99 protein-coding genes, 1 tRNA gene and 2 pseudogenes (2 of these 102 running past the window's edge) are annotated in these 115,343 nt (G+C 52.6%); 50 read left to right on the top strand and 52 right to left on the bottom strand.

Going from position 1 to position 115,343, the window contains the following annotated elements; translation table 11 throughout:
• The 11 genes from OLTU_RS06260 to OLTU_RS06210 all read right to left on the bottom strand — a co-directional run.
• Window positions 1-749, bottom strand: the 5' portion of a protein-coding gene (locus OLTU_RS06260) for a type II secretion system minor pseudopilin (RefSeq protein ID WP_141731899.1). Its footprint begins 478 nt before the window's first position; 749 of the gene's 1,227 nt are visible here — the first part of the coding sequence; its start codon is at window positions 747-749; its stop codon lies off the left edge, out of view.
• 1 nt (window position 750) lies between these two features.
• On the bottom strand, window positions 751-1,518 hold the full coding sequence (locus OLTU_RS06255; RefSeq protein WP_141731898.1) for a type II secretion system protein GspJ: 768 nt from the start codon (window positions 1,516-1,518) through the stop codon (window positions 751-753).
• 68 nt (window positions 1,519-1,586) lie between these two features.
• Window positions 1,587-2,492 (bottom strand): hypothetical protein, encoded by a 906-nt coding sequence (locus OLTU_RS06250; RefSeq protein ID WP_141731897.1) that lies wholly within the window; start codon window positions 2,490-2,492, stop codon window positions 1,587-1,589.
• Window positions 2,476-3,420: a pilus assembly FimT family protein gene (locus OLTU_RS06245; RefSeq protein WP_141731896.1), complete on the bottom strand. Its 945-nt coding sequence runs from the start codon at window positions 3,418-3,420 to the stop codon at window positions 2,476-2,478. The genes OLTU_RS06250 and OLTU_RS06245 overlap by 17 nt, the downstream gene beginning before the upstream one ends.
• A 48-nt stretch (window positions 3,421-3,468) precedes the next feature.
• Entirely contained in the window at window positions 3,469-3,951 is a 483-nt protein-coding gene (gene gspG, locus OLTU_RS06240) for a type II secretion system major pseudopilin GspG (protein ID WP_141731895.1), read from the bottom strand.
• A gap of 64 nt (window positions 3,952-4,015) precedes the next feature.
• Complete coding sequence (locus OLTU_RS06235) at window positions 4,016-5,230, bottom strand: type II secretion system F family protein (RefSeq protein WP_218109872.1); 1,215 nt, start codon at window positions 5,228-5,230, stop codon at window positions 4,016-4,018.
• A gap of 12 nt (window positions 5,231-5,242) precedes the next feature.
• Window positions 5,243-7,072 (bottom strand): type II secretion system ATPase GspE, encoded by a 1,830-nt coding sequence (gspE, locus tag OLTU_RS06230; RefSeq protein WP_141731893.1) that lies wholly within the window; start codon window positions 7,070-7,072, stop codon window positions 5,243-5,245.
• A 36-nt stretch (window positions 7,073-7,108) separates the two neighbouring features.
• Entirely contained in the window at window positions 7,109-9,625 is a 2,517-nt protein-coding gene (gspD, locus tag OLTU_RS06225) for a type II secretion system secretin GspD (RefSeq protein WP_176736381.1), read from the bottom strand.
• A 61-nt stretch (window positions 9,626-9,686) separates the two neighbouring features.
• Entirely contained in the window at window positions 9,687-10,697 is a 1,011-nt protein-coding gene (locus tag OLTU_RS06220) for a type II secretion system protein N (protein WP_141731891.1), read from the bottom strand.
• A 10-nt stretch (window positions 10,698-10,707) separates the two neighbouring features.
• Complete coding sequence (locus tag OLTU_RS06215) at window positions 10,708-11,712, bottom strand: type II secretion system protein N (RefSeq protein ID WP_141731890.1); 1,005 nt, start codon at window positions 11,710-11,712, stop codon at window positions 10,708-10,710.
• A 191-nt stretch (window positions 11,713-11,903) separates the two neighbouring features.
• Window positions 11,904-12,515: a shikimate kinase gene (locus tag OLTU_RS06210; protein ID WP_176736380.1), complete on the bottom strand. Its 612-nt coding sequence runs from the start codon at window positions 12,513-12,515 to the stop codon at window positions 11,904-11,906.
• 73 nt (window positions 12,516-12,588) lie between these two features.
• Here OLTU_RS06210 and OLTU_RS06205 point away from each other — a divergent pair, with 73 nt between their 5' ends.
• Window positions 12,589-13,398: an enoyl-CoA hydratase/isomerase family protein gene (locus OLTU_RS06205; RefSeq protein ID WP_141731888.1), complete on the top strand. Its 810-nt coding sequence runs from the start codon at window positions 12,589-12,591 to the stop codon at window positions 13,396-13,398.
• Here OLTU_RS06205 and OLTU_RS06200 read toward each other — a convergent pair.
• Genes OLTU_RS06200 through OLTU_RS06190 form a run of 3 tightly spaced genes read right to left on the bottom strand, consistent with a single transcriptional unit; the run spans window position 13,385 to window position 15,719 of the window.
• The gene (locus OLTU_RS06200) at window positions 13,385-14,104 is read right to left on the bottom strand and encodes a hypothetical protein (protein WP_141731887.1); all 720 of its coding nucleotides are present in this window, start codon (window positions 14,102-14,104) and stop codon (window positions 13,385-13,387) included. The genes OLTU_RS06205 and OLTU_RS06200 overlap by 14 nt on opposite strands.
• Window positions 14,101-15,219: a redox-regulated ATPase YchF gene (gene ychF / locus OLTU_RS06195; protein WP_141731886.1), complete on the bottom strand. Its 1,119-nt coding sequence runs from the start codon at window positions 15,217-15,219 to the stop codon at window positions 14,101-14,103. The genes OLTU_RS06200 and ychF overlap by 4 nt, the downstream gene beginning before the upstream one ends.
• A gap of 5 nt (window positions 15,220-15,224) precedes the next feature.
• Window positions 15,225-15,719 carry a YajQ family cyclic di-GMP-binding protein gene (locus OLTU_RS06190; protein ID WP_141731885.1) on the bottom strand — a complete coding sequence of 165 codons (495 nt, stop codon included), beginning with the start codon at window positions 15,717-15,719 and terminating at the stop codon, window positions 15,225-15,227.
• A gap of 61 nt (window positions 15,720-15,780) precedes the next feature.
• Between OLTU_RS06190 and OLTU_RS06185 the strand changes: the two genes are divergently transcribed.
• The 5 genes from OLTU_RS06185 (at window position 15,781) to OLTU_RS06165 (ending at window position 22,078) form a co-directional block, all read left to right on the top strand.
• Window positions 15,781-16,950 (top strand): hypothetical protein, encoded by a 1,170-nt coding sequence (locus OLTU_RS06185; RefSeq protein ID WP_218109871.1) that lies wholly within the window; start codon window positions 15,781-15,783, stop codon window positions 16,948-16,950.
• Between the two features lie 79 nt (window positions 16,951-17,029).
• A complete protein-coding gene (dnaG, locus tag OLTU_RS06180) occupies window positions 17,030-18,835 on the top strand; it encodes a DNA primase (RefSeq protein ID WP_141731883.1) in 1,806 nt (601 codons plus the stop codon).
• Window positions 18,819-19,409: an RDD family protein gene (locus OLTU_RS06175; protein ID WP_245676858.1), complete on the top strand. Its 591-nt coding sequence runs from the start codon at window positions 18,819-18,821 to the stop codon at window positions 19,407-19,409. The genes dnaG and OLTU_RS06175 overlap by 17 nt, the downstream gene beginning before the upstream one ends.
• 285 nt (window positions 19,410-19,694) lie before the next feature.
• Entirely contained in the window at window positions 19,695-21,929 is a 2,235-nt protein-coding gene (gene rpoD, locus OLTU_RS06170) for an RNA polymerase sigma factor RpoD (protein WP_439956667.1), read from the top strand.
• A 72-nt stretch (window positions 21,930-22,001) separates the two neighbouring features.
• Window positions 22,002-22,078, top strand: a tRNA-Ile gene (locus OLTU_RS06165).
• Between the two features lie 105 nt (window positions 22,079-22,183).
• Here the strand turns inward: OLTU_RS06165 and OLTU_RS06160 are convergent.
• Window positions 22,184-22,501, bottom strand: a complete 318-nt coding sequence (locus tag OLTU_RS06160) for a hypothetical protein (protein ID WP_141731881.1) — start codon at window positions 22,499-22,501, stop codon at window positions 22,184-22,186.
• Window positions 22,502-22,995: 494 nt separating this feature from the next.
• Window positions 22,996-24,276 carry an IS1380 family transposase gene (locus tag OLTU_RS06155; RefSeq protein WP_141731880.1) on the bottom strand — a complete coding sequence of 427 codons (1,281 nt, stop codon included), beginning with the start codon at window positions 24,274-24,276 and terminating at the stop codon, window positions 22,996-22,998.
• Window positions 24,277-24,469: 193 nt separating this feature from the next.
• On the opposite strand from OLTU_RS06155, the pseudogene OLTU_RS06150 reads away from it, so the two are divergent.
• Window positions 24,470-24,723 (top strand): annotated as a pseudogene (locus OLTU_RS06150) (transposase); the annotation flags it as partial.
• A 457-nt stretch (window positions 24,724-25,180) separates the two neighbouring features.
• On the opposite strand, the gene OLTU_RS06145 reads toward OLTU_RS06150, so the two are convergent.
• Both OLTU_RS06145 and OLTU_RS06140 read right to left on the bottom strand, forming a co-directional pair.
• Entirely contained in the window at window positions 25,181-25,390 is a 210-nt protein-coding gene (locus OLTU_RS06145; RefSeq protein WP_141731878.1) for a DUF4926 domain-containing protein, read from the bottom strand.
• A gap of 1 nt (window position 25,391) precedes the next feature.
• Window positions 25,392-28,187 (bottom strand): DUF6883 domain-containing protein, encoded by a 2,796-nt coding sequence (locus OLTU_RS06140; RefSeq protein WP_141731877.1) that lies wholly within the window; start codon window positions 28,185-28,187, stop codon window positions 25,392-25,394.
• A gap of 598 nt (window positions 28,188-28,785) precedes the next feature.
• Between OLTU_RS06140 and OLTU_RS33125 the strand changes: the two genes are divergently transcribed.
• Window positions 28,786-29,103: a DNA topoisomerase gene (locus OLTU_RS33125; RefSeq protein WP_141736749.1), complete on the top strand. Its 318-nt coding sequence runs from the start codon at window positions 28,786-28,788 to the stop codon at window positions 29,101-29,103.
• A gap of 197 nt (window positions 29,104-29,300) precedes the next feature.
• On the opposite strand, the gene OLTU_RS06125 is transcribed toward OLTU_RS33125, so the two are convergent.
• Entirely contained in the window at window positions 29,301-29,522 is a 222-nt protein-coding gene (locus OLTU_RS06125; protein WP_141731875.1) for a hypothetical protein, read from the bottom strand.
• A gap of 7 nt (window positions 29,523-29,529) precedes the next feature.
• Window positions 29,530-30,090 (bottom strand): hypothetical protein, encoded by a 561-nt coding sequence (locus tag OLTU_RS06120; RefSeq protein ID WP_141731874.1) that lies wholly within the window; start codon window positions 30,088-30,090, stop codon window positions 29,530-29,532.
• Window positions 30,091-30,541: 451 nt separating this feature from the next.
• Here OLTU_RS06120 and OLTU_RS06115 point away from each other — a divergent pair, with 451 nt between their 5' ends.
• Entirely contained in the window at window positions 30,542-31,042 is a 501-nt protein-coding gene (locus OLTU_RS06115) for a hypothetical protein (protein ID WP_141731873.1), read from the top strand.
• A 20-nt stretch (window positions 31,043-31,062) separates the two neighbouring features.
• Window positions 31,063-31,926: a hypothetical protein gene (locus OLTU_RS06110; RefSeq protein WP_141731872.1), complete on the top strand. Its 864-nt coding sequence runs from the start codon at window positions 31,063-31,065 to the stop codon at window positions 31,924-31,926.
• 318 nt (window positions 31,927-32,244) lie between these two features.
• Here OLTU_RS06110 and OLTU_RS06105 read toward each other — a convergent pair whose 3' ends face one another.
• The 3 genes from OLTU_RS06105 to OLTU_RS06095 form a co-directional block, all read right to left on the bottom strand.
• Window positions 32,245-33,543: a helix-turn-helix domain-containing protein gene (locus tag OLTU_RS06105; protein ID WP_141731871.1), complete on the bottom strand. Its 1,299-nt coding sequence runs from the start codon at window positions 33,541-33,543 to the stop codon at window positions 32,245-32,247.
• Window positions 33,544-33,701: 158 nt separating this feature from the next.
• Window positions 33,702-34,124 carry a transposase gene (locus OLTU_RS06100; protein WP_176736376.1) on the bottom strand — a complete coding sequence of 141 codons (423 nt, stop codon included), beginning with the start codon at window positions 34,122-34,124 and terminating at the stop codon, window positions 33,702-33,704.
• 265 nt (window positions 34,125-34,389) lie between these two features.
• On the bottom strand, window positions 34,390-35,337 hold the full coding sequence (locus OLTU_RS06095) for a PAS domain-containing protein (RefSeq protein ID WP_141731869.1): 948 nt from the start codon (window positions 35,335-35,337) through the stop codon (window positions 34,390-34,392).
• A gap of 332 nt (window positions 35,338-35,669) precedes the next feature.
• Here OLTU_RS06095 and OLTU_RS06090 point away from each other — a divergent pair, with 332 nt between their 5' ends.
• The 5 genes from OLTU_RS06090 to OLTU_RS06070 all read left to right on the top strand — a co-directional run bounded on the left by OLTU_RS06090 (window position 35,670) and on the right by OLTU_RS06070 (window position 42,236).
• Window positions 35,670-37,301 (top strand): chemotaxis protein CheA, encoded by a 1,632-nt coding sequence (locus tag OLTU_RS06090; protein ID WP_141731868.1) that lies wholly within the window; start codon window positions 35,670-35,672, stop codon window positions 37,299-37,301.
• Entirely contained in the window at window positions 37,298-37,804 is a 507-nt protein-coding gene (locus OLTU_RS06085) for a chemotaxis protein CheW (RefSeq protein ID WP_141731867.1), read from the top strand. The genes OLTU_RS06090 and OLTU_RS06085 overlap by 4 nt, the downstream gene beginning before the upstream one ends.
• A gap of 20 nt (window positions 37,805-37,824) precedes the next feature.
• Complete coding sequence (locus OLTU_RS06080) at window positions 37,825-39,498, top strand: HAMP domain-containing methyl-accepting chemotaxis protein (RefSeq protein WP_176736375.1); 1,674 nt, start codon at window positions 37,825-37,827, stop codon at window positions 39,496-39,498.
• A 23-nt stretch (window positions 39,499-39,521) separates the two neighbouring features.
• Window positions 39,522-41,468, top strand: coding sequence for a chemotaxis-specific protein-glutamate methyltransferase CheB (gene cheB, locus OLTU_RS06075; protein WP_141731865.1), 1,947 nt, complete (start codon window positions 39,522-39,524; stop codon window positions 41,466-41,468).
• 369 nt (window positions 41,469-41,837) lie between these two features.
• Window positions 41,838-42,236, top strand: coding sequence for a hypothetical protein (locus OLTU_RS06070; protein WP_141731864.1), 399 nt, complete (start codon window positions 41,838-41,840; stop codon window positions 42,234-42,236).
• Window positions 42,237-42,269: 33 nt separating this feature from the next.
• Here the strand turns inward: OLTU_RS06070 and OLTU_RS06065 are convergent, their stop codons facing one another.
• Entirely contained in the window at window positions 42,270-42,755 is a 486-nt protein-coding gene (locus OLTU_RS06065) for a YfaP family protein (protein ID WP_218109867.1), read from the bottom strand.
• Entirely contained in the window at window positions 42,709-42,963 is a 255-nt protein-coding gene (locus OLTU_RS06060) for a hypothetical protein (RefSeq protein ID WP_141731862.1), read from the bottom strand. The genes OLTU_RS06065 and OLTU_RS06060 overlap by 47 nt, the downstream gene beginning before the upstream one ends.
• Before the next feature lie 218 nt (window positions 42,964-43,181).
• On the opposite strand from OLTU_RS06060, the gene OLTU_RS06055 reads away from it, so the two are divergent.
• Window positions 43,182-43,355: a transposase gene (locus OLTU_RS06055; protein WP_141731861.1), complete on the top strand. Its 174-nt coding sequence runs from the start codon at window positions 43,182-43,184 to the stop codon at window positions 43,353-43,355.
• Here OLTU_RS06055 and OLTU_RS32615 read toward each other — a convergent pair.
• The 3 genes and pseudogenes from OLTU_RS32615 to OLTU_RS06040 all read right to left on the bottom strand — a co-directional run.
• Window positions 43,332-43,517: pseudogene (locus tag OLTU_RS32615) on the bottom strand (IS481 family transposase); the annotation flags it as partial. The gene OLTU_RS06055 and the pseudogene OLTU_RS32615 sit on opposite strands and share 24 nt — an antisense overlap.
• Before the next feature lie 48 nt (window positions 43,518-43,565).
• Complete coding sequence (locus OLTU_RS06045) at window positions 43,566-44,525, bottom strand: hypothetical protein (protein ID WP_141731860.1); 960 nt, start codon at window positions 44,523-44,525, stop codon at window positions 43,566-43,568.
• 594 nt (window positions 44,526-45,119) lie between these two features.
• Window positions 45,120-46,004 carry a hypothetical protein gene (locus OLTU_RS06040; RefSeq protein ID WP_141731859.1) on the bottom strand — a complete coding sequence of 295 codons (885 nt, stop codon included), beginning with the start codon at window positions 46,002-46,004 and terminating at the stop codon, window positions 45,120-45,122.
• Window positions 46,005-46,407: 403 nt separating this feature from the next.
• Here OLTU_RS06040 and OLTU_RS06035 point away from each other — a divergent pair, with 403 nt between their 5' ends.
• On the top strand, window positions 46,408-47,115 hold the full coding sequence (locus tag OLTU_RS06035) for a lytic transglycosylase domain-containing protein (RefSeq protein WP_176736373.1): 708 nt from the start codon (window positions 46,408-46,410) through the stop codon (window positions 47,113-47,115).
• A gap of 6 nt (window positions 47,116-47,121) precedes the next feature.
• Window positions 47,122-47,976, top strand: a complete 855-nt coding sequence (locus OLTU_RS06030) for a ribonuclease HI family protein (protein WP_141731857.1) — start codon at window positions 47,122-47,124, stop codon at window positions 47,974-47,976.
• Between the two features lie 51 nt (window positions 47,977-48,027).
• Here the strand turns inward: OLTU_RS06030 and OLTU_RS06025 are convergent, their stop codons facing one another.
• Both OLTU_RS06025 and OLTU_RS06020 read right to left on the bottom strand, forming a co-directional pair.
• Window positions 48,028-48,921, bottom strand: coding sequence for a phosphatidate cytidylyltransferase (locus tag OLTU_RS06025; protein WP_141731856.1), 894 nt, complete (start codon window positions 48,919-48,921; stop codon window positions 48,028-48,030).
• A complete protein-coding gene (locus OLTU_RS06020; protein WP_141731855.1) occupies window positions 48,908-49,792 on the bottom strand; it encodes a sterol desaturase family protein in 885 nt (294 codons plus the stop codon). The genes OLTU_RS06025 and OLTU_RS06020 overlap by 14 nt, the downstream gene beginning before the upstream one ends.
• Before the next feature lie 196 nt (window positions 49,793-49,988).
• Between OLTU_RS06020 and OLTU_RS06015 the strand changes: the two genes are divergently transcribed.
• The 4 genes from OLTU_RS06015 to OLTU_RS06000 all read left to right on the top strand — a co-directional run bounded on the left by OLTU_RS06015 (window position 49,989) and on the right by OLTU_RS06000 (window position 54,986).
• Window positions 49,989-51,281, top strand: a complete 1,293-nt coding sequence (locus OLTU_RS06015) for an MFS transporter (RefSeq protein WP_141731854.1) — start codon at window positions 49,989-49,991, stop codon at window positions 51,279-51,281.
• Window positions 51,282-51,304: 23 nt separating this feature from the next.
• Window positions 51,305-51,988, top strand: coding sequence for a CDP-alcohol phosphatidyltransferase family protein (locus OLTU_RS06010; protein WP_141731853.1), 684 nt, complete (start codon window positions 51,305-51,307; stop codon window positions 51,986-51,988).
• A 195-nt stretch (window positions 51,989-52,183) separates the two neighbouring features.
• Entirely contained in the window at window positions 52,184-53,311 is a 1,128-nt protein-coding gene (locus tag OLTU_RS06005) for a DUF3421 domain-containing protein (protein ID WP_141731852.1), read from the top strand.
• A gap of 244 nt (window positions 53,312-53,555) precedes the next feature.
• A complete protein-coding gene (locus OLTU_RS06000) occupies window positions 53,556-54,986 on the top strand; it encodes a hypothetical protein (RefSeq protein ID WP_141731851.1) in 1,431 nt (476 codons plus the stop codon).
• A gap of 134 nt (window positions 54,987-55,120) precedes the next feature.
• Here the strand turns inward: OLTU_RS06000 and OLTU_RS05995 are convergent, their stop codons facing one another.
• Both OLTU_RS05995 and OLTU_RS05990 read right to left on the bottom strand, forming a co-directional pair.
• On the bottom strand, window positions 55,121-55,609 hold the full coding sequence (locus tag OLTU_RS05995; RefSeq protein ID WP_218109866.1) for a hypothetical protein: 489 nt from the start codon (window positions 55,607-55,609) through the stop codon (window positions 55,121-55,123).
• A 178-nt stretch (window positions 55,610-55,787) separates the two neighbouring features.
• Complete coding sequence (locus OLTU_RS05990; protein WP_141731849.1) at window positions 55,788-56,177, bottom strand: hypothetical protein; 390 nt, start codon at window positions 56,175-56,177, stop codon at window positions 55,788-55,790.
• 337 nt (window positions 56,178-56,514) lie between these two features.
• On the opposite strand from OLTU_RS05990, the gene OLTU_RS05985 reads away from it, so the two are divergent.
• A complete protein-coding gene (locus OLTU_RS05985) occupies window positions 56,515-57,186 on the top strand; it encodes a hypothetical protein (protein WP_141731848.1) in 672 nt (223 codons plus the stop codon).
• A 311-nt stretch (window positions 57,187-57,497) separates the two neighbouring features.
• The gene (locus tag OLTU_RS05980) at window positions 57,498-57,851 is read left to right on the top strand and encodes a DUF1428 domain-containing protein (protein ID WP_141731847.1); all 354 of its coding nucleotides are present in this window, start codon (window positions 57,498-57,500) and stop codon (window positions 57,849-57,851) included.
• A gap of 53 nt (window positions 57,852-57,904) precedes the next feature.
• Here OLTU_RS05980 and OLTU_RS05975 read toward each other — a convergent pair whose 3' ends face one another.
• On the bottom strand, window positions 57,905-59,305 hold the full coding sequence (locus OLTU_RS05975) for a tetratricopeptide repeat protein (protein WP_141731846.1): 1,401 nt from the start codon (window positions 59,303-59,305) through the stop codon (window positions 57,905-57,907).
• Window positions 59,306-59,579: 274 nt separating this feature from the next.
• Between OLTU_RS05975 and OLTU_RS05970 the strand changes: the two genes are divergently transcribed.
• Window positions 59,580-60,161, top strand: a complete 582-nt coding sequence (locus OLTU_RS05970; protein ID WP_141731845.1) for an RICIN domain-containing protein — start codon at window positions 59,580-59,582, stop codon at window positions 60,159-60,161.
• A 228-nt stretch (window positions 60,162-60,389) separates the two neighbouring features.
• On the top strand, window positions 60,390-60,875 hold the full coding sequence (locus OLTU_RS05965; RefSeq protein ID WP_218109865.1) for a cupin domain-containing protein: 486 nt from the start codon (window positions 60,390-60,392) through the stop codon (window positions 60,873-60,875).
• 69 nt (window positions 60,876-60,944) lie between these two features.
• Here the strand turns inward: OLTU_RS05965 and OLTU_RS05960 are convergent, their stop codons facing one another.
• From OLTU_RS05960 to OLTU_RS05910, 11 genes are all read right to left on the bottom strand, one after another.
• Window positions 60,945-61,382: a hypothetical protein gene (locus tag OLTU_RS05960; RefSeq protein WP_141731843.1), complete on the bottom strand. Its 438-nt coding sequence runs from the start codon at window positions 61,380-61,382 to the stop codon at window positions 60,945-60,947.
• A 12-nt stretch (window positions 61,383-61,394) separates the two neighbouring features.
• Complete coding sequence (locus OLTU_RS05955; protein WP_141731842.1) at window positions 61,395-61,835, bottom strand: hypothetical protein; 441 nt, start codon at window positions 61,833-61,835, stop codon at window positions 61,395-61,397.
• A gap of 36 nt (window positions 61,836-61,871) precedes the next feature.
• A complete protein-coding gene (locus OLTU_RS05950) occupies window positions 61,872-62,261 on the bottom strand; it encodes a hypothetical protein (RefSeq protein WP_141731841.1) in 390 nt (129 codons plus the stop codon).
• Window positions 62,262-62,457: 196 nt separating this feature from the next.
• On the bottom strand, window positions 62,458-63,132 hold the full coding sequence (locus OLTU_RS05945; protein ID WP_141731840.1) for a hypothetical protein: 675 nt from the start codon (window positions 63,130-63,132) through the stop codon (window positions 62,458-62,460).
• A gap of 177 nt (window positions 63,133-63,309) precedes the next feature.
• Entirely contained in the window at window positions 63,310-65,970 is a 2,661-nt protein-coding gene (locus OLTU_RS05940; RefSeq protein ID WP_176736371.1) for a TonB-dependent receptor plug domain-containing protein, read from the bottom strand.
• A 322-nt stretch (window positions 65,971-66,292) separates the two neighbouring features.
• Complete coding sequence (locus OLTU_RS05935) at window positions 66,293-67,471, bottom strand: FAD-binding domain (RefSeq protein ID WP_141731838.1); 1,179 nt, start codon at window positions 67,469-67,471, stop codon at window positions 66,293-66,295.
• A gap of 86 nt (window positions 67,472-67,557) precedes the next feature.
• Window positions 67,558-69,381 (bottom strand): hypothetical protein, encoded by a 1,824-nt coding sequence (locus OLTU_RS05930; protein WP_141731837.1) that lies wholly within the window; start codon window positions 69,379-69,381, stop codon window positions 67,558-67,560.
• 28 nt (window positions 69,382-69,409) lie between these two features.
• Window positions 69,410-70,576, bottom strand: coding sequence for a hypothetical protein (locus tag OLTU_RS05925; protein ID WP_141731836.1), 1,167 nt, complete (start codon window positions 70,574-70,576; stop codon window positions 69,410-69,412).
• A 142-nt stretch (window positions 70,577-70,718) separates the two neighbouring features.
• Window positions 70,719-71,555 (bottom strand): hypothetical protein, encoded by an 837-nt coding sequence (locus tag OLTU_RS05920; RefSeq protein WP_141731835.1) that lies wholly within the window; start codon window positions 71,553-71,555, stop codon window positions 70,719-70,721.
• 3 nt (window positions 71,556-71,558) lie between these two features.
• A complete protein-coding gene (locus OLTU_RS05915) occupies window positions 71,559-74,390 on the bottom strand; it encodes a zinc-dependent metalloprotease (protein ID WP_141731834.1) in 2,832 nt (943 codons plus the stop codon).
• A 26-nt stretch (window positions 74,391-74,416) separates the two neighbouring features.
• Window positions 74,417-75,607 carry a hypothetical protein gene (locus OLTU_RS05910; protein ID WP_141731833.1) on the bottom strand — a complete coding sequence of 397 codons (1,191 nt, stop codon included), beginning with the start codon at window positions 75,605-75,607 and terminating at the stop codon, window positions 74,417-74,419.
• Between the two features lie 492 nt (window positions 75,608-76,099).
• On the opposite strand from OLTU_RS05910, the gene OLTU_RS05905 reads away from it, so the two are divergent.
• The 3 genes from OLTU_RS05905 to OLTU_RS05895 all read left to right on the top strand — a co-directional run bounded on the left by OLTU_RS05905 (window position 76,100) and on the right by OLTU_RS05895 (window position 82,578).
• On the top strand, window positions 76,100-78,907 hold the full coding sequence (locus OLTU_RS05905) for a 7TM diverse intracellular signaling domain-containing protein (RefSeq protein ID WP_141731832.1): 2,808 nt from the start codon (window positions 76,100-76,102) through the stop codon (window positions 78,905-78,907).
• Between the two features lie 417 nt (window positions 78,908-79,324).
• Complete coding sequence (locus OLTU_RS05900; protein WP_176736370.1) at window positions 79,325-81,061, top strand: glycosyl hydrolase; 1,737 nt, start codon at window positions 79,325-79,327, stop codon at window positions 81,059-81,061.
• A 257-nt stretch (window positions 81,062-81,318) separates the two neighbouring features.
• Window positions 81,319-82,578: an O-antigen ligase family protein gene (locus OLTU_RS05895; RefSeq protein ID WP_218109864.1), complete on the top strand. Its 1,260-nt coding sequence runs from the start codon at window positions 81,319-81,321 to the stop codon at window positions 82,576-82,578.
• On the opposite strand, the gene OLTU_RS05890 is transcribed toward OLTU_RS05895, so the two are convergent.
• Window positions 82,509-84,716, bottom strand: coding sequence for a glycosyltransferase (locus OLTU_RS05890; RefSeq protein ID WP_176736368.1), 2,208 nt, complete (start codon window positions 84,714-84,716; stop codon window positions 82,509-82,511). The two genes, OLTU_RS05895 and OLTU_RS05890, sit on opposite strands and share 70 nt — an antisense overlap.
• A gap of 185 nt (window positions 84,717-84,901) precedes the next feature.
• A complete protein-coding gene (locus OLTU_RS05885) occupies window positions 84,902-85,993 on the bottom strand; it encodes a glycosyltransferase family 9 protein (protein ID WP_141731828.1) in 1,092 nt (363 codons plus the stop codon).
• Between OLTU_RS05885 and OLTU_RS05880 the strand changes: the two genes are divergently transcribed.
• Genes OLTU_RS05880 through OLTU_RS05865 form a run of 4 tightly spaced genes read left to right on the top strand, consistent with a single transcriptional unit; the run spans window position 85,992 to window position 90,202 of the window.
• Complete coding sequence (locus OLTU_RS05880; RefSeq protein ID WP_141731827.1) at window positions 85,992-87,137, top strand: radical SAM/SPASM domain-containing protein; 1,146 nt, start codon at window positions 85,992-85,994, stop codon at window positions 87,135-87,137. The two genes, OLTU_RS05885 and OLTU_RS05880, sit on opposite strands and share 2 nt — an antisense overlap.
• Complete coding sequence (locus OLTU_RS05875; RefSeq protein ID WP_141731826.1) at window positions 87,121-88,422, top strand: glutamate-1-semialdehyde 2,1-aminomutase; 1,302 nt, start codon at window positions 87,121-87,123, stop codon at window positions 88,420-88,422. Before OLTU_RS05880 ends, OLTU_RS05875 begins: the two co-directional genes overlap by 17 nt.
• A 14-nt stretch (window positions 88,423-88,436) precedes the next feature.
• Complete coding sequence (locus tag OLTU_RS05870) at window positions 88,437-89,093, top strand: acylneuraminate cytidylyltransferase family protein (protein WP_141731825.1); 657 nt, start codon at window positions 88,437-88,439, stop codon at window positions 89,091-89,093.
• Window positions 89,090-90,202 (top strand): N-acetylneuraminate synthase family protein, encoded by a 1,113-nt coding sequence (locus tag OLTU_RS05865; protein WP_141731824.1) that lies wholly within the window; start codon window positions 89,090-89,092, stop codon window positions 90,200-90,202. The genes OLTU_RS05870 and OLTU_RS05865 overlap by 4 nt, the downstream gene beginning before the upstream one ends.
• Window positions 90,203-90,387: 185 nt before the next feature.
• On the opposite strand, the gene OLTU_RS05860 is transcribed toward OLTU_RS05865, so the two are convergent.
• Together OLTU_RS05860 and OLTU_RS05855 are read right to left on the bottom strand one after the other, a co-directional pair.
• Complete coding sequence (locus OLTU_RS05860) at window positions 90,388-90,852, bottom strand: AAC(3)-I family aminoglycoside N-acetyltransferase (protein ID WP_141736748.1); 465 nt, start codon at window positions 90,850-90,852, stop codon at window positions 90,388-90,390.
• Window positions 90,853-91,020: 168 nt separating this feature from the next.
• The gene (locus OLTU_RS05855) at window positions 91,021-92,622 is read right to left on the bottom strand and encodes a sodium:neurotransmitter symporter family protein (protein WP_141731823.1); all 1,602 of its coding nucleotides are present in this window, start codon (window positions 92,620-92,622) and stop codon (window positions 91,021-91,023) included.
• A 243-nt stretch (window positions 92,623-92,865) separates the two neighbouring features.
• Between OLTU_RS05855 and OLTU_RS05850 the strand changes: the two genes are divergently transcribed.
• The 10 genes from OLTU_RS05850 (at window position 92,866) to nqrM (ending at window position 103,753) form a co-directional block, all read left to right on the top strand.
• On the top strand, window positions 92,866-94,653 hold the full coding sequence (locus OLTU_RS05850; protein WP_176736365.1) for an AMP-binding protein: 1,788 nt from the start codon (window positions 92,866-92,868) through the stop codon (window positions 94,651-94,653).
• Between the two features lie 147 nt (window positions 94,654-94,800).
• Complete coding sequence (locus OLTU_RS05845; RefSeq protein ID WP_141731821.1) at window positions 94,801-96,399, top strand: hypothetical protein; 1,599 nt, start codon at window positions 94,801-94,803, stop codon at window positions 96,397-96,399.
• A 135-nt stretch (window positions 96,400-96,534) separates the two neighbouring features.
• Entirely contained in the window at window positions 96,535-97,389 is an 855-nt protein-coding gene (locus OLTU_RS05840; RefSeq protein ID WP_141736747.1) for a PA4780 family RIO1-like protein kinase, read from the top strand.
• Between the two features lie 246 nt (window positions 97,390-97,635).
• Window positions 97,636-98,970 (top strand): Na(+)-translocating NADH-quinone reductase subunit A, encoded by a 1,335-nt coding sequence (locus OLTU_RS05835; protein WP_141731820.1) that lies wholly within the window; start codon window positions 97,636-97,638, stop codon window positions 98,968-98,970.
• Window positions 98,970-100,226, top strand: a complete 1,257-nt coding sequence (locus OLTU_RS05830) for an NADH:ubiquinone reductase (Na(+)-transporting) subunit B (protein ID WP_141731819.1) — start codon at window positions 98,970-98,972, stop codon at window positions 100,224-100,226. Before OLTU_RS05835 ends, OLTU_RS05830 begins: the two co-directional genes overlap by 1 nt.
• The gene (locus OLTU_RS05825; protein WP_141731818.1) at window positions 100,223-101,014 is read left to right on the top strand and encodes a Na(+)-translocating NADH-quinone reductase subunit C; all 792 of its coding nucleotides are present in this window, start codon (window positions 100,223-100,225) and stop codon (window positions 101,012-101,014) included. Before OLTU_RS05830 ends, OLTU_RS05825 begins: the two co-directional genes overlap by 4 nt.
• Window positions 101,007-101,630 carry an NADH:ubiquinone reductase (Na(+)-transporting) subunit D gene (locus tag OLTU_RS05820; protein WP_141731817.1) on the top strand — a complete coding sequence of 208 codons (624 nt, stop codon included), beginning with the start codon at window positions 101,007-101,009 and terminating at the stop codon, window positions 101,628-101,630. Before OLTU_RS05825 ends, OLTU_RS05820 begins: the two co-directional genes overlap by 8 nt.
• 12 nt (window positions 101,631-101,642) lie before the next feature.
• Window positions 101,643-102,248: an NADH:ubiquinone reductase (Na(+)-transporting) subunit E gene (gene nqrE, locus OLTU_RS05815; RefSeq protein WP_141731816.1), complete on the top strand. Its 606-nt coding sequence runs from the start codon at window positions 101,643-101,645 to the stop codon at window positions 102,246-102,248.
• Between the two features lie 19 nt (window positions 102,249-102,267).
• Window positions 102,268-103,488, top strand: a complete 1,221-nt coding sequence (gene nqrF, locus OLTU_RS05810) for an NADH:ubiquinone reductase (Na(+)-transporting) subunit F (RefSeq protein WP_141731815.1) — start codon at window positions 102,268-102,270, stop codon at window positions 103,486-103,488.
• Window positions 103,472-103,753: a (Na+)-NQR maturation NqrM gene (gene nqrM, locus OLTU_RS05805; protein ID WP_218109862.1), complete on the top strand. Its 282-nt coding sequence runs from the start codon at window positions 103,472-103,474 to the stop codon at window positions 103,751-103,753. The genes nqrF and nqrM overlap by 17 nt, the downstream gene beginning before the upstream one ends.
• Before the next feature lie 10 nt (window positions 103,754-103,763).
• On the opposite strand, the gene OLTU_RS05800 is transcribed toward nqrM, so the two are convergent.
• Window positions 103,764-104,108 (bottom strand): carboxymuconolactone decarboxylase family protein, encoded by a 345-nt coding sequence (locus OLTU_RS05800; protein WP_141731813.1) that lies wholly within the window; start codon window positions 104,106-104,108, stop codon window positions 103,764-103,766.
• 19 nt (window positions 104,109-104,127) lie between these two features.
• Window positions 104,128-104,481 carry a DUF421 domain-containing protein gene (locus tag OLTU_RS05795; protein ID WP_176736363.1) on the bottom strand — a complete coding sequence of 118 codons (354 nt, stop codon included), beginning with the start codon at window positions 104,479-104,481 and terminating at the stop codon, window positions 104,128-104,130.
• Window positions 104,482-104,935: 454 nt separating this feature from the next.
• Here OLTU_RS05795 and OLTU_RS05790 point away from each other — a divergent pair, with 454 nt between their 5' ends.
• From OLTU_RS05790 to OLTU_RS05770, 5 genes are all read left to right on the top strand, one after another.
• Complete coding sequence (locus tag OLTU_RS05790; RefSeq protein WP_141731811.1) at window positions 104,936-106,291, top strand: hypothetical protein; 1,356 nt, start codon at window positions 104,936-104,938, stop codon at window positions 106,289-106,291.
• Between the two features lie 136 nt (window positions 106,292-106,427).
• The gene (locus OLTU_RS05785) at window positions 106,428-107,213 is read left to right on the top strand and encodes a substrate-binding periplasmic protein (RefSeq protein WP_141731810.1); all 786 of its coding nucleotides are present in this window, start codon (window positions 106,428-106,430) and stop codon (window positions 107,211-107,213) included.
• A 186-nt stretch (window positions 107,214-107,399) separates the two neighbouring features.
• Window positions 107,400-108,902 carry an RIFT barrel domain-containing protein gene (locus OLTU_RS05780; protein ID WP_141731809.1) on the top strand — a complete coding sequence of 501 codons (1,503 nt, stop codon included), beginning with the start codon at window positions 107,400-107,402 and terminating at the stop codon, window positions 108,900-108,902.
• A 202-nt stretch (window positions 108,903-109,104) separates the two neighbouring features.
• Window positions 109,105-110,835, top strand: a complete 1,731-nt coding sequence (locus OLTU_RS05775; RefSeq protein ID WP_176736362.1) for a DUF1592 domain-containing protein — start codon at window positions 109,105-109,107, stop codon at window positions 110,833-110,835.
• 25 nt (window positions 110,836-110,860) lie between these two features.
• Entirely contained in the window at window positions 110,861-112,264 is a 1,404-nt protein-coding gene (locus tag OLTU_RS05770) for a DUF1552 domain-containing protein (protein WP_141731807.1), read from the top strand.
• Between the two features lie 27 nt (window positions 112,265-112,291).
• Here OLTU_RS05770 and OLTU_RS05765 read toward each other — a convergent pair whose 3' ends face one another.
• Entirely contained in the window at window positions 112,292-112,735 is a 444-nt protein-coding gene (locus OLTU_RS05765; protein WP_218109861.1) for an N-acetyltransferase, read from the bottom strand.
• Between the two features lie 205 nt (window positions 112,736-112,940).
• Here OLTU_RS05765 and OLTU_RS05760 point away from each other — a divergent pair, with 205 nt between their 5' ends.
• Both OLTU_RS05760 and OLTU_RS05755 read left to right on the top strand, forming a co-directional pair.
• Entirely contained in the window at window positions 112,941-114,008 is a 1,068-nt protein-coding gene (locus tag OLTU_RS05760) for an alpha/beta fold hydrolase (RefSeq protein ID WP_141731805.1), read from the top strand.
• A gap of 111 nt (window positions 114,009-114,119) precedes the next feature.
• On the top strand, window positions 114,120-114,872 hold the full coding sequence (locus OLTU_RS05755) for an SOS response-associated peptidase family protein (RefSeq protein ID WP_176736361.1): 753 nt from the start codon (window positions 114,120-114,122) through the stop codon (window positions 114,870-114,872).
• On the opposite strand, the gene OLTU_RS05750 is transcribed toward OLTU_RS05755, so the two are convergent.
• Window positions 114,869-115,343: the final stretch of a S1 family peptidase gene (locus OLTU_RS05750; protein WP_141731803.1), read on the bottom strand. It continues 1,478 nt past the right edge of the window; 475 of the gene's 1,953 nt are visible here — the last part of the coding sequence; its start codon lies beyond the right edge, outside the window — the gene reads right to left on this strand; it ends in the stop codon at window positions 114,869-114,871. The genes OLTU_RS05755 and OLTU_RS05750 overlap by 4 nt on opposite strands.

Raw genomic sequence — 115,343 nt, 5'->3', positions numbered from 1 at the left:
GCATTCTTGGCCTCCATCTTCGGCACCCGATCCGCATAGACGTCGTCCTCGCTGCTTTTGGCGGAATCCTCGGAGGGACGCTCGTCCAGGTCCGCCCAGTCGCGGATATAGGCGACCAGTTCGGGGACATTGATCTTTTTCTTCTCGAGGTATTCCTTTTCCGCCGGGCAGCTCATCAGAGCCTTCAGCATCGTCGCATAGATGGTGTCCCTGCCCGACAGGTAATTGATATTCAACTTGGAACTTTCATCAGCGACATTCAGAACAAAGGCCCCATCGAAGAGTTTGAGCGCATCCATCACCGAGGTGTCAGCGATCGAGCTGAGGTCAAAGGCCTCCTGCATCTGCGAGGCCATCTCCAGCGATTGCGCACCGATCGGAAAGCCGTTCAGCATCCCCCAGAAATCACTGGGGCCATCGGTCGGCATCGTCTGCTGGAGTTCATACGTGCCAAGGTCGATCGCAAGATCCGCCATCAAAAGGAAGGTGGCAAGGTTGACTCCGGATTTGGCGACATATTCGGCCTTCAAATTATCGCGATTGGCGGACGCCAGCTGGGCATCGACCGCGGAATTCACAATCATGTCCGCGCTGAAAAGAGCCATCAAGGTAATCATGAACATCACGACGATCATCGCGATCCCACGTTCCCTGGGACTTTTGCGCTCACCCGACTGAGGTTCACCCACTGGAAAACCCAGGAAGGTATGCGGCTTGGGAATGGATGTTTTCCATCGCAGCTTTTTCAAATCAATGATCCCACTTCAGAGTTTTCGAGCGATCCTTGACTTCCTTGGTATCGACCGCACGCGGAATCATCACCACCGTCCGCAGCGTGGTGATGGGATCTCCTTCCGCGTACTGGCTGGTTTCGTCCGGGAGTTCATTCGTATAGGCATCGACTTCCACCTTCACCATACGGGGAAGGCTGTCACGCCAGTCGGCGCGGCCTGTATTCCATTCCTCGATCCACTTCTCCCCATTCCAGGGGGAAATGCGCAGGGCCTTGATGTTCTTGGCCAGCACCACCATGGGCACGTCGTCCTCGAAATTCATGGGAATCATGGGGGTTTCGCCGCGAAAAAGATGAGGACGCTGGTTGTCCTTATCCTTCTCGATGCGATAGACGACAAAGGTCTGATCGGATTCATGGGCGCTGGCTACGCGCGGCTTATGGGTGAGGGTCGTCAGACGCAGCTCACTGTTATTTTCCCAAGGCCGGACCATAAACAGGGATTTGGTCGCCCGGGTGGTCACGTAGTCGAGATATTCCTGGCGTTTGAAGTTCAAAAGAAAGGCATGCTGGAGGTCGTCGGTGATCCTTTGCATCGCGATCGCCAGGCGATGGTTGACTTTCGACCGCTGCGACAGTTCCAGACGCATGTCGATGCCGTTGGTCAAAAGACTGGAAGTGGAGATGGTCATAACCAAAAGCAGAGTGATGGAAATAATGATCTCCAGGAGGGTCATCCCGGATTCCTCGCTCATCAGTCCCATTTTGTCCTGTCCGAATCGCACTCTCTGTCTTCCTGCTCGTTCGTTCACTTTTTAATATCGCACGCCCTTGATGAGACGAGGCTGAATGATCACTGATTGGGTGCGCCGCCACCATTGGGCTGGTTTGGAGTTGGCGGCGGGGTGCCGCCCGACCCCGGCGTCGGCGGGGTGCCTGGCGGAGTTCCACCTCCTGGCGTAGGCGTCATGGTCGGTGGTCCTGCGATCAGGGTACCGTCCTCGGCGTAAAGGGAGCCATCGGGCCGCCTCAGAACATTGCCCGCGCGGATACAGCCACCACCACCCGGGGCATTGACGGCGCCCTCCCCATCGGCGGGAACGCAGGTGGGACCTGTGGCGATCTGAGGGGCATTGCTCCCCTGCATTTTCTTGATCACGCCATCAAACACACCTTTTTTGGTGAAGAGGTATTCGTCCAGGGCCTTGTTATTGGTCAATAGATAGGTCAGGCTCACGCTTTCACGCCGCGCGCCATCCGGCCAGCTGACTTCCACATGGGCAATTTTCATAATGTGGCCCTGGAAGATCTGATTGAGGATCGCGTCCAGCCCCGGAATGGCGGCCGCCGCGGGGTCCTGTTCCTCCCGGGTGGGATCGTTTTCCTCTTCCTCGCTCTTCAGGCCGCCGTTCATCAGAAAATCGAAGAGCGGGAACTTCCATTCCTGGATATCGACGCTATAGCGATAATCAATTTCCGTTTCTTCCCGGAGGTCGGCGAATTCCTTGTCCTTCACCGAAGTCGTCGTCTCCAGCTCCTTCAGTTCCATGGTCTGGTAGTTGTACTCGACCTGGGCCATGATGCGCTTGGCCAGCCAGATGGCATCATTGGAACGCCGGGCGTACTCCACCTTGTTCACAATATTGCCCTGCCCTCCCGCCATTTCCAAGGCGAAGGCCATCAGCAAACCAACAGCGACGATCGTTTCAAAGATGGTGAAACTCAGCTCGCGGGGATTTTTATTAACGAGCTCTTTCATCACGGGTTATGTCCACCTCTTGATATCCAGATGAAATCTCGGCCAGCCCTTCATAAGGTTCCGTGACCAGGGTATAGGTGCGCTCATCATAGCGTTCGCGATCGTCCGGATCACCGGGCGCGATATGAATCACGGCGCGTTCCACATAACCCTGCGGGAAAAAATAAAGGTAAGCAACGGCTTCGCTGCCAAGTTCTTCAAAGGTTTGCAAGCGGCCGTGGTGTTCGGCCTGCATACTGCGAATGGCAAACTGGGGTCCGAGCTTGCGGACACTCCATTCAGCGTCCTCGACCGCCTTCCATTCCACGGGGGCGATTTTGTCCTTGGCGGCCAACAAAGGCGAGGTCGGCGGGATGGTTCGCTCCTCTTCCGGGTCGTCGACTTCCTTGCCCGCCAGGAGTTTATACTGTTCGAACTCCTCTTCGAAAACCTCCAGGCGGTCCTTGACCTCTTCGGGCGTCGGATCACGATCCAGTTTCTCATCGCCCATATAGAAGTCTTCGCGATCGGTGGTTTCCAGCCAGTAGTCGCCGGTGCCAAACGCAAAGACGAGGCGATGCGGTTTTCGGCTCAACACCGTCGTATCATAGGCCGCGCGGATATCACCCGCCAGGGCCCCCAGTTTCTGGGCAGCCTCGGTTTCTTCGGTGATGGTAAAACTCGGAGCGGCCATCACAAACATCAACGCCGCGAGGGCGATGACGATGATCATTTCCATCAAACTGAACCCACCTTCCCCGGCCCAAGGTCGCCGGGTGCAAGGTGTGTCATGGGTCATGGTGGGTTGGCTGTCAGGCGTGTGTGGCGACTGATAGCCGTCCTTGGTCTGATAGCCGTCCTTCGTCTGAAAGCCGTCTATGGTCTGAAAGCCGACCTGTGTCACGCGCCGCAGGCGCGAATTGAGTCGGCGCCTCCTCGCTTGCATCATAGCCTCATTCCCAGACCTGCAGCGTCATGGCAGGATCAATTCCAATTGTTATTCTGGTTCACCGCCAGCTTTGGGAGCCGCTTCGGGTGGATAGTAGACATCGTCTTCCGTGCCTTCCGATCCGTCTGCTCCGACGCTGATGATCTTGAAGTTTTTGGGTCCGTTCGATTCATAACGGTAAGGCTGACCCCAGGGATCGTTGATCTGATTGGGTTCAACATAGGGGCCACCCCAGTTTTTTGCGGTCGCCGGAGCTTCCAGCAAAGCCTGCAGGCCTTCATCCGTCGTGGGATAACGGGAGTTTTTCAAACGGTACATATCGAGGGCGTTCTTCAGCGACCCCATGCTCACGGCCGCCAGATCCCTCTTGGCATCATCACCTTTATCGAGCATGTTGTTGACGAGCACAGCCATGATCGTGCTCATCAGCGCGATCACGATCAGGATCTCGATGATTGTCATGCCGCGCTCGCTTTCACCAACAGGTCCAAAGGGTCGCTGCAAGACTCGTTTTAAACGCTTCAGTATCATCACTTCGTCTCCTTCCAAAAAACGTTTCCACTTTGATAGCACTTTTGACGGCCAAGCCCAACTGCTACTTGATCTGCTTCATAATGTCCATCATAGGCATAATCATGCCGACGATGACGCCAACGGCGATGATCATAAGGAAAAACATCATGATCGGCTCAATCAGAGTGACCAGTTTGGTAATCTTGCGCTCCACTTCCGCGTCATAAGCCTTGGCCACGTGAGCGAGCATGGTCACCATCTCACCGGTTTTTTCCCCGGTCGCGATCATGTGGGTCACCAGCCCGGGGAATACTCCACTTTTGTTAATCGTGGAGGCCAGACTATTCCCTTCCTGTACATCAATCTTGGCCTGCTCCAGAACCTCAGTCAGGATCATGTTGTTCACAACGTTCTTCGTGATATCCAAAGCGGGAATGATCGGCACGCCGGATGATAACATCGTCGAGAGGGTTTTGGTGAAACGCGAAACCGCGAGCATCATAAACACCGGCCCGAGTATGGGGGCTGATATCAGCCAATGATCGAACTTCCGACGTCCCTTGGGCGAATTCAGCCAGCTACGGCCGAGGATGAAACCCACCACCAGGAGAACCGGAGGAATGAACCAATAATCATTCAGAAAGCCTGAAAAATTGATGAGGAGCTCCGTATACCATGGCACCTGCACCTTCATGCTCTGGAAAACCTTGGCCAATTTCGGAACAATAACCACCAAAAGGAAGACCACGATGCTGAGCGAGGCGACGATCATGATCGATGGATACACCATGGCCTGTACGATTCTTCCACGCACCTGGACCTGGTATTCCATGAAGTCGGCCAGACGTTCGAGGACAAGGCCGAGCGTACCCGACGATTCGCCGGCCTTCACCATGTTTATATATAACTTATTAAAAATATTAGGATAAGTTGACGAAGCCTCGGCCAGGGACTTGCCCTCAGATACCATATCCTTCACAGAAGACAGGGTGTTCCGCAGGGCATCATTATCGACCTGACTGACCAGTGCCTTGAGGGACTCATCAACGGGCACATAGGCATTCTGCAGAGTGGCGAACTGACGAACCATCACAGAGAGTTCATCGAGACTCACGCCCCGTTGCGTCAGACTGAGTCCACTACTTTTGGTGGTCGAGGCCTTTTCCTCTTTGATTTCGGCGACGATAATCTTTTGTCTTTGCCGCAGGGTCGCGCGAGCCGAGCGCTCGGAGTCGGCATCAATACGACCTTTGACGTTCGCGCCACTGGCCGCATCGTAGCCCTTGTAACTGTACATCGGCATCTGGACTTACCCCTTCTCTATGACGCCACTCATTTCGATTTCGAGTTCGTCCGTCTGGGTTTTCCGCACAGCCTCATCCAATGAGGTGTCACCGGTAACAACCTTATGCAAGGCGGCGTCACGCAGGGTAATCATGCCTTTATCAACCGCACGCTTCTTGATGGTTTTGGCATCCTGAGTTTGCATGATCAGCGTGCGCATTTCTTCGTCAAAGACCATCAGCTCGTAAACACCGATACGTCCATGATAACCGATCCCGAAGCAGCGGTCACAGCCATGACCGGCCCGATAGATTTGCCGACCCTTGAGGTCCGCGCGTTTGATCCCGATCTGATGCAGCTCGACATCGCTGGGGTCATAGGCTTCGCGGCAGTTTTGGCAAAGGCGCCGCAGAAGACGCGTGGCCACGATCCCGAGCACAGCGGAGGAAAGCTGGAAAGGCTGCACCCCGAAATCGAGGAAGCGGGTCACGGTTGAGGCCGTATCGTTGGTGTGAAGGGTCGAAAGCACAAGGTGACCCGTGATCGAAGCCTGGACCGCGATGCGGGCCGTTTCCGCGTCACGAATCTCACCGATCATGATCACATCCGGGTCCTGACGCAGAATCGCGCGCAGACCGCTGGCGAAGGTCATGCCGATCTTATCTTTCACTTCGATCTGACCCACGCCCGAGACCTGGTATTCGACCGGGTCCTCGATGGTCAGAATGTTGATATCACTGGTGTTGATATGCATCAGACAGGCGTAAAGCAGGGTTGATTTACCGGAACCCGTGGGACCGGTCACCAGCACGATCCCGTGCTTCTGCTCAATCAAGGATCCGAGGGCATCATAGGTGCGTTTTTCAAGACCCATCTGATCCAGGCGTTTACCGCCCGAAGACTTATCGAGAAGACGCATCACGATACGTTCGCCAAAGGCCACGGGAATGACCGACAGACGAACGTCGATATCCTTGCCGGCGACCTTGATCGAAATACGACCGTCCTGCGGAACCCGCTTTTCCGCGATATCCAGCTTGCCAATAACCTTGATACGCGAGGCCAGCGAACCGGCATGGCGTTTTTGAATCTGGGTCTTATCCTGGAGCATGCCGTCGATCCGGAAACGCACCAGCACCTCGTTTTCGAGAGGTTCGATGTGAATATCCGAAGCGCGTTCCTTGACCGCACGGGCCAGAAGACTGTTCACCAGACGGATGATGGGCTTTTCATCATCCGAGGATTCCAAAAGGTCACGCGTTTCATCCAGATCGCCTTCATCCCCGACGTCCCCGACGTTGAGTTCGTCCAGCACCTTCTGTGAAGCATCATTCGCGCGTTCGAACACCCGGTTGATGCTGTTCTCGATGACCGAAGGCGGGCTCACGATCATGTTGATGTTGGTCGAAAGAATGAGGCGCAAGTCATCCAAAGGATGAATATTCAACGGATCCGCGACCACCACGGTGACATTGAAATCGTCCCGGGCGATCGGCAGAATTTTGTTGTCACGACAGAACTGGATCGGGATGTTGTCGACCAGCATGGGATCGATATCATTGATCGGCAGGCGGTCGTAGTAGGGCAGGTCCAGCTGAATGGCGAGAGCCTTCAGCATATCCTCTTCGCTGACATAATTGTTGGCGACCAGAACTTCACCGAGCTTTTTGATATTGCCCTCTTCGTTCTGCTCACGCAACGCTTCCTGCAGCTGTTTCTCAGAAATGGTCTTGGACTCAACCAGAATCTGCCCGAGCGTCTTGTGCTGCAGGCTACGAAAATCCACGGAAGGCAGCCGTGTCCACTTAGGTGCTGCTTCAGGTTTCTTTGCCGTATTGTCCGTCGTATCCGTCATTGAACCACTTCCTTCATCATGCTGCCCAAATCCCTATTACTCAGGAGGCTCCATTGGCTCCGGCATATCCATGGGTTCCGGGGTCGGAGGCACGGCAACCGGTGGCGGCGGTGGAGGTGGCGGAAGATCGCCGCCGCTTGTATCCACGTCTCCACCCATACCGGGCGTCGGTGCGGGCATATCATCGAAACCGCCAAGAGGCACGGGAACCGTCGTCGGGTCTTCAGGACGTTCCCCTATTCCAGGGCTGGGCACAGGTTTTTCTTCAAGTTCTCCGCGATCCTCCTGCTGCTGACGCCGCAGGATTTCCTGCTCACGCTCTTCACGGGCATCATCGTCATCTGGACGATAACGACCCGCGTCCTTGTCAGGCAGGGATTTCATGAATTCATCATCTTCATCCGTGCCAAAGGCTTTGGCCATCAGATCATCGCGTTCCTGAATCTTCTTATCATAGATGGCCGCGAGGTCGTTGGCTCCATAAACAATATGCGGAGTCAGGAAAATCATCAGACTGGTCGTTCTCTTGTCGATCGAGCTGTTACGGAACAGCCAGCCCAGGATCGGAATGTCACCGAGCAGAGGAATCTTTTGATAGATTTCCGACTCGGTACGCTTCACCAGACCCGAGATCACGGCCGTCTGTCCATTCTTCACGGTCACCAGCTGCGAGGTCTGGCGTTTGTTGACGTTGGGCAGGTCCGTATTGGAGTCGATTCGACCTTCACTGGCTTCCAGATCAAGCTTCAGGGTCACATAGTTGCCCGCGTGACTGATATTGGGCTTTAGCTCCAGGCTCAAGTCGACATCTTCCTTTTCAACCTTTTCGATGGCGCCGACACCGATTGCGGCCGATTGCGTGGCCGTCTTATAGAAGAGCTTGTCACCCACCACGATCTTGGCGACTTCGTTGTTCGAGGTCAGAAGATGCGGCGAAGACAGGACCCGGGTATTTCCGTCAGATTTCAGCATGGTGATCAAACCCGCGGGGGTCACCGAACCGATACCAGGAATTTCAATCGGCTGTCCGGCGAGGACACCGATGGTGAAGTCCTTGCTCAACGCGCTGGCCACACCCGCCTTGGTCGTCGTGTCAAGACCGGTCGACGCTCCCGTGTTGGTGATCGACGAGGCCGCCACGATAGGCGTCACGCCCTGGCCTTGCCAGCCGTAGGACTGGATGCTCTTGCCGCTCTTGCTTCCCAGGAGGATGGAGGTTCCGAAGTCAAAGGTATCTTCGAGGTTCACATCCAAAATATCCGCTTCCACATAGACCTGAGGACGCCGACGGTCGAGCTTGCGAACGATCGCGTTGATCGCATCATAAGCGGCCCGTGAACCGGTGATCAGAAGCGAGTTCGAGCTTTCATCCGCAGTGATCTTGACGTTATCGCCGAGGTCAGCCACCGGGGATGTGCTATCCGCAGCTGTTGGCGTCCGGGTTCGGCTGTTGGTCGTCCGCCCGATCGTACGGACGGGCGTCGTGGGTCGCCTGGTACTGGTCGAGCCCTGAGCCAGCGAGGAAAGGGTGGTCGCCACTTTCTTCGCATCCGCATAATCCAGGAAGCGAACCCGGATGGCAGCCTGGTTGGCAGGATCTTCCACCGGGAAATCGAATTTTTTCACCAGATCTTTGACGTCCTGGATGGTGCGCGGCGGTCCAAAAATCACAACGGAGTTGGAGCGCTCATCCACGCTGACTTTGAATGAGTTGCTGCTCGACTGCCCACCGCGTTTGGTGGTTTCCGAGACCTGCAGGATTTCCTGAACCTTGGAGGAAATTGTTTTCGCATCACCATAGCGGATGGGAACCAGAGCCACCTTGGGCTGCTGACCGGCCACATCCAAAAGTTCCACGATCTGGAGAATGCGGCGAACCTTATAGCCCGTATCACTGATGATCAGGGTGTTGGTGGGCTGATAGGCGATCATGGAGTTGGTTGAAACCAGCTGCGATAGAGTCTGCTGGATCTGTTTGGCATCGATATATTTCAGCGGCACAATCTGGGTTATCAGCTTGTCGGTACGTGGCGCCCAGGTGGTTCCCTGATAAATATGGAGGTTGCCCTTCAAGGCGTTACGGGTGGGCAGAATTTTGATGACCTTGCCCGTTTCCACAGTGGTGTAACCCAGCACGTTCAAGGCGGAAAGGAAGGCCTGGTAGGCTTCGTCTTTCGTTACCTTCTTCGGCGAAATCATCTGCACCTTGCCACTGACGCCCTTGCCGATAATCACATTCTTACCGGTCCAAAGCGCAACAGCGCGGATGATATCCTTGATTTCAGTCGGCTCGGGGAAGTCGATGCTGACGAGCTCCTGGCCTTCCGGAACATTTTCCGCACCAGGAGCTGGCGTGGTCCGATTTCCGTTGTTGCCATTGCTCGGTTGACCAAAACTCGAGCCATTGGGCAGTTGAGGGCTATCGCTCGGTCCTTCCGGTTCATCCGGCATGGACTCTTCCGGCGTCGGCGGTGGATCATCATCCTGAGCCAAGGCTTTCCCAGCCCCAAGACTCAGAAGAACCACAATTGATAGATTTCGTAAGCGAATCACACTCGATCTCCCCATAGTGTGAGCAGGCAGCCTTCCAAGACTTGGCAAACTAGCCTCCCCGCTACTTTATTTCAACGTTTTGTATGCAAGGCGTCTTGCCGCCCTTCAGGTATTCCACGCGAATCTGTTTGTCCGTTTGCAGCGACTCATAGACCGCAAAACCCTTCTCTGGTTGCGCCATACTTGTGCCATTGACGGCCGTGATCACATCACCACTGCCCAAATGGACTTGACTCCAGAGCGATCCGCCTTTAACACCGATCAACTTAAAGCCAACCATCATGTTGTCACGATGATAGGGCACGAGGCGCCCCTGTTCCAGGATTTTGGAGAAACCAGGCCCCAGGGATTCCTCCACGAAGCTGCTTTGCAGTGTTACGGTCGTCGTGGCGCAATCACCGGATGCGCCGGCATCGGGGCTGGAGGCCACATTGGGAACGGCTGAGGCTGAAGGCAATGAGGGCGATGTATTCGGCTTGTTGGCGGCGAGCAAGGAATTGATTTCCAAGCACTCCTTGACACCATTATTGTTGAGCACAACCTTGCCCTCTTCGATCGCATAGATCAGCGCGGCTTCGTTTCCGATGATGCGATCCCCTGCACGATAGATGTCAGCTATAGTATAACCCTTTTCCTGAACGGTCGCCAAAGAGGTCTCGGGATTGCCGGTGTGGATAATTCCCAAAAGGTCGACATTCACGGTAGGTTTCTGACACTTGTCATTGGGATTGAAGGTCGCGGCAGCGGCCCCTTCCGCATTGGGGTCAGCCTCTTCAGGCAATTCGCCTGTGCTGTTGAAGATATTGCGTGCCAGGATCACTTTGCGCAAATCCCGATAGTTCGTGTCCTTGCTGAGACGTGGGCGATCAACCTCCTGCCTCGGTTTGAACCTATGTTGCATCGCAGTACCTGAGAGGAACATAAGGCTGACCGCGGACAGGATGGACGCACAAATATAGGCAGCGAACAGAACGGCAAGACTGCGCCCGGCAATATCCAGCAGGAGGCGGTTCAGATCCTCATAGGACCGCCAAAAGCCAAGCACTTTGTCTTTCCAAGCCAGAATCTGCATTCAACCGTCCCTATTGAATCTGAATCGTCATGTTTTGTGTGACTCCACCCCGATTCAGGCGAACCTCGATTTCCTTTTCACTGCGCAACTGATTCAGCAAACGTATGGCACCAGCGGCATCGCGCAGAGGGATGCCATTGATCTCTTCCACGATATCGTTGTTTTGAAAGCCGGCTTTCTCGTACACCGAATTCTCGCGAATCCGGGTGAGACGGAAGCCTTTGAGTTCGCCGCCGACCAGATTGGGTTCAGCCTTGGCGTCCTGCAACACCTTGGTCAACATTTCCGGCGACAGGATATTGCGCTTGAATTCATCGGTAAGTTTGATGTTCATGCCTTTGCGTTCAAAACCCTCTTCCTGATAGGAATCAGGAGGCGGCTTGGAAGCCAGACGATCGAGGGCCGTGCCAGGGGCTCCAGGTCTTCCACCCTTGCCGCGACGATTGGGGGCGGGCATCACGAATTTTTCCAGCTCAATGTACTCACGTCCCAACTGACGCTCGATGATCACGCGATCATCATAAACTTCCACGAGCTTGACGTCGTCCTGGATGGTTTCACCGACCATGTAACTGCTGGTGCGTTTCTTTTGAGTATTTTCGATCATGGCGAGGCCGTTGAAGGGATCGCCGGCGAAGATCACGCCGGTCAGCTTCAGGGGCAGGTCCGACTTCACCAGCTTATCCGATGAGCGCAGACTGCCTTTGGCGGGACCGTCAATGGCATCCCCCAGCTTGCCTTCGCTATTGAAAATATTGCGTTCGAGGATGATGTTCTGATCGGCTTTGGTCACGCCCCCTCGATCGAGCTTCAGGCTTTCCGCGCTCACGCGGGTCCTGGGACGCGAACTCTTCCCCACAGGCAGGAATACGAAGGACATATACAGCGAGAGGCCGCTGGCCAGAATGAATGCAGCAGCCAGCAGGGCGCAAACCCACTTGAGCGAAAAGCGGCGCAGGAACCGGACGAACCGGAGCAGCTGTTTGCGATCGATCGAGACCAAGACCCTTTCCATACCCACCCTAAGCACGTTGCAATTGTGCTTCTACCAAACGCCCCATGAAGGAGAGCTAAGCAACACGGGCTCCCCATATGACGACAATTGCGCAGGCTCTTTCCTAACGCATCTTTCGGCTATTCGCCTAGTCCTGCATGAGGTTTTTTTTTCGTGTCGGCCTTGGAGACGTGGCAAGAAAGAAGTCAAATTCACGCATTGTCAGGGACTTCAGTGGACAGGAGCAGGTTCTTGATGAATTGTGCGCATGTTCCGGCGGTGGCAAAACTTATGGTCATGGCATAGTCCGCCTGACGATATCGATCGACCCGGCGTTGTTCCATCTGCCCCAGGCGCTCTTCCAGATAGGCCTGGCGCTGCTGCCGATCCGTGATGTCCCGCGCCTCGATCAGCATGGGTCTTTTTTCCAGCTCTTCGGGTCTCTGCATCAGGCGATACACAACCTCCGACATGGGCGTAGCCAGCCAGATGGTTGGTCCGAGTCGACGCATGAGGTCGAGATTCTCCTCGCGTTCGACAGCCCCGGCCCCGGGAATAATGATGTGATTCAGAATGCCACCGATGGCGGAAAGCGCGTCGGTTTCCATTTGACGAAAGGCATCCTCCCCTTCCTGGGCGAAAATGTCTTCGACGCGGCGTCCCTGCTTTTTTTCAATCCAGTCGTCCAGATCCAAAACCCCAAACCCTATCAGCCGCGCGAGCTGATAAGCCACTGTGGTTTTGCCGCTCGCTGTGGCGCCGACCACAACTATGTTTGGGAACTGCTTGCGATTGAGCGTGGGGTATTCGAGGACTTTTTTCAAGATCAGTTATCCGCTATAGATTGTTCCGTATCATTCTTTCTAACATTGCTGGCCCGCTGGGTGAAGGGGATTTATGTACATATCAGTCCAAAAGCAGAATTCCGCTCTGGTCTGGACCATTGATCGTCCGGATCGCTTGAATGCGCTGGGACCTTTGATTGGAGCGGAACTCCTGCAACTCTGCATGCAGCTCGAACAGGAGCTGCAGCCTTTCGCCACCCAGCCGGGCGTGAGCGAGCCACCGTATCGTTGCCTGATCCTGCGGGCACAACCGGTTCGGCGGAGCCAGAATCAACCGATTTGGATTGCCGGTGGTGATCTGAAGGAGCTGGCCCGGATCGAAGCTCCAGCCGATGGCCGGGCCTACGCTTCGGAATGGGCGCGTATCGGCCTTATTCTGCAGGATCTGCCGATTCCGGTCGTGGCTGCTGTGCAGGGAGCGGCCATCGGTGGTGGGGCAGAACTGGCTCTGGCTGCGGATCTGCGCCTGGCCACGCGGGAAAGTTCGCTGCACTTTAAACAGCTCGAAGTGGGTCTGGCCACCGGTTATGCAAGCTGCCAGCGCCTCGTGGATCTGGTCGGACTCGCCCGTGCCACTGACCTTCTTCTGCGCTGCCGGCGACTTTCTGCTGACGCCGCGCAAAGTCTCGGTCTGATCCATGACCTCGCCGAGACTGACGAGGCCCTGGAGCAGCTGATCACAACGGTGATCGATGATTTCCAGCGGCTTTCCGCCAGGAGTGTGATGATTCAAAAGAAGATGCTGCAAGGACCCTTTGTCGATAAGAAATCGCAGTGGGCGGAACGTGAATTGGATCTTTTTCAGCAGCTCTGGATGCATCCGGCTCACGAGAAATTTTTGAGCCGGTTTAAGGGCGGGTGAAAAGAGCGGCCAGCTTTCCAGGCACCACCGGGATGCGTTGATTCAATTGCTGAAGAAAGGTCAGGGCCTGCGCCCCGGGCCACAGACGGGCGAGGTCTTGAAGATTCAGCACCTCAAGTCCCTGGAGCTGACGTGGGGACGCCCAGGTGCTGAGATTCAAATTTTGGCAGTAGCGCTTCCACTGCGGTTTCTGCTCGGCGGGATAATCCAGTCCATAAAATACGGTATTCGGAAACGCCAGACGCAAACCCAAAAGGACGAGGGCGTGCGTGGGATGCGACTGCAGACCTTCCAGACGAAACGCTCCCGATGGAAGTGCGAGCCGCTCCCGAAAAGCCTGCGCGAGGCTTTTTTTCCAGGCGAAAACCTCCCGCTCCTTGAGCCAGCGGGAAAATTCCGCGGCATCGGCCCGACCCACGGCAGGCAGAGGAGCCGCAGTTCCCGGCAGCACACAACTCTGCACCGCACCATCCTTCACGATAAATTGCGGTCCGTCGTGCCAGAGATCTTGCGCCCAGCCTCGAAAGGCGGTGTAGTGAATAGATGCATAGGAAAGATCGGTGAAGAGCGGAGGCAGCTCGCCCCAGGGGAGACGTCCGAAGACTGCAAGACGACCCTCCGGTGTTTCGCAGGCCCAGAAGGCTCCCAGCCGAAACACCGGAAACGGGGCTTGGGGCACCCCATCCTTGTCCAGGGTCCAGATCATACGTTGAAGCGGAATTCCATGACATCGCCGTCTTTCACGACGTAATCACGGCCTTCCTGCCGAATCAGACCTTGATCCTTCAGCTTCGCCCGGGCCCCGACCCTCACAAGATCAGGGATCGTATAAACCTCGGCACAGATAAAGCCGCGTTCAAAGTCCGAGTGAATCACACCCGCAGCAGCCGGAGCCTTGTCCCCTTTGTGAATGGTCCAGGCGCGAATTTCCTTTTCGCCAGCAGTGAAATAGGTCTGCAGGCCCAAAAGGTTATAACCGGCACGGATCAAGCGGTTCAAACCCGGTTCACTCATCCCGAAGTCCTTGATCATCTCGTTCTTTTCTTCGGGAGAAAGCTGGCTCAGCTCCTCCTCGATCTTGCCACAGATGATGACGGCTTCGGCTTTCTCCTGGGTCGCATGCTCCTTCACTTTTTTGGTGAATTCATTATCCTGCGATCCATCGGCCAGGGATTCCTCGACGTTGCAAACGTAGAGCACGCTCTTGGCCGTGATCAAATGCAGTTCTTCATAGGCCTTCTGAACCGCGGGTTCATCCCCCACATAATCAGCCAGCGGAAAGACGCGCGCCGGCTTGAGGTCGTTCAGATGGTTTTGAAGAGCGTTCAGCATCTCGGCGACCTTGACGATATCCTTCTTGCCGGTTTTCATGAGTTTTTGATAGCGGCCGTTGGCGTTCTCAACCGTTCCCATATCCGCAAGCACGAGCTCGGTGTTGATGATCTCGATATCGCGGAGCGGATCCACACCACCTTCCACGTGCGTGATGTCACTGTCATCAAAGCAGCGAACCACATGCGCAATCGCATGAGTGCTTTTGATGTGACCCAGAAACTGGTTGCCCAGCCCTTCGCCCTTGGAGGCGCCACGAACCAGACCGGCGATATCCACGAACTCCATGCTGGCCGGCACAATGCGCTGGGCCTTCACATAGCGATCGAGTTCCTGCAGCCGCGGATCCGGAACATCCACGCGACCCACGTTGGGGTCAATTGTACAAAACGGATAGTTGGCCGAGGCCGCTCCCGCCGACGTCAAAGCATTGAAAATAGTCGACTTGCCGACGTTGGGCAGACCAACAATACCGCATTTAAAACCCATGGCTCTTAGCTCCGCATATTAATGAACTGCAGCGGCAGACCGATCTCGGTCGCGGCTCGCAATGTCCGAATGGTTTCCTGAAGATCGTCGATGCTTTTGCCGGTGACCCGGACCTGCTCGTCCTGAATCTGCGCCTGCACCTTGATCTTGGAATCCTTGATCAATTTGATAATTTTTTTGGCTTCTTCCTTGTCGATGCCGTTCTTAAGGGTCACCTCCTGCCGCAGGGCGTTGCCGGTGCCCTCGATCTGCTTGCCGTAATCCAGCAGGCGCAGGTCAACCGATCGTTTCACCAGTTTTTGTTCAAGCAACTGATGAATGGATCGAAGTTTCAGTTCATCATCGGCCAGGATTTTGATCTTTTTTTCGTTTTTATCAAATTCAACCGATGACTTGCTGCCACGGAAGTCAAAGCGGGTCGAGATCTCTTTTACCGTCTGGTTTACGGCGTTATCGACTTCCTGAAGATTGACTTCGCTGACGATGTCGAAAGAAGGCATATTCAGCAACTCCTAAAAAAGGGACTTCCCATAAACAGTCGATCTCTTTAACCTAAAGGGTATGTCAAGGAACAGAAGAATCATTGCATCCGCCAGCTGCGCCGTATTAGCATACACGGCCGCGGCCCCTCGTCTTTTTGCCGAGAAAACACAGGTCAAACTGGTCGCACCGATGAAACCCGCCCAGGAGCGCGAAGATTACCAGGAGTGCGTGACCTCGGTCATTAGAAAATACCAGGGCCCAGGTTCTGTCAAAAAGAATAAGAGGCTTCAATATGGCTTGGCAGCCTGCAAGGATCGCTACCCGGCCGTCTCCATCATGATCGACTGCAAAAAGGAAATGGCCGCCGCCTATCGGGATGACCATGACGCTCTGAAGGCCGCGCTGATTGAATGCAGGAACGAATACAAGAAATACACCTTCAATCCTAAAAATCCGGTGCCCTTCGTTTTGCGCGGCGAGCAGGTATTTTTCGCAGGGGCGGGCCTCAATCGCAGTCACCAGATCCGGGCGCAGGAGGAGGGCGATCCGAACAATGGCCTTTACATGGGCGAAGACTTCGGCAACTTCTCGTGCGCCTCGCTCCATAAAACCATGTTCCGCGAGCTGCAGCCGGAGTATCTGCTCTTTGGCAACGATCCCTTCCTCTACACGCCCTTGCGTCACGCACGGCGCGAGGAATTTCTGAAGGCTGTGGGCCTAGGCGCAGCCTTGAATAAGCCGACCAGCGCGCTGCTTTCCATGCACCGTGACTTCGGTGAACTGCACTATGAACCATCCACGCAGGAAACCATCAATTACTTTCCGATGAGTTTCTGCAACTTCGATCGCAAGCTCGGACCGGTGTATGAAGGCATGAAAATCTATTACCTGGTCGATCGCATCAGCACGCAGGTGACTCCATACTTTGGAACCGCCTTTTATCGGCAGGACAGCCAGGTTCCCGCCAAGGAACTGGCCGAGCGGATCCGCAGCCTGCTCGGGGCTCAGTATCGCTCCTTCAATCCCAAACCCGGCGTGACCCTGATCTCGCAGGTGGAACCCAAGGACTTTGACACCGAAGGTGACCCGAAAAATGTCTGCCAGAACGGCCAGGAATCGCCGTATATAGCCGTGGTGGCCGAACGGGACAAAACGGGCATGACGTCCTACGCTTTGCTGGCGAATATCAGCAACCTCTGCCGCTATGGCGACAGAATCTCCTCCCGTTTTTTGAAAAAAGGTCCCTGAGACCCCCGCAACCTGCTATGATACCCGCCGTCGCGGCCAAACCGGCTGCGTCCCTGAACTCTTCAGCATTGGATCCCTCATGAGCGTCGAAGTCGCCAAGCAACGCATTCTGCAAAGAGTGCCGCTCGCTGCATTGATCGGCGAAACAGTCGCCCTGACCACACGCAGCGGTCGGCAGGTTGGACTTTGTCCCTTTCACGGGGAAAAGTCCCCGAGCTTTACCATTTTTGATGATCACTATTTTTGTTTCGGCTGCCGTGCCCGTGGCGATGCCATCACCTTTGTCCGGGAAATGCAGGGTCTTTCCTTCCTGGAGTCCCTGCGTTATCTGGCCGAGAAATTTGGCATCGACGTTCCCGAGCTGGAACATCCCACTCACGATCGACAGGCCCGCCTGACCGAAGCCAATCTTTATAAAATTTGCGCGGAAAGTCTGAGCTTTTTCCGCGAACGCCTGCATGCCAGCAATGGAGTTTTTGCTCTCGAGTATCTGGAAACCCGGGGCTTCACCAGGGAATTCATCGACCAACATCAGTTTGGTCTGAGCCCTCAGGAACCGCAGTTTCTGGTGAATCACCTCCTGCGCAAGGGTTTTGCGATCAAGGATATGATCACCGCTTCGGTCGCCAACAGTTCCCAGTACGATAACAAGGCTTATGATTTCTTCAATCAGCGTTTGATGATTCCGATCTTCGACATGCATGGTCGAGCGATCGCTTTCGGTGGCCGCTCGTTTGGTGATGAGCAGCCCAAATATAAGAACAGCCGGGAAACTCCACTGTTTGACAAGTCCCAGGTTCTCTATGGCTTGCACCTGGCGAAGGAACCCATCCGTCGCGATCGGCGGGCGATCGTCTGCGAAGGTTATATGGATGTGCTCCAGCTTTGGCAGGCCGGTATTCCGCACGCTGTGGCCTGTCTGGGCACGGCACTGACCATTCATCATCTGCGGCGCCTGGCGGCTTTAACGCCTCGCGTGTATTTGATCTTCGATGGCGATCGTGCCGGTCGCGCTGCAACCCTGCGCACGGTGTCCCTGGCTTTGGAGGTTCCGCAGTCGGAATTCAAGGTCGTGGTGCTGCCCGAGGAGCATGATCCGGATACTTTTGTCAAAGAATACGGCGTCGCGGGCATGGAGCAGCAGCTGGAAACGGCACAGAATCTGCTGGAATTTGCGATTCAAGCCCGGCTGATGGAAACGCATGACCTCGGTGTGCCGGACCTCATCAACAAGGAATTTGTTCCCTGGCTGCAATCGGTCGAGGATCCTGTGCGGCGGCAGTACCTTCTGGTGCGCATTGCGGAGCTCACCGGAGTGCCAGCGGCGGATCTGGAGATTCGCGTGAAACCGGAAACCGCGAAACGGGTGGCGGCATCCCGCGTGGAAGCGCCGCCTCCGCCGCCGCCTCGACCCAAGGTCATTGAACTGAAGGGCGCGGAACTCGAGTTTATGGGGCACCTTTTCCATTCACGTCCAGGTGAAATTGATCTCGATGGCTTGGAGCAAATGCTGAAAACGCAGCTGGAACTCGATGAGCTCTGGCTCGACTTTGCCCTGGAATTGACCAAGGCTCTGAGACGGAATCTCGTTCCATCGGAATTGAATAAATCCCATTGGACAACGCTGGTCATTCCCGAAGCGTTGACCTTGATCGAGCGACTCGAAAGGGATGCGCCTCTGTATGTCACGGCCGCTCGTCAGCAGCAGCTGGAAAAGCTGGCGAAGGAGGTCCGGCGCAAGGCGTTGAAGGAAAGCCTCGCGCGTTTGAAACAAAATCTGATGCGGGGCACGGCCGAGGAGCAGCGGGAAATTCTCGCTGCGGTCGCGCGCATTACCAAGGAATTAAATGCCGCGGGTCTTGAAGTTCGTGGCGCGAATTCATAGGCGAACAAAAAAGCCAATTTATCAACAAAGGTTCTTTGCTATGCACGAGGTCGTTTACGCTGGTTTTTGGCGCCGTTTGGCAGCTGTTTGCATCGATCATGTCCTGTTTGGAATGACGCTTGCGGCGGTGGGGTTTGTCCTGATGTTTCCGGCTTTGCTTATGGGCTTCATGTCGATGATCAGCACGGCAACGATTACAATTTTCACGATCGTTCTTTGGTTGGGTGTGCTGACGCTTGTCGTCGGATCCCACTGGCTGTATTACGCGGGATTTGAAGCCTCATCTCTTCAGGCCACGCCGGGCAAGCTGGCTCTGGGACTTAGAGTTTGCGACGAACAACTCCAGCGTCTGACATTGCGTCGTTCAACCATTCGATATGTAGGCCACTTTTTATCAGCTCTGCTGCTTTATTTTGGATATTTGATTTCCTTTTTTACGGCCAGGAGGCAAACTCTCCATGACCTGATCAGTGACAGCCTGGTCGTACGAGAGGAGAGTCTGCCGAAAGTACTTACAGAATCACAGAGCAGTGTTCCGCAGCTGGTGCCGGAAGTGAAACCGGAGCTGGCTTAAAAAGTGCAAGAAAGGGTGTCAGAGGAGCTGTTTACAGTCACAATGTCACATAGAAGCGTTCGGGCAAAGGTTAATTTCCCTTAAATTTCAGCTGCGATCTGCATAGCAGAACGACTGCAGCGAAAGTATAAGTCAGGAAAGTTAAATACTTTTTGCCTGCAACGCCGCTTGCATTTTTGGCTAGCGGTATTTATAACTATAGATTAAACGTGCTGTTCACTACGCACGCCTTCTGGTAATCAAGCCACATCGACACATCAACAGCTGCGGAGAATCTTTCTACGTATGGCTATCAAGAAAAAAACCGCCACAAAGGCCAAAGAGTCTGGGAAAGCAAAAGCAGTGAAAAAGACAACTGCCAAGAAGAAACCAGCAACGAAGGCCAAGAAAGCTACGGCCGCGAAGAAACCATCTGCGGCTGAAGAAGCTGAATTGTCTGCGGTGCCTGGCAAGAAGAAGTCCGCCAGTAAAAAAGGCGGTGAGAAAAAAGCCTCAGAAAAGATGCATGACGATGCCGATCTTGAGCTGATGGATGATGAAGAAGATGATGAGCTGCTGGACGGCGACGATGAAATCGACATCATAGCGGATGACGATGAGGAATTCGATGAAGCCAAAGCAGCTCCTGTTGAGGATTTTGACGAACTCCCCAGCAAACCCAACAAGAAAGAGATCAGCAGCAAGCTGATCAACAAACTGAACGGCATCTATCAAAAGAAAGGCTCCTTGACTTTCCGCGATGTCGACGCTGCCGTTTTGGATGAAGATGCTGGTCCCGAAGTGATCCAGTCCGTTTTGAGCGAGCTCAAGACCCGCGGGATCAACGTACAGGATACAGCGCAGGATGAATTTAACGACATCAAGATCGCCGGCGCCTCCAAAGGTGAAGACGATATCCTGATGACGGATGATTTGGATTTCGCGGCCACCGATGAACTCGGCATCGATGACGACATCGATATCGATGTGGAAATCGATGTGGAAGTGGACACGGAAGTCGATGTTGATGCGGCGCCGGACGTCGAGAAAAAAGACACCCGAGCCACCGAAGACTTCGGCAAGTCCAACGACCCTGTGCGCATTTACCTGCGCAAGATGGGGAGCGTGGCACTTCTGTCCCGTGAGGGCGAAGTTGTCATCGCGAAGAAGATTGAAGCCGAAGAAAACCGTATCCTCGAGCAGGTTCTGAAGCTGGCCATCGGGCGTGACACGATCATCGACGCCGCGCGGAAGTTCGTGTCCGGTGAGATCCGGATGAAGGGCTTCATCAAAGGTTTCGATGATGACGAGGCCTCGTCCAACGAGGAAGCGCACTCGGACAAACTCCGCAAGGTGACGGAAGTCTTCCTGCAGGAGTATGACAAGTTCGAAAGGCTCCTGCTCGAAGGCGGCGGCGTTCAGCCGAAGGCAGCGGCCAAAGGCAAGGCCAAGGATCCTCTTCAGGCTCAGAGCGACAAGATCTTTGATATTCTGAAAGAACTGAATATCAACAGAAAGCTTCTGACCAGCGTGATCGATCGTCTGGCTCAGCACGCCAACGTTCTGCGCGAAGCGGATCAGGATATTGCGTACTATGCCAAGCGCATGGGTACCACCCGTGAAAATCTGGTGGATCATGTCAGCAAAAATCCGGGCGTGCCTTTGAACAACGCCACGGAACGTGAGTGGCAGCGTGTGGTTCGCAACGTTTCCGCCGCGATTGAAAACGTCGATCGCGTGCGCAACGAATCGAACATGCACCCTGCGGATCTGATTGAAAACTACCGTGCTCTGCATTCGATGCAGCAGGCGGCAGAGTCGGCGAAGAAAGAGCTGGTGGAGGCGAACCTCCGTCTTGTGGTTTCGATCGCCAAGAAATACACCAACCGTGGTTTGCAGTTCCTGGATCTGATTCAGGAAGGCAACATCGGTCTGATGAAGGCTGTGGAGAAGTTCGAATACCGCCGTGGTTATAAGTTCTCAACTTACGCCACCTGGTGGATTCGGCAGGCCATCACCCGTGCCATTGCCGATCAGGCTCGTACGATCCGTATCCCGGTCCACATGATCGAGACGATCAACAAGCTGATCCGCACCAGCCGTTATCTTGTCCAGGAAATGGGTCGCGAGCCCACTCCGGAAGAGATCGCCGCTCGTATGGACATGTCGGTCGACAAGGTGCGCAAGGTCCTGAAAATCGCCATTGAGCCCATCTCCCTTGAAACCCCGATCGGTGAAGAGGAAGACAACCACATCGGTGATTTCCTGGAAGACAAGACCCAGTCGTCCCCTTCCGAGTCTGTCATCGCCGGCAGTCTGGAAGAGCAAACGCTGAAGGCCCTCGCAACGCTGACGCCGCGTGAGGAAAAAGTTCTGCGTATGCGTTTTGGTATCGGTGAAAAGTCTGACCACACCCTTGAGGAAGTCGGTCAAAACTTCGACGTAACCCGCGAGCGGATTCGTCAGATCGAAGCCAAGGCCCTGCGTAAACTTCGCCATCCATCCCGCAGCAAGAAGCTGCGGGCGTTTATTGAAAGCTGAAGCAGCCAGCCCCAGGTTTTTCTTTACCGACCTGGGGCTTTCTGTTACTTATTTCGTCATTCCATGCCTCATGGGTCCATAGCTCAGTTGGTTAGAGCAGCGGTCTCATAAACCGCTGGTCCCCCGTTCAAGTCGGGGTGGACCCACCATTTCTTCCTAGTACAAAATCCTAAAGCCAGAAGAGTTAGACGCGGGCCTGCTGCGCAGTCCCTTGGGACAGTTTGCGCCCGCGTATGCGGGCTGGAAGGCCGGTGTTAGAAAGCGAAATCCAGACGGGCCCAGTAAGAAACCTCGTACTCGAATTCTCCGTATTCACCAGGTCCATCGCTCGCCCAATCCAGGCTTGATGCCCGCAGGGTTTGCTCCCCCGTTTCCCGGACGACGACAACTCCGGCAAGATTCTTCATGGAAAAAGCAGAAAAGAAGAACTCTTCCGTCACAAACGAAGAGCCGCATCCAATAGCATAACAGCCAGTCGCATACTTTGTTCCACCCAAATCTGGATCCCAGAGTACTTGACCAAACCCATTGACGAGTTTGATTTCACTTATGGACAAGTCACTGTAGTTCACGACTAGTCGAGTCGCCTTCGTCCTTGATTGATGAGCACCACATGCAATATGTGTGAGACCCAAGACAAGCATAGTGGCCCAGGTTTTTTCTCGGCTCAAAGCCACAATTAGAAAGCTCCCAACGTTGTTTCAATGCTCATCGGCATCTACAGCGACTTTTCGGTCCTTCGGCCGGTGAAATGCGTATTCCTTCGTATTCTGTATTTTAAAACCCGAATCCCCGAGACTTTTCGCTAGTCCCGTCCCGTGTTCCCGTCACCAGCGCACTTTTGCGGCCTGAGACGGAAGAGTGGATCCTTGCGCCTAAAATCTGAGCTGCACAATCCTCCTTATGGACCTGCTTGGCATCGCGGATTCGCCGTCCATCACCCGCCAGCTGAATTCAGGGCGCACCACGGCCCTCCGGATTCAGCGCCGGCTCCAATTATCCCATAGCTCAGTTGGGCTTCGGTATTCAGTTGTCAAAGATCGACGTGGTTTTCTTCGCGTGAACCTTACCCACAACCCAACGTGAGTCTTATGTTCATAAAACAACGTTTCACCTCCTTTTCATATCGCCTGGGAAATATCACAACAGTCCGCCTTGCCCTTCGCACCACCTGACAGGCAAGCTTGACCAGTGTAAATCGAATTCGCTTCGAAAACATGGGCTTCGTAGGGCTCATGACCAACCCAACAAAGCGCATGAAGTTATACGCAAACGCAGCAATCAAACCATAGGCGCGATTGGCCTTCAGCTTCTGACAGGGAAAATGATGAAGATCAAAGCCGTTCTTCAGTTCGCGGATAAAATTCTCCGCGTTTCCGCGCTGACGGTAAAGCTCAACAGCAACCTCGGCTGACAGCTCCGAGCTGCTTTCCGTGGTGACATACGCCTGATAAGTCCAGTGCCAGTCGGCAAATATCTCGCGTTCACCCGTGCGCGGCCTTCGGATGAAGATGACCCGGAAAACCTTCTCGCAAAGCTTCGAGTAATAAAGCGATTCACCAACCTCAGCCTTTTCCTTTTCCAGCTCCTCACCCTTTGCCTTCCGCCATTTGATGCGACGACGCAAAAGCGGGCTGTAAAGGTTTTCCCGCATCGCCACCAGAAACCCAAATCCGTTCTCCTCACACGCCTTGAACACTGAATTGTTGCAGTATCCGGAATCCGCTCGTAGCAAAGGCTGTCGGCGCGTTGCATGTCGCGGCAGATGGCGCGACACCTCACTGATCACAAACGGGGCATCATCAGCGGTGAAAGCATTCCCCTCCCGCACATTCAAATGGTAAAGGAAACCCTTCTGATCAAAGACTTCAATCGAGTCCAGGCCCCACACCTTTTTATAGTTATAGGCCAACCCCTCCATCTTTTCGCCATGCTGCTCATGTCCCGTTGAATCAATATCCAGGATCAAACGCTCCGCGGAACCGCTGCGGATATGGAATTCCCCGGCCAAACGACAAAGCTCCTGATTCAAACGCTGCAGATGAAATTCTGAAAACTTGCGTAGATAATCGCCATAGCTCGTCGAGCCGACAAGAGTCCCATTGACTTCACGGAACATGGGGTCGCTGCGAAGCCTGTCCATATCTTCCAGACATTCCGCTCCGCTCAAAAAGCCCAGCAAAAGAGCGCGAAATTTATCAAATCCTGAAGCGCAGGAGGCTATATGCTGGCGAGGCAGAGCCTCGCCAACACGCTCATCAAGCCGGCTGCCCACAAGCAGCTCCTTGAACAAAAGCAAACCACCGAGCGAAGACAAATTCCGGTCCTGAAAAATCACGCGATTCATTATGTCAGCATCCTGCCTGAAGCAACCCCTTCCGTGAGGCTGGTGCTGAACGATTTACGCTCCTTTGGCCTGACTGTAAATCCGGCAAATTGAAGAATTTTACCCGAGGGTGAAAAGGGATCTTTGGTTGTACGACAGTACAGATGAAGGCTTCGTCAGGACGGCAAGGTTGAGTTCTGGGGATCTAGGTACAAACGTGCTCGACAAGATGCCAAAATCCAGGCAGGTCGAGGCGAAAGGCATGCTGCACGAGATATACGAGGCTGAGACGAAGAAAGAGGCTGAGAAGGCATTTGACCGCTTTATTGAAGTCTTCGAACCCAAGCACCCGAAGGCTGCCGAATGTCCGGCGAAGGATCGCACCCTGATGCTCGCATTTTATGATTTCCCTGCAGAGATTGGCGACACATACGTTCGACCAATTGGATTGAATCGACGTTTGCCACCGACCCTTCCTCGCCATTTTCTTCCAGAAAGAAATTGACGGGGAAGCGTCGGCTCAAGGCTGCTTCAGCATGAGACTTGCGGACGACGATCGTGGTCTGGCTGGCTCTGGTAAAGATCAAGGCCATCGGCATCAGCAAAGAGATTTTGTCCGCGGAGCGAAATTATGAAGCCCAGGAGCTAGCCGAAGGTATCTTCCATGAAGGCTTCTCAACGGCCAAAAGTGTGGTAGAGATTTCCGGCCGCGGCGTGGGTATGGGAGCCGTCCGTGAGATGATCGCTAATCTTGGCAGGATCTTTGACTTGGAATTCACAGGTCACACTCAGGGCGACAATGCTCACTTCCTATTCACCATTCAACTTCCCTCAAATCACATCAGAACAGAACAGACCCATCACATCTGCAGATCCTTCAGATCAGGTCGAATCCGCTTTTCGAACGGATATAGCGAAGGGGAACTCAGTCGCCGTTGTCGCTCTGCATCACGGAGTCATCTATCACAAAAGGTCCTATGGTTTCACCGTTTGAACTTACAAATTCCACAGCATAACCAATCGAATCATGATCCTTTAAGACAAGCAAAACCACCCCCCTTCTGCCTTTTTGAAGGCCATGTTCAGGGAGATCAACTTTCAAGATAAAAGTATCATATTCATCAAACTTTTGCATTTCATGCCTTTGTAGGAATTGCAGTTACGAGTTTTACGTTACCAGCGTTGTCTTTTATCCAGGCAAAAGTAACATCGATTTGTTTTCCATTCGCCCCTTTAATTGAAATCACCTGATTATACATCGTTCCGTATTGATTGACTTTTGTCTTTACTGCAGTTGCTGGGTTAAAAACGATCTGCTTCGCAAAGGCTTCCATGTTTTCTCGGCTATAACCAAGAGCTTGAAGAAACCATTTGGCTTTGGATCCTCCAACAGGATGATCTGGATTCAGCAAGTACCGAGTCAGTTTATCCTTGACGCTCTGATATGTTAAATACTCTTCAAAGGTTTTGAACCCAAGCCTTTCAGCTTCCTGGGCAGCGTCCTTGAGACCCTTGTCTAGGTTTCGACTGGCATCACTGGCCAGATCAACATATTTATTCACACCACGGAAGACGTCAGCGGCTTTCTTGCCTTTCCGCATCCACGAAGGAACAAGAATGGAAACAAGGTCAACAATCATGTTGCCTGACCCATCAATCCCCAACTCCCTCTGTCCGGTAATCGGGTTGACTGGGTACTTCTCGCCCCAAAGATAGGCATCCTTGATCAATGCAGGAACAGCGGTAAAATCCAAAGCAAAGTTTGCAAACTCGTAGGTATACTGAAGAGCCCTTTGGGTATAGAAGGTGCTAAACCGATTGAATTCATCGAGACCCTGATAAGCTTTGTACACTCCAGCCGCGACAATGAAACGTATACTCTCACCGCGCAGGCTTTTCCCATCGTCTTCTTCAAGCCGTTCATCAATGAACTTCTGACTGGCATCCAACTGCCTGTTCTTGAGTGCCTCCTGCTGCTCGGGACTAAGTTTCCGGAGGTCGCTCGTCAGAGGAACCCCAAGTCCATACTCGTTTTGCATGGCGATGGTATCAGCGAGGTCATCGACGTCATCAGCAAGTGCAGGATCTTTCGAGAGAACATCCTTGCTTAATGTATCCAGAGCGATTCTCAGATCTCTCATCAACACGGGATCAACTTTGCCGCCTTTGATCATCTCGTTGAGTTTGACGAGAATTTGCGGGTCAATTCCGTTCTGAAAAAGTTTAGGATCAAGGCCGGACAGTTGAGCAATGCGAGTCATCACATCCAGGATATGATCCTGGCTGCCTACACTGTGCCCTTTTGTTGTCGTTTTCCTGCCGTTCTTGTACTTGCCGGGAGGCAGGTTTTCGGCAGATCCTGGTCTATCATTTGGCTGTGATGAGGAACCCGAAGCCCCTCCCGTATTGACTGAAGTAATATCCGAGCCTGTCTCAGACCCCATGCCATCGCCGCGATCTGGTGCGGCTTCAGCCATTCCACCAGTGGCGATGAATGCTCCTGCTCCCCCCACCGCTCCCGAGCCTGCAGCCGCAAATTCGACTGATGCCACCTTTATTGTCTGCCCGCCGACCTCAACAAGAAATGCGGCTTCACCGGTGACTGCTCCACTGGAAATAAGGTAATAGCCTCCGTACGCAAAGAGAGCGATGGCAGCCACGACGATAATCGTCTGCTTGTTATCCTCCAGAAACTTTCCAATCCTGTGATCAGGGTCGATCCGACCCAAAGCCTGGCGGAAATCCGAATTCCGGGACATCACGTCCAGTTCCTTGACGGAATTTGTCAAAGCATCTGCACCTGCGGCCACGCTGAGGCTTCCATTCGGGTTTGTAGGGTCAATGTCAGCCAGAGTCCCGGTAAGAGTCTTGATTGGATCCTTTCCAGCCTTTTTCACCCAGTCTTTGATCTTTTTGACGCTGATGCCCTCGGGCTGAATGGAGTCCAGCCTCTGCTCACGCGCAGGATCATAGGGTGAGAAAATTTCCGTGAGAGCTATCCCCACGTTCTTGCGCAATTGAGGATCGTAACCCAGGTGAATGCCAACCAGCTCACCGTTCTGAAAAATAGGGGCACCGGAATAACCAGGCTTGGTATCAAGGTCGTAAGATAGGAAACCTCGTTCATCCCGGGCGTGATTTTGTGTCTCCTGGGTATATCGCTGCCAAACCATGTAGGAGTACTTATAAGGCTCAAGGTTTTGCGAGGCCGGACAATTGCAGCCGCTCGTCCAGGGCATGGTTTGACAGGTCCAGGCGTCGGGCGGAGTTGACATGCAGGCGTTCGAACTTCCACGCACTGGAATGGGGGTGAGCTCAGGCCTGAGTTCGGGCTTGGAATTAGGTGAAGGCGTCACCCATTCTGTAATCACGACCTGCTTGGGCGCGGTCACAATCCTGAGAGGCTCGCTGCTATCGTAACTGTCAATCTGAGCCATAGGAACCGAGGACAGGTCCACGGGCGAAACCAATCGAAGTTGCGCGAGATCGAGATCTTCAAATATATCGTAAATGCTGGCAACTTTGCGTTTGTCAGTCGAACTGAAGGATACTTCAACATCCTCCAGCAGCTCAAAGGAGCCATCTGTGCGTTCATTCAGGATACCATCGAGGCAATGGGCCGCCGTTGTCACGACATCAGGCGATGTCAGCGTCGCGTAACAAACAGCTGACTTCCCCCCCACCCTCTCGGTTTTGCTCAGGACGCCAACGGGCCAACTGCTCCATGAGACGCGTTCCTCAGTACGATCATCGAGTCCAATAATAGCCTTGGTACTCGAGCGGGGTGTGGGAACCATGCCGCACCCCGATGCCAGGTAGGAGATCAATGTCAGGATGGTGATGAGCTTTGTCTTCAATCGGCCAATGCTATCGGTGATTGTCCTTGTGCTGGAAGCAAGGAGAGCTGGCAGCAGGAATTTCTTCGACTTCATATTAATCCACCCAATCAACTGGTTCAGCGAGCAACAGCGCGAGGTTAGAAGCAGAATTCGCGCCAAAACAACACGAAATAATATGAATAACTTATCAGTCAGTCTGATTGTCCAAAAAAAAGACAGATCGAGCCTTACCTCCGTTTTGCCACGAAATTCAATAGTTTCAGCCTACATGCAAGCGTCAATTTGCTTAACTCATTAGGATTATTTACGGTAAAGTGCATTAATCGGCCAAGCCCGGAACATCCCGGCAAGGCTTTGACTTGATCTTGGTCAAGGATCCGGTTGGGCATGGCCTGCCGCGAATTCCGGATCACGGATTCTGACAGTGGTCATGCGAGGCAGAGGCAGACGCCGCCTTCGCCATGCTCCATCTCGCTTCTGCTGCGCAGGCGGCAAGTGTAAGACGGTGCCGGAGAAGCCCCGCCGTTTCAAGGTCAAAGGCGATGCACAGGAGGCGCACGAAGCAATCAGACCGACGCATATTGAAGTCGAGGGGGCCGGAGAAGATGAACAGCAGCGGGCTTTGTATCGATTGATCTGGCAGTGGTCTGTCGCCTTGCAACTCGCCGACGCGTAATACAAAGTAAACACGCTGACACTCGAGGCGAGAGAGGGAGCGGAAACTTTTGAGTTTCGGGCCAAAGGCCGTGTCCTTGTGGAACAAGGATGGCGCGCTCTTCCTGCCCGCGATGCCGTCAGGGAGGATGGTGAAGGCGAATCCGAAGACGGCAGCGATGGAAAAGTGCCAATGCTTGATATTGTATCAACCAGGAAGGCTGGCTCCGGCAGGCTGCTTCGAAAGGAAACGCAGCCGCCCCCGCGCTACACCAAAGCGAGCCTCATCACGAGGCTCGAAGCTGAAGGCATCGGGCGACCGGCTATATATGCCTCGATCATGCAAACATCATGAGCAAGGGATACCTGAGCGAAGTCAAACGGTTCCTGGAGCCGACGGACACCGGCTCGCTTCTGGTTGATCATTTGATCAAGGCCGGGTTTGCATTCATGGATCTTGCATGAAGCAATATGGTTTTGGTCCGGAGCAGCTCTGAGCTCGTGATGGGCTGAAATGTAAAACCCCAGGATTGTGCCCGGGGCTTCTTGTCTTCACTTGGGTGTCTGTGGTTGCTCAATGAGTTTGGGCCCGTTGGGTTCGATAGTTATGCAAGTCATACCACCTTTCTCGCACACCTTGATTTTACCGCCACCAACAAAACTGATGCTGCATTGGTTATCACACTTCCAGGTGCCATCTGGATTTACAACAATAGCTGCAAAGGCCAGAGTCGAAGCAAACAGGCTACTCCAAACAATCCAGCTCTTCTTCATCGACTACCTACTCCCTATAAATAGTAAACTTAGCCACTCCCGGATCATCCTGTTGTGGCTGAAGGTCCATCTTGTTACCTAACCATGGGTTTTGCTGAATTAATTGTGCCACAGCAGTCTGGAAGAGCGCAGGAGAGTCTTTTGCACTGGCCTCGATTGTGCATACTTTGCCTTTGCACACAATTGACTGAACTTCGACATACTTATCAACGTCTGAGCCCTTCTGTATTAGTAGCTCGTTAAGCTTATCTTCTCTCGCTGTATCGACTAATGACTCTGGGTTCTCACTCTGGGCTTCTGAGCTATTGTCTTCGGAAGCAACTGAAGGTTGAGTCTCTAGAGCTTTCACCGGAGCCGAAACTTGTTCTTCTCCAACAGGAGCGGACTGATCAACTGGTGTAGGGGCTGACGTCTCGGAAACGGTTGCAGCTCGATTAGGTTTTTCGTGCGGCTTAACTTCAGCGGTACTGTCATCAAGCGAAACTGACGAATCCTTCTCAGACCGTGACACTGCGTAGCCGATCACCCCCAAAATAACTACTAAAGCGACAATTACTTTCTTTTGCATTCAGTCTAATCCTCATCAAAGCCAGTGTTCGCCTGCCTTATATCGCATCTGCTGAAACAAAAAAAGCCACCAAGGTGGCTATGGGTAAACTAATCGTTTTCAAGTAAAGGAATCTTAACCGTTGCCTATGCCTATCACTGAGCCGATGGCTTTCTCGGGTCGAATTGTCTCCTCCGAACTCCGACCTCCAATTAGGTCTGAAAATCGGCGTTAGGAGCTGATTCTGTGATCCGAGGAAATTTGAGGAATTTTAGCCGAGGGTGAAATGGGAACGGCGGCCGTAGGCCAAGGCAGACTATAGTTTCCTCAGGAAGACAGGGATGAGTTCCGGGGATCCAGGTTGCAACATTCGGTCTATACACGGTAATTTTTTTTAACTCGATTCAAGTCAAGGGAAGCCGACATTCAATTCTGTTGACAGACGGAATTGCGACATTTTTGGAGTTTGTAAGTGAAAAAATTACTCGTTGTAACTATGCTTTTTGCCAGTTTTCTATCAGGATGCGGCGAAAAAAAAGAAGACTCAGAAGCCAGTGCTACAGCCGCAACGGAAGAGGCTATGGAAGGAACCTGGCTGGCTTGCCTGAAAGAATACGATTCAAAGGGGAACGCCATATCCTCTTTGACCAGCAGTTTTCAATTCGCAACCGATGGTACGCTCCATTCCATTTTCCAGTACTACAAAGATACCAGCTGCACCGAAGTGGACGGAGAAGCCTATGAATCAGAGGGAACCTATACCGTCGGCGAAATCGACGGCAAAGACTTCAGCGCGCTCAACCTGGTTTATACGGGCGGCAATGAAGATGGAACGGATTCAGCCTGGTTTACAATAGTCAAAGTGGACGGAGACAAGATGTACTTGGGTGTGGAATCCGATGAATTGGACGGCAGCACCGAGGAGAAAAGATCGCAGGAACTTGACGTCGAAAACGTTTGGGCAAGACAATGATCGAAAAGGCCATGCTTTTCATGGCCTTGCTTACTGCCTGCAGTCAGCGCGTGGCTTCGTATAAAGCCATCGTGGAATTGGAGGCGCAGCCGCGCGATAATCAGGCGGCCACGCCGGAATTTTATGAATACTATCTGGAATCCGACTATCCTTCCGGACTCGTTCTCGTCGCTGACAAAAAAATCAAAGCCCAGGCTCGACAAAAAATCCTGCAGGTCGCCAATGAAAAAGAGTTTCGCATATTGAAAGAGGAAACGAGCTTCCGTGTCGATTACTATCTCATAAATCCCCCAACACTGAAGTCAGAATTCAAACTCACGTCGAAACCTGATGTGGCGGGGCAGGCTCTCACCAAAGCTGATGTTGTCAATTCCATCGAGGAGCATAAGAAAAACACCGAATCGGTCAATATGTTGTTTAAGAGTCCTTTGAATATTACGGCGTTCGCGGATGGGCATACTTCACTTGGTTATGATCAGGAAAGACCGCCTGTACCCGGGGTCCATGTTTCCAGCCGGGGGTTTGGAGTATCCAAGACTCTCTGGAGAATCAACGATTATTATACATATAACGATGTCAGGTTGTCTTTGGCTCACTTCGTCGGGAAAAACTTTGTTCGCGAGACGACAACTCTCGACTTTTGCATCGGCGGCACCTATGCGTATGGATGCGCTTCTGCTTTGGGAGCATCCCGAACTTCACAATTATTCTATACCGAGAAAGTAACTCGCGAGGGTCTGTTCATTATCGGCGGCAATGAATTGGCAGCGGAATTGGGTGTCGTCTATTCCAGGGTAACCTTCCTGTGGAGGGGGGATGCTTTCAAAGAAAAAAAATACCAATGGAACCGCTCTTCGTTTGGTCTTTCCTATGCTCTGCAATAGGCGACATTCTTTTGCGCCGTAATAATCTTCGTTCAGTATTTGGTCACGTTTGAAAAATTGAGTTAAGAATTCTTTACCAATTATTATCCCCACTTTTCCTGGGAATGGAACTTGCTCTTTTTCTGCACCACAATCTAGAGATGAGCACATGAAAACACGTTGGATTTGGCTGATCCTGGTTTTGCATGCGTGTACACTTTCCCCAAAGACAGAGAACCAAAGAAACAGGAACGCAAAGACGAATACAGAATCTGGAGAGGTTTCAGCGCCCGCGCCGCAGGGTCATTGAACGCTTGACTCAGTGGCTTGAAGCGGACGTTATGAAATGCGAAAGAGAATAAGCAGCATGCGTGTGGTGGTCTGGCCGGGATTCCGCCAACGGATGGGACGGTTTCGATTGACCAGAATGGAATCCCCTGCGCCAGCGTTATACTCGGTATCATCCATAAATACTGTAATTTTTCCCTGCAGTACGACCAGCAACTCCGCGCCCTTGTGATTCGATAAGTGTCCCTCCACAGACTCGCCTGGCTTCAATTCCACCGTATGAACCGGATTACCCATAGACAAATACCCTGGAATCAGGGGTCGGGAATTGGCATGCATGCCGGCTGCGGGGAATTCCTCGGCCTTTGACATGGGATAAACGGGTCCCTCATGTATGACCTGACTTGATTCAAGCAAACTTCCCGAACCAGGGCCAATGACCTCAGCTATCTTAAGGAGGGCTTGAACGGAAGGATAGAAAGAGCCGCCTTCGATCTGGGAAATCGTGCTGGGTGTGACGCCGATGGCTTTGGCAAGATCTGACTGCGAAAGACCCCGGCGGGTACGGAGGGCCCGTAGCCGCCGGCCGAATTCATCAATGCTGCTATCCTGATCAAATGCCTCACTTAGAAACTGACCGTCGCGCACTCGATAGGGAATGGACGTGCCAACCTGTGCAGCTTCACGCCCAGTTGCTTTCACAATTTGAAAACTGCTCATCCCTCGTTTAAGTTCCAAATCGATCACAACCTGAGCGGTTCGATTCATCATGGCTTGGTTTTTTTTGGATTGCGATTCCTTTGAAGAGACCCAATAAGCAAGCGCTCCCTGATCGAGAAGCCGCGGGCAGCAGGCCGCATAAAAATTTCGGATTGTTTCATCACTGCTCCAGATCTGGTTCGCTGCCGAGAGTGAGTTAAAGACGAGGCCTAAATCATGGCCCTTGTCGCTGCACACGGCAAAGAGCGAGTTCACGACCTTGGACATGATATGAGGCTGCTCGATCTTGACGAACTTGCATCGATAACCGGCTTCCGCTTGCTGATAAAAATCAACAAAGGGTTTGGCGCCATCGCCCTTGCCCCAGGTAAAACAGTCTACAATTGTCAGTTTGGGATAATTGGTCAAAGGACCTAATATGGATATGAGTGACGACGGCGCCTTATCGAAGGTCACGTAGACCAGGGAGCGGCCTTCATTCATGGAACTTTGTAAAAAGTTTAAAAAGAAGATTTCCGAGGATGCTGCCTGGGTATCATACCAGATCACATTATCGCCTGTACGCAGGCCATCCATTGCTCGATCCAGAACTTCAACGCCCGAAGAAATGCGCTTCGGTGATTGCTTCATATCAAACCTTTCAGGCAAAACCCGTCCATCCGGGACCTCGCCAGATCAGTCCATCGAAGGGTCCCCCTTGCATTACTTTATACAATCGGCTCCTATTCGTCACTTGGCGAAAAACGATAAATTACTCGCCGATTGCACTGAAATCACGATGGAGCCTGTCACGCTGCAGCCTGCGCCGCTTTCCAGGTTGTAATTTCTGCAAGCGCCTCATTCGCGGCCTTTTTCAAGCGCTGCACACCGTGGACCTGATTGAGACTCCTGGCCCCATCACATAGCTTCTGAACGCCCACAAATTCTGCGACTGTGGTTCCTGGCCTCGGAATGCCTGCTTCGTTGCATCGCTGCAAATTGTAAGCTGTGAGACAGAAGTTGATGTGTGCCTCGAAAGCCTTGAAGTTCGCCGAGCGGCAGTCACCATAGCCATGATTTTGTTTCATGTCCTTGAGCCAGGATTCGATGGCCCATCGATTCCGGTAGGTCTGCACGGTTTCCCGCGCTGCCTGGGCCGTATTGCTCGATACAATATATTTCCTCGACTTAGAACCATCCCTTCCTGACTTCTGAATGTACTGCCAAAACAAGCCCAAATCCTTTGATCTTAACGTTCGGCGCAATTCGCACGCGATATTCCTTTCGCTTCATTTTTCTGCCCTTCATGGCCAAGAGCCAAAGGGACTGCCACGGGATGATGCGCTGCCTGCGGAAATATTCTTCGATCGATAGACCTTTGATGAGTCTGTTACTCTTGATACACATGGTGAAATGGCAACCTTGAACTTTCTTGGCGTCATAGCCTGCATCACATACGAAGTGTAGGCTCTGCATTTACTGCAATCGCTGAGTAAATTACGAGGCTCCTTCCTGAACAGGCACGCTCACACAAAATCGGCTATGAGTTGCGGGTGAAGTCAGGAGCTGACCTCCATAACGTTGTAAAAGACTCGCTCCAACTAAATATTCGACCGCGTTCTCCAGCTGTTTATCGTCCAATACGCTGAAGGCGCTATCCGTCAGAGTAATCAAAAGACGGTTGCCCTGACGTTCGAGCCCTATTTTTACCCAGCGTTCTCCCAAAGGGGTCACCGATTCCACACAAAGTTTCACAAATCCAAGCAGAATCATTTGAAACAGAGACGGACTGAAAAGAACCCACGCATCTTCACACATCTCCTCCACAATCAAATCAGCAGCCACGCGTTCCGTATGAGGACGAATAAGCCTGTGGGTTTCATCGATCAATTCCCTGACCAGAATTTTTTTTTCACTTTTCCCTGGTAAACCCAGACTCAATGAAGCCAATCGTTCATGGAAGGATTCCAGCGAGGAAGGTTCCTGAATCAGCTTGCCTGGCAAGGAATTCTGTGCCTGGAGTATCCAGGCCATATATTGAAACTTGTTGTGCAGCTCATGGGTCTTTTTCTCAAAGTCATGCATCAAACTAAAGTCACGAAAAAAGCAAATCAACCAATCAACATGCGCTATGGTTAACATTGAAAGCTTAACCAGGACATGGCATTCTGTCCCATCCTTGCGAAGAGCGATCAGCTCGCGGTCGGCGCCACGCGTTCCTGAAAACCCGCTACGGAAAAGAATCTCGCGATCGGCTATATGACGAATGCGGTAGCGAGCTGGAAGGAGCACTTCACTCGGCTGACCTATGAGCTCACTCTCTTCATATTGAAACAGCCGTTGAGCCGATGAATTCATATGTCTAATTTTTCCACTATGTTCCAATATCACAGTCGCATCAGGCAACTTATCAAGTAGAGCTTGCGCATCCAAATGTTTCAGCACCCTGGGTTCCCCTTCGTCTTGATGGCAGTATTTTTAGTGTAGCTTAATTTTACACCTTGTCACTTAGACCTGCATATCTTATTAAATTTAATCAAAATAATGAACAAATTATCGTTTTGTGCCCAAGGTTCCCTTTCCAGCGGCGACAATTTCTCCCCTAAAATATCAGTAAGATCTGAACAGGGCTGAAGTTGCATCTATTAGATATACTTAACTTTTATTATTCCCCTGCTTTGCTTGATCAGTTTCTTCTCAATTCTCTACATATGCCGCCGATCGCTTTGACAAGTGAGACATGAATATTTCTCGCGCTCTTTTTCGAGGCAGTATATATGGATGATATGGAAAGTGTGATTCGCAAGACTTTTCTGGATGAAGCGACACAGCTTCTTCAGGAAGCTGAGCAATCCTTTCTGCTCCTGGAAACCGCACCTCATGATATCCAAAACCTCGACCGCATATTTCGTATTGCTCACAACATCAAAGGCAGTGCAAAAGCTGTACAACTGGACGAGCTCGGTGCCTTTGTTCACGAGCTCGAATCGATACTGTTGAAACTGAAGAAAGGTGAATTGGCCATTGATACCAGGGCAGTCAACCTTCTGTTGCAGTGTCACGATTTGCTCCTGGCTTGGATTGGTGCACTCCACAAAGATGACCGCAGTACGGTTGAATTCAGACCCCTCCTTCTTGAAATGCAGAACTTTCAATCGGCCGCACCAACTGTTCCCAGTCTACCTCCTGCCGCTTCCAACGGCTTCCACGAATTTACGGATACGCCTGCTGCTGCAGCACCGGCTCACAAGGATGTGTCGCTCCGTGTGAGTCTCAACCGCGTGGATACTCTGGTCAATGATGTGGGCGAGCTTGTGATTCTGCAGACAGTCCTGAAACAAAATAAACATCAAATTCCGTCGGTTCTGCTGCAGAAGACTATTGATCAGCTCGCAAAGATTACCAGAGGAATCCAGGAATCCTCGATGAGCTTACGTATGGTGCCGTTGCAACCGGTTTTCCAAAAAATGCAGCGTGTGCTGCGTGATACATCCAAGTCTTTGCATAAGGATGTCGTTCTCCACACAGCTGGTGAGGATATCGAGATGGACAAGACGGTTGTCGATAATCTCGGCGATCCCCTGGTGCATCTCATCCGTAACGCTGTGGATCATGGCATCGAATCCACGGAAGGGCGGCGGCAGGCAGGCAAACCGGAACGTTCCAATGTCTGGCTTACAGCCCAACACCAGGGTGGCAGACTTGTGTTGGAAGTTCGCGACGACGGAGATGGGCTGCGGGCCGCCAACATTCGAAAAAAGGCTGTGGAAAGGGGTCTGATAGCACCCGATGCTGTTCTCCCTGACGCGGAGATTCATCATCTAATCTTTGCTCCTGGCTTTTCCACCAAAAACCAGGTCACCGACGTATCCGGCCGTGGCGTTGGCCTCGATGTCGTCAAGACCAACATCAATCAGTTAAAGGGCGAGCTGCAGCTGGAATCGATCGAAGGCCAAGGCACTTGCTTTCGTATTATCCTTCCCCTATCCCTCGCTATCATCGATGGCATGATTGTACGTTTGAATGATTCCGAGCGTTATATCGTGCCCACGTCCCAGGTCCACGAAATTATTGAGTTGAGTGCCTCTGAATTCTGCGCGATGGGCCGGAATCAGGAGGTTATCAGCCGACGAGGGGAGACCATCCCGCTTTTTCATCTGGATAAGATTCTGGGCAGGACAGCCTCGAGAAAAAAAGGCTCCCGTGGTGTAGCCATCATTTCCCGTTTCAACCAAAAAGAATATGGCTTTCTCGCTGAATCCATCGTGAGTCAGCAGCAGGTGGTTATTAAACAACTCGGACGTGATTTGAAGAAGATTAGCAGTGTCAGCGGGAGTGCGATCCTTGGCGACGGAAAGGCTGCTCTGATACTGGATCTCGAAGAAATAGCGAAAGGAAGGTCTGCATGAGTACATCGCAATCTGTCAACGCCCACACGAACAAGGGGGCCGATCGGCACCTTATCTTCGTCCTCGGCACTGAAGAATATTCGGTGCCGCTGCTGAAGGTCAAGGAGGTCATCGAAGTTCCCGACATCACGCCTGTCCCGCACACGCCGCCTCATTATCTTGGCATCATGAACCTGAGGGGCCAGGTTATCTCCATTATCGATCTGCGGCTGAAACTGAAGGGCGTAAGACAGGAACTCGAGAAGAAGACAGCTGTGATCATTCTTGACTTCGAAGCCTTTAGTCTGGGCATCGCCGTAAGTACGGTCACCCGGGTCCTGGCTCTTACTGAAGAAGAGATCAAAAAGACGCCAACGATGGAATCGACCGAAAACCTCGACTACATTATGGGCGTTGTCCATCGCGACAAGAAGTTGATCCTGTTGCTCGATATCTCGAAGGCCCTCAACGTTGAAGACCTTAATCTCATTCAATCACAGAAAAATCACGAACAGGCGGCATGAGCCGCATAAAGGGAGACATCATGTTCAATTCCTGGAGTCTGCGAACAAAACTCATCAGTGCTTTCAGCTTCTGTGCTGTGATTCTTGCCATTGTTGGCATCATAGCCTTTATGCGACTTTCAGAGGTGGTTTATAAATACAACCATGTTGCTAATGCGAATTTGCCCAACCTAATATCGACGGCGGCCATCAGTGATGCAACGCGAAGATACCAGATCATGGTCAATTATCTCATCGGGTCAAACTTGAGTCCGGAGGAGTTTAGGGTTCAGGAAGCATTCCTTGCCCAAGCCATTAACGATATGGAAGCAGGCAAGAAAGCATATCTCGAGATTCCTTTTGAACCTGGTGAAGACGCAATAGTCCAACCGCTCTTAGAGCATATAGGCAGGATCACGGAATACGTTAAACGGACTTTGGAAATGTCCCGGACCAATGATGAAGAAGCGCTTAAGAAACGAGATGAATTCGCATTGAATTATGATTCGGTACGAATTCCATACCGATCAGCCTTGGAAAAAGTGCAGCAATTCCAGGATAAGGAAGCAGAGAAATGGTCGGCAGAGGCAGAACGTGCAGCAAATTCGGCGACTCTAGTCGTCCTTATCCTCGTTGGCGTAGGAGTCGTGGCTTCATTCTTCCTTGGCCTCTTCATCTCCTCGTCCATCACCACAACCATGATGCGAGTTTCCGGACAGCTGTCTTCCGGCGCGGATGAAGTAACCTCCGCAGCCAGCGAGATTTCGTCGACCAGTGAGCAGCTCTCTTCAAGCGCCACCGAGCAAGCTTCCTCGCTCCAGGAAACCGCTTCCTCTATCGAAGAGATGAGCAGCATGGTCAAGCAGAATGCCGACAACGCGAACCGTTCCGCCGAAACCGCTCGTTCAGGCCAGACCTCTGCGAATAAAGGCAAAGTGGTCATCGGTGAGATGCTTGAAGCTATGAATAGCATTGATGCAGCGAACAAAGAGATTAGCGAAGTCGTCAAGGTTATCGGTCAGATTGGTAACAAGACCAAAGTTATCGACGATATCGTCTTCAAGACCCAGCTGCTCTCCTTCAATGCTTCAGTCGAAGCTGCGAGAGCTGGTGAACACGGCAAGGGTTTTGCAGTCGTCGCAGAAGAAGTCGGCAACCTTGCCCAAATGAGCGGCAATGCAGCTCGTGAGATCAGCGATATGCTGGAGCAAAGCCTTGAGCGCGTCGAACGCATGATTTCGACCTCCAAACAAAAAGTCGAAGTCGGCATTCAGGTTGGAAAGCGCTGCGGTGATGTCCTTGACGAGCTGGTTGGAAGTGTGGGTGAAGTCAATACGATGGCTGGGGAGATCGCGAATGCCTGCCAGGAGCAGTCACGAGGCATCAATGAAATCACCCGCGCCATGAGCCAGTTGGATCAAGTCACTCAGCAGAACGCATCGGCTTCTCAACAGTCTGCATCGGCAGCTGAGCAGCTGTCCCAGCAGGCGGAATCCCTGCGCGCATCGGTGGGAGAATTGATGCAGCTGCTCAATGGTTCCGCAAGCATGACTGTCTCTTATCAGAATCCAGTTCAAGTTGCCAGACGTCCAGCCATGGCTTTGGCTAACAAAAAGGCAACGAAAGCTGCGGTCAAAGGCCCTAAGAAAACCTCTGGCCATTCCGCGGATGGGGTGCCCACTGCCCAGCATGAAGGTTTTGACGAAGCAGCCTAACAAGAAATAAGGGCACATTGATTATGCATGGAATGCCAGATATTGATGATGATGATTTCTCGTTTTTTCAGAGGAGAATCTTGTCTCTGTCTGGCATCCACTTGAGTTCGATGAAGAAGGATCTGGTACGGGCCCGGCTCATAGCCCGTCTTACAGACCTGGGACTGCCCACAATCAAGGCTTACCGACAATACCTCGGTACTCTGTCATCGCACGACAGCGAATGGCAGCAGCTGATCAATCAGATTACCACGAACAAGACTGATTTTTTTAGAGAGCCAGCCCATTTTAAATTCCTGCTCGAGACTTTTTTGCCTAAATGGAATGCACGTAATCCTGGGGGTAAACTCCGCGTTTGGTCAGCTGCCTGCTCTACCGGTGAGGAACCTTACACACTAGCCATGGTTTTAAACCGCTATTTTCATGATGATAGCCGCTTTGAAATCCTGGCCTCGGACATCGATACTGAAGTCCTGGAGAAGGCGAAGAATGGTGTCTACCCGATCAATCGGCTGCCTGAAATACCTTTTGAGTATCATGCTTCCGGATTCGTTAAAGGCAAGGGTGATGTTCAAAAATGGTTCAAAATCAAAAACAATCTGCAAGCGCGCATCAAGTTCACCAGGATCAATCTGGTGGAACTGGAGCAGGATGATGTCGGGCATTTTGATCTTATTTTCTGCCGAAACGTCTTCATTTATTTCAAGCCGGAAACCATCCAGGAGATCATAGGTTCTTTCAATCGGGCCTTGAATTCCTACGGAGCTCTCATCCTTGGTCATTCCGAATCATTGAACGTGGACCAGAAGCGGTGGAAGCCTTTTGGCTCGTCCATTTATTTCAAAGAATCGGCAGGCCTGAAATCCACTGGGACTAAGTCCGAAAAGATTACTGTAACAGCACCGAAGCTTGTAAATCAGAAGAAAAAGGTGCTGATCGTCGATGATTCCTTGACCATTCGGCAGTTGCTCAGCACAGCTCTGGCTCAATCAGATCGACTGCAGGTCGTGGCAGCTATCGGTGATCCACGGGATGTGGAAAGCGCGATCCTGAGGTTCCGGCCGGATGTGATCACCTTGGATCTTAAGATGCCTCATCTGGATGGTTGTCAACTGCTGGAGCAGATCCTGCCGAAATTTTCGATTCCTGTGGTGATTATAAGCGCCGTCAGCCGTGAAGAGGGTCCGCTGGTCCTGCAAGCCCTCGAGTTGGGTGCCGTTGATTACATTCAAAAGCCCACTCTTCAGGATTTGAAAACCTCGGCCTCAACTTTGGTTGATATTGTCTCCCAGGCGGCAGACGCGCATGTGCATCGACAGAAAAAGCATGTACAGGCCGATAGAACTTTAAAAAAACGATCTGTAAGCCTAATCATTGGCAAGCAGGTGATCGTGGCCATCGGGTCCTCAACGGGAGGCATTCAAGCTCTGACTGAAATACTGACGCAGATGCCGGATTCAATCCCTCCTATTCTTATTGTGCAGCATATTCCCCAGGCCTTTTCCCGGGCGTTTGCTGAACGTCTGAATACACTCTGTGCTTTTCATGTGAAAGAAGCCGAGGACGGTGATCTCGTTTATAACGATCAGGTTTTGATTGCTCCTGGTGGCCTGCATATGGAACTCGAATCCAGCCCGAAAGGCTTTCGAGTAAAACTGCAGGATGGTCCGGCAGTGAATCGACATAAGCCTTCGGTGGATGTCCTTTTCGAATCCGTAGCCCGTCTGCTCGGATCGCAGGCAATTGGCATTATTTTGACCGGTATGGGGCAGGACGGTGCCAAAGGTCTAAAAGCCATGAAGGATACTGGGGCTTTGACTATTGCCCAGGACGAAGCCACGAGTGCCGTTTATGGAATGCCTCGGGAAGCGGTGCGTCTCCGCGCTGTGGACCACGTGCTCCCGCTCGACAAAATTCCTCAGAGTCTGCTTCGCTTTCTACAGGACAAAAAGGGCCCGAAACGGGCATGAAAAGCCGGGGAAGGAACGCATTGTGCACCAAGCATCAAATCGAGCTCGCAAGTTCACCAAAGATTTCGCTCAAAACCCAAGGTCTTTGGCCACAATGGCTATGGACTGACCTGGGCTTTGGGCAAGGCCGACCAGCCTTTGAGTGACAGCTTGGCAAAACGAGCATCAAGAAAAGAGAAAGTTAGAGGGTCAGTCATGGAAACGGCAGATTAAATCAAGCTGCATGCGGAAACCACGGTGAGCAGCATGTTGATTCCGAGGCATTATCCATTTCGATGGAACGATCCAGAACGACCAGCCCAGGGTTCCCTTTTCCCTATGGGATAATATATTGATTCGATGTTTCCAGTTTGGCGGCAGGACATTTCCATGATGCACGTTCCACGATCTTTAAAATGGCTTTTTGCTCCCATCATCTTAACTGCTTGCACCGTGAAATCCCCGGTGCATGCCCGCATGAGCGGGGTCTACGATTTCACTCATCCGACCCCTTACTATCTGGTGGTCTTTGGCAGAAAGCCGAAAAACTTCATGGCCGATTATCCCTACCTGGTCATGCCTTATGACACCAGCAAGGATTTCGCCCCTTTCGCAAAACCCGAATTCCATGAGATCAGGGAGGTAATGAAGCTGAAAGTGGACTATTACGTCTATGACTTTGCAGTGGATTCCGGCGGTGAGTTCTATTTGGCAACCGAGATCACAGGCGGAAGGAAGATGACTATACCCAAGGCTTTCGAGAAATACCTGAGGGAAGCTGGAAAATGAGGGGCGGGTTGCCCTGCAGACCCGCTACGCTGTTTACTTGATTTCGAACTTGTAGGCGCCTGATTGAAGGTCCTTGGAGACGATCACAGACCCCATATGGTAAGGCGGGCTGGCATTGCCGGCGCTGCCCGAGGGAGTCGAAACAACGGCCGAACTGGTAAAGGTTTCGGTTCCCGCTTCGATCGTGACGTTGGCGACGTCTGATCCCGAACCGGAAAAAAAGTTCAGCTTCACGTCATAGCGGCCTTCAATGAGCTTTTCGCAGGTCGAGTAATAATGCACCGGCCCATAGCCATTGGTATCATCGACATCGAGGAAACCCACTTCGCCAGACCGATTCGAATAATAAACATGGGAATTCGGCTCGAAAACGTGCAGGTCGATATTAGGCTGGCTACCCCAGGTCAGGGTCACCGTAATCGGTCCCTGGCCTGCTGTGGCATCAGGCTGCCTCGCGTGGGCGAAGGCATCATTAACATGTGACTTGATCCTCGGGCCATAGTGGGTCGCGGAGACCAAATTTATACCGATAGAAGGTTTCCTTGTGCTGTTTGCCTTGGGGCTCGATGTCAACCTTGATGTCGATGTCGACCTTGGGTCGATTGGATTCATTGTCACCGATCTCATTGATGAAGTCTTGGCTGACCTCGATACGATCCCAGCGGCTTTCGGCCTGCACACTGGCATAAGAGGCCAAGAGGCCAAATACTGCAATAACCTTGCTCATAACGGTTCCTTCACGGATATAATCAGAATATATATGGTTTCTCTTTTCGGTCGCGTTTTCGGCAGATCTTTGGCTTTCAGATTTTTAGCTGTCGTGACCTGATTTTTGACGAATCCCTAAGGCCGGAATCGGATCAGGCCGACGGGAACTGAAGTTCCTCAGAATATCGGACACCGGGAATGTATAATGGGTGGATAGCCCTTACATCGAGGTGACAAGTGGCCGACAAGAAAAAGCAAAAGCGCTATACTAAAGAATTCAAGATTGAAGCGGTAAAGCTGGTCACTGAGAAGGGAATGAAGGCTTCCGATGTGACAAAGGATCTTGGGATAAGCCAACCAGCCTTGGGATCCTGGATCAATGACTACCAGCGCGGTGGCTTGGCTGTCTGACAGGATTATGCCTTCCTCCTGAACCTTCTTTTCCAGAGCTTTCAAGCGTTTCTTACAGGTCTCAAGATTGCTTCGCATCCATGCACAGCCTACTCCAGCTGGTGAAACAAACACTCCGCGCTTTCGAAGCTCGTTGCTTGCTCTGACCTGACCATAGGCCGGGGAAACTTCACCCGGCTTCACGAATCGCTGTTAGCTTCGCAATCGCAACTACTCCATACATGAAATCTCGGGGAACGAAGTCGGGCACGTGTATGCCCCCGCACCGGTGACAATCAGTTGGGATCCATTACCGTTGGTTGAAAACTCGAAAATTCCGACGCTTGAATCCGCCATGATTTCAATACTGGTCAGGGCCCCATTGCCAAGGGCCCGATTCCAGATCCGCTCGAGACTGGTGCCTTGCAGCGAGACGATCGCGCGCGCATCATTGCCAGTTAGGAAGAGGCAAATGCCTTTGACTTTGTAGTATGCCCCAACGTTGGCCGGAGCGAGGTCGACGATAACCTCCTGGTTATTGCCCTTAACTTTTAAGGCCAGAATATCATCGGGCCCAAGGTTAACCTTGCCGCCTGACGTGTAGGGCACAATTTTACCCTGTCCGTTGAAATAATCGTGGCAGCCCTTTAATTCGGATTCACCAATTTTCGATGTGCTGCCTGTGGTCGCTGAGATGGTGCCATTGTTGAAGATTTCAACCTTAAATTCAGAAGGCAGAGCCGAGCTCGCCGTTGATGTTTCCGTATTGGTGGTTGCAGCGCTGGAGCTGGGAACAGTCGTCGCAGCAGTTTCCAAGATCGGACTCGAATCCAGAGGTTCCGCTGTGGGTGGCGATGAACCAGTTCCGGCCACTTCGGGGGTCGGCATTCCACTGCTGCTTGAGGACTCTTGGCCTGCGGCAGACTCGTCGCTCATGGCCGCGCTGCTAATTTCCGTTCCCGCTGGACTCGAGGAAGGGTCACTTCTGTCCGCAGGAGGAAGAACCTGGGCCTCCATGGCATCCTGGTCACTGCTTTCATACGGACGAATCGCTCCGTTCTGCTCCGCGAGAGCGTCTTCGCCCAGCGACTCCGCTGGATGGATAGCGACAGTGTTTGCGGAAAAGGTTGTTCCCGAGTTGTCACAACTTATATGACCGACAAAGATCAATCCGAGACAGGCGAGTCTCATGAATTCTCCAGTTTGATGTGTGCTACCTAATTTATCGGCCTCGCGCTGGACCCTCTGTAGTTCGAGGCAATTCTTTCTGAATAGAAGTGAAAGCTTCGTCCCTTGGCGCATCGATTCAAGAATTCAGAGAGTCCGAGCCAGCCCAACTCTCAAATCTTACAGGAAAGGAGAACTGGGATTGCTGGGAGGAGATGCCACCCGCTTCATGCGGCCGATAGTGAGAGGCAGCGCCAGGGATGCTCGGTCCGAGTCCGCCTTGCACTGCCCGTTACTCATCCAACCCTTCGACTGGTGTTCCGTCGCGTCGTGGATGAAGGGACGGGGAGAAAAGCAGCCTTGACTTCCTGGTCATCTGCTGGAAAAACCGGCACCAGTGAAAAAGTGGTTCACAGACGAAGAGATATTCGGATCATCTGCGCATAGCAATCTTCATCGGCTTGGCTCCGAGTGTGGATCCTCAGCCAGCATCCTAAGATAGGGATCTCCGGATGGATTCGGCCGCCACCAATCGCAGGAAACAGATGTCTGCACAGCATTGCAAGCCGCGCCAGCCGTGAATAAAGCAGCCGACGCTGTGCTACAGGACAGTGAAGGTTAAAGATCTATGTTGTAGAGCAGACCTAAACCGAAGGAGGTACTGTTCGCCTTGACTTCATCCATCGAATCGTCGGAAACATCTATCCCGTCGATTTGATAAGTAACTTTATTGAAAGTTGCTCTATGCGCAGCAGCAAAAGCAGAAAGTCCCCAGTATTTACCCCAGAAATAATCGTAACCCAGACGTAGGGTAGCCCGAGGCCCGGAAAATTTTACAGACGTTTTGCTGCCGTTCAAGTCCGTGGTTTCTGCTTCAAACGATCCACTACCAAAACCAACCCCGAAGTAGGCAAGGCTCAATGTATCCCCGTTGACGCTTTTGATGGCGTTCCAATCCAACCGAACCATGCCTCCACCTACGCGATAGTCCACATCATCTTGAGTCATACTCTGGGATGAAACCTCAAAGTAGATAGCCCACCAGGATTCGCTGCGAAAGCCAATCAGGTCCCAATTCACGCCAGTATAGCTTTTTGGATAATCGAAAACCTCAGCCTCACGCTTGAAATCGACCGATTCCTGAGAAATGTTGAAGCGGCCCTGGATACCTTGGCGCCAGCGGCGAGCCTCGTCCTTGACTTGGCCTGAATCCGTGGTCTGATTATTCACCTGGTTGTTTGTCTGTTCAACCTGGTTGCTATTGTTGACATTAATAACAGTTCCGGCGGCACTTGGCTGGCTCTCGGCATTATCAGAAATTTTTTCGATCGTATATCGCTTCACAGTGACTCGACCCATTTCTGCGGTATCAATGATTAAGTCGGTTTGATTCATTTCAACTATGACGCCTTTCAGAACGCTCCCGTTTTTTAATTTCACGACTTCAGCGAAAGCAGAACTCGAAACTAAAGCGACAACTACTAATATAAATACCAAATTCATAATAGTACCCATTTGAGGTTTACGACTCGTGATATGATGTCGGAATTTGATAGGGCATCCATGAATACCCAGACCAATAATTTTTGAGGAAGTCTGGGTAAGAGGCCTGCGCTAGCTGCGGAAATTGTTAGCCAATGCTGGGTTTCTTGGCGGAAAAGAAAGGGTCGAATTTTCAAGAAGAAGCGTCGCAAAGGCAGGTGCCCAATGAACATTTTCATGGAATGGAGCACCTCGGGCGTGGCGGGGATCGCAGGCCGAGGTCGCATCACTCGTTTTGAGGGTCTCTCAGCCGTTCTTCGATGAGCTCGCCTGGATGCAAATTCCAATTTTGTCCTGAGTCTTGCATAGGAATAGGACAGCCTTCGACAGGCTGGCATGCGCTCATATGATAAGGAGACGGAACATGTTTTGTAGCATCTACAAAAGGATTTCGGGGGCTTGTCCGAGTGCCCCGCTTGTCCTTTTCCTATCCTTGCAAAGTCCGCATCTGCAGGCCGCGGAAAGTGGAAGCTCCAAAATCTCGAAGGATGAGATCCAGGCTCTGGTAGAGCAGAGTTCGCGGGGGGATTTCCCCGTTGAACTGACCCGACCCGTAATGAAACGATTGAGTTTCCTGCTGAACCAGCCGGCGCAGGTCGAGGGACTCAAACAGGAGCTCAACCGGATGGAAAGGTACCAGTCCATAGTTTTGCCACAGCTTGAGAAATCCGGCTTGCCTTTGGAACTTGCAGCGATTCCGATGGTTGAGACCGGTTATAAAAATCACCCTCCTCACAGGAATGGGGCCGGTCTTTGGATGATCACCAGGAACACGGCTGCAGCCTATGATCTCTCAGTCGCTGGCAAAAATGATGAGCGCCTGAATCCAGAAAAAGCCACCGAGGCTGCGATCCAGATTCTAAAAGACTACTATGAGCGGTTTAACGACTGGCTGTTGGCACTCGCAGCGTATAATCAGGGACCGACTCATGTGGCAGACGTGATCCGTGAAACAGAGATCCGTGATGGATGGCTGCTTATTGCCCAGGGTCATCTCAATGATTACGCCGCGAAAGTCATTGCCGCGGCTATTATTATCGAACACCAGGAGGCTTTACTCGGTGATGGCTGAACATTGATGAAGTGTAGTAAGTTTATGCTGCGAATAGGGTTCGAATATAAGGACGAAATCTTGCTGACAAACATTGTGAAGATTTTTTTCGACGGTGGATCGCGAGGCAATCCAGGCCCCGCTGCTGGAGCCGCCTTTGCGGATTATGAAGGCGGTCGCGAGCGGGTCTGCTTCATGGAATCGGCAACTAATAATGAGGCGGAGTATCGCGGTCTTTTGATGGCGATTGAGCTGGCCAGGGAACTTGGATTGACTCAAGTCCAGTTTCTGGGTGATAGCAAACTGGTGGTCATGCAGGTCACTGGCGAGTGGCAGGCCAAGCATGCGATGATGAGTGAACTCAGAATGCAGGTCCTAAAAGCTTTACAGAGTGTCCCGCGATGGCAAATTCAGTGGATTCCGCGCGAACAGAATGCGGAAGCTGATCGCATTGCCAATGAGGAGATGGATAGGCAACTGGGCGTTGAACGCATTTCGGTTGTTGGGTCGATACCGGCGCCGCCGAGCGCAGGAGACGCTGAGATCCCTTCGGCTGCCTCTATTGCGAAATTGAATAAGCTGGGTGCCAAGGCTGGCTTTGGTGATCTGCGTAAACTGAAGGTGGGAGGAACAGACGCTTTTTCGCGTATAAGCCTGGAAAAACTAAGCCAAACTCTTGCCGGGTTTGCCAACCTGGAACAGGCGTTTTTATCGACATTAAACTCGGATGTGCTGACGAAAGATCTCAGCGAAGACGCGAGGAAAAAACTTTTGCTCCAAGCTCTCCGCTGGGCAGCTCGAGGCTTACAGAGTGATCTGCCCTTGCGTAAGGTCCTGGTTGATTTGGAGATGGCCAACAGTATGCGAGATAAAAGAAAGTAAAGAAATATACGGGCATTCAGCACCAAATGAACAGTTCACTGCGCACATCGCTCATTGAAAGAACAGAATATGGACCAGGAGGGATAAAGGAAGCGTGATCAGCAGGCTATCTAAACGATCCAGCACGCCGCCGTGTCCAGGAATGAGCGTCCCGTAGTCCTTGATCCCGAGAAAGCGTTTGAAGAGCGACGCAAACAGATCCCCAACCTGAGTGAAAACGCCCCAGATGATCCCAAGCAACAGCATCGCCCAGAGAGGCAGGGGGAGATGCAGGATGCTGCTGTAAATCCAGCTGAACAGGGCACCGGCGATGGCCGCTGCCAGATAACCTTCGACGGTTTTATTGGGGCTGATATGCTTCAGAAAGCGATTCCTGCCCAGGATCTTGCCGCCCAGAAAGGCAAAGGCATCACAGGTGTTGGTAAGAAAGAAAACGTAGAGAACATAGCGGTCACCCTGCTCCGTTCCCCGCAGGAAACCCAAAAGACCCAGCGAGGCAGCGACAAAGAGCAGGAGCAAAGCCGCGAAGACTTTCCCCACGGCCCTGGACACGTCGGGTTCCGCCAGGACGATCAGGGTCAAACCAAGCAGGTAGGCGATCGCCAAGGACAGCGCATAGCGCATGTCCAGGACATAGGCCAGTGCGAAGAACGGCAGCAGCATACCTGTGAATATTTTCAGAGATCGGGTTCTGCCGAGGACCTGCTCCCTGGCATCGAAAATGGCAAAGACCTCCCGCAGGATCTGCAGCGTGGCCAGACCACAAAAAGCGACGGTCACGGCCAGGGGCGCGGCGAGTATCGCATACATCACGAAGATCATGACGATCTGCGACACGATCCGCGTGCGATCGAAGGAGCTGCGCAGCGTCGCAAGACGCATGAAGATCACGAAGCCAACACAGAAATAACCGAAATTCAGAATGTCGGGATTAAGAGGCCACATCAGACTTCTCTTCGTGAATTCCCATTCTGTTCGCGACCTCGCTCCCGGGCTTCCACCCAGTCCTGCCAAAGGCAAAATGCCAACGTTCCGTCCAATTCTTCGCTTTCACAACATCCCCTATGATTGCGATCCATTCCTGGAAGAAAAGCCGGAAGGGATTCAATGACCGCTGCTTACCCGCCAAACCATACTGGATGACGATATCACTTTGTTCCTCCTTGAAAGTCCCGAACCAGCGGTCGAAAACAATCAAGACACCCCCATAATTCTTATCGAGATATTCCTGATTCGTAGCATGATGAACCCGATGATGACTGGGCGTATTGAACACATATTCAAACCAGGGGTGCAGCCTGGGTATCGTATCCGTGTGCACCCAGCCTTGATAGACAAGATTGGCCGAATACATGAGCGCCACCGACTGCGGTGAGAATCCGATCAAATACAAGGGAAAGAAGAACAGGAAGTTCAGCGAAATGAAACCTGTGAGGCTGAGCCTGACTGACGTGAAATAGCTCATGGAAAAAGACGAGTGGTGCACGCTGTGGCTGGCCCAGAACCAGCGGTATTCATGCCCCCAGCGATGCATCCAGTAATAGACGAATTCGAAGGCGAAGAACAGCACGATCACATTCAGCGGCTCGCTTATGGGCAAGGTCAACAGGCGATAAGCATGGACGGATTCATAGAAAGTACTGAAGGAGGATCGCTTCAGGTTGAAGACAACATACATGCAGACCATCATGGAGACCGACACCAGGCTTTCGGCCCAGGGATAGGTTCGATTCTGCTTTCGCGTGAAATGGATCTCGCACATCACAAGCGTGACGAAAATGAGTAATGCCGCGTAAATGACGAGATTTGAGACCAACGACCTATTCCTTTTGGAGTAAAGATCACACCTTATCGGCTCCCGCCTTCGGCGATGTGAGGAATGCCTTATAAGATCAATCGAAACATAAGGAAGCGTTCATGTTTTGAACGAAGTTCAAGTTACTTGAGGTTTTTCCGATAAGGCTCAGAATTTTCAGACACCCTATCCAGCCCGACCAGGAAGGCAACCCAGCGTGAGCCACAGTTCCAGCATGTGGAAATACACCGTCTCGCGCTTCGGCACGACAGCCACCCGCGTATCCATCCAGACGATCCTCCTGCCTCTGGTCGTAAGCCAGGTCTTTGGCAACACAGAGAAGGCCGCTTATTTATCGTATATCTCTGTGGTTTCATTGGCAGCGGGTTTGCCTGTTTTCCTCGGGTCGGCTTACCTTGGCGACATTCTGCCCCTCGGTATATACCGGCGGCGCCTCTTCATGATATTGGGAACCTTGATAACATTATCGGGCATCGTCGCCAGCAGCTGGATCGATGACAAATCCACTCTGACGATCGTGGGGCTGTTAATTTTTTGCGGCATCTCCATGACTGAATCCAGTCATTCGGCTCTGATCCCTGATAATTTTTCGAGCGGTTCCTATCTGCTCGCCTCGACCTGGCTCACCAAGTTTTCCTTGCTGGGATCGCTGGCCGGGCCTCTCCTGGCTGGAATGCTCCTGGACCATGGGCTGCTCGACACGCTGAGGATCGGTCCCTCTCTGCAGCTGGTTCCGGTCAGTTGCATGCTTGGTCTTCTGCTTCTCAGCTGCACCTGGCTCAATTCCACTGCCATTCAAGAGACATCCCTGCCCCGTTCGGTGACGCATGGCAGCCGCCATGGTCTGAAAAAGCGTCTGATGCAGCTGGATAGACCCATGCTGAGATTCCATTTCTATCTCGTGATGCGAACGTTCGCCCTGTTGCCAGCCATGACCATGCCGAGTCTCCTCTTGTTTTTCCGGCAGGATGTAACTGGGGGCCATCCTCTCAGAGACACAGTCCTGTCCATCCTGGCAAATACTGCGGGTGCCGTCCTTGGAATCATAGTCCTCAGGAAAACAGCGATGCGGCGCTGGCACGAAGTCCGGATCATGCAACTCAGTCTTGTCTTGATGGTGCTGTCCCTGAGTGGACTGGGCCTCGATATTCTTTTTCAGAAAGGACTTTGGTATCCAACGATATTTCTGCTGGGCATCGGCTTTAGCACCTTTTTTACCTCATCCTTCAGCTATGGTTTGCATAGCATCCCCGACTTGCGCTGGCGTGGGCTGTTTTCGGCCCTGATCTCGGCCACCACCTTCATTGCCTTTCTGCTTGGCATGATGCTGGTGAGCCTGATCATTCCATCCTTTGCGGCCGATGACAGAGTCGTGGCCTGGTTTGCGCTGACAGGTGCATTTGCCAGCTGCCTCTTGCTGGCCCTGGCATTGTTGACATTTATAAACCATGTCTTCCCCCTTGGAGAAGATGGAAATATGAGCGCCTGAAGGCTCCCACGCAGGAGGAATCCATGTCGAAGAACCAGGATGGTCATCAGCACAAGGACGGCTACAGCGCTTATCTGGGGGTGAAGGGGGCAGCCCTCTTTCAAAAGCTTCTCGAAGCTCTGCTGCGCATTGTTTATCCTTTGCATCCAAATACAGTGACGCTCATATCCTTGCTCTTTGCCATCATCGCAGCCAGCTTGATTGCATGTGGCGGCGTTGGTCTTCTGCTGGCGGCCGCCTTTGTCTGGTTGAACCTGGTCTTCGACCTCCTCGACGGAATCCTGGCAAGACGCAAGGGTCTCGCCAGTCCACAAGGGGACTATTTGGACAAGGTGGTGGATCGCCTGGCGGACATTATCCTGCCCGTGGCCATAGGCCTTGCCAATCCGCTGAATCCCTATCCTGGTTTCGTATGCGCCATTGCCCTGCTGCTCTCGTCCTATCTGCGGCTCTTCCATGCTCAGGCCGTGGCGGCCGGAAAATATGGTTACCAAACTTTTGCCGGTCGTGCAGGCGTTCTGATCACAATGTTTTGGATACTCATCGTCCAAGGCATTGCATCCCACTGGGGCTATGCGAGTTTCACTCTTTTTCAGAAACCGTTTGCGATTCTGGATTTCTGGGCCATGGCGATTACGATGATCACGTTGAAAAGTTGCTGGTCGGTGGCACGGGATACCTTCGCACAATTGGCCAACAGACGGTGATGGCCGGTTCCCAGGAATCGCTGCATTAAGGCTGTCCTGATCATGACTTTCAGTAAGAATTTGACGGTCTCTGGTCTCGCAGTTATTTTTCTCTGTAACAGTCCAGTATCATGTCCCTATTTTGCAGACGTTCCAGGTGTGCCCTGATATGACCGATACATAGCTATCCTTCCCTTTTGTTTTGAGGAGCCAGCGGTGCTGAAACACCTCTGTTATTACATGGCGATTGTCGTGGCAGGTGCCGCCTGCAGCCGTGCTACTATTAATAAAGCCCCTTTGCTGAACGGTCAGGGGTTTGATCAGGCCATTCCGAATACAGAAGCCGAGCAGCTGGAAACGCCTGTTCCTCAGGAAACGGCGACACAGCCTGTACCCATGGTTATGGAAACCGATGCTGCGGAAGAGGGTGTGAACCCGCCCAATAATATTTCAGGTTCCTACCTGGTCTGTTCGGAAACAAAGGCGCCAACGGATACCAATCCCGAGTCACAAACCAACTGTGCCTTGCGTGACCAGACGAGCAATAACAAGATCGATCTTGCGTCTTTTGCCTCCTATTCCTGGAGTTATCAGGCACCGGAGGCGAGCAGCCTGACTGTGACTATGTCCGAGCTGCCTCTCAATCCGGAGTGGCATGTGGTGATCAGTCTTAAGGCGCCTACCCTCGCAGAGGTGCGCGACCAGAGGATGAATGTCAAATTTTTCCTGACTGTACAGGACAGCGCTGGAGTCAAGCATCAGGAGTCAGCTGGTGTCAGCGCTTCCGTTCTGCAGTGGCTTGCGCTTGATGGAGCCAGGGTCCCTGGTACGGCTATCCTCTCTGGGATTGACTACGATGGGACGACAAGTCTCTATCTCTGCCGGGTCTATACCAACAATGAGGTCATTCCAGGCAAGCTAATCAATCATTATGCCGATCCCAGCAGATCCATGTGCCTCACAACATCGAACGGAGCGAATATTATCCTATCGCAGAGTATGGATGCCAGGACCATGCTGCGGAAGAGTGATGTTCTGGTGATCAATCAGGGGAGCTTTGACGATTACTTTGAGTGGGTGGCTGGCTCAGGCGGCTCCATATCAGCCCGGGCTGTCACCTCGGGAACTGACGTCAATGGCAAGCCTCAGTATACATGTCGGGGACAAAGAGGTAACGGCCCTCCAGGCGATCTCGTGCCTGGGGTGATACGGACCGGAGCCACAGTTTGCGCTCATCTTTATTATGATGATGGAGTCGAAGTCACCCCATCGTATCAGGTGCTTAGCTGGAAGGCGGACGCAGCCAGGAAAATCATGGACAGTCGATCGATTCCACCGCCTTAAGCGTCTGATTCGCGCCTAACCGAGAGAAATGGTACGTGTGAACGCCAGAGGCGTGCGATATATGCGCATGCCTGCCGTCCCTCCTTTCCCGGAAAATTCTGTAATAGTGTCGCCAAATTAAAGACATACATTTCTGAAACAGAGCTGGGGCTGCTGGGCAGTGACCTGCAATAATTCAAGTTTTTTTGTGGGCAGGCGATAGACCCTCTGAGAATTTTTTCTCATATATAGAGGGAGATGTAACATGATGGTTCGGAGCGGTGTGAAGGTGAACCTGGCACTGTTGGCCGTGCTGGTTGTGTCGTGCAGCAAGAAAAGTGACGACGAAGGCAAAGGCGGAACGATGAGTACGATGGCTCTGGGCAATGCGCTCGCCATCGAAGATGAATCCTTGGGTCTTCAGCGCAATATGCAGCTGCTGGGCGTGAAAGCACCTCAATTGGTCACCGATAGCTCCGAAATTTTTGGGCATAGCCTGGCCGATGGCATCACAGCACTCAAGTATCGCATCAGCTCCATGGAGCTTTGCGGAAGATCGGATGGCTCAACCGGCGACGCTTGTAACGAGCGCCCCTTCAGCCTGTTTAGTTCCCAGGATTTCGCGGACTATGACACCTTCGTTCCCACGGATCCTTCGGCTGCGAGTTTCACGGGTTGGACCGACTTCATGACCCCTGGGTCTCTGAAGGACCTGGTCGGGACCGTGAGTTACACGGATACTCATGTTGGTACTTACGAAGCGGTAATCGTGAATTTCTTCCGCACCTTTAAAGTCAACGCGAAGGTTCTCCTTAACAATGGAGAAACTCTTTATACCAAGAACGTCACCGAATTCTATTCCAACAACAAGACTGGTTTGGACGTCACCTACGCTGGCAAAAGCACTACGATGACAGAAGGCCCTTCCGAGGAAGGTCTGTTCTTCCTGCCCAACGGTGGCAAAACCTTCTTCCTGCAGCATCCCTTCGAAATCACAGAAGATGATCTGAAGAACGAGGTTCCCTATAAAATGGTCCTGGCCTTCGATCATGCGAACTTTATCAAAGGGGCCGCTCAGTTCCCGAACACCATGGACACAAACACCAGTGATTGGGTGGAAGGACAGATAGACGACGCCAAAGGCCGCCGTATCGCGCCGGGTTTCCTTGAATTCGCACCCATCCTGGCCCGGGAAAGCGAAACCGTGATGCGCGAGACTTACATTCTTTCGACCAACGGCATTCCAGGAACGGACGGGTCTCTGGGCAATCAGCCCTTCAGCGCCCGGGTCACGTTTTACTATGTGAAAGAGGATCCCACCCAGGCCATCCGCGGTGTCACGTCCATGGCCTATTATAACGAGTATTCCACTAGCTATTTGAACTTCAATCCGGTGGGACAGATCCGCAGCATCAAGGATGGAAGCACGTCCGGTACGATCGATGTTCTGCAGGGATACAGCGGTGTCGTGAAGCTATTCAAGGATTTCAAACGTCTCACGACTGTGGGTGAAAGTGGAACAGTTTCGGGGGAAGCCTGTATGAGCGGTTTCGATGCCTCGGGGTGTTCTGTTCCTGTTCAGAATGTGGACTGGGTCTATACCTACGTGGGATCAGCGGAAGCCGAAGCTGAGCTGAGCATCAAGGCTGTGCAGCCACCACCGCCGACGGAAGATGGTGGTGAGGGCGCAGAGTGATCAACAGACTCCAGGCGCGGGAGCCTGGGGTTAATGTTCACCGTCCGATTCTGTCGTCTTGAGGCGCAATTCGCTTGGAAAATGGTCCTGACCTCAGGTTCGGATTGGGAGTGATCCATCGTACCAAAGTCAGCTCAGTTGACCTCCGTACAGAAGGTGGGAAAAGCGATCAACCCGATGTGCCCATAAGGTTCCACGAAAGCCTTGAAGTGGCTGCTCAGGAAATCACCCAAGGTCTGCCCTCCGGGACTTTTCAGATAAAGTCCCTGCAGGGGCTCGGTGCCTCTCTGGGCTGTCATGGAGAGGGCGAACGAACCATCCGCTTGCTCGATCGGCACGAACTTATACTGTAAGCGTCTATCCTTGCGGTAGAGATAGGGTGTGATGCGGTGCAGACCCGAAAGCTCCGCATAGGACGCCAGTCTGAAACCTGCCGGGCGGATAACAATATCACAGATGGCCGCCCCACTCGGGTCTATCGTAAGGACTGCATAGTCCTTATCCACAGAAATGATGCAAGCACCGCTACTGAGATTGCAATGTGAATAGTAGGAGAGATTCTTAAAATCTTCAGGCGGAATAAGTGTCGAAGCCTGAGCTGAAACGGCCAGCGCAGAGACCATACCAAGCAAAGCGAGAGATTTCCTGGAGAACAGCATGGACTACCCTTTGATTTAATGGCGACGTGTTATCGCTATAAATTTAGGACGTAGGGAAATGAATTTTTATTCTCATATTTTGGCAGCAGCTTTCCTTTTTCAGTTGCCTGCAATCACAACTAAATGACATAGCGAGCGGAATTCAGTGCTCTGGCAGAAACGGGTGGCATATGACCAAAGTCCGGGCGGCATCGAGCTGAGCGCAGAAGGTTCCTGGTGTCCCAACGTATCGGGAGAAACCCCACCAGGTCTGCCCGGAAAACAGCTTCTCTTCCTTCTTCTGCCAGTCGAAGCCGACGTCATACAGGGTCAGCTTGGAGCGCACGGCTCGATTTCCACGGTTGTGGGCATTGGCTGCAGCGTGACCGTTATCGTAGTTATAGGATATGCAAAGCTTGAAATCGTTGAGGTAGTCTGTGCACTCCTGCTTATAGTCGGCAACAGCAGGATGACTGAGGGAGAGCATCACGGGAAAAGCCAACAGGATCCAGCGGCGCCCTGGGAGGGCATTGACTTGTGATAAACATGGCATGAGATTCTCCTTTTTCGATGAAACCCTTTTGGGTCCTTCATACGATGAACGCAGGAGTTGAGCCATGCGATAGCTGCCTTTCCTGTTTTTGCTGTTTTCAATTTGCCAACATTATCCATTGATTCCTGCTGAAACAGGTTGAAGTTGAGATCAGGCTCATCCACAAAAGTTCCATTGCAGGAGTAATTTTTCCCACTCCGCTTCGCCTTATCATTTCTCTGCAATTTCGCATCATTTCATTTCAGGACTTCCAAGCCCAAATCATGAGACGCGGCCTTTCGAATGAACTAGTTTCGGGCGTAGGGACAAAGAGCTTTTCTTCGAAAGGAACTGCAACATGAAAATCATTCTGACAACCCTGATTCTGGCTGGATCCCTGCATGCAAACGCTTATGGAGCCATCCCCGCGCCTTCCCCTGCCGAGGAAGTGCCAGACACCGCTGTCTCCGAGGACGTGGATGAAGACATCCCGGAAGGCGAGGTGCCCGATGCGGAGGACGTTGCTATCGAACAACCGGAGGCGCGGCCCACTCCTGACACGACCAGCACCAACACCCCATCCATGGATTGGTACAAGGACATGCATCAGCAGCTTTATGATATGCAGCAGCATGCTCAGGCCATTCAGCAGTCTTACTATTCCTATGAACTGACCTACTACGCGGCCTATCTCTACCATGTCCTGGACAAGCTCTATCATTCGACTTATGACTCTTACGGCAAGCCCAAAAAATACGGCTGGGGTTATCCGACTCGCGGTGACTTCAACTACATCTACTATTACTGGATACGGCCTCTTTACAAAAAAATGATCCACCACGGAGGCCTCTACTACAGCCACACGAATCCATACTATCACCAGGCCTACAAGAAAAACTTTCAGAGTTTCTATTACGGCTACCACTCGCTGACCCGATGCATGTATGGAAAGAACAGCAATGATCCCCAGGCTGAAGATGATACCGCTTGGGTCAACATGGAAGCCAAGGCAGGCTTTTTGAAGCGGTGACCGATTTCTGTCTCATCCTGACGTCCGGGAACATTCAGCTGCTGTTCCCGGGCCGCTGCACGTCCTGTTCAAATCTTCACTCCCCGAGGAGTTCTTGATGCATTTGCGCTCGGTGAACTCTCAGATCGATGTCAATTCATTTCGTAGAAAAGTTGGAAGCCATGTTGGCCTGTAAGCAGGAAGGATTGAGCAAAGTTAGTCGGTTTGTTCGTATGGCTGCATTCTGTCATCTGTGCTAGCGTGATTCCAGCTGAGAAGTCATCACAGGATTCTCAGTCATTCCGTCGGATCAATGATAAGAAAGGAACCACATGAGCTATGTAGATTTCTTTTGTTTGCCACTTCCAAAGGGCAAAGAGACTGAGTACAAAGCCCAGGCAGAAGTTTTCGCGACGGTTATGAAGGAGCATGGCATGATTCACTACTGCGAGGCTCTTGCAGACGACGTCCCGCGAGGAAATGTTACAGATTACTATCGCGCGGTCCAGGCCAACGAAAATGAAACTGTCGTCGCTGCCTATTGCGTCTGGCCCGATAAGGCGACTCGTCAGAAGGCTTGGGACGTAGCAATGAAAGATCCGCGTATGAATATGGCTCCGGAGTCCATGCCCTTCGATGGCAAGCGGATGTTTTGGGGGGGCTTCAAGCCTATTCTCGAAGTTTGAACGGCGCCGGTGTGAGTTCTTTTTCGGCCTCTGTCACAGACCCGAGGGAGACCTCAACACCCACCACCAACGCCACAGGAGCGGAGCTCGAGTCTGTCGCCCATAAGCTCATAGACGCAGTTTTCGAGGCCTTCATATCCAATATGATCCAGGAATATGAGCTTTCGGTCCCCTTCGATAGGGAGCATTCCTTGATAGCTTACATTCAGACCGTAGCTTCTCTCTCCGCCGCAGTAGAGACTTCTGTTCTGCCAGAGGATTTGTACCTTTTCCGCCCTGTGCACCCGCACGATGGAAGCGATCGCAAGATCCCCTAGGCCTTTCAACGGCCTTGGCAAGGAGGAGCAGAACCTGCCCGTCAGGGTTTCCTCGACAAAGTAGAGGTTCGCGTCCGCGCTGGTCTCGAGCGACGTGATATCCACAGCTTCGACCCTTTGATTCTTTGTATTCAGGGATGGATGCAAATGCTTGGAACGCTGCTCATTCAGAGATGACTTGATGACCTTGGCATCGCGACGATCCGCATTCCCTGCCTTGACCACGTGTCGACCACGACTGCAAAGGACCAGGCTTTTGGCAAAGGACGCGGGGGTCTCGAGCGGAAGGCCAGGTCTTTCACCACACATGAATTGGTCTTCGACCGCGTGGGAGGACACTCGTGATTGGAGAGTGGAGGTTTTCAGTGACGTGCAAAGAAGGGAATCCAGCTGCGCCCGCGAGTTGCTCAAGGTCAAGGGATCGAGGCCCGGGATCGAAAGGACGGGAAAGACGTTGCCCCGTTCGCTGACATAACCTACGAAATCCTCTTCGACCAGTGGCCGTTCTGTGGCAGGAGCCACAGGCCGCTTGAGCGTGGAATAGAATTGGCGAAGTTCGCTTTCCTTCAGCTCCGCAAAGTCGATGCGTGCCTGTTGAGCCAGGAACTCCTGACGCCTCAGCGCTTTCTCACTTTTGGCTTCCACGTTTTGGATGCTACCATCCAAGTGCCTCAGCCAATGGTCGTCCCGCGGACCTATCGCCCTGGCCTTCCGATAGAACTCCAGTGCCGCATCAAATTGTTCGACGTCGGCGTAGAGATTAGCCATATTCAGGTGATAATAGGCTTTGCATCCATCATCCTTGCAGCGTGAGATCTCCAGGTCCGCGAGAGCCTTGAGTCGGTCGAGATAGAGCCTCGTCTCCTCCCCTCTGTTCAGTGCATGGGTCACCCGCAGAGCCCTGGAATAGAGGTTGAATCCCTTCACATAGTCTGGCGAACCGAGTTCCTTTTCCAGGCGAACGATTTCTCCGTATGAGCCTTCCCAGTCCTTTTTTTCCAGAAGCTTATCGATATTGCGAAGCCTGGCATCAAGCTGAGTGGGATCGACCTCGGCGAAGAGGATGAGGTTAAAACCAAAAGACAGGACGAAAGCGATGGAGGATAATGGACGCGAGAATCTGACGAGAGAGGCCATGTGTTTCGCTCCGCAAAATAGATCTTCGTGATCACAGATCCAAGTCCATCATACTTCGATAGGCTTGAAATGTACCAGCGGCACCTCCCGAAATAGGCCGCGATTCTCCTGAAGAAAGTTTAGACAGCGCCGCGCCTTGGGCATGGGTTGCCCAAGCCCATAGTCGACCGAAATCCCGTAACTTGCTGATATTTGCTGGGTTTGAATCGGGCTATTCCGTGGTCCATTTGATGCATCGAGGAGCAGACCGAATTCCAATAGGAGCACAGTGGGCATGACTCCAATTATGCTTGCAATATCAATAGCTTCTGCAGCCTTGCTGTTTCCAGCATGCGGCGGCAGACAGACCTTGGATCCTTCCACTGACGAGGGAGCCAAGCAGCCGATCACGACCGAAGATTCAACTCAAGACGTAAGTCCAGAGAAACTGCCCCATTTGATTCAGTTCAGTTTCAGCAGGAAGTGCATCGAGATCGATGGCGGTCGAGCAGATGATGAAGCACGTGCCATCCAGGTTTCGTGCAATGAGTCCGATCGTCAACTCTTTATGCTCCTATCGAAGCCCGGTGGTTATCAGCTCCAAAATGTTTTGACAGGGAAGTGCCTTGCAGCCGCACAGTTCGGCACAAAAAATGGCACTCCGATTACTCAAGCCCCATGCCTGAGTGCCAATTCGCAACTCTTTGAGAAAAGCAGTGCAGGGAAAGACTCATTTTATCTCGTTCACGTCAACAGCAAACGCTGCCTGCAAATCGAAACCAATCAACCGAACGATCGGCTTGGCGTTGAATTGTTCGACTGCCTTCGGAACGAGACGCAGAGAGTCATAATCAACCCCATTAATCACGATTTGTAGCGCCTGGCTTCAACCGAAAGGTTGAGGCCTACCGCGACGAAATGCGTACCCTTCTCGTTCACACCGATTGGCACGATGCTGCTGCTCTCAAAATCTGATGGCTACCCACGCATATTCATGTGCGGAAAATCCCGCGTTCCTTACCTTTAATTCAGCTTCACGCCCTTTAAAAAACATCTTCATCTGCTATGCTGAGGCAGTTTCCACCGAAGAAAGAAAGGAAATACAATGAAAATACCCTCCTTCCTGCTGGCTGCGAGTATGAGCTTTTTCGCCTCATCATCCGGATTTTCGACTGCTCCTCAGGAACCTTCGCACTCGACCATCAGTCCCGAGGAGATCAGTTGGCTTCCGGGTCCTGCTTCCTTGCCGGAGGGGGCGCAGATTGCCATCTTGCAAGGCGATATTAGTGCAGCAGCCCCTTTTACGTTCAGGGTGAAATTTCCAGCGGGCTATAGCATCCAGCCCCATTTTCACCCTAAGGATGAAGCCCTCACCGTAATTTCAGGGAGCCTCGCGGTCGGGTTCGGCGAAGTCTTCCTCACTTCGGACCTTATCAGCATCCCAGCGGGTGGATTTACCTTCCTGCCGGCACAACATGCTCATTATATTATGACCAAGGAAGAGACTGTGGTGCAGATCAATGCTTTCGGACCCTGGGGCATTACCTATATCAACCCTCTTGATGATCCCAGGAATAACTCTGGCGAGTGATGATGGTAATATCGCCCAACCTCTCGTCCGCTACCTGAGCGGATACGACGAGTATGGGCGATGCTATCTCTAAAAATACGCTTCTTCGGTATTCTCAATGTCAAACCTTAAGTTTTTGCTGTCCTCAATATTCACATGCCAGAAGTCGCCGGCACCTGTGAATAAATTCAAATAGGCTCTGTCACCAAACACAGCAAACAGAGTATAAACTCCAGGCTCGATATCAGTCGAATAATGACCCTGCGAATCCGTTTTGATTCTGGCCCAAAGGTTTTCCGACTGGAGCAGATTTTCGACGGCTAAGCTGGCTGAATTTGTAGGTGCTTTCACTTTTCCTTTCATTACGAGTACTTCAGTTTCAACGGGTAAAGTCGTACAGCTGGCCGACCCAGGCATGCAATCCCCCACGACCTTGGTAACGTATCCTGCAACCGAGGACGCCATGGCTGAGTGTGCAAAGACCAGCGAAGCGATAGTGAACAAAGACTTTCCTGCAGCTGTCATCATAGGTTTATCCTCTCAAAAATCCACTAGAGTGGCACGACATCTTAATGCTGTTAGGGTGTTCTGCTGGACTGGCCCAGGAATGCTTTCAGGACTGATAAGCCCGCCTGCTGACGTTTTGATCAGCACACCATTGACCTGGAATGTCTGGCCCCTGGTGGTCATCACAACGGGAACAATCAGGGTATAGTCGATCGACGCATCATAGATATTGGCAACGGACACAGAAGCCTGATAGCCCATCCTGGTTTCCTCCAATTCAGTTGCGGTGAGTTTCTGTCCTGCAAAAGGACTCCCGCTGAGGTGAAGTTGAGGCTCTCCCGTCAAGCTGGAGGTTGAAAATGAGACTTGCGTATTGCGTCCCTGGCAGTCATAGAGATTGGCCTTGCTGAGATCGGCGGAGAAGGACGGTGAGGATGCAAAAGTCATCATGGCGACTGTCAATATGAGTTTCATAAGGCCTCCCAAATTTTGTTGATTTATCGGTTCAGTTTATTCGCGGCATTTTTCCTGCTGAACGATTTCAATCTTGATTTCATGCTTGACGGGAATTTTGCTGAGCCCGGTCGGTTCCGTTTTGGAAACTTTAACCAGGATCGTGCAGCTCTCGGCTGGATCCTTCGGTCGGACGACGAAGGTTGCGCTGGCCCTCAACCCTTCAGGACACATGGGGTCCGACCAAATGTAGTCCCCTGTAGCATCTCTTACTTCAACATTGGTCATAGCGGTTGGTTCGATTTTCAAGGCCGTGGCCACATATCTCTGCATGTCGCGAGCCTGCTCGTCAAGATTAACAGGCGCCATCGTACATGCCTCAGCATACTGAGCAAGGCCGCTCATTGCGAACATGGCTGCTGCCATAAGATATCCAGATATTTTCATCAAGACACTCCTTCAAAATTATGGAATTCCCTTTGCAATCGAGATGCCAGCTCCCACGGGAAGGCGAAGGAGCCGATTGGCGCCGCAAGTCGAGCCGGGGCGAGCGAAACCACCAGGAAAGTGTCCGAAAGGTTGGACATTTCAACACACCCTGTCCTGTTTCCTGTTATGGGTAAGTTTCGCTTCGCAAAAATATTTACGGTTTCAGCTCCTGGCGGCAGTTTTCATCCTTAATTTCCTGACCCTCGCGCAGATAAGCCAGACGCTTAAGCGACTGCGCAATTTCGTTAGGACCGAAGATTTCTTCGTGCCCAACCACCAACACATAATCCGCCACACGACCTTGAGGTTCCCACACGATAAATTCATAGGCCCCAGGCCTCGTCACGATCAGCTCGGCGCTTTTCTGCTGAAAATAGCGGGTCCCGGTAATCTTCTCTTCAATCACATGGCCCTGCTCTGTGTTAGCTATAAAATAAGCACCTTGATTCTCGGCCAGAGGCAAGGGCAGCGGAAGTTTTCCAGCTGACGGCAGAGCATCCTGTGTCGGCCCCACCAGAACCACGCTCGGAAGAACTGCAACATAGGGTGCGCAGGCTGGTACGATGGTGTTGAAGGTGACCTTGCGGCCGGGACGGCCCACGGCGTCCATCACGACTTTTTCATTCTGAAAATCCGCCTCTGACAGCCTGAACGTCACACGGTCCTGATCGGTGGCGCTATTGAAACTTGAATAGATCGCGTAGGATTTTTCAATGGGTGGCTCCAAGGCAAAGGCCTGATCATCCTGAAAATCAAGGCCTTCCACGAACGGAACATGAGCGTACACAGGAACTGCGAACAACAGACTCATGGAAATCGTCATTCTCATGGAATTCTCCTTTCCCGGATTGCGAGCGCACCCCTGCAGTATTCCGCGGCGCTTCGCAATTGTCGAGGATCCTGCATAATCTAATGGTGCTGGCTGGAGAGGATACCCAACAAACCCCATAGTCTCTCCATGGGAAGCTTGATACCCCCATGGGCTGTCGTGGTTAATGGAAAGCTCTTAGAGCGTAACCCCCCAGCGAGCGTAGTAGAAGCGACCGATCAGGTTATGGGCACGGGCATCGATGTTATCGTTGAAGCCGGCATCCGTAACAGGTGGTTTCTCGTCCAGGACGTTATTGATACCGACGGTGAATTTCCCGTAGTTCATGAAATCATAACCGGCGCGCAAATCATAAGTCGTCCACTGCTCGAGGGTTTGATACTCCTCGGTGGTGCCTTGGGGCGCATCCAGTTTGGACACGGTATTGACTGTAACTCCAGCATCAATGCCACGATTCGCCCAACCGATGTCCAACAATCCTTTCCATTTTGGAATCGAACCGCGCCCATCGCTGGCGGAATCGACGAACTTGCCAACGATATTTTCGAAAGGTGCGCTCTTGTCAGCCTGGTTCATGTACTTGATGTAGTGACCGCCCATCAGGTTGAACGTGAAACTACCTGCAGCTGTATTGCGAAGGGCATAGTCAAAGGCAAGGTCCACGCCTTCGACTTTCCGGGACGCGAGGTTCAGCGCAATGGCCTCGATCGTCAGAATGTTATTGTTGGCATCGAGCAGGACTTTGTCGGCATACAAACCGTTGGCACGGAACTGGTCCACAACAAACTGCGCACTCGTATTAATGGCGTTTTCCGTCTTGATCGAGAAGTAATCGATCTTGGCATTGAAATCGGCAATCGAGTACGTCAGGCCATAGGTGAAGGACTTCGATTTTTCAGGATCCAGGTCCGGGTTTCCACCCTCCAAAGCCAGAAATTGGATGATGGTGGGATCCGATTGAACAGTACAAGCTCCTGGAGTCTGACAGGGATCACGCAGCGAAGCGAAATTCTCCTGCTGACCTTGATAGAGCTCGACCAGGGAAGGAGCCCGGAAACCTGTCGAATAACTTCCGCGAAGCGTCAGGCCGTTCAAAGGACTGATTTTGAGGCCGGCCTTCGGGTTTGTTGTTGAACCGAAGTCGTTGTAATCCGAGTGACGCGCGGCGAGGTTAACTTCAACCAGCTCTGTGAACGGAACGGTCAATTCCACGTAAGCTTCTTTTACGTCGCGGTCACCGGCTGTCGATTTTTCGTTTGTGCTGCCAATCGTGTTGTACTGCTCGGAGTTGGGATCGGTGTCGCTATCGTATTTTTCTGTACGGACTTCGGCACCAACAGCCAAACCGATTGTACCCAGTCCTGTTTTAGCCAGGTCACCGGCAAAGTTCACGGTGTAGGCGTCCGTTTCGGTTTTGGTGTAGTCGGTGGCTTGAATTCGGAGCCAGTCCATCATTTCAGGTGTAAGGCTGCCATCAGCCCCGGTGATATTCACGGGAACGCAGCCAAGGGTCGCTACGGCTGTGCAGTTCGCGGGGTCACCAATTCCGAGTGCCAGGTTGGTTTTGTTCACAATGTTTTTAATCGTCGCCCTGGTCTTGGATTCTCCATGGTTATAGGCAAAGTCCCAGGTCCATTGATCGAGAATTTTACCTTCAACCCCGACCACGCCGCGGAACGTATTGGAGTCTGCTTCCGACGCGCGAGGCCCGAGCTGAAGAAAGCGTTTTCTCACATCGGTCAGCTCAACGCCGAATGGGTTATAAGGGTTGTTCGCCGCAACAGTGAGCGCACCGGTTTCGCGGTTGGTGAAAAGCGGTGTCGGCGCGGAATTATATTTGCTGAATGTATTCGTGTAATGGGTGTCGACGAAGCCCTTCAGGTCTTTTGCCAATTCGTAATCACCACTCAGGAAAAAGCTGCGGCGATCCTGAGCCATGATCGCATCGGTGATCGACGCGAAATTGTAGAGATCGGTATCGGCATTGAAGGGCCGGTAGTCACTGGCCGTCTGGGGCGTGCCACCGATACCTGCGTGTGGCAGCGCAATCAGAGCGGGCTGGTTGGGAACTCCTCGGATGCTCGCATCAGGTGTCGCCGAACTGGGACCCAGCGCCACCTTCGAAACGTCACGATCCCTGGATTTCACGGAACCTTGACTGTAGACGTTCACACCCAGGAGTATGCCACCCTTGTCATTGGTCGTTCCGTAGGTCAAATCAATCGACTTTGTCTCGAGGTCACCGCGTGAAGACTGGCCGTAATAGAGGCCGAAGTCCATGCCGTCCCAGTTTTTGATGGTAATGATGTTGATAACGCCGGCGATGGCGTCCGAACCGTAGATTGCAGAGGCTCCCTCCTGGAGAATCTCGATGCGGTCAATGGCAGCGACCGGGATCGAGTTCAAGTCAGGGCTCGATCCGAAGGCATCCAAAGGAAGTCGGCGGCCGTTCAAAAGGACGAGAGTCGAAGACGGGTCAAGACCTCGCAACGCGATGTTACCGCTGCCGTTGGTACCACCATTGGTTGTCGTGGTGGTCACGGAGTTGCCGATCGACGCAGGCAGACTCTTGACGATATCGGTCACCGTTTGCTTGCCTGTCGCCTGGATTTCATCTCGGCTCATGATGGTCAGAGGGGCAGCGACATTCATGTCGACACGTTTGATTCGGGTACCGGTCACCGCGATCACTTCGGCCTTCTCTTCACTTTTTTTCCTGTTCGTGGTCGGGCTGTTCGCTTCAGTCGGTTTTGTCTCAGTCGCCTGTTCCTGCGCATGCGCTGGGACAAGCGCCGCCAGTAGCACAAAACTGATTGCACTAGCGATGGATGTCTTCATCGTTACTCCCCTAATTTTGAATTCAGAAACAATTAATGGGCTTATCAGCCTCATATCAGCTGCCTGCTCACCCTGGCCTTTGCCCGAATTTCGAACTTCTCCTGCCACAAACCTTCGTCGAAGATAAGGCGGATGGCCTTGATCAGTAAGGACTTGTGATCCGAGGCCGGTCCTCTTGGGCGGATAAGATGAAACGATGCATACCTGCACGTAGATCTAGTGCAAAAATTTCAAATACACAACTTCTGGTTATTTGGCCTTTGAATCGATGAGGCAGGAGGGACATATTGCCCTGACATGAGAGTTCTTTCCCATGAAGGATCTAGATGTTTTCGTATTCTGGCAGGATGACATCATCGCGAAACGACCTGACCACGAAATGATTCGCCACCCACGGAATGTTTGAAAGCCTTGCACCAAGGTTACGCAGCAGAAGATGTAACTGCGAACGAGGGGCAAAAAACTCGGCGAACTGAATCGCTGATTTCTGCTTTCCGGCTAAAAATGACTGAAGAATCCTTTCATAGTTCTGGAAGGCCACAGCAAAATTTCCGTGATTTCTGTGCAGCTCTCCAGCAAGAACGTAAGCCTCTGTCATGGCAAGTCCCGTGCCTTCTCCAGCTAAAAGGGAAGCACAAGCCACCGCGTCGCCCACGAGAGCGACTCGTCCCTTCGCCCAACGGGTCATTCTGATTTGACTGACACGATCAAAGTAAATCTCTTCGTCCTGCATGTGGGCTAAAATTTCACGGGTCTCCCAACCCATTTCGCCAAAAACCTGCTGGGATGTAGCGCGGATTTCTGCCATCGTCTCCGGCACTTTCTCGATGCATTCGGCACGACAAATCAATAGGAATACGGTGACATCATCCCTCAGCGAAGCGCGAATCACTTGTTTGCCAGAAATTGTATGGCTAACGACTTTTAGATCGTCCCGATAGGGATAACCCTTCACTTTGAAGGCCGTGACATAGTATCCCAGCGGCTTTTCAAACTGGGCCTCGTCCCCGAACACCAGTGACCGTACTTTGGAATGCAATCCGTCGGCGCCGATGACCAGATCAAAGGCATCTTCAGATCCGTCGGAAAATTGGACGCGTGTTGAATCTTTGAGATCCTGGATTCCAGTTATGGAGACCCCAGATCTAGCATCGACACCTTTGCAGGCATTGAACAATATTTCCGCCAAATCTCCGCGCAGAATGCTGGTCAGTCGATTGTTGACCAGGGTTCTCATGATTTCAAAATCCAACCGCGCGACACGTTTTCCTTCGTGGTCAACCATTTGCATGTCGGAAATCAGGTAACCCTGGCGATTGACTTCCGGCAGGACACCCATCTTTTCAGCAATGTCATAGCCAATGCCCCAAAAATCAATCAGATATCCGCCCGTACGCAGGACAGGCGATTTTTCAAAGAGCACCGGTTCATGACCGAACCGTTTCAGCCACCAGGCTAATGTAGGTCCCGCTATTCCGATGCCATTGATAGCGACCTTCATGCAGTTCTCCATTGCCCTTGGAGTTAATTTTCAAGGGTATTATGCATAGCTGGGTCGTCAAAGTGAAGTGCAAATATGCGCAAATTTTAAATGGTCAGCAGTAACTCTCCTGCAAAAGCTGCAACTTTCTGATCATAAATCATGGAGCGATTGACTTCCTTGAGGAAGTCTTTAACTTTCGGCTCGAAAGGGGCGACAGCAGCTAATATGGATAAAGTTTCCATTTTAACTCTTAGGGAATCCTTATGGATAAACGTTTGCATCAAGACATCGACACAACCTTTCCTTTCGATATGTCCAGCCAGTGCCTGAATGCCTTCAATGATAAGACCTTCTCTGGGATCATTGAGAATGACCTGGCTGATGAGAGAAAAAGATCGTTCCCCTGGTATATGTTTGAGCCCGAAAAGAGCCTGTTCCATATGGGATTCCACCCCGGAATCGATATAAGATGCGAAGACATCGATATGCGTGGGGTTTTTGGTATTGCTTAGCGCAGCGAGATAAACGCTGACTTCATTTTTTTCACCCACACGAAGACCGTCCAGGATTTTGTTTGATGCGCTGAACGCGTGCTCGGTTTGCTGCCCTAAAGTTCCCAGGCTCAATAGGCCAATGGTTCGAAGCTCTTTGACCGGTGATTGCGCAAGATCATCCAGAAAATGGAAGACATCCTTGCTGGCTCCCTTGAGTTCGGCAAGTGCAAATGCGGTTTGCTGGGTGATCAGCTCGCTCTGCTGATGGCGTCGACTGTAATCGAGGAGGGGGCTTTCGACGTCTGCCGCATTCATACTGGTAAACGCTCCCATAACGATGCTGAGCTGGTCGGCGAAATTCTCGTCCTCAATGCTCCTGTCGAGATGCCCCATAAGTTTTACAGCAAACTCTTTGTTCAAAGCTACCATCGCTTCCAGTCTCAGGAGTAGATCCGGTACACTTTCGTCTTCCAGGGACTGAATTTTTGATACTGACGCCAGCATCTGCTCAGGGGTTATGCCTTTGATCACTTTTCGAAGCTGTTCCAACCTTTCTTCCTCGGACACGTGAGGCGCCTGGTCAGGAGCTACAGTATCGAGACGACTGCGCAGGGAACTCAGCAGCTCAGTTTCACCGAGATCGCTGCGATAGTCAGTAGCTAGTAGGTTTATGACAAGTTTGCTTGCAATTCCCAGGCCTGATGACTGGTTTCTTACGTTCATTTGATACTGCAGAGCAGACAGTTGTCGTGTTTTGGATTCAAAATCAAAAATGCTCATGGAATCATCGCCGATCCTCATGCCATCCGCATTTCGAAGATTGAAATAGGTCTTTTTAATGATGAACTCGTCGTGATCGGCAGACGTGAGGTAGGTAACATCAAAAACTCCGTTCTGGCCTGCTTCCTGCTGCTCCCATTTCATATCACTTTCGATCACACGGCCCCCGTTGGGCTTCTTCAACTGAAGCGCCAGGGCGATGGATTTCAGGCCATTGACATAGATCTTATCCATGCCATCATTTATCAAGAACTCAGTGACGCCGCCATCAACCGTTAAATAGAAAATTTCCCCGGTGTCTTTGCCGAACTCATCGGCCTCTTGATCGTTGATGAAGAGTCGCGCTTTTTCCATCTTTATTCCCCAAAGCATGCCTTCCTGGGTATTCTGATAGCTTCGAAGCACAACGTCGCCTGAAATATCGAACTTTTCCTCTAAATTTTTCCCGTTTGACGATAGATTGACTTCGGAATGGATTCTGCCGCTAAAGGCAAGTCTCAGACCGGGAATCAGATGAATGGCTATACTCTTGCGACCATTACCCAGGAGGATCTCCGATGATCTTTCATGAGGCTGGATGAAATGCTTTTTGATGAGGGAACCAAGTCCCAAAACCGCAATACATATCAGCAGGCAGGAAAGAACGCGTTTCATTCTGAATCTCCGATCTGATTCATGCTTTTTAAAGTGCCTCGACAATATTTTCGTTAATCAGGTTCCGATTTTCGTTGACCCCTTTGAAGGAAAAGATGGACTTTGAAAACTTCTTGTCTCGCCGCAACAAGCGCCGGATCTTGGCGAAGACCGAAATATCTCCACTGAGAAGATTGATCTTATGGTCGACTTTCAAGCCCGCCCTCAACTCCCGCTCAAGCGGGTCAACTGCAGCGTTGAAGGCCGATGTAAGCGTCGTGTTGATGAATGTCAGGGAACCTTCGATTCCAGCCACAACCAGGAGAAGATCAACTCCTGCACTGGCAGTTCCCTTGGTATTGATAAAAGGAGCGACCGACCCTTTAATGCTCAGTCCCTCTGCTTTATAATCAAGGTTTGCGCCCATGGATCCCGAAACCTTTCCCTCCACGCGAACCGGTATGATCCCCAAAACAAAGGTTTTACCGGCGCCTTTCGTCCTGGTAAAAGATTTATTGGCACGCACCGTGCCATCGGTCGATACAAAGACATTTTGATCAAAGACCTTGATATCAGATCGTGTTGTCTTGGATTTGGAATCAGATTTTGTCGTTTGCGACAGAACAGTCAATCTTTGGCCGAAAACAAAGCCACCCCCTGAAAAAGATTGATCCACCTTGACGTCTTCTGTTTCGCCTTCAGTTGAAAAGCCACCATTCTGGAAGGCACCAAAAGTTGCGTTATTGCCAAAGGTTCTTGTTAATGAGGTCACAATCTTTTTACGTTCAACCTTTTTCAGAGGCTGCCATTTTTTTGCGGCATCTTCCTGCTGCTCCAGGTTTTTTCTTTGATCAATATCCTGAGGGATACGAAAATCTTCTATATTGGCCTGCAGATCGCTATCCCACACCCGAAGCGTCTGGGTGTCTGGACCGCTATCCTGGTCGTAAAGCCTTTCCATCTTCTCTGTCCATTGGTCCATGCTGGGCCAAACGTTTCGAGCTGGCACATCCTTGGTGCCGATTTTTTCACCGCGGTCGTTGAGAACTGGGAATTTAACAATCGTTGCGGGATCCTCAATGGACGGCAGACGTGAAGTGTCTCTTGGGCTCACCATGGCGGTGGTTCTCCATGCTGTGTCATCTGCTTGCAAGGGACCAGCGAGGACGATCCCCGACATGAGGACTGGCATGAGAGCAAGGGCCTTACTCTTCATAATGGTTCTCCTACGTTTTGCTAACTGGTTGTGGCTGCGTGTCAGTGATGGGTGAGGCTAGGGGATTTTGCTTGTCGTTGGAACTTACTTCTCATACGAAGATGAGATGCGATTTGATCCGATTCGGGGCATTCTAGCGGGTTTAGAATCTCGTGCTGACGGACAAATAGCCGATCGTTCTCTCCTCATCGAACAACGCAAATTCCTGGATCCCGGGCAGCTCGATGAGGGTTCCTTGAATATAACCCGCACTGATCGTGAGGAAAGAAAAGCCATAGCCTGTAAAGACCTTGAGCTGATAGGCCTGATCCGAGATATCCCGATCGCTGGAATTCAAGGCCTCTTCTTCGATCTTATGGTAATAAACCTCGCTGAAGGTAAAGCCGTAGCCCAGAAAACCAGCATTCAGAAAGCTCAAGCGTGTATTCTGTTCAGCGTAGACGTCATAGTGCGGAAGAGCAGCTCCACTCCCCTCTTCACCGATCGGCTCGCTGTCGTACGTATTGAAATGGTAAGTAGCGCCCAGGCCAGCCCCCACGGTGAGCACCTTCCAGGCTGTATAATCGGTGCCAGCGGAAAGACTGCTCATAGTTCGAACCTCATTCCGTTTCGATCGTTCCGATACCGGCACAGTTGTCGATAGGGAACCATAAAAGCTCATGGCATCTTTCGGGTTGCCAGACGTTGCCGTCAAGGAAAGAACGGTATCATTTACGGCGAACTCGTCTCCATCCTGATTAATGAGATAATTTTTTGTGAAGGACTGCGAAATTCCCAACTGCAGACTCGGAGTGGCCCCATAGGACGCTGATAAACTCGCCTGCGTAATGGGCTTGAGCCTTGCGCCCTGCAATTGAGTGAGACCTAGCGAAAAGCTTGTCGACGGGACATGCTCCTTGACGACCGCCTTGCGCGTCTTCGCGAGCCCAGGCGCGCCCGTGGCCAGCAGGAGCATCGCTATAAGACGTCGACTCAGCATAAGTCATTCACAGGTCAAGGATGGCCTGCTATAGACCATCTTTTGGTAGAGCGTACCCAGAGACCGGGCACCCGCTTTATCATTGTCCAGGAGGACCGCGGCAGACATGGGGTTAAGCCTCTTGCCTGCGGTGAGCACGACATCTCCGACTTTCAGAGCCACGACACTTGTTTCACCCGCATAGTCAGGGTTCAGGGTTTGATTGATCGTCGTGATCTCGGTCGCGTTTTCCCCAAGACTGGCTGCAGGCGTGCCAAACCTGGTGGCAAAAGTGCTGAGATTATAGCAGTTCACGCGCAGAAGCTGCAGATCACTCAGATCGCTTGACAGCTCATAGGCGCTGGCAGCCGAGTACGCATAGAACGAACGAATGGTCTCCGTGAATCCAGCGTACATCTCGCCACCTTCAACGAAGATATCGCTTATGTTCATGTCAACAAAAGGTTTGAGTTCCGGTGAAGACTTGCGGATTGAAAGCACGGATACGGGTGTAAAGCCTTTGTTGGGATCGAGAGGGAAGGCGTCATCACCCAGCATGAACATGCTGGCAAAGATCTTGTCCATGGCAATGCCCTGCTGAGCAAGCGCGCCTGTGGACTCTTCAAAGCGGTCGGCGAACGAACGATCGAAGGAACCTTGCTTGATCACGCTCCTATAGAAGCTCAGGACCAGCTTAACGGCTTGCAGCATATCAGCCTGCATGCCCTGGGTGAGCCTGGCCGTGGACTCTGCATCCTGCAGCGGGTATTTTCGCAGCTTATCCCGCACTTCCACGGCTCCGAAGGCCTGCTCGTAGAAGCGGATCATTTTTTTCAAATCGAACATCGTTCGGAATACGGATCCACTATAGCCCGAGGTATTCCAGTAGGATCTTCCATAGCGGAAATTGCGGATCCAATAGGCATCATCGTAGCTCAGAATATGATTTTTTACGATTTCACTCGGTGTTGCTCCGCTATCGAAGCGATTGCACATGGGATTGAACACCGTATGATGGTCGGTGCAGAAGAGATAGGGAGCTGGACGGTCCCTGCTGATGTCCACCTTCCCATCACTGTAGGCATAGAGTAGTGCTGCCTGATCATAGGCCTCCCAGTCATAGGCCTGGCCTATTTCGTCCTCCATGGTGAGGTAGTCCATGACCGAACTGGTGGTCTTGTTCGGATCTCCACCTTCCTTATGGGCATCGATTCTCGCACCCACGGTGCCATAGAAGTTGTGTCTGAGATTGAGATTGTGACCGAATTCATGAATCGCCACGCGATAGAGTATATCGTCGATGATCTTCTTTTCATTAGACAAATCGACATTCGCCAGGCCAGCGACCAGACCCTCATTCAGATCATAGCGGGTCGAAATGGATGGATTGTTGTAATATTCGCGCGTCCTGTAGGCATTCGTGGCCTCCTCCAGGGCCAGCTTCGACCGATTCAGCTGCTCGGCCATTTCCCGGTTGGCCTCCAGGAATGCCGGCTGATCCTTCATAACCTTCTCAAGACTGTCGAACTGCAAGGGAACCTCCCGGCCGGCAAAGCCCGTACCGGGAAGTTCATACGTGAATTCGGGTATGAGATAGCGGTATGTTTCTGCGATCCTGGCGTCTTTCAAAAAGCTGCTGGTCGAGCTCCAGGTATCGACGCCCTGACCGATTGTTTTAGTGAGTTCAGCAATGATAGTGGATGACACCGTTTCGTTCCGCTTCTGTCTGTCTCGAATCTGCTGGACATACCACTTCAGGTCGTTGGTCCAGAGCACGCTATGGGCGGAAATGATTTCGCCTGTGCGCGGGTGCGCTGTCATAGGGCCGTAACCAAGCGGCGCACTCAGATCAGGTTCATTGACGAAATGGACGAAGGAATACCTGATATCCCCGAATTTCTTACTGCCATCGTTGTCCTTGATCTCGAAGCGCACCGGAAGGCCTTTTTCCTCAAACAGTTTATTGGTCCGAGGGAAAATTCCAACCTGGGGATCATTATAGATCCACTTGTATTCTTCCGGGAAGTTTTCAGAGAAATAGAACGTATGCTTCTTATTCGGGTTCCAGCGGTTCATGTAGAATGTATTTTTCGATCTATTGTTCTCATCATAGGAAAGTACGGTCGTATTGAAATAACCGTACTTGTCCATGAGAGGATCGTTCTCCCCGGTATAAACATAGGGTGCATATCCAGCCACATCGGGCTCGGGCATGAAGGAATACTTATAGTGAATGGTCAGGGTAAAATCGTTGTTATCGTAATCGCGATTGCTGATACACTCTTCTTTAATTTGGTAGTTCACGGCCAGCACAAAACCGATGTGCTCTGAAGTGACTTCCTCCTCACCATCGACCACCTGGGAAGAGAGTGGCGACCAGCAGTCGTTGTCGAGGCCGAAAAAAGAGAAACTTGCGCGCTCCTTGATTTCAGCGGTACTCCAGTCAACCTTGAAGAATCTTTTCTCATTCCACGGAATATCGTTATTCTCTGTCTCTACATTGCTTTTGCGGCCATCAATGACTTTTCTGTGGATGTCGGTATGGGTTATGTTCCAGGCGTTGATGACCTTTTCTGTATTGGGACCATCCGCGTAGTTCGCCTTCACCTCGACGAACCGCAGTTGGGATTTCGTGATATCAAAATACCCAAGGCGCGGAGTGCTCTGCAGACCGACAAAGCCGAACTTGCTATTGAGACCGTTATTGACGATGGTCACGCGATAGAGCCAAGGCCTTTCCGTCAACACGGTGGCCTTTTCCCAGCGCATGCCGTCGAGATCCTGAAATCGTTCGACCGGTCGCTTCTTGACACAGGATACGAGTGCAAGGATGACTAAAATGAGTTTATAATTCATAATCACAACTCCGGTCTTTCCGGTTTTCAGCTACCCATTCCGAAATAGAGCAGCTTCCGTGACGGATCATTGCTGAATCCGAAGAAGCCTCGTGCCAGCTGAATTTCAAGCCCCTCTTCACCGGGGATCATGGCACAAGTTTCAAGCGCAATGCAGTCCTCGGCAGGGTTCTCAAAAAGTCGATGCAGCGCTTGCATCAGCTTTGACCCATCGGTATCGTCGGGTGCGAGATCAGCGAACGAATCGCCCAGACCGCGTGTAGCCGGGGTGATTCCAGGCAGAGTGAATTTGCCTTTATAATCCGAACGCGCCATGATGAAACTAGGCGTATTCATGGCATTCCAGATGACAAGAAGATTAAAGTTATCGTAAACGTGGACACCGTTCTGTGGGTTTACAGAGAGAGGCGCGCCTATTCGAACTTCCGTATCGGCCTTGGTGGAAGCCAGGGTAATGCCCCCGATGGATTGGTTATAAACAAGAGGATCAAGCAGGAACGGCCGAAGCTCACGCGGCGCGATGAAATACATGATGTCCAAGGAGAGTTTCTCGGCTTTGGACAGCAGCAAAACGCCCCGCTTATATTCCAGGATCATGTAAGTGTCGTTTTCATCCAACCGGCACGTGAAGGCTTGCTCGCAGTCATATGTTGCCGCGGTATTGCCTTCGAACACTCCGCCGATCTTCTTGAGCAGCGTACGGATGGGTTCGGTTGCAGTGGAATCCAGGAACGTCTCAAAGGATGTCTGCATGCCGACCATACCGAGAGTTTCACCCAGGTTGACTTTGCCTTTATAACCCGGCCCAACGATAAAGAAGGCAGGAGTTTGCGGTTCCTGGCTTGTCCATTCGATGCGGATATCTTCCGGAAAGAATTCGAGGCCGTTGAAAGTCCCGACCGATTTTGCGAGCCGATCGTGAGCCTCATCGTAGGTTGTCGCCATCGTGATACCGCCCGCGCCGACGCCGAACTCGATAGGCATGACCTCATTACGCATTTTTCTCTGCAGGCTCTCTTCGTAGCTAATGTCGGGAACGCGCCCGGCCACCAGCCCGCCGTCCGGATTTGTTGGTTCAGTTGTGACCTTGTCAAGAGGCCGTTTCGGGCTCTTGAGCATCTTGATGGACGAGCGACGATTCTCGCTCATCTCAGAGCTCTTGCTGCAGGAGAAGACCAAAGCAACAAGAGCGATCCATCCAAGCATAGCCAATTGCATACGCGCACCTCCAGCTTGCAGAGAAGACTCCACTAAACCTTGGCTAGCCGGCCAGTTTGCAGGTTTTATGCCGGAAATTTTGTGTAAGGTTTAGGCTAACTTGGACGAAGAAAAATACCGTGCGTAAAGAATCTAGACGGCGGAAGGGCTGGTTGCTAGACAAAAGGAGGCCTGAGCATGCTGAATAAAGTACCTTTGGAGCAGTGTGGCGGTGAGCAAAGGAGTCGCAAGTTCCATGTACTTACCTGGATTTCGACTACTCGATATTTTCAGACCAGCTCACTATCAATATGGAAGAGCACGAATATTCCTTTGATTGGCCGAAGTAGGAACTTGAGCTCCTCCTTACTTCATGGTACAGCTTTTCAGCGACGAAATTCCATCCCAGGATAAATTCTTGGGATTTTTCTTTTGAGCAACAATCCCCGTTTTCCCGCTGCAGTTCCTTCCTCCTGCACCGATCAGCCTGTTTTATCAGTCCAGGACAGAGTCATGCTGAAGCTTTCACACGCCATCCTATTCAGTCTGTTGCTGGCCTTTATGGAAAACGGCCAGGGGCAAACTCTTCATGAAGGCGAGCTCGACCTGCGGTCCTGGAATTTCGACGAAAAGCCCCTGCTGCCTCTTCGGGGCAGCTGGGAATTCTACTGGTCACAACTCCTGACTCCTGAAGATTTTCAGGAGGAAACACCGGAAGGTCGCGAATGGATACGGGTGCCCGGCAGCTGGAGCCTCGTCACGCCCCATCCTACCTATGGAGTCGCCACCTACCGACTGCGCGTGCACTTGAGCGAGCCGCGGGCACTAGCCCTGCATGCCCCCTGGATATTGTCCGCCGCAAAAGTCTTCATCGATGGAGTTCAGGTGGAGAGCCTCGGTCACATCACCAGGCAGCGGGAGCCGGGCAGCGGGCAAAGTTATGTGCGTGAAGACTTCTGGGTCTTTCATCCGCTCAAGTCAACATTTGATATCGTGATTCAGGTAGCCAACCATGAATCGATGATGGCGGGTCTTCCGCATGCCCCGAAGCTGGGCTCCGCCCGGGCGATCAAGACGGCCTACCAACGTGAGATCGCAATAGCCCTGGCCTTGATGGGCAGTATTCTGCTCATGGGAATTTATCATCTTTGCCTCTTCGCCTTGCGGACAAAGGTACGCTCGACGCTCTATTTTGCCGGAGTATGCGTTTCTGTCGCCTTTTATATCTTTGGTGCGGAAGGCACTGTGGTCGCCACCTTCCTTCCTGAAGTGGAATATCCCACGCGTCTGCGGCTCATCCTCAGCTGGATGCCTGCCTGTCCCTTGTTTCTCTACTTTGCCCATGAGCTCTTCCCGGGTTACTTTTCCAAACGTTTCATCCATGCATATGCCCTCATCACCCTGGTTCTCTTCAGCTATTTTTGGCTCACGGACATTACCGATATAGCCTATAAGTTTTACGCCTATCAGCTGCTCACAGCAGGCATCATGCTGCACGGAATCATCGCTCTGATCCGGGCGGTTCGCAGGGGCGAGGATGGCGCCTGGATTTTTGTTGCTGGCCTCTGTGTGGTGGTGGTTACCGGTGTCAATGACCTTCTGCGCGCGGTCATCGACTCGCCCCCTCTGGCTGGATTTGGGCTTTTGACTTTTATCGTCTGCCAGTCCTTTCTGCTCGCTCGGCGTTTCTCACAGGCTTTCCGGGACCTGGCTCGATCCGAGCAACAGGTGCGCCAGCTCAATGAGAACCTGGAAGTGTTGGTCGAGGAAAAGACCCGTGATATTCGTTCCATTATGGATCATATACAGCTGGGCATCTTCGCGATCACCGCTCCTGGTCGTACGATTCATAAGGATCATTCACGCCACCTCCAGACCCTGTTCAAACAGGAAGATTTGACAGGGCAGGACGCGGGCAAACTGCTTTTCCAGGACAGTCAGCTCAGTTCCGATGAGCAGCATCAGGCCTGCCAAGCGCTGGAGGCGATGCTCGGGGAACAGGGCCTATCCTTCGACATGAACAGCGAAGCTCTGCCCAAGGAAACCCATTACACTGAAGTGCAAGGAAACACTCGCATTCTGGAGCTGACCTGGCATCCGGTCATCAACAGCCAGGACATCGTTGAAAAGATCCTGGTCACCGCCCGGGATGTTACGCAGCTACGCGCTCTGCAGGAGGATGCTCATGACCGTGAAGAGGAATTGCAGTTCATCCAAGAACTGCTGAATATTTCTCCGGAAGCCTTCCATCGCTTTATCCAAACCTGCGAGGAGTTCCTCGAGGAAAATCGCAGGCTGATCAACTCTCGCTGCATCGCCTTGCGCGACATGGAAGCCCTCAAGCTTCTCTTCATCAATATGCATACCATGAAGGGCGCCGCGCGTTCCCTTTATCTGAAGAAAATCACGCGCATTTTCCATGATGTGGAACAGTACTACGCGGTGCTGCAAAAAGAGCCCGAAATCCATTGGGACATCGAACGCATGAATCAGGATCTGGACGAGGCACATCACGTGCTCGAAACATATGAATCGATCAATCGCAACAAGCTGGGCCGTCGCATGAATGAAGATGGACACGTCGATGTCTCGGCTCCGGACCTGGTCCGCGTATATCGGCAGCTCCAGGATCTGGAGGCTGACCTGGACTCAAAAGCCCAGGCACGGATTCAGGACATCCAGCGTTTTCTTTTACCGCTGGTTTTCCGCCCCCTGCAAAGCATGCTCGAGGAGACAGCTCTCTGCACGGAAGCGCTGGCGCGCGACTTGCACAAGGCGCCTCCTGTCGTGCTCATTGAGGCTCATGGCTATAATATGGAGGAGCGCACGGACCATCTTTTGCGTCGAGTCCTGATCCATATCCTCCGGAATACCATGGATCATGGCATTGAGCTTCCGGCCGTTCGTCTGAATGCGGGCAAGCCGGAATCCGGGCTGATACAAATACGTGTGTCACGCAACACGGCACAGGTGCTTTTGCACTATCAGGATGATGGACAGGGACTGGATCTGATCCGCCTCCGCACCGCCGCCGAGCAGCAGGGCATGATCATGCCTGGCGCCATTCTCTCGCCCCAGGAAAGCGCCGAACTTATGTTCTGCTCGGGTCTTTCAACCTCATCGACGGTCACTGATATTTCCGGCCGCGGCGTAGGGATGGATGCCGTGAAAAAATATCTGGAAGCGGCAGGTGGAGAGATTCGCGTGGAACTACGCGAGCCAGTTCCGGGACAAAGCGGTCGGCCATTTTCGTTTACGATCGCGCTCCCGCGGTCGCTTTTTGTCTTTCCTTCCAAAGAAACTGATGTTGCCGCAGCTTAGTAAGCTGTCGTATGCCGTAAAACCCTGAGGATCACGCGCATTTCCATGGGACGATGACCCTTTATTATAGTATGACTGCAGTTCCGTCTGGAACCTTCCGCAAGGCAGATTCAAGACGGAGCGAACATCCAATCGCCCAAAATCTCTTCGCCCAGGATGCTATTGTTGAAAGAATCTCCAGATCAGCGCTTCACTGATGTATTATTTACGTTCAAATCAGCATGTTATACATGCACCCCCATCGGCATGAGTATTGAATAGGCGATTTTTGTGAGCACCTGAGCTGGAAATATTGATGAGGCACGTTACGCAATGATAAAGATGAACCTCCCCGCGATCTCAATCGTCTTCAGCCTACTGACCGCCTGTCATAACAAGCCAACGGAAAGCAGACTGGCAGCGGATTCAAATGCAGGTATGTTGTCCAACGTCAACACAGAAACCCAATCTCTCTATTCGTATCTCAAAACCGTTGCCAAAAAAGGGCAGTTTATTTTTGGTCAGCAGAAAGCCACTCTGGTTGGTATAGGTGAAGAAGGCAATAGTCCCTGGGGCGACTCAGATTACGGCAATCGAACGGATGTCGAGGCTTATGCAGGGCAAAAAGTCGGTATGATCGGTATTGATGTTTGGGATCTAGCCGCGAAGAATCCGACCTGGAATCAGCCCGTCTATAGCAAGGCCATTCGCGATTTCTATAATTCGGGTTCCGGCGGTGCCGTGACCCTTGACTGGCATATGCGTGGCTGTTCTGTGAAGCCGGTCAAGGATGGAGCAGGAAATGAAGGCATTCCAGGCGATGGATTCAAGGTGAATGATTGGGAGAACGATCCCAATTCCGACTGTCTTTGCAAGATTGTGAACGAAGAGCCCTGGGAAAATGGTTTGACATGGAAAGACTGGTTTCTGTCCCAGAAGCTCGATAAATTCCACCAGAAACTCGTTCAGGAATCGCTGACCGGGATCCCCATTATCTATCGCCCTTTTCATGAGCAGACAGGCAGTTGGTTCTGGTGGGGCGCAAAAGGCTGGGATTGTGAGAGACAATTGGGGAAATCCAACGTTGTCAAAGGTGCAGAAGCCTATAAAAAACTATTTCGGATGACGGTTGATTACCTCCGTAAGACCAAAGGTCTCAAGAATCTTCTGATTGCCTTTGCTCCCGACAAGCTTTGCAAGCACGATGGTCACACGTGTAGCTCTCAAAACGCGATGAAAGATACTCCAACGAGTGAAGAACTCAGAAATGATTATTTGAACAGCTATCCTGGTGATGAGTATGTGGACATCCTTGGGATTGACCTCTATTACTCTCAGAAATTCGGCAATCCCTGGGAAGAGGCCGATTATCAAACCAGGCTCTTTACGCAGTATCTTCGGGTTGTCAGTACGATCGCTGATGAAAAGTCAAAGGTTGCGGCTCTCACCGAGACCGGCAACTACAACTTACACAATGAGTCGAGTACTGGGAGCCAATGGTATACGAAGCAGCTGCTGGCAATGCTGAGCGACCCGGAAGTGAAAGTTGCTTATGTCCTGACCTGGGAGAATAGAAAGCTGGACAGCACAGAATACTATATCCCGCATAAGAAGCATGCCGATTATCAGGACTTCGTTAGGTTCTCTGAGAGTGCATCCACACTCTTTTATAATGACTTAAGTGAAATGTACAAGACGGCAGCGCCGAATCCAGAAGAGCGCCCCGAGGCCGGCGTTTATCCAGCGTGTTTGAGCAAAGACAGCGACCCGGATGGGGATGGCTGGGGTTGGGAAAACGGCCGCAGCTGCCAGTGGCGGGACGTGAGTTTTGCCACTTGCACGAGCGTATCCGTGGACTCTGATGGCGATGGTTGGGGTTGGGAAAATAACCAGACCTGTCGCGTCCGATTGGAAAGCTACCCACGGTGTGGCAGCCCGAGTTCAGATCCTGATGGTGACGGCTGGGGTTGGGAAAACGGTCGCGCTTGTCAATCGAATGCGAATGCGTTTCCAACCTGCTCGAATCTCTCGACAGATCCCGATGGCGACGGCTGGGGATTTGAAAATTCTCAAAGCTGCCGTGTTCGTTTGGAAAGCTACCCTAAGTGCAGACAGAATTCGAGTGGCCGGGGCGATGGCTGGGGCTGGGAAAATGGTCAGTCCTGCCGCCAATAAACCATAAAAACTTCATCATGACGTCGGGTCGCACGCCTGCGCCCGATGCGTTCCACACAGACTTGGGTAATCGCAGCCTCCTGATTCTCAGGGCAATTTAATTTGATTTCCCCTCCCTTCGCCATATATAAACTCCACAGCAGGAATCCCGGTCGACTCGCAAAGCACATCGATGAGGGAAATTCGCCCTTGACGGAAGGATCTGGCCAGGCATGACTCAAATGGATCGAGGGCTCGTCAACAGCGCGTTTTTTCTTTTGCCCTTTGCCCTGCTTGGTGCCAGAGCTTTGCAATCGGGAGGCATCTACATCCTGGGCATCCTCGCCCCCTTGCTTCTGCTGCATCGCCGCGCGAGAGCTGGTGCTGCCAGGTTTCCCTGGACCCGAGTCGGCTTTTTGCTCGCGGCAGCTTATGCCCTCTTTCCACTGAACAACATTATCCTATGGCTACGGCAGCCCAAGGAGATAGATTCCTCGATTCTAAGCAGCAATTTAAGTTCCGCTGTCCTGGTTTCAGGAGTCATGATGCTCCTCATAGGCGTGCTCGACAAACGACCTATAATCTCACCCAATGACTCTTCCGGAGCTAAAACCACCCTGATGGAGAGCTTTCATAAGGGAGTGGTCTGGGCCTCGCTCCTGTTTGGACTCTACCTCCTTGTGCAATTTTTTAGCGGCTTTGACTTTTTCTCACAGTATGCTTTTCGTGAGGATCGTCGCTTTTTGAACGGGACGTACCGGGTGACAGGATTCACCAGTCATCCCGTGACGATGGCCGGTGTAAGCCTGGCGTTTTTTGCTTACTACGGAACGCTTGCTGCCAAAAATCGGGATACTCGGGCCTTTTTGGTAAGTGGGGCCCATCTTGTCTTCATACTTATGACCGGCTGCCGTTCGCCTGCACTTACTGCCGGCGCTATCGGCATGCTGCTGCCTCTCTTTGCGGGATCAGAATTCTCCAGGAAGCAGCGCCTGGCCTGGGGCTTTGCGGTGCTGGCCGCATCCGTGATGTTGGGATTCCATCTCGGTATTTGGGAGCGGTTCAAGGAACTGCCTATGCAGCTTGAGACGACAGGCCTGGCCGATGCTCGAATTGTCTTTTGGAAGGTTCATTGGGCGATGTTTCTAGATAGCCCGTGGCTCGGACAAGGCGCCTATTGGATGGATCAAGCGATAAGACTCGACTACTACGAAAAGCTCGGTTTCGGTGATTTTCCGAGGAAATACAACTCACATAATCTCTTCCTCGAAATATTGAGCACGGTCGGCATCGTAGGGGCATTGTGTCTTTTCATTCTCGGTTTTCTCCTTGTTCGCGGCATCAAAGAATACTTGAACCAACATTCATCGCGTGAACTCAAACTGGCCTTTTCCTGCTTCTCAGTGGCCTTCTTCGCCAATCTTCTGCATGGTCTCACGGAAAACACCTACTTTGATGCGCCCATTGCCTATGTATACATCGGCTTTCTCTGGGTACTCACTTGGGCTGGAGTAGCCGAAAGGCTCGATTCGCGATAGACCTGAAGTGCCTTCTCCGCCATGAGCTGGGCCGAGAATTTTTCGAGCAGGAGTTTCCTGGCATTTACTTTCATGGTCGATGCCGCTTCTGGGTTCTCATGCAGCCAAAGAATCCCATCTGCAAGCGCCTCAGCATCGCCCTGCGGGACCAGGAGGCCAGTCTCCTGATGACGGATGAATTCGCACACACCGCCTGCATCCGTCGCGATCAGAGCGCAGCCACGGGCGGCGGCTTCAAGGAGCACGGTCCCCAGGCCCTCTCGAATCGACGACAGGGCAAAAATATCCGAGGCTGCCAGCAGCTGATCCAGGCTATCGAGCTGTCCAAGGAAATGGACCCGACTCTCGATGCCAAGCTCCTGGCAAAGCCTTTCCAGGCGCATTTGAAGGGGGCCTTCACCAGCCACCATGAGGATGGCATTCATCCCCATCCGATGCAGCTTTGCGAAAGCCATGAGGAGGGTTGCCTGATCCTTCTGCTTCGTCATAGCCCCGGCGTTGGTAATCCAGATCGCATCCTCCAGGACGCTGGTGGTGAGCGACAGATTGCGTCGTGCTGTGAGGCGGTCCACCGGGATGTTCTGGTTGTCAAGGGAACTCATGATAACCTCTATGGTCTCTTCCCGCACACCCATGGACTGCAGAACACGTTTCACGGCCTGGGAAACCGCAATATAGCGAACTATTTTCGGGGATGCATATTTCCATCGATGGTAGAGACTGCGCGAGGGAATGTCGTCAACACGCCTATGAACAATAATTTTAAGGTCCTTCCGAAAAGACGCAAGAGTAAGCGCGACCGTATGGGCCTTGGATCCGTGCGCGTGAATCAAAGTTATCCCATGCATACGACAATGGAAGCAAGCGAGCGAGATGCTGAAGAGCATTCCGAACAACCCCGTTTCCCAGGTACAGCAAGGGAAGCCAGCACCCATTCTCTTCTGGGCTTCGTGCCCTTCCCGCAGGAGCAGATGGCTGCTTACAGCACCCTGTGGGAGGAACTTGAGGAGCAAACGCAGTTGATTCTCACCCCCGCGCCAGCCTTTCTCCAGGTTCACATGCAATACCGCGAGGGTGTTAGGGTCCGGCGTTTCGAACGTCTTCAGGATGTGATCGCTGGCACCTGCGAAATTCGTTAGAAATGTGCGGGTCCTGCCGTTATTTTCCGCAATCCCGACCCTGTTCCACCACGCGACCAATTCCTGAGCAGAGCGGACCGGCGCAGCCAACCCCTGCTGAACAAAGAGTTCCGCCTCGACCTGGTCCTGGTATTTGGGACCAAAAGCTATCGCAAGACCGTAGGCCGCTGCCTCCAGGATATTGTGCACACCCTTGCCAAAGCCTCCCCCTACGATTGCCAGCTGGGCACAGCCATACCATTCGGCGAGACGCCCCAGAGTATCGACGATCAGAAAATCTGGCGACGCAGTCCCTTCACCCTGATATCGGCTCCAGCGGCTGACGCTCACGGAGGCTCTGTGACAAATGCTTTCCAGCCTCCTCAGCGAGACCTCGCTAATATCATGGGGAACAACCAAAACCTGCCAGGGCGTTTCCTGCTTCGCGATAAAAATCGGCCAGGCTCGCAGGACCATCTCCAGATCCTCCGGCCAGGCACTGCCGATGATCAGCCTCTGAGGCGAGCCAAACCGTTGGACGAGAGCATTCCGAAGCTGTTCAAAAAAGGGTCTTTCGACACCAACTCTTTCAAGGACGCGATCGTATTTGGTGTCGCCATGCTCACGGACTGTATAAACCTGATCAGCTGCAGAGAGAAATATCTTCTTGATCCACTGTTTCACGCGACCGCCGAGACTCGGTGTGACATCGACGATGATCAAGCGGGAGTACTCCCGCGCGGCTGCGAAAAAACCTGGCCAATATTCATTGCGAATCACGAAGACCGCATCCGGTCGCAAGATCGCCAGGATGCGCAGCCATCGTTGATAGGAATCCACGGGAGCCAGGCTATAGGTATGGGCAACCTTCTTCATCGTCAGGTGGTCCATGCCTGAGGGTGAATGAAGCACGACATGAACATAGGTGGACGGCATCCGCTGACTTCTTTCGATGAGCGGAACGGCCTGCTCGTATTCACCTGCACTGCTGCAGAAGAAGAGCAGAACCCTTTGATGCATGATCCTGGCCTCCTGGAACTGCGGTACGAGTTGGAAAATGACCCGGCGATTCCTGGAGTATCGTGCGCACGTCCTGTTGAAAGGGGACAGCATGCGCATCACGATGTAGAGACAATCGCAGAGAAGGGCCAAACTTTGTAGGAATGCTTTTGAAACTGCAGACGGTGATCGATGGTTTCGAGGCGTCATCGGTCAGCTTCCTTCCATAGCCATAGGATTTGCCCGGCCACGGCCTCGGGATCAATTCCCGTAAAACATCGGCGATCATGATAACGACAGTTTGTGGCGCCATCCTTGGTACAAGGTCGACATCCGAGAGGAATGGAGTGGGAAGCACTCCCCGGAAGAAAGGGTGCGTAGCCAAACCCTTCGATGGTTGGCCCGAAAAGAATAGCGACGGGCGTGCCTACCGCCTCCGCGAGGTGTCCCAAGGCGGAATCATTTCCAAGAAACGCCTGGGTGGAACGCAGAATCGCGGCGGCCTCGACGAGACTCGTCTGACCTGTGCAATCCAGTATCCTGCATCGTGTTTGGAGCTGACGGCAGAACTCTGAAGCCCTGCCCCGAATGGTTTCATCACCTAAACAGATAATGCTGATCTGCGAAGGGGGAATACCGGCCTCGGTCGACTTGCGTAGAAGCACCTCAACGATGGCAAGGAAAACGGAGAGGGGAGCCTCCTTTCCTGGGTGCAGGGCCCCGAGTCCAATCCCAAGCCTGTATTGCTGCTCTCCTTGATGCCGCAAACCAGGCGATAGCGGCAGTCGCGGTCGCGCTTTCAAGAGGACTGCACGATCAGATAAGCCAAGAGCTCGATGGAGACACTCCGCCATGAGAAAATATCGTGGCTTGAGGGATCTTTGCTCCTGCTCAGGGCACGGCATGCGCCTCCGAACCCGGCCCTGGATCACCATCAGTGTGCGAGCCATGCTGGCTTTATTCCAGCTATGGACGCGCTTTCGGTATCGCAAGGCCAGTCTCCAGCAAATCAGCTGGGACCTTGCGGATTTCTGCAGGTCAATAATCAGATCCGCCTGCGCCACTCTCTTGAGAGCATAGGTGAGGTTGGCCCCTAATCCTGCTGCGCTATCGATCGCAAGAGGGACTATGCACCGATAGGACTCCGACAGGATACTCAATGTTGGTTCGCGACCCAACCAATACACCTTCATGGGCAGGCCCAGATCCATAAGTATGTCCATGCATGAAGTGGCTAGCACAACATCACCTATGCCACCGCTACGGTAAATCACGACGTGGACGTATTCACTTTCCATGAGAGCCCTGGTTCAGGTTGATTTTTTCTACGAATCAAACTATTTACCATGGAAGTCAACCCTGGCCATACTGAGCAAACACATGTTCGACATAAATTTCGTACGCCGGTCCAGCGAATTGCGCCAGGCTGTTGTCAATCAACGGAAGCCCCCGAACATCGGTGAAGAGTTTGAAAAGCTGAGAGACATCTCGCCACATGTTTACCAGATCGAAACCACAAATGTCTGCAACATGAAGTGCGTAATGTGTCCACGCACGACACTCATGACCCGCCGGCTCGGGCACATGCCGCTGGATCTTTTTAGTCGCATAACGTCGCAGATCGCTCCGCATGATGGTGAATCCTGGAACGATTGGAGCCAGCATGTGCACCGGGATCGCATGCCGGGGTCCGTTGCCATTGCCGAGGATCGATTCTATTATGAAATTTGTGCGCGCTCCTTGACGCTTCATGGCTTCGGTGAGCCGGTTTTCGATCCGAAACTCCATGAAAAAGTGGCTTTTGCGGCAGCCTGTGAGCTTCCCACCTATTTCTCGATGAATCCCACCAACATTCGTCTTGAAGTGATCGATGCCTTGGCTGATGCTGGGCTCACCTATCTGAAGTTCTCCCTCGACGGGATGGACCAGGAGACTCAGAAAAAATACCGTGGACGTATCGACAAAACATATGACGAAACGCTGGGCAAGATCTTCGATGTCCTGAACCTTTTGGAACAAAAAAACCGGAAAACCAGAATTGTCATGACGAAGTTGAGGTTCCGGGCGGATGATCCTGCCTGCGATGAGTTCCTGAACTTCTGGGAAAAGCACAATGTTCTTGTCTATGTGAAAAACCAGCATAATCGCTGGCTCTATGAAGAGGAGGGAGCACCTTCCAATGAATCGGAATACATGCTCCGTTACTGCGAATTTCCCTGGTCATCCATGACGATACTCTATGATGGAACAGTCGTTGCTTGCCCTCTGGACTACGAGGGCCACATTAATCTCGGCAATGCGAACGAGCAGTCGCTGAGCGAGATTTGGAACGGCAAAGCTTACCAGCAATTGCGGGCGATGCATACCGACGGTGGATTTCCCGAAGGCCACTTCTGCAAAACACAATGCGATATTCCGGTGCTCCATGAATTCTACGAATAAGACGACTCTTTATTATCGAGAACGCGCGCACCGCTTCATTCCCGCCGGAGCTCATACCTATTCCAAAGCCGACGATCAGTTTCCCGGGAATGCTCCCCCCTTCATCGACCGTGCATCGGGTGCACGCTGTTGGGATACGGACGGACAGGAGTACATTGACTACGGCATGGGTATCTTCGCTGTTTCCCTCGGCCATGCCTTTCCTTCCGTCACGGAGCGCATCGGCAGGCAGCTCGAACGTGGCAATGCCTTTACCCGTCCATCCATACTTGAGGGTGAGCTGGCCGAGCGGCTTTGTAATCTCATACCGTGCGCGGAGATGGTTAAGTTCGCCAAGAATGGATCGGATGTCACGTCAGCCGCCATACGATTGGCCCGCTTCCACACCGGAGGTTCCTACGTCGTACGCTGTCAGGAACAGCCTTTCCATAGTTTTTGTGATTGGTTCATTGGATCGACTTCGCGAGCCGGCGGCGTGCCGCAGGCTGTCCGGGACCTCACCTTGAAATTCCGTTATAACGATCTGGATTCACTTGAACAGCTCTTCGCTGAAAAAGGGCGCGACATAGCCTGCGTGATCATGGAGCCGGCCGATGTCCAGAGTCCTCAGCCGGGATTCCTGCAGGGTGTTCGAGAACTTTGCGACCGCCATGGGGCGCTCTTGATATTCGATGAGATCATTACCGGATTCCGTTGGCATCTACGCGGCGCTCAGTTCTTCTATGATGTCACGCCGGATCTGGCGACCTTCGGCAAAGGCATGGCCAATGGCTTTCCATGCGCGGCTCTCGTGGGCAGGCGTGAAATCATGGAACATGGCAACATGAATGGTCCTGTGTTCCTGCTCTCCTGTACCTATGGCTCGGAGCTGGTAGGGCTGACCGCTGCACTGGCAACACTTGATAGGTTCGAAGATCAGGATGTCATCGCCCATATTTGGAAGTACGGCGCTGACCTCCAGGAAGGACTGAGGCTGCGGATTGAGCGCCATGGTCTCTCCTCAAGGGTTGAAGTTCGTGGTCTGCCCTGCCGCCCCAGCCTGTGGTTTGCTTCTGAGGAGGGCAGCTTCTCCTACGAGTTGAAAACACTCTTCATGCAGGAGATGATCGAGCGCCATATTCTCATGGAGCGCATCTGCATAAGCCTGTCCCATGGACACGACGAGCTGACCATGACCCTTGCTGCAGCGGATGAGAGCTTTGCAGTGCTGGCGAAAGTGCTGGAGGCAGGAACCATGCGGGAGCATCTCCGCGGCCCGGTCGCGAGACCTGTTTTTCTTTACTAAACCTCGGAGCCATTATGAAGGTAATCGTCCCAGCGAAAGCTCAATCATCAAGGGTAAAGGACAAGAACTGGCGTCCATTTCACGAAGGTCGCTGTCTGGTGGATATCAAGATCGAACAGCTGCTGCGGGCTTTCGAGCCTCAGGACATCTTTGTATCCTGCGACGATGAGAGCAAGCGCCCGATCGTAGAACGTCACGGCGTTCACTTTCTGCTGCGTGATCCGGTTTTTGCCGACGATGTGACCCCATGGTCCGATGTCGTCACCCATCTGGTCGACACGGTTCCGGCTGATCCGGATGAGGCCGTGGCCTGGGTGGAAGTGGTGGCCCCATTATTCGACGCCTTTCAGGCTGTGCGCGACTGTTGGAACACGATCGAGCATGAGCATGATAGCCTTGTGACAGTCAGTCCGGTTAGACAATTCCTGTTGGATGAACGAGGCCAGGGGGTGAACTTTAACTTTGGCCCATGGCACCCTTGGTCACAGGACCTGCCCCCGCTCTATTCCTTCGAATCCATGGCCATCATGAGGAAACGGGATATCCTGAAGTACAATTATGTCATTGGACGGAAACCTTTCCTTTTCCCCATCCGTGGTATTTCCATCGACATTGATGAGCCCTTTCAATTCATGCTGGCCCAAAAAATATATGCGGAAATGAACTCATGATTGGATTTACGCTGGGTCGCCACAGGATAGCTCCGGATATGCCCTGCTACGTGATCGCCGAGATTGGACACAATCATCAGGGTGATATGGGTCAGGCTATAAAAATGATCCGGCATGCGGGTGAATGCGGCGTGCAGGCCGTGAAGTTCCAAAAGCGGAATAATCAGGAGCTTTTCACTCCTCAGTTCTTCCATAGCCCTTATCGGAGTTCGGCAAGCTTCGGCCCAACTTACGGCCTGCATCGTGAAGCCCTGGAGTTTGACTTTGATCAGTATCGAGCCCTGAAGGACTGTGCCGAGAGCCTGGGACTGGATTTTCTCGTAACGCCCTTTGATAATGCAAGTGTCGATTTTTGTGAGCAGCTTGGCGTCGTGGCCTACAAAGTGGCTTCGGCGGACCTTACCAACATTCCTCTGATCGAATTCATCGCGCGTCTGGGGAAACCTCTGCTGATCTCAACCGGGGCTGCGACTCTTGCCGATGTGGATCGGGCCTATGAGTGTCTGATGCGATTCGAGGTGGATTTCTGTTTCTTGCATGCTGTCGCCATGTATCCGACGCCGGCAGATAAACTCAACCTTTCGCGGATTTCGTTGCTGAAAAAGAGATATCCGCGGATTGCGGTTGGATATTCATGTCATGGCAAAGGAACTTTGCCTGGCGTTCTGGCCCGCAGCCTGGGCGCCATGGTCCTGGAAAAGCACTTCACGCTGGATAGGCAGCTGAAGGGAACTGATCATGCCTTTTCTTTGGAGCCGAATGAATTGCGTCAGCAGGTTGAAGAGCTTCGGGCCACGGACCTCGCTCTTCAGGCAAGACGCGACAATGACCTTCAGGAACAGGAACCGGCTCGAATAAAAATGGCAAAATCAATCTACGCACGGACGGCAATCCCCGCTGGCACTCGGCTGACCGAGGAACACCTCTGTCTCAAATCGCCAGGAATTGGTCTTGCCCCCTACCACTTCCACGAGGTTTGCCATAAGATCTTGAACCGGAACCTGGAGCAGGATGAACCCATCCTTTGGGCTGATCTGGCGGAATCCTCAAGCCCTGAGCAGCCTGGTCAGGAAGGCTTTCAGCTGGAACTTGTGCAAGCTATCCGTTAAGCCTTGCAGATACTTTCTGCCCTCAGGTGTCTTTTCGAAACTCAAATAGTGGATATAAGCACTGCAGTCTTCGTTGTAATCATCAATATCAAGGTCACTCATAGGCAGCCTCCCATAGGTTTCAACCATTGTCGGCCCATCAGACACCTAACTTTATTGCCGTTGACGGCACCCCAAATATCGAGTCATTTTAGAGTCTTATCTGTGTCGATATCAAAATGCAAGACATCCTCTCGCGTCCCCATCGAATCATAAAGTCTTATGGCAGGCTCATCCCCTTTATCAGCCTGCACATAGATAACCCACGCTCCGTAACTCTTTGCCATATTCTGCAGATGATGGATGAGCCCTCGGGCTGCCCCCTTCCTTCGAAACCCCTCACTGACAGCAAGGTCATAAATATAGATTTCGCTTCTTTCCTGCTCGAATTTTTCAAGCACATAAGCCGACAGCCCACCAACAACTCTCCCTTCATGCCTGGCTACGATTGTGATAAATGTCTCCTTGGCCAGAAGGGCTCTGAGGTAGTCATCGGAAGGCGGGCGGGACCTATAGGAAGCGGGATCCTCGAACGCAACAGCATAGACTTCCAGGAGCTCACGCATGGAATTCAGATCGTTCGGAGCTACTTTTTCAAAGACAAATCGCATCTCTCGCTCAATCCCCATTCTTCGTATCCTTGGTATCAATAAATGGCTGTCCCTGCATGTGCTCTTCCACCTCAACTGAGGGCAGACTGAAAACCTTAAAAAGGCAATACACGAGCAGTCCAATAACAGATGTCATGGAAACCAACATAATCAACCAACCTGTTCCCGTCATCGCCTTGCCTTTTCCGCTTGAGTTCCTTTGGAAAGCCCCGCACCCTCAAACCGTCCGTCCTTTTCCCATCTCTTGCCCGCGATATGCGCCAGGAGAAACGTAAAACCCAGGATCACCAGAATAAACAGCACGGACAGGAGAGCGACTGGATTCCTGGAAATCGTATCAATATATCCAGGAACGTTGTTGTAACAGAACGCAATAAATATCGCCGCCAGGAAAACCGGCGAGACATACTTCAAAACATACTGAACCGCCCGAGGCACTTGAATATGAGCCCCCCGATGCAACTCAGCCTCACCTTTCTCAATCCCAAAAACCCATCCATAGATGAAGACCTGCACCATCCCCAGCACAAAGATCAAAGTCGTCCCTACCCAAAAATCAAACATATCGAGGGCAACCAGACCTTCCGAAAAATAGATCACGAAGCCTGATCCAATCGCCGTAATCAGCCCAAGGAAGGCAACGGAAGCATGCCGCTTGAGCCCAAACCCTTCTTCCAAAAATGCGATCACAGGCTGCAGCATGGAAAGACTGCTCGTGATCGCCGCCAGAAACAGCATAAAGAACCAGAGGAACCCAAAAAACTGCCCCCCGGGCATCAAGGCAAAAACATTCGGCAAGGCGTTAAAACCCAGAGCAAAGGTTCCAAACCCTCCGGCCGCTGCTCCGAGAAAGATAAAGGCCGCCGGCAGGGTGATCAGTCCACCCAGACAAACCTCAAAGAATTCATTCATGCTGCTGGCCGTCAGCCCACTCAGGGCCACATCATCCTTGGGCTTCAGATAGCTTGCGTAGTTGATAATGACCCCAAATCCAGCCGAAAGAGTAAAGAAAACCTGCCCTGCCGCCGCGAGCCAGGTTTTCGGATCCATGAGAGCGTCAAAGTTCGGATTCCACATGAACCCAAGCCCACCCAATACAGACTGTTCAGGTCGGCTGGGATCGGGTGTACCCAACGTCAGAACCCGTATAAGAACACAGCTGGCAGCGATAACCATCACAGGAATGGCCACTTTACAGAACTTCTCAATCCCTTTGCTGACGCCGCGATAGATCAAAATAAAATTGAGCAGGAAGGTAAACAAGACGAAACCAAGGACCTGGCCATGGCCGCCCGTGTAGAGAAATCCATTGCTTTCCACGCCGACAAACTTATTAAAGAAATTGCCATACGCTCCCGGCTCCGCACCCAGGAGCAGCGCCCCGGAGAGATAATGGAAAGCGTAACCCAGACACCAGGCCTCGATCACGACGTAATACATGTAAATCACAAGCGGAATCATCACACCCAAAGAGCCCGCATATTTCGCCAAAGGATTTCTCCAGATGACGCTGAAGATGCCAGGAGCCGAATTGAAGCCTTTGGATCCACCATAACGGCCCATGGTCCACTCAGCCCAGCAAAGCGGGATGCCGAGCACAAGGAGCGAGATGAAATAGGGAATCATGAAGGCCCCGCCTCCATTTTGAGCGGCCTGACCGGGGAACCTCAGAAAATTTCCGAGCCCTACGGCGGATCCTGCAACAGCTAAAATGACCCCGATACGCGAGCCCCATTGTTCCGGGGCTTGATTTTTCCTGTCCTGCGCCACCACTCATCCCTTTAAGCCATCAAAGAAGTATACCCTCTGCCAATTTTCTAGCGGGACCTCGGTGTTCTGTCCAGCTGAATCCGAATCCAGTCTTTGGGTTCCGTTGATGGTATCAAGGTCCGAGTCTTACCAAGAACTCAAGTTTGGAAATTCCACTCATTTCAATTTGTGCCGAAAATGCTTTCAGGACGTTTTGCATTTACGGTCATTCGTTCTAAAACGAAAGAATTCACAGGAGCAGGTATGGAACTAGCGGAAAAGGCCTCTCGACTTGATGATCAAACTGTCAAAGCCTTTTGGCAAAAGTGTCTCACTGGTATCGGCCGCCCTCTGAATTATGAATTGAATGGCCTCGAAAACCTTGCTCAGCAATGGCATCAACGTGTCAAGGAATCGGGTCATAAGGAGGCAGCCCTATGCCTCGGCCATGCCCATACCTTTGCCGAACTTGACGCGTTATCCGACGCGGTCGCAAATTACCTCATGAACCGGCCAGGCATGGTGGTGGGGGATCGCGTGGCCATCATGATGCCCAATCTCACGCAATATTTGATTTCCTTGATCGGCGTGCTTAAGGCGGGGTTCATTGTCGTCAATTGCAACCCCCTATATACGAAAGATGAAATCGAATACCAGCTGCGGAATTCAGGGGCGAAGATTCTGATCACGCTCGAGAATGTTGCCAAAAGCCCAGCGGAAGCCATTGTTCCCGAACTGCAGGAAGTGATCGTGACCCGGGTTGGGGACCTTCTCCCCTGGCCCAAGCGCACGGTGCTGAACTTCGCTGTACGGCATATCAAAAAAATGGTTCCGGCCTATGCGTTCGCGGCCAACCTTAAAACCACAGAGTTTCGCACTATTCTCGCCCAGCCCTCACCCGAGCAGCTGGCGGCCATTCGCGCCAGGGAAAAGAACATCAAGGGCAAGGATATCGCGTTTCTGCAATACACCGGCGGAACTACCGGTGTTTCCAAAGGCGCGGCCCTTTCCCACATGAATATGCTGATCAATTCAAAGCAGGCGGAAGTCGCCTTTTCAGAAGAATTTCGAACCCGTGTGACCATCGCCCGACAAAGCGCCGACGCGAACAATATCAAGGTTGTGCTTCCGCTTCCCCTCTATCACATCTATAGCTTGACCTGCGGCTTCTTTGCCGCCACTGTGGATCAAGGGGCCACCATTGTGACCCTTCCCAATCCTCGCGAACTGAAGAAACTGATCGGTCTGTTAACCCTGCCTGATGTTGCCCTATGTGCCATGATCAATACTCTCTTGAAGGCCCTGCTCACCAGCAAGGACTTTGAAAATGTTCGGCTGGACCCTCGCCTGGTTATCGTATCCGGAGGCATGGCGACCTCACCGGACGTCGCTGTCGAATGGAAAAAACGCACACAGACCACCATTCTGGATGGCTATGGTTTGACCGAAACCAGTCCCCTGCTCGCTGTGGCCGATGTCAAACGCCTTAAAGTGGGATCGGTCGGCTATCCTTTGGCCCAGACCCTTTTGAAATTGCGAGATGAGCAGGGCCAGGACTTGCCCTTGGGCGCAGGCCCATCGGTCCGCGGTGAATTGCTGGTCAAAGGCCCGCAAGTGATGCTTCAATACTGGAAGATGGAAGCAGAAAACGCCCGTATCTTTTCCGATGACGGCTATTTGATGACGGGGGATATCGTCACGATTGCCGAGGATGGAATGATTGAAATCGTGGATAGAAAGAAGGATATGATCCTCGTCTCGGGTTTCAATGTCTACCCCAACGAAATCGATGCCAAGGTCATGGCCACAGGCCTGGTCAAGGAATGTGCCGCCATCGGTTTACCGGACGAAAAAACGGGCGAAAAAGTGGTGCTCTATGCCGTGCCTCTCGATGAGAGCGTGACCAGGGAGCAGCTTCAGAAGGCTCTGAGCGAAGTGTTGACCAACTACAAGCGTCCCTCGCAGATTGTTTTTGCTGACAATTTGCCGAAATCGCCCGTGGGCAAGATTCTGCGTCGCGAAGTGAAAAAGCTGGCGACGAGCAGCAAGTAACTCATACGGGCCTTTGTCCAAAGGCCCGTCCCTCTCCCCCACCTCTGGTTCACCCTTCCTCGAAATCAATCCATGCCACTTTATGCGTGCAATATTGGCTTGATGGGTTAACATATTCCATCAGCATTAACCTTTGAGGAAAAAGTCATGAAAGCAGTCAGGCTGGCCACAATGATGGCCGCAGTTTCATGGGTTCCCATGACAAACGGATGTGTCTCGCTGTCGGCAAAAAGAGTCGTGGAAGAGATCATCGACAGCACGGCCGACCTCTCGACGTGCGCGATACAGACCCGCTCCATTACCAATCTCTACCCAACCGGCGCGAACACCCAGGAGATGACCTTGATTAGCAAGGACTGGAAGGAAGGTGGCACGGGAATTACCCTGAGTTGCCTATCCCGTGACACGGTCGGCTCCCGGCGGATCGATGGAACCGTCAAGCTGGACGGCATGGACATGCAGTATGCGGGCAGGGGCGTTTATTCCAGCACCTTCGATGGGCTCGATCATAAGCCCAGAACGATCAGCATCGTCACGACCAGCGGTCAGACGACGGAAATTACTGTTCAGCCGCCCCAGGCGTTGAAATTGATTTCTGTCAATGGAGCCTCACAAGCGGCCAGGGTCGATCTATCGAAGGACATGACCTTGGAGTTCGCCGACTTTTCTCCCTACTCCTTCGTCCGCGTTGCCCTGGTTACGGAGGGCCTGGAAGGACGCAACTTCGCCCACATTGGAGTCTTCAAGGCTGACAGAATCCTCAAAATTCCCGCCGTCGCCTTTGGACATCATTCTCTCGGAACCTCTTCAAAAATCGTTGAAGGTGCAAACTACGTGCTCGTGGAGCAGTTCAATGTCATGCCCGGGACAGTCGCCGGGGTCGGCTCGGCCCAAAATATTGCCATGGCCTGGGCCTGGATGCCTGTTACAGTGAGCGGCCAGTCTCCTGCTGTCGCTGGAATTGAAGTATCAGGGACACTGCCCGCAGGAACCCGTAAGGTGGCTTACGCCGTCAGCAAACCGAATGCATCCCATGGGAAACCTCTCTCCCAGGCCAGGAAATTCGCGATAGCCTCGCTTTCCATTCGCGGCAGGCTGCACGAGAAATCGGAGAATGAGGTTCCCCTCGCCTCTTGGGATAACGCTCTAAAAAAATTCCATGACGGCCTCAGCAGGATGTTTAAGAAAGAATTCGGCATCACCATCATCGCGCCTGAGAAAGTCCTGAACTCTTCAGTCTATAAGGAATTCGATGCCATCCCCGATGTCTACACAAAGGAAAGCATCTCCCGCAGTTTCAAAGGAATGAGATCCCTGAATTCCCCAAGGCTGACGTCCTCGACCTTTCCAGCCGACAAACCGGATATGCAGCTGATGCGCGATCTGGGTGTGGACGGATTGATTTCCGTTGAAATTGAAGTCGATGGGATGACCACATCCATGACCTTTCGCATCGTCGGTGAGCCGAATGCTTATACCGTTCCCACCCTTTATTCCAAAGGTGAAGTGCACGATGAGCCTGGCATGCCATGGACCGGCACCAGGTTCACGCACATCCAATCGCTCGACACTGTTCTTCGCAAAAATGACTTGATTGCTGGGATGAAGAAGGCACTCAAGGAACAGGAAGCCCAAGCGAGGACTTTGGGATATGAGTCGATTTGGAATATGCAGTCCGACAGGAACAAGGCCCGCGATTTGGTCCAGGATTTCGAAATTCTTCCGACCTATGCCTCTGGCCAATAAGCAGTAAAATCAAAGAAATAAACTGTCAGAGGACCCATGCCTCTGACAGCCCCCAACTTCATCAACTTTCATCATGAGTATTCTTATGGTATGACACCGTGTGTCATGGAACTCACACAATCTCATATGGACCCTATGAAAATACCGAAGCGTTTACAACCCCTCGTCGATGCGCAGATGATCGAGAGCATCGTGGGTCAACTGCAGAGCGGCAAGGAAGCCGAAGTCTACATCGTCCAGGCCGAAGGGCAGCTTTGCTGTGCCAAGATCTATAAAGATGCGAAAAACCGTTCGTTCAAGCAAAAGGCCCAGTACACCGAAGGGCGCAAGGTTCGCAGTTCCCGTCGCGCACGGGCGATGGAAAGCAGTAGCCGTTATGGGCGGCAGGAGCGCGAGGCGGAGTGGCAGAATACGGAAGTCGACGCCCTCTATCATCTGGCAGCAGCCGGTGTGCAGGTTCCCCAACCGCTCGGCTACCATGAGGGCGTGCTCCTGCTCCAAATGATCACCGATGAGAATGGTGAACCGGCCCCGAGGCTCAATGATGTCCAGCTGACAGCTGAAGAAGCGCGTGACTATCATCGCGTTCTCATCCGTGAAGCGGTGAAGATGCTTTGCGCAGGCCTTGTGCATGGAGACCTTTCGGAATTCAATGTGCTGGTTTCCAAGGATGGCCTCGTGATTATTGATCTTCCACAAGCCATTCAAGCCACAGCGAACAATGCCTTCGCTTTGTTCGAGCGGGATCTGGTGCAGCTCGCGGCCTTTTTTGGACGTTATGCTCCTGAAATCCTCGACACCAACTACGCCAGGGAAATTTGGAAACTCTATGAAGGCGGCAAGCTCAAGCCGGATACTCCGCTCACCGGTCTCTTCAAAGAGAGCACGAAGAAGGCCAACGTCAAAGCCGTCCTTGATGAGATCGAAGACGCACGCGAAGAGGAAATGAGCCGCCGCGGATTGCGGAAAAAGTCCGAGCCATCTCCCTAAGGCCCACTCTGCGTGATGGTAGACATTATGCAGAACCAAGGTGGAGCCTGCTTTAATGGGTACTTTCCTTGAGGAATCAGCGGAGAAGTCGGATGACTCGTCCATTCTCTGAGGGTATATTGACCTCGATGAACGACACCATGAAAGACAAAATATGACCTGAATCCGCACAACCGAAAAACCAGGAAAGACTGCCTCAGGTTTTCGAACCCATGGACCGTCTTTCAGATAGGATCGGTGATCCTTATGATCAAGATCAAAAAGGGTCTGAATCTGCCGATGACGGGCGAACCCAGGAAGCAGATTAAACAGGTTACCATCAACACTTTAGGCCTGGTTGGCGATGACTATCTCGATCTCAAGCCAAAATTTCTCGTCAAAGCCGGTGATCTGGTGCGACGAGGGCAGCCCTTGTTTTTCGATCAAAGCATGCCGCGTGTTCTCTTTACTGCTCCTGCGGCTGGGCACATTGCGGCCATTCACCGAGGGGAGCGGCGGCGATTTGAAGTTCTGGAAATCCATAGGGATCGGGAGGAAAGCGTCAGTTTTCCAAGATACCGCCTCAGTGATCTCCCCTCGCTCCCACGCACGACCCTGGTCGAACAACTCCTGACAGCTGGTCTTTGGCCTTCCCTTCGCACCCGTCCCTATAACAAAATCCCTGCGCCTGAATCCGAACCTCACAGCATCTTTGTCACGCTGATGGATAGCCATCCGCTGGCACCGGATGTGGCCACCGTTATCCACGGAAACACCGAAGACCTGCACTGGGGATTGATCATCCTGCGAGGTCTGACCCAGGGGAAGGTTTTCGTCTGCAAGTCACCTGATCTTGAGTTGGCCCTCCCGCCCGAAGTTACCGTCCAGAATTTTGCAGGGCCCCATCCCGCGGGTCTCGCCGGAACGCATATTCATTTCCTGGATCCGGTCGGCCTGCAAAAAACCGTCTGGTTCTGCGGCTATCAGGATGTCATGGCCATAGGCCACCTCTTCCGCCAGGGCTTATATCAAAGCGAAAGAGTCATTTCGGTGGCGGGACCTGCGGTACGGGACCCTCATCACGCTCGCGTCCCCCTGGGAGCGAATCTCATGGAAATCACCAGTGGTCAGCTTCACGAAGGTGACGTCCGCGTGATCTCGGGTTCCGTCTATAATGGTCGCCGTCTGCAAGGGACGGAAGCCTTCCTGGGACGCTATCATCAGCAGGTGGTGGCTCTGCATGAAGGGCGTGAGCGGGAATTCCTTGGCTGGCAGATGCCGGGCTTGAATAAGTTTTCCGTGAAGCGCGTCTTTGCATCTTTACTGCGACCAGGAAAGAAGTACCCGTTGACCACCACGACCGGCGGCAGTCCGCGGGCCATGGTTCCTATCGGCAGCTATGAGCAGGTCATGCCTCTCGATATTGAAGCGACGTTCCTCCTCAGGTCCCTCTTGATCGGGGACAGTGAGTCCGCTCAGCAGCTGGGAGCCCTGGAGCTGGATGAGGACGATGTCGGTCTTCTCACCTTTGTTTGTCCGACGAAAGCCGATTATGCAACCCTGCTGCGTCACTGTCTTCGCATCATTGAGAAGGAGGGATGATGAAAACGCTTCGCGATGTCCTGGACCGCATCCATCCGCATTTTGACAAAGGCGGAAAATATGAGCGTTTTCATGCGATCTATGAGATGGTGGATACCTTTCTCTATACGCCCGGTGCTGTGACCCAGGGATCTTCGCATGTCCGTGATGCCATCGACCTCAAGCGCATCATGTTTACCGTTGTCATTTCCCTGCTGCCTTGCATTTACATGGCCATGTACAACACGGGCCTGCAGGGCAACCTGGCTCTCGATCGCCTGGGTCTCACGGAAGCTGGTGGCTGGCGTTCGGACGTCATGAATGCGCTTGGCCTTGGTTTTGATGCCACAAGTTGGCTTTCCAACTTTGTCTATGGTGCCCTCTATTTCATTCCCGTTTTTCTTGTGACCAATATTGTCGGCGGCCTATGGGAGGTCCTGTTCGCGTCTGTCCGCAAACTCGAGATCAACGAAGGATTTTTGGTAACCGGCGTCCTGTTTCCTTTGACCCTGCCGCCGACCATCCCCCTCTGGCAAGTGGCGATTGGCATTTCGTTCGGCGTGGTGATCGGCAAGGAGGTATTCGGAGGAACCGGGAAAAACTTTCTGAATCCGGCCCTGGTCGCGCGTGCCTTTATCTTTTTTGCTTATCCTGCGCAAATGACCGGCGATTATATCTGGACCGCCATGGACCCACAGACGCTGCTCACTGCCACGCGCGTCGATGGCTTCAGCGGAGCGACAGCGCTGAGCATTGCAGCCACTCAGGGTGTGGAAGGAATCAAGAGCTCGGGTCTTGACCTCAACACAGCCTTCATCGGACTGATGCCCGGCTCCATGGGAGAAACGTCAAAGTTTGCCTGCCTGTTTGGGGCCCTTGTCCTGGTGCTGACCGGGATTGGCTCCTGGCAAATCATGGTCAGCATGCTGATCGGCGCGGCCGGGTTTGCCCTCCTGCTCCAGAGTATCGGCAGCGACACCAATCCCTTGTTCAGTGTTGACCCCATCTGGCATCTGGCGATCGGCAGCCTGGCATTCGGAGCCGTATTCATGGCCACCGATCCGGTTTCGGCAGCCATGACCCGTGCTGGCAAATATATCTATGGGTTTCTCATTGGATTTCTCACGATCATGGTGCGCGTTCTGAACCCGGCTTTTCCTGAGGGCGTGATGCTGGCCATTCTGTTTGGCAATGTCTGCGCGCCGCTGATTGATTATCTGGTTCTGAGGCAGAATATCAAGCGGCGGGCTGTGCGTACCGGAGGGCGGGCCACATGAGTGCCAAGGAAAGTGTTTCCTATACTCTTTTAGTGGCTCTTGTCCTTTGCCTCGCCTGTTCCGTTGTTGTCGCAGCATCTTTTGTTATCCTGCGGCCCCAGCAGGAGTTCAACAAGGCCCTTGATAAAAGGCGCAACATACTCCTCGCGGCAGGCTTGCTTCCGAACAATGAAGATGTGGACGTCAATGCAATTTTTGAAGCCAAAGTCAAACCCCGGGTCATCGATCTGGCCTCGGGTGAGTATATGGATTCCATCAACCCGGAAACATTTGATGCGCGTCAGGCAGCCAAGGAACCGGAGACCAGCGTGGCTGTGCCTCCTGACCGTGACATCGCAGGCATCCGTGTTCGTGCCGAGTACAATGTGGTCTATGAAATTTACGAAGGTGATCAGCTGGCCACCGTGGTTCTGCCTGTTCATGGCAAGGGCCTTTGGTCAACCCTTTGGGGTCTTCTGGCCCTTGAAGGCGATGCCAACACGGTTGTCGGTTTGACCTTCTATGAACATGCCGAGACTCCAGGGCTGGGAGGTGAAATAGATAATCCTGCCTGGCGAGCCATATGGCCTGGAAAAAAGCTTCTGGACGCAAATGGTCAGTATCAACTTGAAGTGATTAAGGGTCAGGTCAATCCACAGAGCTCTGAGGCTGTCCACAAGGTGGATGGACTTTCGGGTGCAACCATAACAACCGACGGCGTGGATGACTTGCTGCGCTTCTGGACGAACGAGGACGGATACGGAGCCTATCTCGAAAGACTGAGGAGCAAAGGAGGTTCCCATGGCTAGCGAGCGTCCCCTGGATGTGCTTTTCGATCCCGTTTTTCGAAACAACCCCATCACCCTTCAGATCCTTGGCATCTGCTCCGCACTTGCCGTTACCAACAGTCTGGCGACCTCAGCAGTCATGGCACTGGCGGTCATATGCGTCGTCAGTTGCTCAAACTTTGCCATCAGCCTGATACGCAACCATATCCCGAGCAGCATTCGCATCATCGTGCAGATGACCATCATCGCCTCGCTCGTGATCGTCGTCGATCAGGTCCTGCGCGCCTATGCATTCGAGATCAGCAAAAAACTCTCAGTGTTCGTGGGACTGATCATCACCAATTGCATCGTCATGGGACGGGCCGAAGCGTTCGCCATGTCCCATCCTCCTGGAATCAGCTTTTTGGATGGTCTGGGAAACGGCCTGGGTTACGGCGTGATACTGCTCTGTGTGGGCGTTGTCCGGGAATTATTGGGAACGGGATCCCTGCTCGGCTTTGAAATACTGCCGGTCCATTCCAATGGCGGTTGGTATCAGCCCAACGGCCTGATGCTTCTGCCGCCGAGTGCTTTTTTTATCATTGGTGGCTTTATCTGGCTCCTGCGGATGTGGAAAAAAGAACAGATTGAAAAATAGAAAGTTCTGGTTATGGAACATTATTTCAGCCTCTTTCTAAAATCCGTCTTTGTTGAGAATCTGGCCCTGGCCTTCTTTCTGGGCATGTGTACGTTTCTGGCCGTTTCAAAGAAAATTGAAACGGCCATTGGCCTGGGCATCGCTGTGATGGTGGTTCAAACCATCACGGTCACGGCCAATTATTTTGTGCTCAATCATCTGCTGAAAGAAGGTGCCCTGGCCGGGATCGGTATTCATGTTGATCTGACTTTTCTTGGCCTCATTTCCTATATCGGTGTCATTGCAGCCCTGGTTCAAATCCTGGAGATGGGACTGGATAAATATGTCCCCTCGCTTTACAGCGCCCTTGGCATTTTTCTTCCCTTGATTACGGTCAATTGTGCAATTCTGGGTGGCTCGCTCTTTATGGTGGAACGCGGCTATACCCTGGGTGAAAGCGCGGTTTATGGCTTTGGTTCGGGTTTTGGCTGGGCTCTGGCCATCATAGCCTTGGCGGGAATCCGTGAGAAATTGAAGTACGCGGATGTTCCCGCTGGATTGCGTGGGCTTGGCATCACGTTTATCACAGCGGGTCTGATGGCTCTTGCGTTCATGTGCTTTTCGGGCATCCAACTGTAGCAGGAGAGGGGGTGAGCGCATGCTGGAGATTATCCTCGGCGTCACGATGTTCACCAGCATCGTACTGGCTCTGGTCGCCATTATTCTTCTGGCCCGCTCGCGACTGGTGAGTCTTGGCAACATTACGATATCCGTCAACGACGAGCGCAATATTGAAGTTCCCACGGGCGGCAAACTCCTGAATGCCCTGGCCGCTCATAAGATTTTTGTTTCCTCCGCCTGTGGAGGCGGCGGGACCTGTGCCCAATGTAAAGTGCGGGTTTTGGAAGGTGGTGGCGAAATCCTGGCCACCGAGCTCAACCATATCAGCAAACGTGATGCACGCCACGGTATTCGGCTCTCCTGCCAGGTTCCCTGCAAGCAGAACATGAGAATTGAGGTGCCGGCGGAAGTTTTCGGATCGCGCAAATGGGAATGCACCGTACGTTCCAATGAGAACGTGGCGACGTTTATCAAGGAACTCGTCCTCGATCTGCCGGAAGGTGAGACGGTCAACTTTCGGGCGGGCGGCTATATCCAGACCGAAGCTCCGCCCTATGACATTGCGTTTAAGGACTTTGACGTCGCGGATCGATTTCGCGGCGATTGGAATCGCTTCAAGTTCTTTGAGCTGCGATCCCAAACAGATGAGCCCACGATTCGTGCCTATTCCATGGCGAACTATCCCGAGGAAAAGGGCCTAATCATGCTCAATGTGCGCATCGCGACCCCGCCTCCCAAACAACCGGGTGTGCCTCCAGGGCGAATGACCTCCTACCTTTTCAGTCTGAAGCCAGGGGACAAGCTGAATATCTCAGGCCCGTATGGAACATTTTTCGCCAAGGATACTCAGGCGGAGATGATTTTCGTCGGTGGCGGGGCAGGCATGGCCCCGATGCGTTCGCATATCTTTGATCAGCTCAGACGCATCAAAACGAAGCGCAGGATCAGCTTTTGGTACGGGGCGCGCAGTCGCAACGAGATGTTCTATGTGGAAGACTTTGATATGCTGCAGCGCGAAAACCCCAATTTCACTTGGCATGTGGCGCTGTCCGATCCGCAGCCCGAGGATCATTGGGAAGGTTATACCGGCTTTATCCATAAAGTGCTTTTCGACAATTATCTCAGCCAGCATGAGGCACCCGAGGATGTCGAATTCTATATCTGCGGTCCACCCGCCATGAACAAAGCCGTGATCGATCTTTTACACAGTTTGGGTGTGGAAGACGATAACATCCTGTTTGATGATTTCGGCGGATGAGGAGGTTTATGAGGTGATTTACCTTTACGCCCTCCTGGGCTTTGTCATCTTTTTCCTGCTGATGGCCCTCGGGGTGATCCTCAGCAGAAAGCCGTTGCGCGGCAGCTGTGGCGGCATGCGTCGTCTCATTGGCAATTCATCGCCTTGCGAGATATGCGGGGCACCGCCTGAGGAACAGGACAAATGTCCAAAAAGGCAGGAGGAAATCGCAAGGTCGGCAGGCATCGAAGGACCGGATAGCCCGCGATCCACTCCTGGGATTTAGCACGATCTGATTACAACTTCGCTTGCGCTGCCTGCTGCATGGTTTCAAGGGCGATCGTCGAGTGAGCGAAAGCAGCACCCGCACGCATTTCGGAGGCCACCCAGATCGCCTCCATAATTTCCTGTTCGCTCGCCCCGTGGCGCAATGCGCTTTGGGTATGGCCCTTGATGCAGTATGGGCACTGAGTGACATGGGCGACCGCCACGGCAATGATTTGTTTGACCTTGGCCGATAACGCCCCGTCGGCGAGTGCTTTCTTACTGAACTCCGCAAAGGCCTGGCTGATCTCGGGGGTCAGCTCCGATCGCTTCTGCGAGATTTCCTTGGATGGGTGCGGATACATGTGATTTTCCATTCGATCCTCCATGGCATGGCTATTTCGACTCTTTATGACAGACAACAGTGATTTGACCTTCGCCTTCAACATACGCGGCCTTAACTTCTTTCAAATCATCAATACCCTGCAGACGTAAATGTTCCATCAATTCATCTTCCGTCAAAAACTCACGCCGCATATTACGACGAATGAGTTGACCATTGCGTATGACTTGCAGCGAGGGTGCAGACACCAGACGCTCGATCAAGGGAAAATGAAAACTGAGGAAGTTGAAGAGGAAATTCCATCCCATCAGGATTGTGATGACAATCAAGCCATCGGTTACGGTCGAATATCCCCCCAGCGCATGGGCTGCGGCATCGGCGATCAGAAACAGGAAAACCAGGTCCATCGTAGCCAACTCACCTCCGATGCGTCGGGGCATAAGCCGCAGAAAGACCAGGATGGCAAAATATAAGGTGGATCCGCGCGCAAAAAGTTCAAGGAGCGGGGCTTCAGATGCAAAGATGCTGGACCAATTGTCGGGAAAGAATTTCACAGTATATTCTCAATCCATGAGGCGATGCACACGTCAGGGTACACGCCGGGCCTGTTTAAGAATATCCTGCATCTTACCTAACGCGGTACGGCTCCTTCCCGAAAAACCCCCATGTGCCGTGGCTCCCTGCATGAAAAAGCAATCACCACTGTATTATTTCCGCGACAGGTTTCAGCGATTTCCGTGGACACGTCATCATTGAAGCTGACTCTCATCTGTTTCCATTTTGGAACAACTTCTGCAAAAGGGGCCCATCATGAGACCGAGCTGATGAAGCTCAAAAATCCCTATTCCCATAGGAGACATCATGAAGTGTTGTCAGACGTTTGCCTTTATTCTGCCTTTGCTCGTTCCCATGGCCTGCCAGGGAAAAAAAGATGAGACCAGGTATCGTTACATCGAAAATCAAACCAATGTGGGCAAACCCCCTGATCAGCCCATCACCCCCACCTGCAAACCCGAACTTCAGGTTCTATGCAGTGAAATCCAGGCGAAGATTGATGCCAAGGAGCAGGAGGTCAAAACCCTTGCAGAAGCTGGCGATGTCAACGCTCTCTATGTGGCTCAGCTGGATCTCAATGAACTTATGGAGATTCGTGATTCCTACCTCAAAGGACAGCTCGATGTAACGTCCATTCAGGAGCGATACGCATCATTGCGGCAGATCCTGGCTGCCCATGATGAGGATGAGCCTATTTCCATTTCCTATCAAAAGGAAGAGACGGACGCCGTTCGTGAAGTTTTTGAAGCTTTTGGTGAACTGACGATCGATCCCGCGATCATTGCGGACAGCGCGACGGATCGGAGCAAAACGGTAACCTACAGCACGCCGGAAGGGGAAACCCCCTGGGCCGCCTACTGGTATCCCAAGCTTGGCAAGGAGATGTATGAGGGTGAAAATTCTCCTCTGTGGAAGCTGGATGCCTGGCTTGCCACCCAGGGCCTTGCAAGTCAATCGGTCGGCTGGGAGAATGAGCACTATGATAGCGGCGTAGCCGGATGGGAAGGTCTTTGCGATGCCTGGGCGATGGCCTCCATTCTGACCAGCGAACCGCAACGAGGCGTGACCGTGGATGGGATCACCTTCACAACCGCCGATCTCAAGGCCATCGCCATCAAATATTACGAAGGCTATAAGCCAAGGATTTTTGGTCGTCGCTATCAGGGCCTGGCGGCTACCGACGGACTGATTCAGGATTTGCGTCCTGAGGCGTTCCACCGCCTGATCGAGGAATTCCTGGGCCATCAAAAGAAACCCCTTATTATCGACGAGGAACCAGGTCCTGAAATCTGGTCGAAACCTCTCTTCCGCATGGCATTTAATATACATAAGGATCCCCACAAGCCTCAGGCTTTGATTGTCAAAGCCTTCCCTTGGATGATCCGCCAGCGGCCAGGGGTCAACGGTTCCTCAACCAGCCTGGCCTCGGATCTTGCGGCGCCAGCCTACGAATATCGTCTCTATTATGACGCCAGGCCTACGGCGGATGGCAGGCTGAAGATCCTGGCCGGTGAATGGCTGAGTTCGAGCGTAAACTTCCATCCTGATATGGTTTTCCTGCCCAACGGCATGGACAACAAGGATCAGCCCAATCCCGAGATTCATAAGCACGGTGACGCGATCCGAAAACTTTTGAAGCTGGCCGGGATGATCAAACCCTAATCCGGGTTTCATTCACGTGGGAGTTCGGGGACTATGGTTCCCGCTCTTCCCCGGAAAAAATTGCCTAAAGCTTCACGGGGTGCTGGACTTTCGGTAAAATGAAAGGGATGCCACGCCCGAGTGAATTGAGGCCTATATGAAATCCGTAGCAAAGTTCCTTCTTTCCATATCAATCCTGGAATCGATGGCACTCGCCAATGCCCCTGAGATTCGCTACTGCGCGAACGAAACCTCCGCGTTCTATTACTTAAACAAAGCCGGCACAGAAAAGAGCGAATTGCCTGGAATTCTCATCGATTTCATTCTCGACGTCGAAAAGAAGCTTGGCATTCCCGTGAAGATCGTTCGTCGGACCAGGCGGGCCTGTCGGACTTTGATCGAAGCGAATGAAGTCGATATCTATGGGCCGGTCGCCTATGAAGTCAGCCGGGATAAGGGCTGGGCCTATCCTCCGCTGAAGAACGGCGAGCCCGACCCACAGTATGCTTTTACAATGTCGGGTTATACCCTCTTTTATAATCCCGGCAGCACATTCAGTTGGACAGGCGAGCGTATTAGCGATCTGGCCAAATTCACGATTGGAGGACTGGAAGGCAACTCTGTGGTGGAAAACCTGCGGAGCGAAGGCATTCAGGTCCAGACTTTCAAATCAACGTCCGCCATGCTCAAACGTTTACAAAACAAGGAATTGGATGCCATCGCCGTCCACGACAATCAGGTGGAGCGCGTGACCGAAAAGATGGGCATCAAGCGACATGAAAAGACGCTCTACATGCGGGGATATTTCCTCGTGTTCTCGGACAAGTTTTATAGCAGCAACAAGGAACTGACAGAAAAAATCTGGAAGTTCAGCAGTGACTACATCAACACACCAGAAGGTCAAAAGGCCAAGAAGAAATACGATAGCCTGGAAGGCTTCTGATCAGCACGGGACGAGGCGCTACGTCTTGTCCCCGAGTCTCTTTCCCTCAACACATCCCCGCCTTATCCTGTCTTCAATCCATGACAGCTCCATTATTTGATTGTGAATCCGCACGCAGTTAGGCTATCAAACTTTTGCCTATACAGGCACTCTGGTCGGACACTTTCGAAATAGGAGCATGACTGTATGAGACTCACCCTCTTTTCATTTCTTTTTATCATCATCAGCTGTGGCAGTAAACCCGATGCAACGCCGGCATCGGAATCCCAACATTCCGTTCGATCAGAAACGGACGGCATCACCCTTTACGCCGAAAGCCTGGGACAAAAAACGGGACGCGTGCTCGTATCCAACGGAGTTCCTTTTGCGCCAGGTCGGGTCACATCCGTCTCGACCCTGGCCCTCTTCCAGGGGAACGAGGAAATCCCCGTTTTCATCAAACCCCTCGCTCAATGGCCTGACGGCTCCGTGCGATCCGTCCTTTTGCAATTTGAACATTCCGCCGACCAGCTTCCCGTGGAACTCACCTTAAGGCTCAAGACCAGTCCCTCAACGCCAGCCCGCGCCGCCGCTCCCATCCCCCGTGAACCCGCCGCTGTTGCCTTTCCTGATGCGGCGTATTTAACAGAAACCACAGCCTTCGGACCCCTGCTGCCAGCCGGGAGCGCCTCCGTTTTCCCGGACGCCCACCATCGCGAGCTGGTTGAAAATTACGACAAGAGGCAGCAGGAAGGCTTCGATCGGCTCAAGGGCTCGGAAGATTGGGGGAAGGATGCGCGCTTGGATGGTTACTACTCCACCAGCCTCAACTGGTATCTTCACTTCGTTCGAACGGGCAATCTCGAGGTTTTCTCCTGGGCCCGCCGTGAGCTGCTCCACTACCGTGAGGATCAAATCATTCAAAGCGGTCCGAATGCCGGTAAAATGAATGGCCGCAGGGAAACCCGCTACCTTTATCTTCGGGCTTTGGAAGCGGATTACCTTTTGACCGGCGATCCCGAAAACCTTCGGGTCGGCAAGCTCATGGCGGATTATCTGCTGAAAGCCACCGCCGTTGATTTCTTCTACTTCCCGAAAAACGGCCGCAAATTCTGGACGGAACGCGAAGTCGCCTTTCCCATTCTCGGGCTCATCACCTATGGCCGCATGAGCGGTGAAACGCAATATCTTGAGGCTGTCAAACCCCGCATCGAAAATCTCCTCAAGACCCAGGATCAATATCCGGATGGAGGCTGGATCCATAATCTTTATAACCACGATACCGAGGAATGTCCGGATGAGAATGCCTACGGTGGTTCACCGTTCATGACCGGTCTGCTCTTCGAGGCTCTGATCGCTTACCACGAATGGTTCGCTGATCCGCGCATCGTGGCGTCTGTAAAGAAAGCTGCGGACTGGCTCTACCGAACCGCCTGGCTGGATCGGGGTTTTGCGTATATGACGGCCTGCGGCTATCAAAATGGTGGCGGCTATCTTGAGGATTTGCGTGGCCCGCAGCCTGATCTCAACCTGTTGATCGTGCAAGGCTACGGCTTTGCATACTGGGCCGGTGGCAAGGATAAACGCTATCTCGAGATGGGCTGGGAGATCCTGGATAAGGGTGTAAACTTCGGCCATATCGGGAACAGAAAGCAGTTTAATCAGGCCTATCGCTCCAGCGGTCCCTTCCTCTGGTATGCGAAGCACTGACAACCAGAAAAACTGTCCAAGGCGCTGACACAGTCCGGGCCTTGGACAGGCCGCCTCCGCCAAACCCTCAATTTTTCAGGCCCACGGCAAGGCATGATTATTGCTGCCTAATACCGTCACATCAGGCACAGAACATTAGGAAATACCATGACGTCGAACAAAAAATCCTCCTCCCTGGAAATCCATGCGTCTGGAGTATTTCATGCGATGCCTGATTCCTGTTCTTGGCCTTTTGCTTCTGTTCAGTCTGGCGGCCTGTTCTAAAAAAAGTCCACCCAAACCCAAACCTGCACCATCTGTGACCTCACTGGATGGCGTTCCGCTTGGCGCTGATCTTGCCGGCGGCTTGCGAGCCAACCAGTATCAGGGACTGACCTGTGAGGACAGCACGACGCATCGCGGTCTGCGGGCCTGGCGTCGCCTGAGCAATGTAGAACTGGTCAACACCATCCAGGATGTTTTCGGCTCTATCGAGGCTGTGGACTTTGGTGAACTGGTCAACGATATTCCAAAACATGAAGCCTTCGATACCGTCATCACGCCTGAAAACTTTTTCAATAGCAATCGACTCAAAGGCTATCTGAAATTTGCCGAAACGCTCAGCAGCCGAGTCGACATCAAACGCCTCTTCCCTTGTGTGAGTGAGGGTGCCGGCTGTATCCGACAGACGATTCCCAAGGTGGGCGCTGATATCTGGCGCCGCCCCCTGGCCGAGGACGAGATCGCGCGTCTCGTCAGCCTCCATGAAACTCTGACTGCGGATGGAGCGGATCCGGAACAGGCCATGCGCTTTGTACTCCAGGCTCTGGTTCTCTCGCCGCATTTTCTCTATCGCCCGGAATTTGGTGAACTCCAGGCCGATGGCAGTTTTCTCCTGACCGACTGGGAAATCGCCTCCTCACTTTCCTATCTGCTCTGGCGGCGGCCACCCGATGCCGCCCTGCGGGCTGCGGCCCAGTCCGGGGCCTTGCGCAGTCCGGAAGGAGTCAAAAGCCAGGCGGAGCGTCTGATGGCCGATCCCAAAGCTCGCGAGGCGATGGCTGATTTCGCCGGCATGTGGCTGAATGCCGGCCGTGTTCAGACCGTGATGAAACCCCAGGCTCAGTTCACCGCTGATGTCAAAACCCGACTCGTGGATGAAGCCAAAAACTTTTTCGTCCATACCATGTTTGATGCTGAGGCCAAAACCTTTGATCATCTGATGAACGCCGATTATACGATCGGTGATGCCTCCGTCGGCTTTATCTATGGCAGCACACCCGGATCAGATGGACGTCTGCCCTTCGTTCAAAGTCAAAGGCGCGGTGTTCTGGGGCAGGCAGGATTTCTGGCGAGCCATGCGTTTCCAGACCAGCCAAACCCCATCATGCGCGGTGTTTTTGTGGCTGAACGTTTGCTCTGTGTTGGCTTTGTCCCGCCTCCTGCGGTCAATATTCCTGAACCCCAGGCGGGACTAAGCAACAAGGAACGCTTCCGCCGTCACTCGGAGATTCCGGCCTGCGCGTCCTGTCACGCCACCATTGATGCCCTCGGTTTTGCGCTGGAAAACTTTGATGCCATCGGCGTCTTCCGCGACACCGATGCCGGCCAACCCATCGTCGTGGATGGCAAGCTGCGGGTTGATGGTCAGGACGCGACGATCACCAGTCCCCAGAGTTTAAGCCAGCTTATCGGCAAATCCCGGCAGGGTCTCCAATGCTTCGTGAGGCAGAACTTTCGCTATGGTCTCGGTCGCATGGAATTTGCGCCACGGGACATCCTGGGTGCGGCCGTGAAAGCCAATGATTCGGTACAAAGTGAACTGGACCGTTGCCAGATCGAAGCCATAACGGCAGCCATGGAAGCTCAGGGCGGCAATCTCCGCAACGCCATCCTCGAACTGGTGGCCAGTCCTGCATTTCGCATACGCCTGATCGGTGAACCTGAACAATAACAAACCTGAAATCGGAGAATACTCCATGAAAATAAAAAACAGTGTCTCCCGTCGTCAATTGCTGGAATCCACCACGAGTGCGCTGCTTCTTCTGCCTCTCCTTAGGATATTCCGTGAAACCGAGGCGTATGGTCAGACAGCCAGCACCGCGCGGGCGCTCTTTGTGTATTTCCCCGCGGGTTCCTACAAGGATAGCTTCTGGCCCAAGGCGGCAGGCGGAGGACTGGGTCCCTTGCCGATCGTGACTTCGCCTTTGGAGCCGCACAAGGCGGACCTCACATTCTTCTCAGGCCTCTCCACGCGCGGGGAGTCCAATCACTACGGTGGGCCGCGCCAGGTCTTTGCCGGCTGGGGTGGCACCGGCACCGCGGGGGCGAATGCTGCACCCTACTCCCTGGATCAACTGCTGGCCGATCGGCTGGGTGGCAACACGCTGCGGCGTCTCGTGGCGCTTGGTGTCTATTCGAGTTTTGATGGCCAGAAGCCGGTTTCATTTCGCGACAACGGTCAACCTCAGCCGGCTCAGGACAATCCGGGTGCGGCGTTTGCCGACATCTTTGGAAGCTTCACGCCCAGCACGGGCGGTTCGGGGGCTCTGCGTCTCGCGCAGATCGACATTCAACAGGGCCGCAAACGCATCATCGATTTTATCCGTGATGATCTGCGCCAGGTAAAACGTAAACTGGGTCCCCTGGAAGGCTCGATGTTCGAAGCCCATGTGCTGGCACTGGATGATCTGAGCAAGGAGATCCAAAGGCAGGAATCCATCACCCAACAGACGGCGCCGGTGTCCAGCGTTTCCTGCAGTCCCAAGGCTCTGGAGAGTATGATTCCGACCGCCGGCAACGTCGATCCCAATAGCTGGCCGAAGTGGTATCACCGGACCGAAGCCACGGCCGCGATTAACAAGGTCAATCGTGAAATGCTGGTCCAGGCTCTGGCCTGCGGCATCACACGGGTGGGACTTCTGCAGTATGGCTTCTCGGATCTGGACCGGGAATTTGCCTTTGAAGGCAGTCCGGCATCCGGGATTGCCTATCACAGTCTTTCCCATGCGAACGGCATTGGCTTTCACAACATTCAAAAATCCATCATGGCTGAAGTGGCGACACTGATCACACAACTCAAGAGTGTGAAAATCGGTGACAAAACTCTATTCGATGAGACCCTCATGCTGGTCGCCAGTGATATGGGTGAGAATCCAAACAATCATGATGGTGTGAATATTCCAGCGTTTCTCGCCGGACGTTTGGGTGGGAAATTGCCGGGAGGGCGTCTGATCGAGTATGCCTACGATCAATATAACAGCAATGCCAACACACCCTGGAATCATCTGCTGGTAAGCGTTGCCCACCTGATGGGACAGACGGATGTCCAGTCGATCGGGAATGCCGCGTTCAGTGGTCCGCTCAAGGAACTCGTCGGCTGATACAAGGCATGATCCGTTGCGTGCGGATCATGCACTCTTCACGGCAGGCATCGCCAGCTTCCGCATGAGCAACCCGTCGGCGGTGGAGTGCATGACGTGAAAGCCGTTGCGTTCAAAAAATGCGACGCCAGATGGCGACACGGCTTCCGTAAGAATGCAGTCCGCATCCGGCAGCGCATGCAGAAGTTCGCAGGCAATGCTCTTGCGTTGCGATGAAGGCACGACGGCAATGCCGAAAATAAAGAGGGTCCTGCTGGCGGGACAGTAGAGGTCCACCATCTTGGATTCCTTAAAGTCGGGATCATCGGAAAAGCTGGGATCGATCGGCAGGTAGGTGAGAAAGCCGATCGTTTCATGCAGGACAAAACATTGATGTTGGATGATGAAATCCAAATCTTCAGCACGTATGCGCATATCCAAGGGAAAACACTGAGCTTCAATTGTACGAATACGTTCTACGGTCTGGCTCAAAGACGGGCTTATGTGTGTTGCCATGTTTCCAACATAAAGAAAAGGGACCTGATTGGTCCTTCCACTCTCGATTTTAACATGGAAATACCAGCCAAACCCAATACAGTCACTTTGACGCATAATGAGCCCAATGTTTCTTATATAGCCTATTTCGATAGCATCTGGTACATGCCCTCTGTTCACTCAAACTCGAGCGGAGAGACGCATGAAACACGCGCCCTATCAACTTTTGCTGGCTTGGATCCTGGCAGCCTGCGGTGCCAACAACCCTTCCCACCTGGCGGAAAGCACGGACCGCATGCCGTCGATCGCCGCTGCTCCGGCCCAGATTGCCGAAGCGGATTTTGAAAACCAATTCGACACTTATGTCCTGCCTCTCATGGCTCAGGGTGAATCCGCGTACTTCACCGGCGTGGGCGGCAAACAAATCCATTTCTTCCGTCTGGAGCATCCGAGCGCCAGAGCCGGCGTCGTGATAAGCCATGGCTTTGGGGAATCGATCCTCAAGTACCGCGAATCCATCTACAACCTTTATGCCCTCGGCTACTCGGTTTATATCTGGGAACACCGCGGTCACGCCCACTCTGATCGCCTTCTGGCGGATCGTTACAAGACCCATGTGGACGACTTCGACCACTATGTGGACGACATGCAAATCTTTATGAACACAAGGGTTCCTCACGATAAACCTTTGTTTCTCTTCGCCCACTCGATGGGTGGTGCCATCGCCCTCGCCTGGCTGGAACGCCATCCCGGTGTTTTCCAGGCGGCGGTGATGAATGCCCCGTTGCTCGAACTGAACACCGCCCCTTATCCAGGCTGGATCGCCCGAGGCCTCGCCGGTCTTCTGGATTTCGCGGGCCGTGATGAGGACTATGCTCCGGGTCAGAAAACTTTCACTCCTGAGGGCTGGGTCTTTGAAAAGGCCTCCACCAGCTCCCGCGTCCGCTTTGAACGCAACCGCACCGATAACCTGGCGGAAGACCTCGCTATGGGCGGCGTGACCGTCAAGTGGCTCCGCGAGACTTTAAAGGCGACCCGGCATTTGACCAAAAGGAATACCATCCGCCAGGTGACGACACCGATCCTGATGTTTCAGGCGGGTCGGGATACCTTTGTGAAGCCGGAAGCTCACGACCGCTTCTGCGCCCAGGCTGCGGACTGCACCCTGATCAAGGTCCAGGAAGCCCGTCATGAGATTTTCAATGAAACCGACGCGATCCGCCTTCCTTTCTGGGACAAGGCGGCTCAGTTTTACGAGTCACATCTTTAAGAAAATCCGGGCGTGAGGTAACGTGTTGGGGAGAACAGCTGGGAGGATGTCTCAATGTGCTACTCCGCCTTGGTAAAACGATGGACTGACAAAAACAGCGGATTGCCCATCATGGTGCGGAATCAGACGGATATCTTTGAACGGGCTTCCGCCGCCGATCCGAAGAAATTTCCCCCACTCCGCGAGCGGATTTTTCCGGGTTCCTATGGTCCTGTGATTCATCATGGCTCCGGTGACAAACTGGTATCCGAGCTGATGCGTTATGGGGCCTATCCCCCGCATAACATTCCAAATCCCAAAAAATATACAACCTTCAATGCCCGGCGTGACAATCTCCTGAGTCCTTTCTGGTCCGTGGGCTTTATGAAACATCATGGGTTTGTGGTGCTCGAAGCCTTTTATGAATGGGTGGCGGTGAAGGATGTCCTGCGAGCTGGAGTCGTGACGCTGGCCCAGGTCAAGGCGGAATTTGAAAAGCAGGCGGAGGAGCGCAAGGCCCGCATCCTGGCAGCCGGCAAGAAATATAAGCCGACGCCGACCGAACTCAAGGATCCCCGCTTAAGGCAGATCGTGATTGAATTCAAGCCGGATCATAACGAGCCGCTCCTGGTCCCCACCATCTTCTCCTATTCGGAGGAGGGGGAAGGTTTCGATGGCGGAAGGGATGTCGGCTTTTCGATCATCACCGATGTGCCGACGCCGGAAATTGAAAACGCCGGACATGACCGCTGCCCGGTGATTTTGAGTCGCAAGGAAATCGAGCTGTGGCTGAATCCAAAGTCGATGAGCGAGGAGGACTTTCTCGAGTTGCTCAATAATCGGAAAAAACCGGTCTTTGAACATCGACTGGCGGAGGCAGCTTAACGCGGCGGTTGATTGCGGTTCGCAACAGCAAACGGTGATGCCACGCTGAACTCAGTGCTCTTCCAAAAGCGGTTGAGTTTTTTCTCCTCATCTCCGTACATATACCCCATCAGGGCCACGGGACTGTTTTTTTGATCGATCAACCGGGCTGCCATGAATTTGCCGGCCTTGGTGCGAAACACAGTGCCGGTGGGTTTATCCGCCCAGCTGCTCATTTGCGTCGGTGGACTGCCGGCCTTATAAACCTTCGTCGCTGAGACGATGATCCGTTCCGCAAGGTTCGGAACATAGGAGATGGCAAAAGCGGACTGCCGCAGGGGAGAGATGGGATCAGGGCTGAAGGTCACCATCAGCGCATCATGGAAGCCAGGCGAACCCGGCGAGGTGATGGTCAGCTCCTGAGCGGCTATCTTCAGTTTCCCATCGACCCGACTGATCGAGACACCGGCCATGAAATTGGGCCGCAAACGC

The sequence above is a fragment of the Oligoflexus tunisiensis genome (assembly GCF_001748245.1).
Taxonomy (GTDB): domain Bacteria; phylum Bdellovibrionota_B; class Oligoflexia; order Oligoflexales; family Oligoflexaceae; genus Oligoflexus; species Oligoflexus tunisiensis.
This window is presented reverse-complemented; position numbering and strand designations above follow the sequence as displayed.

Bases quoted from the DNA above. Each gene is read 5' to 3' on its own strand.
- OLTU_RS06250 (WP_141731897.1), bottom strand. From the start codon at position 2,492: ATGAAAGAGCTCGTTAATAAAAATCCCCGCGAGCTGAGTTTCACCATC.
- OLTU_RS06245 (WP_141731896.1), bottom strand. From the start codon at position 3,420: ATGATGCAAGCGAGGAGGCGCCGACTCAATTCGCGCCTGCGGCGCGTG.
- gspG (WP_141731895.1), bottom strand. From the start codon at position 3,951: ATGATACTGAAGCGTTTAAAACGAGTCTTGCAGCGACCCTTTGGACCT.
- OLTU_RS06235 (WP_218109872.1), bottom strand. From the start codon at position 5,230: ATGTACAGTTACAAGGGCTACGATGCGGCCAGTGGCGCGAACGTCAAA.
- gspE (WP_141731893.1), bottom strand. From the start codon at position 7,072: ATGACGGATACGACGGACAATACGGCAAAGAAACCTGAAGCAGCACCT.
- OLTU_RS06220 (WP_141731891.1), bottom strand. From the start codon at position 10,697: ATGCAGATTCTGGCTTGGAAAGACAAAGTGCTTGGCTTTTGGCGGTCC.
- OLTU_RS06215 (WP_141731890.1), bottom strand. From the start codon at position 11,712: ATGGAAAGGGTCTTGGTCTCGATCGATCGCAAACAGCTGCTCCGGTTC.
- OLTU_RS06205 (WP_141731888.1), top strand. From the start codon at position 12,589: ATGTACATATCAGTCCAAAAGCAGAATTCCGCTCTGGTCTGGACCATT.
- OLTU_RS06200 (WP_141731887.1), bottom strand. From the start codon at position 14,104: ATGATCTGGACCCTGGACAAGGATGGGGTGCCCCAAGCCCCGTTTCCG.
- ychF (WP_141731886.1), bottom strand. From the start codon at position 15,219: ATGGGTTTTAAATGCGGTATTGTTGGTCTGCCCAACGTCGGCAAGTCG.
- OLTU_RS06190 (WP_141731885.1), bottom strand. From the start codon at position 15,719: ATGCCTTCTTTCGACATCGTCAGCGAAGTCAATCTTCAGGAAGTCGAT.
- OLTU_RS06185 (WP_218109871.1), top strand. From the start codon at position 15,781: ATGTCAAGGAACAGAAGAATCATTGCATCCGCCAGCTGCGCCGTATTA.
- dnaG (WP_141731883.1), top strand. From the start codon at position 17,030: ATGAGCGTCGAAGTCGCCAAGCAACGCATTCTGCAAAGAGTGCCGCTC.
- rpoD (WP_439956667.1), top strand. From the start codon at position 19,695: ATGGCTATCAAGAAAAAAACCGCCACAAAGGCCAAAGAGTCTGGGAAA.
- OLTU_RS06155 (WP_141731880.1), bottom strand. From the start codon at position 24,276: ATGAATCGCGTGATTTTTCAGGACCGGAATTTGTCTTCGCTCGGTGGT.
- OLTU_RS06145 (WP_141731878.1), bottom strand. From the start codon at position 25,390: ATGCAAAAGTTTGATGAATATGATACTTTTATCTTGAAAGTTGATCTC.
- OLTU_RS06140 (WP_141731877.1), bottom strand. From the start codon at position 28,187: ATGAAGTCGAAGAAATTCCTGCTGCCAGCTCTCCTTGCTTCCAGCACA.
- OLTU_RS06125 (WP_141731875.1), bottom strand. From the start codon at position 29,522: ATGAAGAAGAGCTGGATTGTTTGGAGTAGCCTGTTTGCTTCGACTCTG.
- OLTU_RS06120 (WP_141731874.1), bottom strand. From the start codon at position 30,090: ATGCAAAAGAAAGTAATTGTCGCTTTAGTAGTTATTTTGGGGGTGATC.
- OLTU_RS06110 (WP_141731872.1), top strand. From the start codon at position 31,063: ATGGCCTTGCTTACTGCCTGCAGTCAGCGCGTGGCTTCGTATAAAGCC.
- OLTU_RS06105 (WP_141731871.1), bottom strand. From the start codon at position 33,543: ATGAAGCAATCACCGAAGCGCATTTCTTCGGGCGTTGAAGTTCTGGAT.
- OLTU_RS06090 (WP_141731868.1), top strand. From the start codon at position 35,670: ATGGATGATATGGAAAGTGTGATTCGCAAGACTTTTCTGGATGAAGCG.
- OLTU_RS06085 (WP_141731867.1), top strand. From the start codon at position 37,298: ATGAGTACATCGCAATCTGTCAACGCCCACACGAACAAGGGGGCCGAT.
- OLTU_RS06080 (WP_176736375.1), top strand. From the start codon at position 37,825: ATGTTCAATTCCTGGAGTCTGCGAACAAAACTCATCAGTGCTTTCAGC.
- cheB (WP_141731865.1), top strand. From the start codon at position 39,522: ATGCATGGAATGCCAGATATTGATGATGATGATTTCTCGTTTTTTCAG.
- OLTU_RS06070 (WP_141731864.1), top strand. From the start codon at position 41,838: ATGATGCACGTTCCACGATCTTTAAAATGGCTTTTTGCTCCCATCATC.
- OLTU_RS06060 (WP_141731862.1), bottom strand. From the start codon at position 42,963: ATGAGCAAGGTTATTGCAGTATTTGGCCTCTTGGCCTCTTATGCCAGT.
- OLTU_RS06045 (WP_141731860.1), bottom strand. From the start codon at position 44,525: ATGAGACTCGCCTGTCTCGGATTGATCTTTGTCGGTCATATAAGTTGT.
- OLTU_RS06040 (WP_141731859.1), bottom strand. From the start codon at position 46,004: ATGAATTTGGTATTTATATTAGTAGTTGTCGCTTTAGTTTCGAGTTCT.
- OLTU_RS06035 (WP_176736373.1), top strand. From the start codon at position 46,408: ATGTTTTGTAGCATCTACAAAAGGATTTCGGGGGCTTGTCCGAGTGCC.
- OLTU_RS06030 (WP_141731857.1), top strand. From the start codon at position 47,122: ATGAAGTGTAGTAAGTTTATGCTGCGAATAGGGTTCGAATATAAGGAC.
- OLTU_RS06025 (WP_141731856.1), bottom strand. From the start codon at position 48,921: ATGTGGCCTCTTAATCCCGACATTCTGAATTTCGGTTATTTCTGTGTT.
- OLTU_RS06010 (WP_141731853.1), top strand. From the start codon at position 51,305: ATGTCGAAGAACCAGGATGGTCATCAGCACAAGGACGGCTACAGCGCT.
- OLTU_RS06000 (WP_141731851.1), top strand. From the start codon at position 53,556: ATGATGGTTCGGAGCGGTGTGAAGGTGAACCTGGCACTGTTGGCCGTG.
- OLTU_RS05995 (WP_218109866.1), bottom strand. From the start codon at position 55,609: ATGGTCTCTGCGCTGGCCGTTTCAGCTCAGGCTTCGACACTTATTCCG.
- OLTU_RS05990 (WP_141731849.1), bottom strand. From the start codon at position 56,177: ATGCCATGTTTATCACAAGTCAATGCCCTCCCAGGGCGCCGCTGGATC.
- OLTU_RS05985 (WP_141731848.1), top strand. From the start codon at position 56,515: ATGAAAATCATTCTGACAACCCTGATTCTGGCTGGATCCCTGCATGCA.
- OLTU_RS05980 (WP_141731847.1), top strand. From the start codon at position 57,498: ATGAGCTATGTAGATTTCTTTTGTTTGCCACTTCCAAAGGGCAAAGAG.
- OLTU_RS05975 (WP_141731846.1), bottom strand. From the start codon at position 59,305: ATGGCCTCTCTCGTCAGATTCTCGCGTCCATTATCCTCCATCGCTTTC.
- OLTU_RS05970 (WP_141731845.1), top strand. From the start codon at position 59,580: ATGACTCCAATTATGCTTGCAATATCAATAGCTTCTGCAGCCTTGCTG.
- OLTU_RS05965 (WP_218109865.1), top strand. From the start codon at position 60,390: ATGAAAATACCCTCCTTCCTGCTGGCTGCGAGTATGAGCTTTTTCGCC.
- OLTU_RS05960 (WP_141731843.1), bottom strand. From the start codon at position 61,382: ATGATGACAGCTGCAGGAAAGTCTTTGTTCACTATCGCTTCGCTGGTC.
- OLTU_RS05955 (WP_141731842.1), bottom strand. From the start codon at position 61,835: ATGAAACTCATATTGACAGTCGCCATGATGACTTTTGCATCCTCACCG.
- OLTU_RS05950 (WP_141731841.1), bottom strand. From the start codon at position 62,261: ATGAAAATATCTGGATATCTTATGGCAGCAGCCATGTTCGCAATGAGC.
- OLTU_RS05945 (WP_141731840.1), bottom strand. From the start codon at position 63,132: ATGAGAATGACGATTTCCATGAGTCTGTTGTTCGCAGTTCCTGTGTAC.
- OLTU_RS05940 (WP_176736371.1), bottom strand. From the start codon at position 65,970: ATGAAGACATCCATCGCTAGTGCAATCAGTTTTGTGCTACTGGCGGCG.
- OLTU_RS05935 (WP_141731838.1), bottom strand. From the start codon at position 67,471: ATGAAGGTCGCTATCAATGGCATCGGAATAGCGGGACCTACATTAGCC.
- OLTU_RS05930 (WP_141731837.1), bottom strand. From the start codon at position 69,381: ATGAAACGCGTTCTTTCCTGCCTGCTGATATGTATTGCGGTTTTGGGA.
- OLTU_RS05925 (WP_141731836.1), bottom strand. From the start codon at position 70,576: ATGAAGAGTAAGGCCCTTGCTCTCATGCCAGTCCTCATGTCGGGGATC.
- OLTU_RS05920 (WP_141731835.1), bottom strand. From the start codon at position 71,555: ATGCTGAGTCGACGTCTTATAGCGATGCTCCTGCTGGCCACGGGCGCG.
- OLTU_RS05915 (WP_141731834.1), bottom strand. From the start codon at position 74,390: ATGAATTATAAACTCATTTTAGTCATCCTTGCACTCGTATCCTGTGTC.
- OLTU_RS05910 (WP_141731833.1), bottom strand. From the start codon at position 75,607: ATGCAATTGGCTATGCTTGGATGGATCGCTCTTGTTGCTTTGGTCTTC.
- OLTU_RS05905 (WP_141731832.1), top strand. From the start codon at position 76,100: ATGCTGAAGCTTTCACACGCCATCCTATTCAGTCTGTTGCTGGCCTTT.
- OLTU_RS05900 (WP_176736370.1), top strand. From the start codon at position 79,325: ATGTTGTCCAACGTCAACACAGAAACCCAATCTCTCTATTCGTATCTC.
- OLTU_RS05890 (WP_176736368.1), bottom strand. From the start codon at position 84,716: ATGCATCAAAGGGTTCTGCTCTTCTTCTGCAGCAGTGCAGGTGAATAC.
- OLTU_RS05880 (WP_141731827.1), top strand. From the start codon at position 85,992: ATGAGAGCCCTGGTTCAGGTTGATTTTTTCTACGAATCAAACTATTTA.
- OLTU_RS05885 (WP_141731828.1), bottom strand. From the start codon at position 85,993: ATGGAAAGTGAATACGTCCACGTCGTGATTTACCGTAGCGGTGGCATA.
- OLTU_RS05875 (WP_141731826.1), top strand. From the start codon at position 87,121: ATGAATTCTACGAATAAGACGACTCTTTATTATCGAGAACGCGCGCAC.
- OLTU_RS05870 (WP_141731825.1), top strand. From the start codon at position 88,437: ATGAAGGTAATCGTCCCAGCGAAAGCTCAATCATCAAGGGTAAAGGAC.
- OLTU_RS05865 (WP_141731824.1), top strand. From the start codon at position 89,090: ATGATTGGATTTACGCTGGGTCGCCACAGGATAGCTCCGGATATGCCC.
- OLTU_RS05860 (WP_141736748.1), bottom strand. From the start codon at position 90,852: ATGCGATTTGTCTTTGAAAAAGTAGCTCCGAACGATCTGAATTCCATG.
- OLTU_RS05850 (WP_176736365.1), top strand. From the start codon at position 92,866: ATGGAACTAGCGGAAAAGGCCTCTCGACTTGATGATCAAACTGTCAAA.
- OLTU_RS05845 (WP_141731821.1), top strand. From the start codon at position 94,801: ATGAAAGCAGTCAGGCTGGCCACAATGATGGCCGCAGTTTCATGGGTT.
- OLTU_RS05840 (WP_141736747.1), top strand. From the start codon at position 96,535: ATGAAAATACCGAAGCGTTTACAACCCCTCGTCGATGCGCAGATGATC.
- OLTU_RS05835 (WP_141731820.1), top strand. From the start codon at position 97,636: ATGATCAAGATCAAAAAGGGTCTGAATCTGCCGATGACGGGCGAACCC.
- OLTU_RS05830 (WP_141731819.1), top strand. From the start codon at position 98,970: ATGAAAACGCTTCGCGATGTCCTGGACCGCATCCATCCGCATTTTGAC.
- OLTU_RS05825 (WP_141731818.1), top strand. From the start codon at position 100,223: ATGAGTGCCAAGGAAAGTGTTTCCTATACTCTTTTAGTGGCTCTTGTC.
- OLTU_RS05820 (WP_141731817.1), top strand. From the start codon at position 101,007: ATGGCTAGCGAGCGTCCCCTGGATGTGCTTTTCGATCCCGTTTTTCGA.
- nqrE (WP_141731816.1), top strand. From the start codon at position 101,643: ATGGAACATTATTTCAGCCTCTTTCTAAAATCCGTCTTTGTTGAGAAT.
- nqrF (WP_141731815.1), top strand. From the start codon at position 102,268: ATGCTGGAGATTATCCTCGGCGTCACGATGTTCACCAGCATCGTACTG.
- nqrM (WP_218109862.1), top strand. From the start codon at position 103,472: ATGATTTCGGCGGATGAGGAGGTTTATGAGGTGATTTACCTTTACGCC.
- OLTU_RS05800 (WP_141731813.1), bottom strand. From the start codon at position 104,108: ATGGAAAATCACATGTATCCGCACCCATCCAAGGAAATCTCGCAGAAG.
- OLTU_RS05795 (WP_176736363.1), bottom strand. From the start codon at position 104,481: ATGGACCTGGTTTTCCTGTTTCTGATCGCCGATGCCGCAGCCCATGCG.
- OLTU_RS05790 (WP_141731811.1), top strand. From the start codon at position 104,936: ATGAAGTGTTGTCAGACGTTTGCCTTTATTCTGCCTTTGCTCGTTCCC.
- OLTU_RS05785 (WP_141731810.1), top strand. From the start codon at position 106,428: ATGAAATCCGTAGCAAAGTTCCTTCTTTCCATATCAATCCTGGAATCG.
- OLTU_RS05780 (WP_141731809.1), top strand. From the start codon at position 107,400: ATGAGACTCACCCTCTTTTCATTTCTTTTTATCATCATCAGCTGTGGC.
- OLTU_RS05775 (WP_176736362.1), top strand. From the start codon at position 109,105: ATGCGATGCCTGATTCCTGTTCTTGGCCTTTTGCTTCTGTTCAGTCTG.
- OLTU_RS05770 (WP_141731807.1), top strand. From the start codon at position 110,861: ATGAAAATAAAAAACAGTGTCTCCCGTCGTCAATTGCTGGAATCCACC.
- OLTU_RS05760 (WP_141731805.1), top strand. From the start codon at position 112,941: ATGAAACACGCGCCCTATCAACTTTTGCTGGCTTGGATCCTGGCAGCC.
- OLTU_RS05755 (WP_176736361.1), top strand. From the start codon at position 114,120: ATGGTGCGGAATCAGACGGATATCTTTGAACGGGCTTCCGCCGCCGAT.